A 104,473-nucleotide genomic window follows, 5' to 3' on the forward strand; every position below is an offset into this window, starting at 1 on the left:
AACAACCGCACCCGACCCTCAAGACCCTGTTGATCGGCGGTGACCGGCTGCGCCAGTTCCAGCGTGATCCGGGCTTTGCGGTGGTCAATAACTACGGCCCGACCGAAGCCACGGTGGTGGCGACCTCTGGCGTCATGCAGGTGGGTGAGCTGCTGCATATCGGCAAGCCGATGGCCAATGCCAAAGCTTACGTGCTGGACGAGCAACAGCAGCCGGTGCCAATCGGTGTGGTCGGTGAGCTGTATGTCGGCGGTGCCGGTGTGGCACGCGGCTACCTGAACCGTGAAGACCTGACCGCCGAACGCTTTTTGACTGACCCGTTCAATGGCGGGCGGATGTACCGCACCGGCGACCTGGTGCGCTGGCTGGCCGATGGCAATCTGGAATATCTGGGCCGTAATGACGACCAGGTGAAGATCCGCGGGGTGCGGGTCGAGCTGGGCGAGATTGAAGCCGCGCTGAGCAGCCATGCGGCCGTCAAGGATGCGGTGGCGCAGGTGCATGACGGGCAACTGTTGACCTGGTTCACCGAGCTTTCGCCGGTCGATCCCGGCGCGCTGCACGAGCATCTCAGGTTGTGCCTGCCGGCGGCCTTGCTGCCGAACGCTTATGTCCGCATGGCGCAATGGCCGCTGACGGCCAACGGCAAGCTGGACCGCCGCGCCTTGCCTGCACCCGACGCCGAGGCCCTGTTGCGCCGCGAATATCAGCCGCCCGAAGGCGAAACCGAAACCGTTCTGGCGGCGTTGTGGGCCGAGCTGCTGGGGGTTGAGCAGGTGGGCCGTCAGGATCATTTCTTTGAGCTGGGCGGGCATTCGCTGCTGGCCGTGAAACTGATCGAGCGCATGCGCCAGCAGGGCCTGAGCGCCGATGTGCAGGTGCTGTTCGGCCAGCCGACCCTGGCCAACCTCGCCGCTGCGGTGGGCCGTAACCGTGAAGTGAGCGTGGCGGCCAATCGCGTGCCGGCCGATTGTGAACACATCACCGGTGACATGCTGGCGCTGCTGCAACTGGACCAGGCCAACATCGAGCGGATCGTCGCCACAGTACCGGGCGGGGCGCGCAATGTGCAGGAAATCTACCCGCTGGCGCCGCTGCAGGAAGGCTTGCTCTATCACCATATGACCGCCGGTGAGCGCGATCCCTATCAACAGCACGCGCTGTTCGCGTTTGCCAGCCGCGAGCGTTTCGAGGCCTTCGCGGCGGCCTTGCAGCAGGTGATCGATCGTCACGACATTCTGCGTACCAGCCTGTTCTGGGAGGGGCTTGAGCAACCGGTGCAGGTGGTCTGGCGTGAGGCCCGGCTAAGCGTTGAAAACCTGAGCCTGGATGCCCGGCAGGGCGATGCGCAGCAGCAATTGCGCGAGCGTTTCGATGCCGCGCGGCGCCCGCTGGATATCTGCCGCGCACCGATGATGGCGCTGGCCGGTGCTGAAGATGTGCAGCAAGGGCGTTGGCTGGGGCTGTTGCAGTTCCACCACCTGATCAACGACGCCACCTCCACGGCGGTGCTGATGGCCGAAATTCATGCCCTGTTGCAGGGGGCCGGTGCGACCCTGAGCGCACCGGTGCCGTATCGCAATTATGTGGCCCAGGCCGGGTCGGGCAATCATCAGGCCGGGCATGAGGTGTTTTTCCGTGAATGGCTGGGGGATGTTGACGAGCCGACCCTGGCCTTCGACCTGCGTGAGCGCCCGCTCGACGACCATGACCATCAAGAGGCGCGGGCCTGGCTGGACCAGCGCCTGGCCGAGCGCTTGCGTCATGAGGCGCGGCATTGGGGCGTCAGCCCGGCCAGCCTCTATCACTTGGCCTGGGCCCAGGTGCTGAGCCTGCTGGCCGGTCGCGACGATGTGGTGTTCGGTACGGTGCTGCTCGGCCGTCTGCTGGCCGGCGACGGTGCCGATCGGGCCATGGGCATGTTCATCAATACCTTGCCGCTGCGGGTCAATCTTGCCGGCCAGAGTGTCAGCCGCGCCGCCGCTGATGTGCATGGGCGGCTGGCCGCGCTGCTGGCCCATGAGCATGCGCCGCTGGCGCAGGTGCTGCGGTGCAGCGCGCTGACGGGCAATACGCCGCTGTTCAACAGCCTGCTCAATTACCGGCATGCAGCAAATCAGGATGAAGCAAAACTGCCGGGCATCGAGCTATTGAGCAGCACTGAAGTGGTTAGCTACGCCCTGATGCTGGCAGTCGACGACACGGACAGCGGTTTCCGGCTCAGCGCGCGGGTGCCGCGCCAGATCGGCGCGCAACGGGTTCTGGACTATCTGCGCACCGCCATCGAGGGGCTGGTTCAGGCACTGGAGTGCGAGCCGCATAAACCTTTACATCAGGTGGCGGTCACCCCTGATCACGAAGTCCGGCGCTGGTGGCTGGACTACAACGCAACCGCTACCGACTGGCTCATCGAGCAGGGCGTGCAAACCCTGTTCGAGGCTCAGGTGCGGCGCACGCCTGAGGCCATCGCCCTGCAAGCCGCAGACCGCAGCCTGAGCTATGCGCAGCTCAACGTTGAAGCCAACCGCCTGGCGCATCGGTTGATTGCCCTCGGGGTCAAACCTGATCAGCGAGTGGCCTTGTGCGTGGAGCGCGGTGTGGAGCTGGTCGTCGGTTTGCTGGGCATTCTCAAGGCCGGCGGCGCCTATGTGCCGCTGGACCCCGGCTACCCGGCCGAACGTCTGGACTACATGCTGCGCGACAGCGCGCCGGTGGCGCTACTGGTGCATGCCGCGACCCGCACGCAACTGAGCCTGCATGAGCTCCCGCGGCTTGATTTCGACCAGTGCGACTGGCAGCAACATCCCGACAGCAACCCGCAGCCTGTCGGTTTCAGCGCCGCCAACCTGGCGTACATGATCTACACCTCAGGCTCTACCGGCACCCCCAAGGGGGTGATGATCGAGCATCGCGGTTTATGCAACCTGGTGCACTGGGGCTCGCAACTGATCCCGCCGCGTCCGGATGCGGCATTACTGCAAAAGGCGCCGTTCAGCTTCGACGGTTCGGTGTGGGAGTTCTTCTGGCCGCTGACCGCCGGGCTGCGGCTGGTGCTGGCCGCGCCGGACGGGCATCGCGACCCGGACTATCTGGTGCGTGAGGTTCGCCAGCGGCGCATCAGTGTGGTCAAGTTCGTGCCGGCGCTGTTGCAGCAGTTTCTTGATGCCGAGGGTGTCGAGCAGTGCACCAGCCTGACCGATGTGGTGTGTGGCGGCGGCGAGCTGACGGCCTCGCTGGCCCGTCAGGTTCGTGAGCGCTTGCCGCAGGTGCGGCTGCACAACGTCTACGGCCCCACCGAGGCCACCGTAGACAGCAGCGCCTTCACGCTGGAGCCGCACATGCCGCTGCCGGACAATGCGCTACCGATTGGTTGTCCCTTGCCCAATACCCGTGCCTACGTGCTCGATGCCCATGACCGGCCGGTGCCGCAAGGCGTGAGCGGCCAGTTGCATGTTGGCGGGGTGGGCGTTGCGCGTGGCTATAAAGGCCTGAGTCAACATAACGCCGAGCGCTTTATCGCCAGCCCCTTTGTGGCCGGTGACCGGCTGTATCGAACGGGCGATCTGGTGCGCATGGAGGCAGACGGTAATCTGGTGTTTCTCGGCCGCAATGACTTCCAGGTCAAGCTGCATGGCTTGCGCCTGGAGCTGGGCGAGATCGAAGCGCGGCTGATGCAGCATGTGGCGCTGCACGAGGTGGTGGTGCTGCTGCGTGAACAGCGTCTGGTGGCCTATTTCACCCTGCTGGCGGGGCATTGCGCGCCGGGTATCGAAGCTCTGCGCGCCCATGTGCTTGAACAGCTGCCGGATTACATGACCCCTTCGGCGTTCGTCTGCCTGCCGGTCATGCCGCTCAGCCCCAACGGCAAGGTCGAGCGCAAGGCGCTGCCCGAACCCGGCCAGGACGCGGTGCTCAGCCGTGACTATCGGGCGCCGGAAGGCGACACCCAGACCACCCTGGCGCGGATCTGGGCGCAATTGCTGGGGGTCGAGCGGGTAGGGCGCGACGACAACTTCTTCGAGTTGGGCGGTCACTCGTTGCTGGCCGTGACCCTGGTGGCACGGATGCGCCAGGCCGGCCTGCACGCGGATGCCCGCGCGCTGTTCAGCCATCCGACCCTGGCGGATCTGGCGCTGCACACCCGGCATGAGGCGCAGCAGCCACAGGTCATTCCGGCGACCACCATCCCGAGCCTGAACCGCAAACGCAGGATTTGACGTCGTCGTCAGCCAGCGCTCAGGCCTGGCTGCGCAGCACAGCCATCCTGCGGCTGACCGACGAGCTGAACACCCGCTCCAGGGTGTCCAGCTCGGCCTGCGCCAAGCCTTGAGAACAGGCCAGGCCGAGGGTAAAGCCCTCGGCAACCCCGGCGAGCCGGGACATTTCCAGCACCCCGTCGGCGCGTTCGATATCGGCCAGAATCTGAATGGCTTCGGTCTTCACAGCATCGGGTATCAGCAGGTCGGGCAGAGACATGAGCTTCACCATATGAGGACTATCTGGGCACTCAGCGTAACAGCAAAACCGCGAGCCGGTGCGGCCCCGGAGCAATCACCGGCAAGCCAGGGATAGCTCAGGGCGCCAGGGTGGCGTTGTCGATCACAAAGCGATACTTGACGTCCCCCTTGAGCATCCGCTCGTAGGCTTGGTTGATCTGTTCGGCAGCGATCAGCTCGATGTCCGAGACGATGTTGTGTTCGGCGCAGAAGTCGAGCATTTGCTGGGTTTCAGCGATGCCGCCGATCATCGAACCGGCCAGGGTGCGGCGTTTGGTGATCAGATTGAACACGTTCGGCGACGGGTGCGGCGAAGCTGGCGCGCCGACCAGGGTCATGCAGGCATCGCGCTTGAGTAGCACCAGCAGGGCATCAAGGTCGTGGGGCGCCGCCACGGTGTTGAGGATCAAATCGAAACTCTTGCGGTGGGCAGCCAGTTCGTCCGGATTACCGGTCACCACCACTTCATCGGCACCCAGTTGCCGCGCCGCTTCACGCTTGGACTCGGAAGTGGTGAAGGCCACCACCTGGGCGCCCAGGGCGTGGGCCAGCTTGATGCCCATGTGCCCCAGGCCACCGATACCAACAATGCCGACCTTTTTGCCTGGGCCGATGTTCCAGTGGCGCAGCGGCGACCAGGTGGTGATGCCGGCACACAGCAGCGGCGCCACGGCGGCCAGTTGTGCTTGCGGATGGCGAATGCGCAATACATAACGCTGGTGCACCACAATCTGCTGCGAGTAGCCGCCAAGGGTGTAGCCAGGGGCGTCCGGGGTCGGGAAGTTGTAGGTGCCGATCATGCCGTCGCAGTAGTTTTCCAGCCCTTGGTCGCAGTCTTCACAGTGCTGGCAACTGTCGACGATGCAACCGACGCCGACCAGATCACCGACCTGGAAACCGGACACCTGAGCGCCGGTGGCGGTAACCCGACCGACGATTTCGTGACCGGGGACACAGGGAAACTGAGTACCGGCCCACTCGGCGCGCACCTGATGCAGGTCGGAGTGGCAGATACCGCAGAAGGCGATGTCGATCTGCACATCGTCGGCGCCAGGCGCGCGGCGGGTGATTTGCAACGGGACGAGCGGCTGGTCGCCAGCATGGGCGCCGTAAGCATGGATGGTCATGGGAAAACTCCAGGCGGTTGGTCGTGATGAACATTTTTCCGGGTAACGACCAGAACCGGCTAACGTATTTCGCTGGATTTCTTGCCTGATCCGCTGGCTGTGCACATTTTCAGTAGGAGCACTCTGGCGCCCGAATTATTCTGCACATCTCAAGCAAATAGCCTGCAGGTTCGCTCGCCCATGACCACCCCACAAGCTTCACTGGCCCGCCTGATCGCTCGGCAGGTTGCCGAACCGGGAGACCTTGAAACGGCCATCAGCGGGCTGACCCTGTACCGGCGTAACGAGCTGGCGCCGCCCCAAAGCTGCATGGTGCCGCCCAGCATCGTGTTGGTCGCTCAGGGCGCCAAGCAGCTCTGGGCGGGCGGTGAGGGCTTTGCTTACGACAGTTCGCGGTTTCTGGTCACCTCGCTTGACCTGCCGGCCAACTCAGAAGTGACCCAGGCCAGTCCTGAACAGCCGTGCCTGGGGTTGGTGTTCAAACTGGACCTGCGGGTCATGGCGGAGCTGATTGCGTTGGGCGGCCTGGCGCTCAGTCGTGACAAAACTCCCGGCAAGAGTGTCGGCATCGGCACCGCCACCCCGGCGATCCTGACGCCGATGGTGCGCTTGCTGGAATTGCTCGATGAGCCCGAGGCCATTGCGGTGCTGGCGCCGATGGTCCAGCGCGAGATTCATTACCGGCTGCTATGCGGCGACCAAGGCGCCAAACTGCGCCAGATCGTCAGTGTCGACAGTCAGGGGCACCGGATCGCGCGGGCGATTGACTGGCTGAAACTCAACTACGCCAAGGCGCTGCGAGTCGAAGAACTGGCGGCGCGGGTGCAGATGAGTTCGCCGACTTTCCATCATCATTTTCGCCAACTCACCGCCATGAGCCCGTTGCAGTACCAGAAGTGGCTGCGCCTGACCGAAGCCCGGCGGCTGATGCTCAACGAGCATCTGGACGTCTCCAGTGCCGCATTCAAGGTGGGTTATGAAAGCCCTTCGCAATTTAGCCGCGAGTATGGGCGATTGTTTGGCATTGCACCCAAACGCGACATTATTCAGTTGCGAGAACTGGCCGCAGCACAGTTGTTGGCGTGAGTGGCAGATTTACGTCATTTTTGCGAAGTACCGAAGATGACCGCTCAGGTAATGAGAAATACTTGGCGCTTTTAGAACGTTTATTCATGAATTGAAGGTGGATAGATCAATAAGTGATATCTATCGCATCGGTATCGCGGCGATGCTGATTAGCTGTTTCGCAATAGCGTCGAATCATCCGCTATAGCCAGCGGTTCGTGCGCATGCACGGCCTTTTCCCGGTTGTGTGCCCCATGGGGTGCTGCTGTTTCGGCATCTTGTGCGCAACCGGCAAATTCTTAGAATCGGCGCCATCAAGCAGTTATTCACGCTTATCGATAACGGAGTTTCGATCATGATGAACGCAATGCAGATGCCGATGAACACTTCCATGCCAATGATGCCGATGATGGGCATGCCGATGATGATGGCGACCATGAAGTGCGAAATGATGGCCGACGCCATGATGTGCACCATCAAGCCTGCGGCCGGCATGGACATGGCCATGTTCAAGAACAACGCCGAAATGATGGCGATGATGATGAACTGCGGCATGCCGATGATGATGCATTGCGGCAACATGGCGATGATGTGCGTGTCCGAGAACGGCATGAACATGATGAACATGATGGCCGGCATGAACATGCCAATGATGATGCCGATGGGCATGCCCATGCCGATGATGAAGTGCATGATGACCTGCACCATCGAAGCCGACTGCATGAAGTGCATGATGATGCCGATGCCAGGCATGAGCATGGAGATGATGAACAACTGCTGCATGCTGATGAACAAGATGATGAACGACTGCAGCATGCCCATGATGATGAGCTGCAATGGTATGCCGATGATGTGCTGCACTTGCTGATTCGATCCGCTGAATGAAAAAGCCCGCCAGTTCGCACTGGCGGGCTTTTTTCATGAAAATTTGTCGATCAGTGGAAGAACTCGGCAATCAGCACCGCGCCAATAAAGGTGCCGAAGTTGGCCAGAAACGAGACCAGCACGATGCGCCAGCCCAGGCGGCGGAACGCTGGCAAGTCCTTGGCGATCGACAGACCGGCGAAGGCCAGCATGGGTGTGATCACCGCCAGCATGTTGATCGAACCCACCAGCCGGGAAATCTCTGCCGCCCATGGGCACAGCGGTGAAGTCAGCAGCATGGCGACCACCGAGACGGTGCACACCGCCGGGATCTTGCGGCGCAGCAGCGAGCAGAGCAGTTCACCGACAAATACTGCACCAATCATGATCGCCATACCGGCAAACGCATCGGGTGACAGCACTTTGTAGCCGACATAGTTGGCCAGCAATGCCAGGCCACCGGCAGCGAACCAGGCACTGATACGACCCAGCCAGCCCAGGTCTGGGGTCTCCAGCGACACTTCGTTGCTGGCTGGACCATTGTCGAACACCGAGGCCTTGGTGGTACGACCGATCAGCGGTTCCAGAACCCGGTAACCCCAGACCGCCAGTGGCAGCGAGATGAACAGGGTGAAGTAGGTGCCCAGCGTGGTGGTGATCAGGTTGGCAGCGGCCGCCAGGGCCATGACTTCCTTGGCCACTTCCGGCGTCTGTTGCGCTGCGATGGCGCCTGCTGCGGCGGCCATCATGCTGCCCGAGCCAATGCCCGAACCCATGGCCAGTGATTTAGGGTCGAAAATCCCCAGGCTGGTGATGAAGCCGGCGACGATGGCAATGAACAGCGCACCGAACAACGTACCGGTCAGGTATTCCGCCAGTACGCCACGGCCCTCCGGCGAATCCATGCCGTAACGCTCACCGATGATCGCCAGGCTCGGCTCGCGACCTACCGAGAAGGTCGCACCGATCGCCTCACGCTTGATACCCAGCAGCAGCGCCACTGGCAGGCCGAGAATCACCGTGCCGACAAAATGCCCGAACTCCTGAAACACCAGCGCCCAGCCAGACGCCATGACCACCGGCAGCGAACCGCCGACCACCAGCCCCAGCTTGGCGATAAACACCAATAGCGCCGGCTGCAGAATGGCTGCGGCGCGGGCCTGGGCGCGTTTGTCGATGGCCAGGGTGCCAGGCAGGCGATGACTGGCGATCCCGATCGCAGCACCGATCAGCAGGGCCCAGACCATGGGCAACAGCACGACCTTGCCGGGCCCCAGCGGAATGCTCAGGGCGCCGATCACTTCGGCGATGATGAGGATGATTGCAGCCCAGATGTACAGCTTGACCGTGGCTGAGACGGCATTGTGCTCGCGCACGGCGAGCGTGTTGGCGTGATGCATATGAATCCCCTTGCCTGCTGGGCACCGGTCAGGATGGCCCAATAGTTGTTGTGTTGTCAGGGAGCGCCTTGCGGCACTCAGGGCAGAAAGCAAATCCATGGCAGGCATGGAGTGTCGCGATTGATCTTTTTATAGGCACCGCCGGTAGCGGGGCGTCCTCAGTATGGCCAGCACCTGGGCGCACTCCAATATTCTGAATTTCATTTGTTGTTGCCTAAAACAGAACGCACAAACGCCAGGCGCAGAAGCTCAGCCGCTGTCGCGGACTGGCCGGGCGGCGATTCGCTTTAGCCGGGAAGTCTTCGCGGCTAAAGCCGCTCCTACCGGGTAATGCCGATCAGTTAAGTGATCTTGCGGCCGAGCTTGGTTCTAGTGGGAGGGGCCGGCCGGCGCCTCCCACAAAGACCGCGCTGCCCTTAACTGATCGGCATTAGCGTGTAGGACCGGCTTTAGCCGGGAAGCTTTCGCGGCTAAAGCCGCTCCTACCGGGGACATGGAGACAGGGAAGGGCAAGCGGGGGCCGGGCGGCCCCCGCGCAGTGGCTCAGCGAGCCGGCAGGTTCTGTTCGACCAGGGCGGTCCAGACCGCAACGCCGGGTTCGATGACCTGGTCGTTGAAGTCGTAGTAGGGGTTATGCAGGGCGGCTGAAGGCTGTTGACCATCGACGCCCATCCAGATGTAAGCACCGGGGCAGGCTTGTAGCATGAAGGCGAAGTCTTCCGAGGCCATTGAAGGGTTGCAACCAAACTGTACGTTGCTTTCGCCCAACGCAGACTGCGCTGCCTGGCAGACGATCCGTGCCTCGGCCGGGTGATTTTCGGTAACCGGATACCCGACGTTGTAGCTCAGTGCACCGCGTACGCCAAACGCTGCCGGCAATTGCTCGACGAATTCGCCAATCAGTTGCTGGACCTTTTCACGCACCGGGGTTTGCAGGCAGCGTACGGTTCCACGCAGCGTGGCGGTTTCCGGCAGCACGTTGATCGCTTCCCCCGCATTGATCTGGGTGACACTGATCACCGCACTGTCCAGCGGTGACAGGCGCCGGGAGGTGATGGTCTGCAAGCCGAGAATCAGTTCGGCCGCCGCGACAATCGGGTCGAAGCCACGGTCGGGCATCGCCGCATGCGAGCCCTTGCCGGTCAGGACAATTTCAAAGGTATCCAGCGAGGCCATCATCGGCCCCGGATTGACCAGCACCTTGCCGGCCGGCACCCCGGGCCAGTTGTGCAGGCCATAAATGGCTTGCATCGGAAAACGCTCGAACAGGCCGTCTTCGATCATCTTCTGGGCACCGCCCAGGTTCTCTTCAGCTGGCTGGAACACCAGATAAACAGTGCCGCTGAAGCGGCGCGTCTCGCTCAAGTGCCGGGCGGTGGCCAGCAGGATTGCGGTGTGTCCGTCATGGCCGCAGGCATGCATGCAGCCCTGATGGGTCGAGCGGTGCGCGCACTGGCCCAGTTCCTGGATCGGCAAGGCGTCCATGTCGGCGCGAATGCCAATCGCCGGCCCTTCGCCGTTGCGCAGCACGCCGACCACCCCGGTGCCACCCAGGCCACGATGCACCTCGATCCCGAAACTCTCCAGCAGGCTGGCGACCCGCTCACTGGTCTGCACTTCCTGAAAGCCCAGTTCGGGCGCGGCATGAAACTGACGCCGCCACACGGTGGCGTCGTCGATCAACTTGGCTGAAATAGTCATCGCAGTTACTCCAGGCTCGCGCCGTAGCCGAAACTGGCCGCCGGGATGGCAGCGGTTTCGACCCAGACGCTCTTCACTTCACTGTATTCGCGCAAGGCATCGAGCCCCGAAGAGCGACCATAGCCGCTTTCACCATAGCCACCAAACGGCGAGCTGACATGGATGGTCTTGTAGCCGTTGACCCAGAACGTGCCAGCCCGGACCTGTTTTGCCACGCGGTGGGCGCGCCCGACATCGCGGGTCCAGACCGCGCCAGCGAGGCCGAAACGGCTGTCGTTGGCGATGCGGATGGCCTCGGCCTCGTCTTCGAAGGGAATCGCTACCACCACCGGGCCAAAGATTTCTTCCTGGGCGCAGTGCAGGGCGTTGTGACCTGCCAATACCGTGGGGTTGATGTAGTAGCCGGCTTTTGCAGGAACCGGTTCGGCACCTTCGCCCACCAACTGTGCGCCGTCTTGCAAGGCACGCTCGACCATGGTTTTCACATGGCTGTACTGCTTGGGGTTATTGATCGGGCCGATCTGGGTCTGCGGGTCGCTTGGGTCACCGACCACAAATTGCTGCGCAGCACTGGCCAGCGCCTGGGTGAACTTGTCGAAGATCGAGGCCTGGACCAGCAGCCGCGAGCCGGACACGCAGCTTTGCCCGGCGCCGGAGAAGATCGCTGCCTGGGCGCCACGCAGCGCCACGTCGAGGTCGGCGTCGGCGAATACGATATTGGCTGACTTGCCGCCCAGCTCCAGCACCGCCGGGATGCAGCGCTGTGCAGCGGCGCTGGCAATGTGGCGGCCGGTGGCCGGCGAGCCGACGAACACCACCTTGCGGATATCGGCGCCGGCAATCAATTGCTGACCGATGCTATGGCCGAAACCGGCCACCACGTTGACCAGGCCCTTGGGTACACCGGCACGCTCGACCAGCACGCCGATGACCAGCGACGACAGCACGGTCAGCTCCGAAGGCTTGAGGATCACCGCGTTACCGGCGGCGATTGCCGGTGCGACCTGCCAGCCGCAGGTGAACACCGGCGCATTCCATGGGGTGATCTGCAGTACCGTGCCAAGTGGTTCATAGGTGACGTAGTTGAGGTGCGAGGTCGGCACCGGAATCACTTCACCGTGCAGTTTGTCGGCCCAGCCGGCGTAGTACTCGAACATCTCGGCGACCTTGGCCACTTCGACCTGCGCGTCCCGGATCGGCTTGTTGGAGCTCAACGACTCGATCTGTGCCAACGCCTCGCTGTGCTGGCGAATCTGCGCGCCGACCTGGTACATGGCGCGGCCACGGGCCTGGGCGGTCATTGCCCACCATTGTTGCTGAGCGGTGCCGGCGGCCTTGCTGGCGACCTCGACCAGTGACTGATCGGCATCGGGGTAGCTCAGCATCAGGCTGTCGTCGTGGGCGTTGCGCACTTCAATCGGGGTGCCGTGGCCCGCAATGAACTCACCGCCAACATAACTGGCGATGACCTGACGATCGCCCCAGAACGGCTGCATCAACTCGATAATCTTGTGCATGCTCATGGTTTATTCCTCACGGCCAAACAGGGCGTTGTCGGTGCGCTGCACGATGCAGCAGAAGTCTGCGCCGTCGGGCAGGGTGGCGCTGCTGTCTTGCCATAGCTGCGCAACGGTGCGTGCCAGCGGCAGGTCGAGATCCATACTTGCTGCAAGATCGCTGGCCAGCCCCACATCCTTGCGCATCAGGCCCATGCTGAAACCTGAGTCATAGGCTTTGTTCAGCACCCAGGTCGGAAACATCACCTGGCTGGCGCCACTGCGCCCGGAGCCGGCATTGAGGCCCTGCAGGAGTTTTTGCGGGTCTACACCGGCCTTGGCGGCCATGCTCACGGCTTCGGCGGTGGTAATCAGGTGCGCGGCGGCGAGCATGTTGTTGGCGATCTTGGCCACGTTGCCCGCGCCACAGCTGCCAATGTGCACACGGCTGCCGCTCATGGCTTCGAGCACCGGCATGACCTTGGCCAGGTCTGCTTCGTCGCCGCCGATGACCATCGACATGCTGCCGGTGGCTGCGCCTTTGGGGCCGCCAGATACTGGCGCATCCATGAACGCAATGCCTTTGTCGCGCAACGCCGCCGCCACTTTGCGGCTGGCCTCCGGGGTTGAGGTGGTGGTGTCGATCACCACCAGGCCCTCGCGGCCCAGCTCGATGATGCCTTGCTCACCCAGGCACACCGCCTCGACATGCTCGGCCTTGGGCAACGACAGGATCAGCACGTCAACGGCCTTGATCAACTCGTCACGTGCCGCAACCGGCTTGACGCCTTTGTCCTGCGCCAGGGCCAATGCGGCAGGCGACAGGTCGAAGCCGCTTACATCGAATCCCTTGCCGGCCAGCGTGGCCGCCATGCCGCCGCCCATATTGCCCAGCCCGATTACGCCCACCTTGAATGTCATGTCGCACGCTCGCTGTTATTCGAAATCATGAATGAAGTGAATGAAGCCAATGGGTCGAGTATGGACAGCCCTCAGTCATCGCAGCAATAATCGCTCAAACCCAATTCTGTTGCTTTTATAGCAACACAGGAGCCTTATGAGTCTGGTTCAGGATCGGCGCATTCTGTATTTCTTCGAGGCCGTACGGCTGGGCAGTGTGCGTGCCGCGGCGGACTTTCTCGACGTGGCGGCCTCGGCGGTCAGCCGCCAGATCGCCCAGCTTGAACACGAACTGGGCAGCCCGCTGCTGGAGCGCCATCGGCGCGGAGTAAAGCCCACCGAGGCCGGTGAACGGGTCTTGCTTTACTACCGTCAGCGGCTCTCGCAACAGGAGGTGTTGCTCGATTCATTGCAGGCATTGCGTGGCTTGCAGAGCGGTTCGGTGGTGCTGGCGATCGGCGAGGGTTTTATTGATGGCCTGGTCGCGCCGCTGAGCCGGTTCTCCGAGGAGTACCCGCGCATCGACCTGCAGGTCAACGTGTGCGGCACTAACGAAGTGATTCGTCAGGTCGTCGAGGATGAAGCCCATCTGGGCCTGGTCTTCAACCCGCCCACCGACCCCAAGATCCGCTCCCATGCGCATACCCGCCAGCCAGTGTGCGTCGCGGTCAGCCCGGAGCATCCTCTGGCGCAGCATACCGAGCCATTGCCGCTCAAGGGGCTGGACAGCTATCGGTTGGCGTTGCCTGGAGTGTCATACGGGATCCGCCAGATCGTCACCCAGGCCGAACACCGCCTGGGGTTAACCCTGACGCCGACGCTGACCTGCAGCACCTTCGCCATGCTCAAGCGGTTTTCGATGCGTGGTGGAGTGACCTTGATGCCGATCTTTGTCATGGAAGACGAGATCCGCAACGGTCAGTTGGTGGCGTTGCCGCTGGAGAGCGAGATCTTCAGCAGCCCGGAAACTCACCTGATCAGCCGCCTGGGCCGTCAGTTGAGCGTGGGTGCCAGCCGTCTGTTGAGCATGGTCCTGCAGGACATGACGGCTTTCAAGGGCGAGGGTTAGAGGACGGAATACGGCCCGTAGGAGCGGCTTTAGCTGCGAAGCCTTTCGCAGCTAAAGCTGCTCCAGTGGCGCCGTGGCAGCGGGCGAGTCGCAACAGGCTTAGTCCAGTTGCTCGGGATGGCTGATCACCAGATACGCCACCGCTTCGCTGTCTGCCGGGTTGCGATAGCGGTGCGGCTGGTCGGCATAGAACAGGATCGAATCGCCAGGGGAGAGCAGGTAGCGCTCCTCATTGACACTGATTTCCAGCACGCCTTGAGTCACCACCAGGTTTTCTTGTACACCGGCGGCATGACCCTGCGAGCTTTCTTCACCCAGGGGGCTGAGGCGGATTTCATAGAATTCGGTCTGGCGTGAACGATCGAACGGGAACAGCGCACGGCTGACAAAGTGGCCGCCGGGGCTGACCAGCCGTTTGCTGTCGCGGGCCGGCAAGAGTTCGACACCCTCGAAGGCGCGTGTTTCGAGAAACGCCGCCACCGAGACTTTCAAGCCTTTGGCAATCTTGCACAGTACTTTGATCGACGGCACGCTGCGCCCGGACTCAATCTGCGCGAGCATGGCGCGGCTGACCCCGCTCAAGCGGGCCAGGGCGTCGAGTGACAGATACCGTTTGCTGCGCAGACGTTGCAGGTTAAGGGCCACCCGCTCGCCGATCAGGTCCTCGTCGGCGGGCGCATATTCAGTCGACAGTGGCGGCGCTTCCTCTGCGGCCACTGCGCTGCGCAGCAGGCTCATGGCCGTGCCTTGCCGATCTGCACATCCTGTTGCGCCATCATCTGGGTCCATGCGTTGAGCCCGGAGCACGCGGCATACATCTTCCACATCAACTCGGCGTTACGGCGTGCTTCACGGCGTTTGCGGTGGAGGGTGAAGTCGATGACGGTAGCGGTGGCTTGCATGGTGCGTACTCAGTGCGAGGTAAGTGGGGCTACAGTAGCGATTTTCAGTTAGACCCAGAAATACTGAATTTACATGTGTTAATTCCTTTTTGGACTTAGCGAAAGCTGTACGCTCGTGCCTCGCTTATGGCGGCGAATGGCAGATTTTTTCGCCTATGCTTAGTCGATAACGTTATTTCCAGACAGGCTATTTGTGTCTATAGGCTATAAGCAACTGGCCACAAGCCAATACTGCTCGCTTATAAGTCCTCGCAATGACCCTCGACTATGCATTTATTCTCAGTACGCTACCGGCGTTTCTGAAAGCTGTTGGCGTGACGCTCCAGGTCGGCCTGATCGCCATCTGCACCTCGCTGCTGGTGGCCCTGCTCAACACCGTGATCCTGATGTTCCGCACCCCGGTGCTGTGCCGTCTGATCGGTCTGTATGTGGAACTGGCGCGTAACACGCCGTTGCTGATCCAGCTGTTCTTCATTTATTTCGCACTGCCGACCCTGGGCTTCAAGGTGTCCGGGTTTGCCGCCGCGATCATCACCATGACCTTTCTTGGCGGCGCCTACCTCACTGAGGTGCTGCGCGCCGGCATCGAGGCGGTGCCGGCGGCACAACTGGAGTCGGGGCGTTCCATCGGCCTGTCGGATTGGCAATTGCTGCGCCACGTGATCCTGCCCCAGGCCGGAATCCTCAGCCTGCCGGCGCTGTTCGCCAATTTCATTTTCCTGCTCAAGGAAACCACGGTGGTGTCTGCCGTGGCGGTGCCGGAGATTCTCTACACCACCAAGAGCTACATCGCCCTGTACTACAAGACCTACGAGATGCTCACGGTGCTGACCCTGATCTGCATACTGCTATTCCTGCCGCTGTCATTGCTGCTCAGCTACCTGGAACGGAGGCTGCAACATGGCCAGTTCGGGTCTTGAGTTGCTGTGGGTGTCGCTGCCGCTGCTGGCTGAAGGCGCGGCGCGCACCCTGTCGATCTCGGCGTTGAGCATTATGTTGAGTACCGCTGGCGGCGTGCTTTACGGCTCGCTGACGACCTTGGGGATCGGCTGGCTGAACGTCTTGCTGCGCATTTACCTGGAGCTGTTTCGCGCCATTCCGGTGCTGGTCTGGCTGTATCTGCTGTTCTTTGGCTTGCCGATCTTCTTCGGTCTGAGCATTCCGAGCTTCTGGTGCGCAGTGCTGGTGCTGAGCCTGTGGGGCGCCAGCGAGGTGGGCGAGGTGGCGCGTGGCGCCCTCAAATCGCTGCCTAAAGGTCAGCGTGAGGCCGGGCTGTCGATTGGCTTGTCTGCGGTGCAGCTTTACGGCCATGTGCTGTTGCCTCAGGCGCTCAAGCGCATGACCCCGCCGACCATCAACATCTATACGCGGATCATCAAGACCAGCTCGCTGGCGGTGTTGATCGGTGTGGTCGACGTCATCAAGGTCGGCCAGCAGATCATCGAGCGTACCTATGAGTCGGTGCTGATCTACGGCGCGCTGTTTCTATTTTTCTTCTTTATCTGTTACCCGCTGTCGGTCGCCTCGCGCGTGCTGGAGCGGCGCTGGACACAAGCATGAGCGCACTGATCGAGTTCAAGGGCTTCAACAAGTTTTTCGGCAGCAACCAGGTGCTCAAAGAGGTTGACCTGCAGGTCGCCTCCGGCGAAGTCATTGTGGTGCTCGGGCCCAGCGGCTGCGGCAAAAGCACCTTGCTGCGTTGCCTCAATGGCCTGGAGCAGGCGCAGGGCGGCGAGCTGCATTTTGCCGGTCAGCAGTTGCTGGCAGCGGGCACCGACTGGCGCAAGGTGCGCCAGGACATCGGCATGGTGTTCCAGAGCTATCACCTGTTCCCGCACATGACCGTGCTCGACAACATCCTGCTCGGCCCGCTGAAAGTACAGCGCCGCGAGCGCAAAGAAGCGCGGGCCCAAGCCGAGGCCCTGTTGCAGCGGGTGGGCCTGGCCGACAAGCGCGATGCTTATCCAAGGCAGCTCTCCGGCGGCCAGCAGCAACGCATCGCCATTGTCCGTTCGCTGTGCATGAACCCCAAGGTCATGCTGTTCGATGAAGTCACCGCCGCCCTTGACCCGGAAATGGTCAAGGAGGTGCTGGAGGTGATCCTCGACCTGGCACGGGGCGGCATGACCATGCTGATCGTCACCCATGAAATGGGCTTTGCCCGCGCCGTGGCCGACCGCATCGTGTTCATGGAGGCCGGGCGCATCCTTGAACAGCGTGATCCGGAGTCTTTCTTCACCCATCCTTCGAGCGCACGTGCGCAGCAGTTTCTGGAGAAGTTCTCTTACGTTGAAAGCCTGCCGGGCAAGGCCAGCCATGCCCGTGCAGCGGCTATCTGAAAGCTGCTAGATAAAAGGACATCTTATGACCACTGCCACCTCCAAATTTGCCCGTTCTTTACTGTTGCTGCCCCTGTTTGGCCTGGGTTTGCTGGCCGGTTGCGGCCAGGGCGACAAGGCCCCGAAGCCAGCGGCTGCCGCACCCGCCCAGGCGGCCGCGCCGGCACCGGCCAGCTACCTGGACAAGATCAAGGCGCGCGACAAGCTGATCGTTGGGGTCTTCACTGACAAACCGCCGTTCGGCTTTGTGGATGAGAAGGGCAAGTATGTTGGCTTCGATACCGACATCGGTCGGCAATTCGCCAAGTCGCTGCTGGGTGATGAAAACAAGGTCGAGTTTGTCGCTGTTGAACCGGCCAGCCGGATTCCGTTCCTGCAAAGCGACAAGGTCGACATCATCCTTGCCAACATGACCGTGACCCCGGAGCGCAAGCAAGCGGTGGACTTCACCAACCCGAACCTCAAGGTCGCGGTGCAGGCGCTGGTGCCGGATAACAGCCCGGTGCAAAAGCTCGATGACCTGGCCGACAAGACCATCATCGTCACCACTGGCACCACCGCTGACGTGTGGCTGACCAAGAACCATCCGGACTGGAAGCTGCTCAAGTTCGAGAAAAACTCCGAGTCGCTGCAAGCCCTGGCCAACGGTCGTGGTGACGCTTATGCGCAAGACAACCTGGTGCTGTTCAGCTGGGCCAAACAGAACCCAGGCTACCGGACCCTGCCGGAAAAGCTCGGCGGCGAAGCACCGATTGCTCCGGCGGTGAAAAAAGGCAATATCGAACTGCGTGACTGGGTCAATGCCGAACTTGCCAAACTCGGCCAGGACAAGTACCTGCTGAAACTGTACGACCAGTATGTGCGCAAGGAACTGGCTGAAGACACCAAACCTGAAGACGTGATTGTCGAAGGCGGCAACTGGCAGGGTTGATCGGCATTGTAGGAGCGGCTTTAGCCGCGAAAGCTTCGCCGCTAAAGCTGCTCCTACAGGGTTCTGTGTTTCCTGCGCGATAGCGCACAGCGCTGCCAGAGTCTTAATGCTCGTTGGCTTTGGCTAACACCGCCTGCAACAGCACATTCGCCCCGGCCTCGGACCAGTGCGGATGAATATGCTCAGCCTCGTTATGGCTTAGCCCATCGACACAAGGGACAAAGATCATCGCGGTCGGTGCCACCCGGCTCAGGTAACAGGCGTCGTGGCCGGCCCCGGAAATCATTCGCTTGTGGCTGTAGCCCAGTTCCACTGCTGCGCGCTGCACCTGATCGACGCAAGCCGCGTCAAAGGCAATCGGCGCGTACTGGAAGATCTGCTTGAGCTCATGGCCTAGGCCGGTGGCGGCGGCGATATCGGCGACTTCCGTCCGCAATTGCGCGTCCAGCTGCTCCAGCACCGCTTCGTCCGGGTGGCGGAATTCGACGCTGAACAACGCGCGCCCCGGCACTACGTTGCGCGAGTTCGGGTAAACCTGCACCCAGCCCACGGTGGCGCGACCTTCGTCGCCCTGGGCCAGGCCCATGGCGTTGACCGCTTCGACGATGCGCGCCACACCGAGCAGGGCGTCGAGGCGATGGTTCATCGGTGTAGTGCCGGCGTGGGCGCTGCGCCCGTGCAGTTCTATTTCGTACCAGCGCTGGCCTTGCGCGCCGCTGACCACGCCAATGGTGATGTCTTCGGCTTCCAGAATCGGGCCTTGTTCGATATGCAGCTCGAACGCGGCATGGATGTCGCGCCCGCCCATGGGTTCGTTGCCCGCGTAGCCGATTTGCTGCAGCGCCTGGCCGATGCTCACGCCTTGGGCGTCTGTGCGCGACAGGCCGTATTCGAGGTCAAATACCCCGGTATAAACCCCCGAAGCAATCATCGCCGGGGCAAAGCGCGAGCCTTCTTCGTTGGTCCAGTTGATCACTTCGATGCTGCGTTCAGTGGCGATGCCATGATCGTTGAGGCTGCGCACCACCTCCAGCCCGGCCAGCACGCCGTAGATGCCGTCGAACTTGCCGCCAGCCGGTTGCGAGTCACCGTGCGAGCCAGTCACTACCGGGGGCAGGCTGTCGTCACGGCCGGGGCGGCGGGCAAACATATTGCCCATGGCGTCGACCTTGACGGTGCAGCCGGCCTCGATGGCCCATTGCTTGAACAGGTCGCGGCCAATGCGGTCTTCTTCGGTCAATGCCAGGCGTGATACGCCGCCCTTGGGCGTGGCGCCGATCTGCGCCATTTCCATCAGCGAGTCCCACAGGCGTTGGCCGTTGATACGCGGTGCCTGGCTCATTGGTCTTTTACCTTGTAGCGGAAATTGCAATGCGACGAGCCCTGCATAATGGTCTGGGTGCGGGTCAGCTCGACATTGGGGTCATAGCCTACGATGAACAATTCATCACGGGCACACGACAGCAGGTGGCCGATCTCGCCCAGGCCCATCTCGTGGTACATCTCGGCGTAGCGGCAGCGGTGCACGTCATAGTCGTAATGGGTCGCATCGCTGGCAATCACATCAACCTTCAAGGCGTCGTCCTGCTCCCACAGCGTTTGCAGGGCGACGAAACCGGCCAGGTCCGGGCCGTTGGGTTCCTTGGCCGCAAAATGCTGGCCGGCCTTGACCGCCGCCTGGCCAACCGCCTCGCCAATCACCGCCTGGGCCTTGTCCTTGCCGTAGTCGCGGACCAGGATTTCGTAGATCGGCTTGATGATCTCGGCTTCGATCCGGCGCCGGGCCAGAATGCCCATTTCGCCTTGTGCAGCGCTCATAGTGGTTCTCCTCTTCACGGTATTACAGGGTAAAAACCTAGCGAGCGAAGGTCAGGCAAGGCGAAAACCGACGAGCAAGCGCAATGTACTGAAGTACCTGAGCATTGCGAGCCGGTTTTCAACGCCGCCTGGCCGAGCGCAGCAGTTTTTACTTGCCGCCGGCTACGCTGACCGGTTCCCACTTGTTGCCCTTCACCTGGTAAACGGTAAAGGTCGGGTTTTTCAGGTTGCCCTGTGCATCGAACGCGATGGTGCCGGTCACGCCCTGATACTCGCTGGCGCGCAGCACCGGCAGGTATTTCTTTGGATCAAGGGAATCGGCTTTTTCCAGGGCATTGATCAGCACACCAACGCCGTCATAGGCGAACGGTGCGTGCAGCTCGATCGGCTGCTTGTAACGTTGCTTGTAGCTTTGATCGAAATCCTTGCCGCCGGGCATTTGCTCGACGGCCAGACCCGGCTCCAGGGCGGTGACGCCTTCGCCGTCTTTTTGCGCCAGGTTGAGGAAGGTCTGGCTGACAAAGCCGCCAGCGCCCATCAGGGTCGCCTTGATACCCAGTTGCTTGAGACGACGTGCCAGGCTGGCGGCCTGGGCGTCGACCCCGCCGAAGAACACCAGGTCCGGGTTCTTGCTGCGGATGCTGGTCAGCACGGCGCTGAAGTCGACGGTCTTGTCGTCGACGAACTCGCGGGCCACCACATTGCCGCCGCCGGCTTCAACCGACTTGACGAACTGATCGGCCAGGCCCTGGCCAAAGGCGGTGCGGTCGTCGAGCACGGCGATGCGCTTGGCCTTGAGGTTTTGCAGGGCGTATTGGCCGGCGACCTGACCGCCGTCATCGTCATGACCCATGACCCGGAAGCTGGTGTCGAAACCTTGCAGGGTATAGCCGTGGCCGGTGGCGACCGGCGCCACCTGGGCGATGCCCGCATCGTGGTACACGCGGGCCGCCGGGATGCTGGTGCCGGTGTTCCAGTGGCCAACCACACCGACCACGCCGGCATCGACCAGGCGCTGGGCGACGGTGACCGCGGTGCGCGGGTCGGACTGGTCGTCTTCGGAGACCAGCTTGTAGGTCACCGCTTCGCCGGCGATTTTCGGCTTGCGCGCGTTGGCCGCGTCGATGGCCAGTTGCGCGCCGTTTTCCAGGTCCTTGCCGATCCGCGCCGACGGGCCGGTGAGCGGGCCGGCCAGACCGATCAGGACGGTCTGGTCAGCCTGGGCGATAGCTGAGGTCAGGCTGCCGAGTAACAGACCGGCAGCGGTGGCGCGTTTGAAAAGGGTCGAGTACTGCATGGGTGAAGTTCCTTTGATCATTGCTATTAGGTACACGCCGGCTGCCCGGTAGCGCGGGTTTTAATTCAATCTTGAGCGCGTGTTTATGTAGGAGCGAGCTTGCTCGCGAAGACGGCAGGTCAGGCGATATAGGAGCTGTGACCTTGCTGACCCTTTCGCCAGCAAGCTGGCTCCTACACGCATCATCATTCTCCAAGGTAGGCGGCGCGCACCTGCGGGTCTTCGAGCAGTTCGCGGGAGGCGCCTTGAAGGGTGATACGCCCGCTGTCCATCACGTAGCCGCGTTCGGTCACTTGCAGCGCCAGCCGGGCGTTCTGCTCCACCAGCAGCAGGGTCATGCCGCTGCGGCACACTTCAGAGATCACTGCGAAGATCTTTTCGACCATCACCGGCGCCAGGCCCATGGACGGTTCGTCCAGCACCAGCAGGCGCGGGCGCGACATCAGTGCGCGGCCCAGGGCGAGCATCTGTTGTTCGCCGCCGGACAGTAGCCCGGCCGGTTGCTCCAGGCGCCTGCGCAGGTGCGGGAACCAGTCGAGGATACGTTCGATCTGGTCGGCTATGGCTGTCGTGTCGCGGCGCAGGTAGGCGCCGGTGTGGAGATTTTCCAGCACGCTCATGCGCGCAAACACGCCTCGACCTTCCGGCACCATGGCCAACCCGCGTTGCAGGCGCTGGTGGGCGCCCAGGCTGTGCAGCGGCTGGCCGTCGAAATGAATGGTGCCCGCACTCGCTGTCAGCAGGCCGGTCAGCGCCTTGAGGGTCGAAGTCTTGCCTGCACCATTGGCGCCGATCAGGGTTACGTGTTCGCCCTCAGCCACGTTCAGGCTCAGCGCGTTGACCGCTTCAATGGCGCCGTAGTGCACCGACAGGTCAAGAATTTGCAGCAAGGCTTCAGGCATGGCTGCCGGCTCCCAGGTAGGCCTCGATCACTGCCGGATTTTCACGCACCTGTTGCGGCGTGCCGCGGGCGATCACTTGGCCGTGGTCGAGAACAGTGATGCGGTCGCACAGGCCCATCACCAGTTTTACGTCGTGCTCAATCAGCAGCAGGGTGCGGCCGTCGCGGCGGATCTTGTCCAGCAGCTCGCGCAGTTGCTGCTTTTCCGAGAGGTTCATCCCTGCCGCCGGTTCGTCCAGTGCCAGCAGGCGTGGCTCGGTGGCCAGCGCACGGGCGATTTCCAGGCGCCGCTGGTGACCATAGGAGAGGGTGTCAGCGCGGCGCTCGGCCAGTTCGCCGATGCCGACGTAAGCCAGCCAGTCACGGGCAATGGCGCGGGTCTCGGCTTCTTCCTGGCGGGCGCGGCGATGGCGTAGCAGGGCGGCGAGCACGCCGTTGCGGGTGCGCACGTGGCGGCCAACCATAACGTTCTCCAGCGCAGTCATCGAACCGAACAGGCGGATGTTCTGGAAGGTTCGGGCGATGCCAGCCTGTGCCACCTTGTGCACCGATGACGGCTCGTAACGTTCACCGTCGAGACTGAACTGACCGCTATCGGCGCGGTACAAGCCGGTCATCAGATTGAAAAAGGTGGTTTTGCCTGCGCCATTGGGGCCAATCAGGCCGTGCACTTCGCCCGCCTGAATCGCCAGGCTGACATCCTGCACGGCGGTCACGCCGCCAAAGTGTTTACTGACATGGCGCAGCTCCAGCAGTGGTTTGCTCATCGACTGACCTCCCGTTGGGCTGGCCATAGACCGGTCGGTCTGAAATGCATCACCAGGATCAGCGCCAGGCCATAGAACAACTGACGGATGATTTCCGGATCGATCAGCACTTCACCAAACAGGCTCATCTGCAAGCTGCCCATGGTCGAGCGCAGCACCTCCGGCAGGGCGGCCAGCAGCACGCAGCCAAGGATCACCCCAGGCACATGACCCATGCCGCCAAGCACGACCATGGCCAGCACCGCCACCGACTCGTTGAGGGTGAATGACTCTGGCGAGACGAAGCCCTGGAACGAGGCGAACAGTGCGCCGCCAATGCCGCCGAACGCAGCGCCGATGGCGAAGGCCAGCAATTTCAGGCGTTTGGTGTCAAGGCCCATGGCCGCTGCTGCGTCTTCGTCCTCTCGAATCGCCACCCAGGCGCGACCGATCCGCGAATCCTGCAAGCGCAGGCAGGCCAGCATGATCAGAACCGCCAGCGCCGCGAACAGGTAGTAATACAGGTGCACCGATGGCACACGCCAACCGAATATTTCCTGGGTGCGCGCCAGGTTCATGCCGAACAACTGGATCGGCTCGATGGAGGCGATGCCTTTCGGGCCATTGGTGATGTTTACCGGCCGGTCAAGATTGCGCATGAAGATGCGGATGATCTCGCCAAAGCCCAGCGTCACAATAGCCAGGTAGTCACCGCGCAGGCGCAGGGTCGGCGCGCCAAGCACGATACCCAGCCCCGCGGCGAGTAACGCGGCCAACGGCACGATCAGCCAGATTGAGGTATGCAGGCCGTCCGGCAAGGCGGCCGCCAGCGCCGGGAACTGGGTCAGCAAGTGCGGCGAAGACAACAGCGCTGCCAGATAGGCGCCCAGCGCGTAAAAGGCAATAAAGCCCAGATCCAGCAAGCCGGCGTAGCCGACCACGATGTTCAGGCCCAGGGCGAGCATGATGTACAGCAGGGCGAAGTCCAGGGTGCGCACCCAGGCGTTGCCACCGGCATACCCGGCCAGCCAGGGCGCCAGCAGCAGGGCAGTGGCGAACAGCACCACACCCAGGTGTGGGCTGGCGCGCCGTGGCAAGTTGATCACGCGGCTGATGATCGGGCTCATGCGCGCACCGCCAGCCGCTCACCGAGCAGGCCGCTGGGGCGCAGCACCAGCACGGCGATCAGCACCATGAACGCGAACACGTCCTGATAGTTGCTGCCGAATACACCATTGGTAAGTTCACCGAGGTAGCCGGTGCCCAACGCTTCGATCAGCCCCAGCAGAATGCCGCCGAGCATCGCGCCCTTGATGTTGCCGATACCGCCGAGTACGGCGGCGGTAAACGCTTTGAGTCCCGGCAGAAAGCCCATATAAAAATGTGCATTGCCGTAATTGCTGGCCATCATCACGCCGGCCAGAGCGGCCAGCGCACCGCCTATTGCGAACGTCAGCACGATCACGGTATTGGGGTTGATGCCCATCAGGCTGGCGACTTGTGGATTTTCTGCCACGGCGCGCATGGCACGGCCCAGGCGGGTGCGGTTGACCAGCAACAGCAGGGCGCCCATCACCGTCGCGGCGATGGCCACAGTGGCAATCGCCGTGAGGTTGGTGATTGCCGGGGCGCTGTCTTCACTGCCGGCGGTGAGCTCAATCGGGTCCAGCGGCAAGAGCTGAGGGAACATCAGCGGGTTGCGGCTCCAGATCAGCATGGCGACGGTCTGCAATAGCAAGGACACGCCCAGGCCGCTGATCAGTGGTGCCAGCCGTGGCGCGTTGCGCAGGCGGCGGTAGGCAACGCGCTCAATCAGCCCGGCCAGCACCGCGCAGACTGCCATGGCCGCCACCGTGGCGATAGCCAGCACCAGCAGGTCCGGGCAGCCGGGCAGTATGGCCTGCAATAGGTGAATGGCTGACAGGCCGACCAGCGCGCCAATCATCAACAGATCGCCATGGGCGAAATTGATGATGCGTAAAATTCCGTAGACCATGGTGTAGCCCAGTGCGATCAACGCATACAGGCTGCCAAGCACCAGGCCGTTGAGCAGTTGCTGGATGAAGGTATCCATGAAGAGCGAAAAGCCTTTGGTTCAAGCGCGGGAGAGCGAAGGCGGCACAGTAGGTAATTATTCTAAATTTATCAAATATCTAAAACTCATATGGTTATAAGTGATTTCGATATGGAATCAATTATCGATTTATTTCAGTAAATATTGAGTGTTCACAAGCAGGTTGAATCGGATTAAGCTCAATACATGAATAAATTAGAACAGTTTGATAATGACCCTCCACTGCGTGCAGTGCGAACCTTCGAAGCCTTCGCCCGCCATGGCGGGGTCAACGCCGCCGCCCGCGAGCTGGACATTTCGCCTTCGGCCATCAGCCACCAGTTGCGTCTGCTCGAAGAGTTTCTCGGCCAGCCGCTGACCTCGCGGCAGGGCCGTAACCTGATTCTCACTGATGATGGCCGCGAGTATTACCGCGCCATTCGCTCGGCGTTCGCGGTGCTGCGCAGCGCCACCGATCATGTTCGAGAGCAGTCGAGCACTCGCCAGGTGACCATCAGTTTGATCCCGATGTTCGGCATCAATCTGTTCATTCCGCGATTGGCTCAGTTTCTCGCCGATAACCCAGGGGTGGACGTCAATGTCACCTACGCCAACCACCGCAGTTACCCGAGCGACGCGGCTGATATTTCCATTCGTTTCGGCACCGGCCACTGGCCGGGTTATCACAGTGAGCCGATGATGTCCGGCGCGGTGACGCCCTGGTGCAGCCGCGAGTTCTACCAGCGCCATGGCCCTTTCGATTCGCTGCAGGCGCTTAGCGAATTACCGCTGCTGCACGACGAAGAGCGCGGGACCTGGGCGCAATGGTTTCACCGTGCTGGCGTGAAGCATCCGGCGGCTTTGCAAGGGCTGCTGTTCGAGGATGGCCAGCTGGCGTTGAGCGCGGCGCAGAATGGCCTGGGCTGCGCGTTGTTGCGCGAGCCACTGATTACCGGGCTCCGTGACAGCGGGGAACTGGTCAAGCTGTCGGATCTGACACTCGATGACGGGCGAGCCTACTGTCTGTGTCGGCGGGCGGATGGGCAGTTGTCCAGAGAGGGGGTGAATTTATACAGCTGGCTCAAGAGCGGGTTGGGAGGCTGACAAGGCAGGATTGCTTCAACCTCTTGTTGGCGCGGCCGGAAACCGCCACCCTGTGCATTCCCTACCCAAGGAGTCCGCTAATGGCCGACAAACAACATCAGTACCAAGTCAAAGTGACCTGGACCGGTAATCAGGGCACTGGAACCTCTGCTCACCGCAGCTACAGCCGCGATCACCGGATCGAAGCGGCCGGCAAGCTCAGTGGCATCGACGGCTCTTCCGACCCGGCCTTTCGCGGCGATCCGGCGCGCTGGAACCCTGAGGACTTGTTGGTCGCCTCGTTGTCGGCCTGCCATAAACTCTGGTACCTGGGCTTGTGCGCCAGCGCCGGTATTGTGGTCCAGGCGTATGAAGACAACGCTGAGGGCGTGATGCTGGAGCAGGCCGACGGTGCCGGGCAATTCACCTCGGTAGTGCTGCGACCCACGGTAACCCTGGCGCCGGGCAGTGATCTGGACAAAGCCCTGGAGCTGCACCATGCGGCCCATGAAACATGCTTCATTGCCCGTTCGGTGAATTTTCCGGTGACCTGTGAGCCGCAGTTGGTGATTGGCTGAGCGGGCCAGCCGCTGACTTGTACTGGGTCGATTCGAGCGCCCCATAACAACAGGAGGTCGCATGTTCAGCCATATCCAGATCGGCGCCCGTGACTTGCCGAGGATGATCGCCTTCTACGACGCAGTCCTCGCGCCGCTCGGGCTGGTTCGCGCCCCTGACGCCGACGATAACGGACCACCGGGGGCTGGCTGGCATAAACCCGGTAGCGGCTGGCCGTTTTTTTATGTGCAATTGCCGTTCAATGGTTTGCCGGCGACCTGGGGCAACGGCGTGCAGGTCAGCTTTGCGGCGGCTTCACAGCAGCAGGTGCGGGACGCCTGGGCGGCGGCGATGGCGCTGGGCGCTACCAATGAGGGAGAGCCCGGCATCCGTGTGCACTACGCGCCCGATTATTACGGCGCGTACTGCCGCGACCCGGAAGGCAACAAGCTGTGCTTTGTGCATGCCAATGATTTGCCTGGACCGTAACGGCAACGGCTCCTGGAATCACCCCGGTCGCGGCCAACCTTTATGGCTAAGGCCAATACTGTTCAGTTAGACCGGTGGGAGGCAGCTCTGCTGGCGAAGACAGCGGCACATTCGCAGCAGATGTAGTGTTTTTACTGGCCTCTTCGCGAGCAAGCTCGCTCCCACCGGGTCCGCAGTGCTTATCTGAACAGTATTGTGGCTAAGGCCAATACTGTTCGGTTAGACCGGCTGCTCCCACAAAGGTATGCGGCGCTTATCCGAACAGTATCGTGGCTAGGGTGGTTGCATCGCCTGCCGTCAGGCTCGGCCATCGGCAACGTCGCGCTCGATCTTGTCGACTTGACGCTGCAGCTCTTCGGCTTCCTGCTCTTTGGTGCGGATCGTCGTCGGGGTGAGCACTTCATCCACCGCTCGGGTTTTGCCAGACGGATCCTCAAGGTCGCGGCGTACCACATCCACCGGTTTGCCTTCGGCATCCACGGCGCGGCCTGCGGTGTCTGCACCTGCATTACGTTCGAGCTTACTGTTGTCGTTCATGGTAATACCTCCCGTGCATGTAAGAATGTTGAGAGTTCTCATGCACAGGAGTTCGACTTTTTTTCACCCGCGCGCTTACTGGGCACCGGTCAGCGTGCGCCGTACCTTCTCCAGCAGCTCATGAATCTGGAATGGCTTGAGCAGGATGTCCATGCTGTCGTCGAGAAACAGCTGACGGTTGATGACGCCTGCCGCGTAGCCGGTCATCAACAGAACCGGCAGCGTCGGGTGCTGAATACGGGCTTGTCGCGCCAGTTCCCGGCCATCCATGTACGGCAGGCCAATGTCGGTCAGCAGCAAGTCGAAGCGTGCGCCTTCCTGCAGGTGCATTTGCGCGGTTTCAACATCACTGCACTGAGTGCAACGATAGCCTGCATCTTCCAGAACCTCGGTCACGAACATGCGCACCGAAGCAATGTCCTCGACCAGCAGTACGTGCTCGCCTGCGCCCTCCAGGTCCACGGCAATGCTTGAGGCCTCGGCGCTTACCGGATCACTGCTGGCGGGCAACATGATGGTGACTTCGGTGCCGCGCCCGGCCACGCTGCGAATACTCGCGTTGCCGCCGGACTGGCGGGCAAAACCGTAAATGCTCGACAGCCCAAGGCCGGTGCCCTGACCCAGCGGCTTGGTGGTAAAGAACGGGTCGAACACCTTGTCGATCAGGGTGTGCTCGATGCCGGTGCCGTCATCGCGCACGGCCAGCGCCACATAGGCGCCGTCTGCCAGATTCGGATCGCCGCTGGAGCGCGCCATGTAGGTGGTGATCCATACGTGCCCGCCGTGGGGCAGGGCATCGCGGGCATTGATCACCAGGTTGAGTACGGCGCTCTCAAGCTGGCTGGGGTCAACCATGGCGATGGCCGGGTGGCTGGTCAGCTCAAGCTTCAGCGCAATGCGCTCGCCCATGGTACGCATCAGCAGTTCTTCCAGTGAGCTGATCCGTTCGTTGACATCCACCGGCCGGGTGTCCAGCGGCTGTTTACGGGCAAACGCCAGCAAACGATGGGTCAGCGAGGAGGCGCTCATTGCGGAATTGAGTGCGGCTTCTGCGTAAAACTGAACCTTGTCCAGGCGTGAGTCGTTGACCCGCTTGTGAATCAGCTCCAGGCTGGTGATGATCCCGGTCAGCAGGTTGTTGAAGTCGTGAGCGATGCCGCCGGTCAGGTTGCCCAGCGCATCCATTTTCTGCACCTGCAGCAACTGCGCTTCGGTGCGGGCCAACTGGCTGGTGGCGTCATTGAGTTGCGCAAGGTGTGAGCGTTCCCGATGGCGGTGCTCGGTGACGTCTTCGACGAACACCAGGCTCAATCCGGCAGCACGGTATGGCGACAACTGCCATTCGGTTTCGCGCAACTGGCCATGAACCCGCATGTTGAGCAGGCCTTGCCAGCGTTCGCCGGCCACCAGGCGCAAGCGCAATTCATCGAGCATCGCTTGCTGGTCGTCAGCAAAGCACTCTTCGAGTCGCTGCGCATTGCGGTTGTCTTCAATCAACTGGGTGAAGGCGCGGTTGCACTCGTGCACCTTGAGATCAGCGTCCAGCACGGCGATCGGTGCCGAAACATTGACGAAGATCTCGCGAAAGCGCGCCTCGCTTTCGCGCAGGGCGTTTTCCGTTTCGCGTACACGCAGCAGGGTGCGCAGGGTCGCCAGCAATACATCAGGATCCACCGGATGGATCAGGTAGGCATCCGCCCCGGCATCAAGACCGGTGATGATATCGCCGGTCTGAATCGAGGCCGCCGACACATGGATGACTGGCAGCAGTGCCGTGAGCGGGTCGGCACGCAAGCGCCGAACAATATCGAAGCCGCTCATGTCTGGCAGGTTGACGTCAAGAATCAGCGCGTCAGGCAGTTCACTGGCAATCAGTGCAAGCCCTTCGCCGCCGGTGCCGGCTTCATGCACTTGATAGCCGTGACGCTCCAGGCGGCGGCGCAGGGCATAGCGCGTGGCCTCATTATCGTCGACGACCAACAGGCGGATATCAGTTTTCATCGACAGACTCCGCAGCCACTGCCAGCGGAATGACAACGAAGAAACTTGAGCCCACCCCTGGCGTGCTTTGCACGCCCACCCGACCGCCCAGCAGCGCGGCAAAGCGTTTGCACAGCGACAGACCAAGGCCGGTGCCGCGCAGGCGTTTCTGCAGCGGTGAGTCGACCTGGGAAAAGTCCTCGAACAGCGTGTCATGCAACTGCGGGTCGATGCCGATTCCGGTGTCGGTCACCGCGAAGCGAATGTGGCTATCGCCCTCAAGCTTCGCAGAAACCCGCACTTCACCCTGAGCGGTGAACTTCAATGAGTTGGAAATGAAGTTGCGCAGGATCTGCGCGAGTTTCTTGTCATCGGTGAACAGGCGCGGCAAACCTACCGGTTCATCGAAAATCAGGTCGACCTGGCCGCGGTCCACGATAGGCCGGAACATGCCGCGCAGGGCTGCGAACAGATCGAACATGTCGAACCAGGCCGGTGAGATGCTGATGCGTCCGGCCTCGATCTTGGCAAGGTCAAGCAGGTCATCGACCATGTCGCTCAGCTCACGCGTGGCAGTGCTGACAAATGCCACCTGCTTGTGTTGCTCAGGGCTCAGCGGGCCGTCCAGTTCGTCGCTGAGCAGGCTGGTAATGCTCAGGATCGAGCCCAGCGGGGTGCGGAACTCATGGCTCATGTACGACAGAAAGCGGCTTTTCAGGTCCGAGGTCTGGCGCAGTTGTTCGGCCTGGGTGTCGAGCTCGGCGTACAGGGCCAGTACCCCTTGATTGGTTTCTTCAAGCTCGGCGCGCAGCGCTTCATTTTCGCTTTGCAGGCGGGCGAGCAGCGACGCCTGTTCGATGAGGTCACTCATGGCGGCTCTCCAGTGCCACGACCAGCACCGTGACATCGTCGCGGCCACGGCAGAAGTCACGGTACAGCACCGTCGCGATCACGGCAGGGTGGCGATAAACCAGACCGGGGTAGTGCTGAAGATTCCAGCGTGACTGCAAGCCGTCGCTATGCATGATCAAAAGATGTCCCTGTACGTGAGGGTAGTCGAACGCTTGAGCCTTGCGGTACTGCGCGCCAACGATACCGGGATGCGAGGCCAGCCCTCGTGAGCGCTCGGCAGTGACCAGGCTGGCGCTGATATTGCCGATGCCGGTGAAGCTCAGGTGACCGCCCTGATCGCCTGCCCGGTACTGAGCAAAGCCTGCAGCGCCGCCGCGAGTGCCGAGCATGGCTTGATGCAAGTCGTCCATCAGTATGGCAGGCGCGCTGCAACTCGCCCGCGCAAAGGCCGCCTCGCCGGCGCGAGCGGCCTGTTCGGCCTCCACGCCATGCCCCAGGCCGTCGATGACCAGCGCATTGAAACCTTGTGGGTGCAACACCAGATGCCAGCTATCGCCGCAGGCTGGATCGTTGTGCAATGAATGCTGGCTCACGCCCAGCGCCAGGTCTGGCGTGCTGTCGCCGCGCGGGTAGAAGCGGGCCAGCACCACCGAACCGCGCGGGTCGGTCTGCACGTCGAAGACGTCGGCCATACGACTGATTGCGCCGAGGCCGATGCCCTGGGTGCCACCCGTGGAAAAACCGTCGGTCAGGGCGGTCTGCACATCGAAGCCCGGGCCACGATCCACGGCCAGAATTTCGATCCCGCAACCCTGCGCGCGCGGTATTACGCGCAGATGCAGCTCACCATGCCCGGCGTGCTTGAGCAGGTTGCTGGCCAGCTCGGTGGTGACCAGGGCAACCCGACCGGCATCGGCTTCATCGAACCGATGCTGCTGCGCGAGCTTTTGTGTGGTGCGCCGGGCGTGTCCCACCTGACTCTGGTCTTCGATCGGCAACACCTCGGTGAGGCTGCCGCTGATATTCATGTCCATCGGGTGATCGTGACTCGCGTTCCCTGGCCGGCGGCCGTGTCCAGTTCAAATTCGTCGACCAGTCGACGGGCGCCGGTCAAGCCCAGGCCCAGCCCGTTGCCGGAGGTCCAGCCGTCGGTGAGCGCCAGTTTGGTGTCGGGGATGCCGGGGCCTTGATCACGGAAGGTCAGGCGCAGACCGACCCGGGTGTTTTCTTCGAGAATTTGCCAGTCCATGTCACCGCCGCCGCCATACACCACGGTATTGCGCGCCAGTTCACTGACGGCGGTGACCATCTTGGTCAGGTCGACCAGACGCATGCCGCACTCGGTGGCCAGCTTGCGGGCGGTTTGCCGGGCCAGCACCACATCCTGCTCGATGGTGATCGGTTGGGTGCCGCTGCTGCGCAGGATCATCGGCGCATCACTCGTGCACGCAGCAACTGCATCCCGCGCTCGACATTGAGCGCGGTGCTGACGCCGGGCAGGGTCATGCCCAGCTCGACCAGGGTAATGGCCACCGCCGGCTGCATGCCGACCAGCATGGTTTCAGCATCCATGATGCGTGACAGGCCGGAAATGGTGCCGATCATCCGGCCGATGAACGAGTCGACCATGTCCAGCGCCGAGATATCGATAAGCACGCCACGGGCCGAGGTCTTGCTGATCAGCTCGGCCAGGTCGTTCTGCAGGGTCAGGGCAAGCTGGTCGTGCATGTCGACCTGAATGGTGACCAGCAAGAACTCGCCCATGCGCAGGATCGGAATTCTTTCCATGGTTTCAGACCGCTTTTTCGACAGAAACACCCAAGCGGGTCAAGGCCAGTTTCAGGGCGTCGGACAGGTTGGCTTTGGTCACCACGCCTTGCAGGTCCAGGCCCAGATGGACGATGGTCTGGGCGATCTGCGGCCGTACGCCACTGATGATGCAGTCGGCGCCCATCAGGCGGATGGCGGTGACGGTCTTGAGCAGGTGCTGGGCCACCAGAGTATCGACGGTCGGCACGCCGGTAATATCAATGATGGCGATTTCCGAACCGGTGTCGACGATGCGCTGCAGCAGCGACTCCATGACCATCTGGGTGCGTTGCGAATCCAGGGTGCCGATCATTGGCAAGGCCAACACGCCATCCCAGAGCTTGACCACCGGGGTGGACAGTTCCAGCAGTTCTTCCTGCTGACGCTTGATCACCGCCTCACGGGACTTCTGGAAGGTGGCAATGGTATGCATGCCCAACGCATCGAGCAGTTCGGAGACCTCCCAGAGCTGTTCGGCCAGTTGCTCCGGCTCGTTACGGTAGTGCTCTTGCAGCAAGCCAAACAACGGCCCTTTGAACGCGAAGATAAAACTGGCGGTCTGTTGCGAGTCATGGCCTAACAGGGCGCGGCTGGCCGAGAGTCTTTCCAGAAACTGGCGGATATCGGTCCAGGCACCGATCGCAAGGGAGGAGCCATTACCGTTTTCCAGGCCCGCGCTCAGCAGATTGATAAATTCAGACGTCTGTTGCTGCAAGTCGTGTTCTTTGAGATTGCGTGTGGCGCCACTGGCTTGCAGGCCTTTGATCCAGTTATCCAGAAGCTGCGTCTTTTTGTTACGGATCGCCTCGATGGTGCCGATCTGCAGTACCGCCATGTGCCATGCTCCTGAGTATTAAATACACCGGCTTCCCATAGATGACCGGTGTGCGTTGACAGACACTAACTGTCAGAAATAGTTGGGAATAATTTCATTATTTGCACAGGAAATATAGAACCTCGTGATTGGCGTCAAGGAACCGCCACCATGCCGTCCGGTCTGCATGTCACCGCCCACATTAAAGCAGAGAGAAACAGCGCATGAACGAGGATGAACAATACATCGCCGACAGCATCCATCTGTGGGTGTGGTCCGGGTATTACACGGCCGAAGAAATGCACGAGATGGTCGACGATATTCTTGAAGATGGCTGTGATGAGGCAATGCTCAAGGCGTTGATCGAACCTGAACTGCAACGCAAGCGCGAAGCGCAGCACAGCTGGGCGCAGCAGACCGATTGCGACCGGCTTGACGCGGTGTTCTACCAGTTACACGAAGAGGGCATCTGCGCGCTGGGTAATGCCGGCTACACCATGTCCGATGGCTTCACGGAAGTGGCCGAAGCCATCCACGACGCGCCGGACGGGCATTATCACGGTTATTGCTTCTATCACGGTCAGGACGTGGAACGGTCGATTCAGGAAGGCGGCCTGATGCTCGCCTTCGGCGCGCTGAACGACGACCTGGACATCGCCATGAGCGTTGCCCGGCGTCTTGTCCAGGCGCTGGAGGCGGCCGGGTTTGCGGTGCAATGGGATGGCACCCAGAAGCAGCGGATCGATGTGGCCGGCTTTCACTGGCAGCGACGCAGTTAAGGCATCGCCCGCCAGTGTGTGCATTATTCGCCCGCCTGGCCTGTGACAGCCATTTGCTGCCCTTGATAGCAGCGGTCAGCGCTTGGACCAATTCCTCACCGCTGGCTGAGCCGTGCGGCCAAGAGCAGCCCGACAAGCCGGCCAATCAGGCGTGAGCAACGACCTTGGTCTGCCTGATCAGATACGCCAGCCACAGACACAGGGCGAAGGCCAGCAACGCCAATGCGTTGAGCAGGTGCAGCATCGCGTTGCTGCCAAAGGAGGAAATCACGTAGCCGCAGGCCAGTGGCGCCGCCGCCTGGGCCAGTAGCGCGGGGCGGGCCATGCGCCCGGACACCACCGCGTAATGGGCTGGGTTGACCACCACCATCGGCAGGGTGCTTTTGACCATTGCGCGCAAGCCATTGCCTACGCCATAGCAAAGCAGACCCAGCACCACCAGGTCCGGGGAAAAGTCCACCAGCAACAGACCCAGAGCGGTCATGCCGCTGGACAGCAGGGCGGTGAACAGCGGCGCCTGGCGCTTGGCCAACAGATCCACTACCCGGCACAGCACCTGGGCCGGACCAATCATCGCTCCCAGCGCGATCGCCGAGGCCAGGCTGTGGCCGCGATCCTGCAGCACAGTGATCAGCACGATCGAGACGCAGGTCATCAGCGCTGCGGCGATGGCAAATAGCAGGGTCATTGCCCAGTACAGCGAGGGCGCCAGTGATTGATCGTTACCTTGCGCAGCTTTCGTCGCGCTAATCGTCGGGGTGTGGCGCTCCAGTGCATAGCGATACAGCGGAAACAGCGTGCACAGCGAGACTACGCCCAATACCCCGCAGGTCATGCGCCAGCCCATGCTGTGTTCCATTATCGCCAGCAGTGGCCAGATAACCGTGGTGCAGAACCCGGAAATCAGCGTGATACCGACAATCACCGGGCGCGCCTTCATGCCGTAAAGTGCCCCCAATGCCGTGAACAGCGCGTCGTACAGTCCGGTGGCCATCGCTGCGCCAAGCACCACCCAGGCCAGCAGGAACACCGGCAGCGAAGGGGCCAGCGCCATCATGACCAGACCCGCTGCGAGGATCAGGCTGTGGGCACTGAGCACCTGCCGGCCGCCGACTTTGGCGATCATCCGCCCGCACCACGGCGACAGCAGCGCTGCGACCAGCAAGCCCAGCGAGGCCGCGCCCAGTACCCATTGATGCGACCAGCCGGTGTCGGCGGCAATCGGCGTGGCCAGCACCCCCAGCAGATAGAACGAGCCGCCCCAGGAGAGGATCTGCAGCAGGCCGAGCAGGATTATTTTCGCGTAGCTGGGCGGCGGTACGGCGGTAACGGTATTCAAACGGGGTCCTTGGGAAAGCAACAGGGTGCGTCGGCGGTGCCGGGAGGGCCACAGCTTAGCGGCTCAAGGCCGGGTGTTACAGCCTGAAATCATTGAGCGGTTGCAGCAAGACAATAAGCCAATGTCTGAGCCTTCGGGCAATCAGTCAGTGCAGCCACGCCTATTGACGCCTGCGCCGCACACACCACACTCTGCCGTGCCCGCCGCCCGTTGAATACGGCTGCTGTATGATGGCGGGCTGCGTCTTGATCCGAATCAGAGTGAACACGTCCATGATCGAAGTCACCGAAGTCTCCATCGCCGAGTTGCGCCAGGCCCTGCACAGCGGGCAAACCACCGCCGTTGAGCTGGTCCAGGCCTACCTGGCGCGCATCGATGCCTATGACGTCGCAGGCACGGCCACCGCGCTCAATGCCGTGGTGGTGCGTAACCCCGATGCGCTCGAAGAGGCCCGTGCCAGCGATGCCCGGCGTGCCCGTGGCCAGACCCTCGGACCGCTCGATGGCATTCCCTATACCGCCAAAGACAGTTATCTGGTCAAAGGCCTGACCGCCGCGTCGGGCAGCCCGGCATTCAAGGATCTGGTTGCTCAAAAGGATGCCTTCACCGTCGAGCGCCTGCGTGCCGGTGGCGCGATCTGCCTGGGCAAGACCAACATGCCGCCGATGGCCAATGGTGGTATGCAACGCGGCGTGTATGGCCGCGCTGAAAGCCCCTATAACGCCGACTACCTGACTGCCCCCTTTGCCTCGGGCTCGTCCAACGGTGCCGGCACCGCCACCGCGGCGAGCTTTGCGGCGTTCGGCCTGGCTGAGGAGACCTGGTCCAGCGGTCGTGGCCCTGCGTCCAATAATGGCCTGTGCGCCTATACGCCGTCACGCGGGGTGATTTCGGTACGCGGTAACTGGCCGTTGACGCCGACCATGGATGTGGTGGTGCCCTACGCCAGGACCATGGCCGACTTGCTTGAAGTGCTCGATGTGGTGGTCGCCGACGACCCCGACAACCGTGGCGACTTGTGGCGGCTGCAGCCCTGGGTGCCGATTCCCAAGGCTTCCAGCGTGCGCCCGGCGTCTTATCTTGACCTGCAGGCGGCGCCCGCTGCACTGGCCGGCAAGCGCTTTGGCGTGCCGAAAATGTTCATCAACCAGGACCCGCAGATGGGCAGCAGTGAAGCACCGGGCATTGGCGGGCCAACCGGCCAGCTGATTCATACCCGTGCCAGCGTGATCGAGCTCTGGCAGCAGGCGCGCCGGGCACTTGAGGCGGCCGGGGCCGAGGTGGTCGAGACCGATTTCCCGCTGGTGTCCAATTGCGAAGGCGACCGCCCGGGTGCACCGACGGTGTTCAATCGCGGTCTGGTCAGCAAGGAGTTCCTGCACGATGAGTTGTGGGAGCTGTCAGGCTGGGCGTTCGATGACTTTTTGCGTGCCAATGGCGATCCGCAACTCAACCAACTGGCCGATGTCGACGGCCCGCAGATATTCCCCCATGACCCCGGCACCTTGCCTAACCGTGAGGATGAACTGGCCGCCGGCATGGACGAATACGTGAACATGGCCAAGCGCGGCATCACGCCCTGGGACCGGATCGCCACGCTGCCTGACGGCTTGCGCGGTCTGGAGCAGACGCGGCGTATCGATCTGGAACAATGGATGCAGCACCAGGGCCTGGACGCCGTACTGTTCCCGACCGTGGCCGATGTGGCGCCGGCCGATGCCGACATCAACCCGGCGTCCAACGACATAGCCTGGAGCAACGGCATCTGGGTGGCCAACGGCAACCTCGCCATCCGCCACCTGGGCGTGCCTACCGTCACCGTGCCGATGGGCGTGATGGCCGACATTGGCATGCCGGTGGGCCTGACTTTCGCCGGCCGGGCCTATGACGACAACAACCTGTTGCGCCTGGCGGCGGCCTTCGAAGCCACCGGCAAGCGCCGCCAGATCCCGCCACGCACCCCGCGCCTGGGGTAGAAAACGCAGGTTGAGTATGCCAAGGGGCTTGGAGAAGCCCCTGACTCCGGTGTACAGCATTTGTCGGCAGAGCCAATTCCCACCGGGTTTTGCGTGGTGCTTGCTACTTGAACAAAACCCTAAGCCTGCAAGTAAACGACGTGAGTATGGGTGTACTCGTACAACCCATGCTTGCCGTCGGCGCCGCCGATCCCGGATTTGCGCACGCCGGCATGGAAGCCTTGCATCGCCTCGAAGTTCTCGCGGTTGATGTAGGTTTCGCCGAAATCGATCTCACGCATGGCGTACATCGCCTTGTTCAAATCCTGGGTATACAGCGATGAGGTCAGGCCGTATTCGCAGTCATTGGCCAGGGCAATGGCTTCATCCAGGTCGTCGACGATCTGGATCGGCAGCACCGGACCAAAGATTTCCTTGCGCATGATTTCCATGTCCGCGCTGCAACCGGCCAGCACGGTGGGTTGGTAATGGTAACCCTGGCCGAGATCGGCAATGCTCCCGCCGGTAATCAACTGGGCGCCTTGAGACTGGGCCGTGCGGACCTTGGCGGCCACGCTGTCGAGTCCCTGGCGGTTGATCAGCGGCCCCATTTCCACATCCCTGTCGGCCAGCGGATCGCCGTAGCGAGTGGCGGCCATGGCAGCGCTGATCTGCTCGATGAACCGGTCGGCCACCGGGCGCTCCACGTAAACCCGTTCGGCGCAGTTGCAGACCTGGCCGCTGTTGATGATCCGCGAATCGCGAATCGCCTTGACCGCCAGTTCCAGGTTGGCGTCGGCCAGCACAATCGCCGGGGCTTTGCCGCCCAGTTCCAGATTGAGCTTGGTGATATTACCGGCTGCGGCAGCCATGATCCGCGAGCCGGTCTCGACGCTGCCGGTGAAGCTGATCATGTCGACATTGGTATGCGCACTCAGCGCCGCACCGACTTGACCCGCCCCGCAGACCACGTTGAACACGCCTGGCGGCAGGTCGGTTTCAGCCACCAGCCTGGCGAATTCAAAGCAGTTGTTCGGGGTTTCTTCGCTGGGCTTGATCACGATGGTGTTGCCGGTCAACAGCGCCGGGGCCATCTTGCGGGCGATCAGGAAGAACGGGAAGTTCCACGGCAAAATGCCGGCCACCACCCCCAGAGGTTTGCGAAACACAAAAATGTTCTCGCCGGGACGGTCGCTGGTGATGATCTCGCCTTCAATGCGCCGTGCCCATTCGGCCATGTAGTCCAGATAGTCAGCGGTAAAGTTGACCTCCACTTCGGCCAGCGCACTGATCTTGCCTTGCTCCAGGGTAATGGTACGCGCCAGATGCGCCACGTTCTCGCGGATCCGGCTGGCGATCTTGCGCAAGTAGCCGGCGCGTTCATTGGCGGTGCGTCGCGCCCAGCCTTTTTGCGCGGCGCGGGCCGCAGCGAGCGCCGCTTCGACCTGGCCGGCGTCGGCGGCCGGGACCTTGGCCAGCAACGCGCCGGTGGCGGGGTTGAAGACGTCCAGATGCTCGCCGCTGGCGATGAACTGGCCGTTGATGTAGTTCTCATAGACAGGCAGGGAAGTCATGAGCAAATCCTTTGGCGTGAGTTCAATAGGTCTTTGAGGCCGTGTGTGGCTCGGCGCTCTGGCGATAGCGCGCCAGGTTGGCCAGTGCAGCCTGGCGCATCAGGCTGATGTCGATGCCCACGGCAATGAACTGGCAGCCCCAGTCCTGATAGCGTCGGGCGTCTTGTTCAGCCGGGGCCAGGATGCCGCTGAGCTTGCCGGCCGCCCGGGTGGCGTCGATGGCCGAACGGATTTTTTCCTGCACCTCAGGGTGCGAAGGATTGCCGACATGGCCCAGCCCGGTCGACAGGTCAGCCGGGCCGATGAACACCGCGTCCACCCCGTCGACCGCTGCAATGGCGGCGGCGTTTTCGATGCCAGCGCGCGATTCGACCTGCACGATCAGGCACAACTGCTGGTGCGCGGTATTGATGTAATCCGGCACCGCATCCCAACGGGTGGCGCGGGTCAGGCCGCCACCCACGCCGCGAATACCATGCGGCGGGTAACGGGTAGCCTGCACCAGGGCACGGGCCTGCTCGGCGCTTTCGACCATGGGAATCATCAGGGTCTGCACGCCGATATCAAGCAACTGCTTGATCAGCACCGGGTCATGGCTCACGGCCCGCACCACCGGTGCGCTTGAGTAGGGCGCAACGGCCTGCAACTGGGCGAGGATCGACGGCACGGTGTTGGGCGCATGTTCGCCGTCGATCAGCATCCAGTCATAACCGAAACCGGCGGTGATTTCGGCGGCATAGCCGCTGGCAAACCCGGCCCAGATGCCGTACTGCGGAGCGCCGCTGGCCAAAGCGGCCTTGAAGCGGTTGATAGGCATGTTCATGAAGGGTTCCTCGCAGAGTCAGTGCTGATAGGGCCGGTGCAACTGGCACTCGGGGTTCAGTTCGACGCCAAACCCCGGCTTGTCCAGTCTCGACAGGCGCATGCGGCCGTTCTCCGGCACCGGTTCACCGAGCAGTTGCGGGTGGAACATCGGCACCACCTGGTCAGCCTTGGGCGCCATCATCAGAAACTCGGCGAACGGGCTGTTGGTGCGGGTGGCGACAAAGTGGTAGCTGTACACGGAGGAGCCGTGGGGCACGACCATCGCGTTATGCGCATCGGCCAGCGCAGAGATCTTGATCAGCTCGGTGATGCCGCCACACCAGCCGACATCGGGCTGGATGATGTCGCAGCAGCCCATCTCCAGCAGCATCCGAAAACCCCAGCGGGTCGCTTCGTGTTCGCCGGTGGTTACCAGCATGCCGGTGGGGACGTTCTTGCGCAGCGCGGCGTAACCCCAGTAGTCATCCGGCGACAGCGCCTCTTCGATCCACTTCAGGCCGAACTCCTGAGCACCGTGGGCCAGCCGCGTGGCGTAGTTGAGGTCCAGGCTCATCCAGCAGTCGAGCATCAGCCAGAAGTCCTTGCCGACCCGCTCGCGCATCACTGCCAGCTCTTCGAGGTTTTTGCGCAGGCCCTGTTCGCCTTCGGCCGGGCCGTGATGCAACGGCAGTTTGCCGCCGATAAAGCCCATCTGCTGCGCCAGGTCCGGGCGCGCGCCGGTGGCGTAGAACTGCAGTTCGTCACGCACCGCGCCCCCCAGCAACTGGTGGACCGGCTCCTGACGGACCTTGCCAAGCAAGTCCCACAGCGCCAGGTCAATCCCGGAAATGGTGTTGATCACCAGGCCTTTACGGCCGTAGTACTGCGATGACAGGTACATCTGGTCCCAGATCCGCTCGATATCGGTAACCCTGGCACCCTCGACAAAGCGCGCCAGGTGTTTTTCGACGATATAGGCCGCCGGTTCGCCGCCGGTGGTCACGGCAAAGCCGACATTGCCGTCGCTGTCCTCGACCTCGACCACCAGCGTGCCCAGCACGTTGATGCCGAAGCTGCGCCGGCTTTGGCGATACTCGGGGTACTTGCTCATGGGCGTGGCGATATGATCGTCGATCCAGTGCCCGTCGCCCTGGTCGTGATAGTCGGCGCCGCCGCCGCGCAGCACATAGGCGCGCACGTGTTTGATGACAGGAATGGCCATGGATAATGCCTCTTGGTCAGTACAAAAAGAGTCGGTGTTGAAAAAATCAGTGTTGAAAGCTCGCTTGCTTGTGCGGCTGCGCACTGCCAGGTGAGCGAATGCCCAGGATCAGCGCCGCGGCGATCAGGGTGGTCACCGAGAGCACGTAAAGGCCGGCCGCCGGTGACTGGAACAGGGTCTCGGCCTGGTTTTTGATGATTGGTGCGATAAAACCGCCCAGCGCGCCGAACGAGTTGATCAGGGCGATGGCGCCGGCTGCGGCGGAGCCGGCCAGGAAGCTGCCAGGAAAGGTCCAGAACACCGGCTGCACGGCAATGAACCCCGACGCTGCAAAACACAGGGCCAGGATGCCCAGTACCGGGCTGGAGACGCTGACCGAGGCGGCAATGCCCAGACCGGAAATCACCAGCGTCAGGGCCGCCACTGAGCGGCGCTGGCCGCTGCGGTCGGCAATACCGGGTACTTTCCAGGCCGCGAGCAGGGCGCACAGCCACGGGATCGCGCTGACGATGCCGACCATCAGCCCGACTTTAGTGCCCAGCAGCCCGGCCACCTGGCTGGGCAGGTAGAACACCACGCCGTAGACGCTGGCCTGGATCAGCAGGTAGATCAGGCACAGGTACAGGACTGCCGGCTGGCAAAGGATTTTGAGCAGGCTGCCGTGGCGTTGTTTATCGCGATCCTCGGCATCGAGCACATTCTGCAGTTGGGTGCGCTCCTCAGCGGTCAGCCACTTGGCATCGGCAGGGCGGTTATCCAGGTAAAAGTAGGCCCAGATGCCCACGGCACTGGCCAGCAGACCTTCTACCGCGAACAGCCACTGCCAGCCACGGCCGCCGAGTACACCATCGAGTTCCAGTAACAAGCCCGACAGCGGGCTGCCGAAAATGAACGCCAGCGGCGCGCCAAAGTAGAAGAAACCCATGGCCTTGCCGCGCACCGCACTGGGGAACCAGTAGGTGAGGTACAGAATCACCCCGGGAAAGAACCCGGCCTCGGCCACCCCCAGCAGAAAACGCAGCACATAGAAAGTCATTTCATCGTGGGCAAACATCATGGCCGCTGACACCAGCCCCCAGGTGACCATGATCCGGCACATCCACAGCCGGGCACCGACCCGGTGCATGATCAGGTTGCTGGGCACTTCCAGTAGCGCGTAGCCGACGAAGAACACCCCGGCACCGAAGGCAAAGGCCGCGTCACTGATACCGGTATCGGCCTGGAACGTCTGCTTGGCAAAGCCCACGTTGGCGCGGTCGAGAAACGCCATGATGTACATCAACAGCAGAAATGGCAGCAGGCGCCAAGAGACCTTGGCCACCACAGAGGCAGGGAGAGTGTTCACGTCAGTTTCCTTTTTGGAGTTATCGAACTGAGCAACAACCGGGTGTTTTGTTGTGGCACTGACTCTACTGCGCCCTTATGATGCCTGACTAATCGAAATTAGCTGTTGGCTGATACTTTAAGGGTATCGGTCTAAAGGGCAGCTTCAGAAGGTCATGCGATGAACGAACACCACCTGTTTGGCCGCCTGCGCTACAAGCATCTGCAGATGCTGGTGATGCTGGGCGCCAGCCGCAACCTGCACCGCGCCTCGGTCAGCATGAACATGTCGCAGCCTGCTGCCAGCCGCATGCTGCAGGAAATTGAAGACCTGTTTGGCTGCGAACTGTTCGAGCGTCTGCCACGCGGCATGCAACCTACGGCGTTGGGCCGCGAGCTGCTGCGCTTTGCCGAGGCAGCGTTGAGCGGCCTTGAGCGCTGCGCTGCGGACCTGACGGCTCGGCAACAGGGCGGTTACGGCTATTTGTCGATTGGCACCATCATGGGCGCCGCACCGGACCTGGTGATGCAGGCGGTGGCGCAGATCAAGGCGCTCAACCCACAGTTGCGGCTGCGGATCATGGGCGATACCAGTGATCAGGTCGTGCAATTGCTGGAGCAGGGCCGGGTGGATATCGCCGTGACCCGGCGCAATATTGACAATGATCGCGAGCAATACCAATTCGAGGCGCTGGGTAACGAAGAACTGATTGCCGTGGTGCACAGCGGCCACCCGTTGGCCGACCGCGAAACCCTGCAATGGGACGAACTGGTCAGGGACTGGCCGTGGATCCTCCAGCCGCAATCAAGCCCTGCGCGTATCGCCTTCGATCAGGCGTTGCTGCGCCAGCAACTGCCGATGCCGGCAGACATCATCGAGTGCAGCTCGGTGTACTCCATGCAGCAACTGGTGCAGTTGACCGACGCGGTCATGGTGCTGTCCGAATCAGCGATGCGCGACTACCTGAAAATGGGCCTGGTCAAGGCCCTGCCGCTGACCATCGACGCGCAGATGGCGCCGTTCGGCCTGCTGCGCCGCAAGGGCGAGCCGGTCAGTCGCGAGTTGCAGTTGTTCATCGACTTGCTGCGTGAACGCCGTGAGCCGGTCTCAGGCGCAAACCAGTGATTCACGGCCGATCTCGCTGATCGAGCGGGCACCGGTCAGTACCATGGCCACCCGCATTTCCTTCTCGATCAGCTCCAGCAGGTGCGTCACGCCCTGGCCACCGGCGGCAGCCAGGGCATAGATAAACGCGCGACCGAGCATCACGCTGTCAGCGCCCAGGGCAATCATGCGCACCACATCCAGACCATTGCGGATGCCCGAGTCAGCGAGGATCGCCAACTGGCCTTTGACCGCATCGGCGATCGCTGGCAGGGCCCGCGCGGTCGATAAGACGCCATCAAGCTGCCGACCGCCATGGTTGGAGACCACAATGCCGTCGGCACCAAAGCTCACGGCATCGCGGGCATCCTCGGCATCGAGAATGCCCTTGATGATCATTGGTCCTTGCCAGAATTCGCGGATCCACTCCAGGTCTTTCCAGGAAATCGACGGGTCGAAATTGGCGCCCAGCCAACCGATATAGTCGGCCAGCCCGGTCGGGTGGCCGCGATAGGCCGAGATATTGCCCAGGTCGTGCGGCTTGCCATTGAGTCCGACATCCCAGGCCCAGGCCGGATGGGTAAAGGCTTGCAGCATGCGCCTGAACGCAGCGTTCGGGCCGCTCATGCCAGAATGCGCATCCCGGTAGCGGGCGCCAGGCACGGGCATGTCCACGGTGAATACCAGGGTGGTGACGCCCGCCGCTTTGGCGCGCTCCAGGGCGTTTTTCATGAAACCGCGGTCTTTGAGCACATACAACTGGAACCACATGGGGCGGTTGATCGCCGGAGCGACTTCTTCAATCGGGCAGACTGAAACTGTCGAGAGGGTAAAGGGAATGCCCTTGGCATCCGCCGCCTGCGCGGCCTGGACTTCACCCCGGCGCGCATACATGCCGGTCAGCCCGACCGGGGCCAGCACCACCGGCAGGGCCAGTTGTTCACCGAGCAGGGAGGTTTTCAGGCTCAGATCCGACATGTTGCGCAATACCCGCTGGCGCAGGGCAATCTCGGCCAGGTCACTGACGTTGCGCCGCAGCGTATGCTCGGCGTAGGCGCCACCGTCGATGTAATGGAACAGAAAGGGCGGCAGGCGGCGCTGGGCTACAGCGCGATAGTCGGTGCAGGCCGAAATGATCATCTGGGGGCATTCTCTGGGGTCATTAACTGCTTCACTTGGCCCAGTCTAGCGGCAACGACCCATGTCGGACCAATCCGGCTTTTTGAGGCGGCGATACCTTTTGGTTATGCCACTGCCCGGCAATCACCGCAGGTGAATGCCGGGCCGCAAGGCTCAGGGTTTTGCCGGGGGCTGATCGCGAGCTTCCTGGCCACGGTCTTGTTCGCGGAGGATTTTCTGCCGTGCATCACGGTCTTTGCTCTCTTGCTCGTCAATGTCCGGGCTGATCCGGGTCGGTGGCCGTACGCTGCTGCCTGAAGCGTCCATGCCGTTGCCCATCACCGGCTCGGTGGGCAGCGAACTGCCTGGCGGCAAGGCGCTGCCCGCCGGTGCGGTTTCGGTGTGGGGAATCGACGATGACTGACCGTCGCCTGGGGACGCAGGTGATGCAGCAAGGGCCGGCACGCTCAGCATGCAGGCCAGCCCGGCAATTGCGAACAGGTTGCTCAGTGAAGTTTTCATGAGACACCTCTTGTTATCAAAAAACAGGGTTAGCAAAAGCAAGGGGTGATCGAAAGCGCGCAGCGCTCAATCTTCGCCCATTACAGGTACGGCACGTGAACGCCGGGAGAAGTTTGTCGGGCGCGACGAACGGCCACTCAGTCGCTGAACAACTCGAACATCAAATCCCGAAACCACTGGTTGGCCGGCTCTTTGTGAAAGCGTGCATGCCAGAACAGGTTGATGGTGATTTCCGGCAGCGGCACCGGCAATGGCAGCGCAACCAGGCCGAACGGTTGCAGGCAGGTCGAGGCAAAGCGCTCCGGTACGGTGGCGACCAGGTCACTGCGCTGGAGGATATGCCCGACGGCCACAAAATGCGGCACTTCCAGGCGGATATCACGCTGCAGCCCGGCGCGGCGCAGATACTGTTCGACTTCGCCGTGGCCGGTGCTGGCGGCGGCCACGTGGACGTGACTCTGCCGGGCAAACGCTTGCGCGGTCATCGCTTGCCCGGCCAGCGGGTGGTCGTGACGGCACAGCACCACATAGCGATGCACAAACAGCCTTCGCTGGTAAAAGCCGCTCTGCAGGTTGGGTTGCAGACCCACAGCCAGATCGATCGCGCCGCTGGCCAGTGCTTCGGACAGCTGAGCGTCGCTGCGCACGGTCGTCACCGACAGCCCCGGCGCACGTTGCAGCAGGGTGTCGATCAACTGCGGCATGAAGTAGATCTCACCAATATCGGTCATCGCCAGGGTAAAGCGCCGCCGGCTGCTGGCCGGGTCGAACGCCGCAGGTCGTTGCAGCGCCTGGTGGAGCAGGGCGATGGCCTGGGCCACGGGTTGTGCCAGCTGTTCGGCGTAGGGCGTGGGTTGCATGCTGCGTCCGCTGCGCACGAACAGCTCGTCGTTCAAGGTGCTGCGCAAGCGTTTCAGAGCGTTACTCATTGCCGGCTGGGTCAGCCCGAGATTGTCGGCGGCACTGGACACCTGACGGTCGATGAGTAGCTGGTGCAGCACCAGCAGCAGGTTCAGATCAAGGTCGCGCAGGTTCATGGGGGCTCCGTCGCCGTGGATGAAGCGCTATTCACAGTGGTGATAGATCCTATGCGATCTGCGTTATTTATCAATACAACCGTGCGCCGCAAGATACAGACATTCCAATAACAACCAGCCCGATGGGGTGTCTTACATGCAGAGCAAATCTCCCTTGCGTATCGCAATCGTCGGCGGCGGTATCGCCGGCGTCGCCCTGGCCCTGGACCTGTGCCGCCATGCTCATCTTCAGGTGCAACTGTTCGAATCCGCTGCTGCTTTCGGTGAGGTGGGCGCGGGCGTGTCGTTTGGCGCCAACGCGGTGCGGGCCATTGCCGGCCTGGGGCTTGGCGAACCTTATCGGCAGATCGCCGACCAGACCCCGGCACCCTGGCAGGATGTCTGGTTCGAATGGCGCCGGGGAGTCGACGCCGGCTACCTGAGCGCCAGCGTCGCGCCGGGTGTGGGCCAGTCTTCGGTGCATCGTGCAGACTTTCTCGATGCCTTGGCCAGCCGCCTGCCAGACGGTATTGCCTGTTTCGGCAAGCGCGCCGTGCAGGTCACCCAGCAGGCTGAGCGGCTGCAGATCCGCTTCAGTGACGGCACTGAGCATGAATGCGATCTGCTGATCGGTGCCGACGGCATCAAGTCATCAATCCGTGATCACGTGCTCCAAGGGTTGGGCCAGCCGCCGGCCGCACCGCAGTTCAGCGGCACCTGTGCCTATCGCGGGCTGATCGACAGCGAAATCCTGCGCGGCGCCTACCGTGAGCGCGGTCTGGACGAGCATCTGATCGACGTGCCGCAGATGTATCTGGGCCTGGACGCCCATATCCTGACCTTCCCGGTCAAGCACGGCCGGTTGATCAATGTCGTGGCGTTCACGACCGACCGCAGCCGGCCCGATCCGCAATGGCCGGCCGACCAGCCTTGGGTGCGTCAGGCCAGTCAGGCCGAAATGCTCGACGCTTTCAGTGGCTGGAGCGAGGCGGCGCAGGTGCTGCTCGAATGCATCCCGACGCCGAGCCTGTGGGCCTTGCACGATCTGGCGGAGTTACCCGGTTACGTGCATGGCCGCGTGGCGCTGATCGGCGATGCCGCCCACGCGATGTTGCCGCACCAAGGCGCTGGCGCCGGCCAGGGGCTTGAAGATGCCTGGCTGTTGGCCAGGCTACTGGGCGACCCGCAACTGCTGGATGCTGAGGTGCCGCTTATGCTGGCCGCCTACGATGCAGTGCGTCGGCCCCGAGCCTGCCAGGTCCAGCGCACCTCGCGCCAGGCCGGCGAACTCTACGAACTGCGCGACCCTGCAACCGCCGCCGATCAAGCACGCCTGGGCCAGACCCTGGCCCAGCGTTTCGACTGGCTGTGGAATCACGACCTTGCGGCCGATCTGCAGCAGGCCAGGCGACGGCTGGGCTGGCTGCAAACAGCCTGAGCTGCCTTGAACGACAATAACGACAATAAAAAGAGTCATGCCATGCACAAGACTAACGTTACCGCCCTGCTGGACGGGGCCCGTTTCAATGCCTTTCATGCCCGCGTGCTGCTGTGGTGCGCGCTGATCATCATCTTCGACGGCTATGACCTGGTGATCTACGGTGTGGTACTGCCGTCGTTGATGGCCGAGTGGGGGCTCAGTGCCCTGCAGGCCGGCGCGCTGGGCAGTTGCGCACTGGTGGGGATGATGTTTGGCGCGCTGTTTTTCGGGTCGATTTCCGATCGTATCGGGCGGCGCAAGACCATTGCCTTCTGTGTGACGCTATTCAGCGGTGTCACAGCGCTCAACGGCCTGGCCAGCAGCCCGGAAATGTTCGGCCTGTGCCGCTTCATTGCCGGATTGGGCATCGGTGGGGTAATGCCCAATGTGGTGGCGCTGATGAACGAGTACTCGCCGCAGCGCTCGCGCAGCACCCTGGTGGCGGTGATGTTCAGCGGCTATTCACTGGGCGGCATGCTCTCGGCCGGTCTGGGTATCGCGCTGATTGGGCAATGGGGCTGGCAGTCGGTGTTTTATGTCGCGGCGATTCCTTTGCTGCTGCTGCCGCTGCTGATTCGCCAATTGCCCGAGTCGATGGACTACCTGGTGCGCAGCGGCCAGACCGCACGGGCGCAGCACATCCTCGCCCAGGCCGTGCCCGGTTATCGTCCGGCTGCCGACGAGCAACTGCAGCAGGGTGGTGCGGCGCGGGCCAGCGTGTCGATTGCCGAGCTGTTTCGCGAAGGCCGTACGCTCAGCACCTTGATGCTGTGGCTGGCGTTCTTTTGCTGCCTGCTGATGGTTTATGCCTTGAGTTCCTGGCTGCCTAAGCTGATGAACAGTGCCGGTTATGGTCTGGACTCGAGCCTGAGCTTCTTGCTGGTGCTCAACGCCGGAGCAATTGTCGGCGCCATTGGCGGCGGCTGGCTGGCGGACCGGGTGGGCCTGGGCAAGGTGCTGTTCGGCTTCTTCATCTGTGGCGCGTTGGCCTTGAGCCTGTTGGCCTTCAAGGCGCCGCTGGCGGTGTTGTACCTGCTGGTGGCAATGGCTGGTGCCTGCACCATCGGCACCCAGATCCTGGCCAACGCCTGCGCGGTGCAGTATTACCCGGCCCAGGTGCGCTCCACAGGCCTCGGCTGGGCGATGGGCATCGGCCGGACCGGGGCGATTATCGGCCCGCTGTTGGGCGGGGCGCTGCATGCTTCGGGGTTACCCTTGCAGGCCAGCTTCCTGGCGTTCGCGTCGCCGGGCCTGGTTGGTGCTCTGGCGGTGCTGGTGTTCATCTGGCGGGGGCGGGTGCTGAGCCGATCGCGGCTGGACAAACGCCAGAACATGGCCGCCAATTGATTTTCAGACCGACCATCTCGAATATCGTCTCAGACGCTGTGGCCCTGCACATAAACGGTGTCGTCCTGCACGCAATACAACGCCAGCGGGCCGCCACCACCACCCGTACAGTCCAGCGCCAGCACGTTGCCCAGTCGCTGGGGCGTGTCGACCCGGGTATGCCCGGTGCACACCCGCCAGATCCCGGTCACACCATGGTGATTGCCACGGCGGATGCGCTCGCGGCCCCACAGCGCGGTCTCGCTGACCCGTGGTGCATCCAGGGCGCCGGTAAAGGCTTGCCAGCTCAGTTGCGCCGGCACATCGGCATGCAGGACGCCGACCATCCCGTTGACGGTGTCGATCTCGATCACGATCGGCAGGCTTTGCAGCTTGCGCACGATCATTGCTTTTGAGTCGTCATCGATATACAGCCACCACTCGGCACCGTGGGCCGAGTAGGGCGCGTGGGGGTTGCGCAGCCAGGCGTCGATGAGCATGCGCTCATGGTTGCCTTGCACCATGTAGAACCAGGGCTCGCCCAGCAGCCTGAGTCCTTGCAGCACGCCAGGGCCGCGGTCGATCAGGTCGCCCACACTGATCAGGCGGTCGTGCTCTGGATTGAAGTCCAGCGCTTCAAGACCTTCGAACAATTCCTGCAGTTTGAAGTGGATATCGCCGACCACCAGGTCTCGGCCCTTTGTGTTGCGGGGCAGTCTGAGAAGTTTCTGATCCATGAACGCGAGCGATCTGCAACTGAGGGGCCCTGAGGGTGCGCCATGTGCTGGCGCAGGTCAAACAAGACCGCTCAGTCGGCCTGGAGCAGGGTGATGCGGGTATCGGCCTCGAACTCCAGCAGTGCTTCACGGCGTGCGGTGGTGATCAAGGTCCAGTGCGTGTTGAGCGGTGTCCAGTGTTGCTGCTGATCGCGACCGATCTTGCTGGCGTCGGCCAGCACAAATACTTCGGCAGCCTGTTGCAGCATTTTTTCTTTCAGCCAGGCCTGGTCGGCATTGGCTTCGCACAAACCGCGCCCGGCGACCACGCCGTCGGCGCTGACGAACACCTTGTTGGCAGTCAAACGCTCCAGAGCGGCGAGGGCCGCGGCGCCGAAGGTGGCCATGCTGCCGGGGCGCAGGTCGCCGCCGAGCAGGGTAACCCGCCCTTCGGGCAGCTCGCGCAAGGCCGGCAGGGCAAGAATGTTGTTGGTGATCACATGCAGGCCGCGCCGCTCCTTGAGCAGTTGCGCCAGGGTCGCGGTGGTGGTGCCGCTGTCCAGTACGATGGTGTCGTTATCCTGAATGTGCGCCAGTGCGGTGCGGGCAATCCGGCTTTTTTCCGGGCCGGACTGGATGCTGCGTTCTTCCAGCGAGGTCTCTGGCGCCTGCTTGCCGATATGCGTTGCACCGCCATAGGTACGCATGATCATGCCTTGCCCGGCCAGCGCGGTGAGGTCACGGCGTACCGTGGCTTCGGAGACCTGCATGATCGAGCACAGACTCTCGACGTTCATATTGCCGTGGTTGGCAAGCACCAGCTCCAGAATGGCCTGGCGGCGTTTGGCGACTTTCATGGCGATCCTTCAGGGGGTGAGGCGACACTTTAGCATTTGTTGCCGGGGGCCCATTGAATCATCTTTGGGCGCTCGGCAACGGCTTACAACGACGCCCCTCCGCAGATCACCAGGCTCTGGCCGGTAATGGCCCCAGCCTGCGGGCCGAGCAGGAACGCGGTCATCGCGGCGACTTCCTCGGGTTGAATGAAGCGGCCGATCGGTGGTTTGCGCGGCGGCGTGCCTTGCCGGCCGGGGGCGCTGAGCATCGGTGTCGCGGTGGCGCCGGGGGCGACCAGATTGACGGTGATGCCGTGCGGTGCCAGTTCGATGGCCCAGGAACGCACCAGCCCGACCAGCGCGGCCTTGGTCGCTGCGTATTGGCTACGCCCACTGGCGCCGTTCATGGTTCGGCTGCCGATCAGCACAATGCGTCCGGGCACCCGCAGGCGTCCGAGCAGGCTGTCGACCAGTTGCGTGGCGGCGGCGACATGCACCTGCCACATGGCCGCGCCGTCTTCGGCCAGTAGCTCACCCAGCGGTGCGGTGCGCATGAAACCTGCAGCATGCACGATGGCGTCCAGTTCACCGACCTGTTCAAGGGCGTGCTCAAGTGCTTGATTGTCAGCCATGTCAGCAGCGACCCAGCGCAGTTGCGGATGCTCCAGTGCAGGACGGCTACGGCTCAGACCTATGACCTGCCAGCCATCGTCCAGCAGACGGCTGGCAATGGCCTCACCGATACCGGAGCTGACCCCGGTGACCAGGGCGATAGGGGCGTTTTCAGGCATTGAAGGGTTCTCCATAAAGTTGGCCAGACGCACTGCCCCGTAGGAGCAATGCCGATCAGTTAAGCGATTAGTGGGTCTGGTTGGGCCCCGTGGGAGGGGCCGGCCGGCGCCCCGGTCTACTCGCGACAGGGCCAGTAAAACCGGCACATCTGTTGTGGATGTACTTCTGTATTCGCCAGCAGAGCTGCCTCCCACAAAGATCTCAATGCTCTTAACTGATCGGCATTACCCCGTAGGAGCGGCTTTAGCCGCGAAAAGCATCGCTGCTGAAGCAGCTCCTACGGCGGTTTAGACCTCCAGGTCTGCTTCAGCGGATCGCCGCCAGCGGGATGTGCACGTGCTTGATCTTCTGCCGGAAGTAAGTGAACGCGACATGCAGACTGCCGTCACGGGCCTGGATGATGCTCGGGTAGGAGTACTCGCGATTGAGCTTCTCTTTGGAGTTGTTGGTCATGCAAAAGCCGTCGCCCAGCTCGATATCCAGGCGCAGCGGCCAACTGCGGCCTTCATCGCGAGAAATCGCCAGGCTCATCGGCGCCCTGGGGATGCCCCACACCGCGCTGCGCCCGTCGGCGTTGGCGCCGGGGGTGACACGCTCATCACCCTCGTCCTCGATTTCGTCGTACAGCGACAGCCGCCGCTGCTCGATGCCTTCGGCGTTGATCGGGTTGTAGACCAGCGCCAGTTCACCGCTGGCCAGGCGCACGTACTGGATCGATGAGTTGTTGTTGGGTAGCTCGGTCGGCGCAGGTGCGCTCCAGGTCCGGCCCTGATCGGTGGAACGGCTGGAATAAACATGATCGGCCCAGCGGCTGCGGAACAGCCCCAGCAGGCTGCCGTCGGCCAGTTCATGGACGTTCATGTGCACGCAGCCGGTGCTGTGCGGCACGTCGTGACGGCTCCAGGTGCGGCCATGGTCGCTGCTGATCATCACCGCGCTGACGTCATGGGTGCCGACCCATTTTTCGCCAGGCAGGGTGATGCAATACCAGACCGGCAATACCCAGTCGCCGTTGCTAAGCACTTCGGGCGGATGGCGCACGAAAGTACCGGCCTCTTCGAACAGGTCAGCGATTTGCCCCCAGCTCTTGCCGCCATCCTCAGACAGGCGGCGGCGCACCACGGCGGTTTCCTGATTACCGGAAATCTGCGCGGTCCAGATCAGCCACAGCGGGCCATCGGGGGCCTGAAACAGAATCGGGTTCTGTTCCGAGCGGGCAGGGTCATCCGACAGTTGCTCGGCCTCGCTCCAGACACCGCTGTGCGGGTCGCGGCGTGACAGCAGCACGAAGATGTCGGCCATGCCTTCCTGGGTGCCGGCAAACCAGGTGCACAGCAACGTGCCGTCAGCCAGTTCATGCAGGTTGGCGGCGTGATTCTGCGCGTAAGGGGTCGGCAGGTAGGCGTCCTGGCGTTGCTCAATTGTTGACATTGCTGGCCTCCGAAGACTGGGTAGCGGGCTTGTTGCTGCGTGGCAGCAGACGTTCGATGCAGATGACCAGGGCAGGGGTCACCAGGGCGATGTACATGTTGTCGATACCGTACGGGTTACCCAGTACATACCACAGGCTGGTGGTCACGGTCGCCGCGCCCAGCCCCCAGGTCGCGCCGCGACCGGTGGCGAACAGCGGCAGGTAGATGGCGACCAGGGCAATCACGGTGATCGACAGGCGCAGGGCGCGGGTGAAGAACGACAGGCTGAGGATTTCCGGCACGGCGAAGACGAACACCAGGGGCAGGAAACCGATCACCAGGCTGATGAGCTTGGTCATCTTGAATTCGCGTTCAGCCGACGGCTTGCACAGCGGTACATAGAAGTCGCGCACTACCAGCGAGGTGATCGCCAGGGCCACCGCGCTGACGCCGACGAACACCGAAGCCACCAGCGAGATGGTCACGACACCGGCCAGCCAGGGGCTCATCGAATGCAGGAACACCGGCATCGCATACAGGCTGTTCATATCGGGGTGCAGGTACTTGGCGACGACGCCGATCAGCCCCAGAGCAATCGAGATCGGCAGGCACAGCAGGCCCGCCCACAGTGCTGAATTACGCGCCGCGTTGGGGTTTTTGGTCGAACTGATCGCCTGCATGATGTACTGGGTGGAGAAGATCGCGCCCACCGTACCGATGATCCAGGCCATGACCTTGGAGCCGCCGATGGCGCCGGTCCAGGTGAAGTAGTGCTCTGGCAGGCCCTGATGGACCTTGTCGAAACCGCCGGCGAGCTTGACTGCCACCCACAGTACGATCATCACCCCGGCATACTTGACCACGGTGTGCAGGACACTGATGTAAGCCACGCTCTTGAGGCCGCCAAAGGCGTAGTAAAGGGTACTGACGACGGCGGTGATGAAGGCTGCGGTGGGCAGGTTGATGTGCATCACCGTGGAGATCGCCGCCGCGCCGCTGATGTAGTTGCCGACGTTCACCAGCAGCAGGGCGTAGATCATGATGATCGACACCATCAGTTTGGCCGAGTAGCCGTATTTGCGCTCAATGAACCCGGAGATGGTGTATTCGCCTGAGCTGTAGAGCTTTCTCGCCATCAGGATGCCGAACAGCGGAAAGCCGATCGCCGCCGCCACCACCGCCCAGGCGGCGGCCATGCCACTTTCGAAGGCGGCCTGCGCGGTGCCGATGGTGGACTTGGCACCGATGTATTCGGACATCATCAGCACGCCAACGATAAACGCCGGCATGCTGCGCGCCGCCACCATGTACTGCTCGCTGTTCTTGCTGCGCATGCGCAGGGTCAGCCAGGTGGTGAACAGGACGTAGACGACAACCATCCCGACGATGATTAACGTCGCTTGAGAGTCAAAAGTTTCCATCATTCGCTCCAATTGTTGTTATTCAGGGCTTGCTTGAGGAAAAGATGCATTGAGGTTCAGGCGTGCGCGGGTTGCTCCAGGGTGCGTTTGCGGGTCGCCAGCTCGACCGCCTGACGCAGTGCCTCGATCAGACTGCGCTCGTCGGCGATGCCCTTGCCGGCGATATCGAAAGCGGTGCCGTGGTCCACGGAGGTGCGGATCACCGGCAGGCCGACCGTGACGTTGACCCCGGCTTCCAGCCCCATGACCTTGACCGGGCCGTGGCCCTGGTCGTGATACATGGCCACCACCGCATCGAAGTCGCCGCGCCCGGCGCGGAAAAACAGCGTGTCGGCCGGCAGCGGGCCTTCGACGCGCCAGCCACGGGCGCGCAGCTCGTCAATCGCCGGCTGGATCTTGGTCGCCTCTTCGCCATAGCCGAACAGGCCGTTTTCACCGGCATGCGGATTGATGCCGCACACCGCGATCAACGGGTTTTCGATCCCGGCGCGGGTCAGCGTGGCATGGGCGCGCTCAATGGTGCGGCGCACCAGACCTGGCTCGATGCGCGCAATGGCGTCGATGATGCCGATGTGGGTCGTGACATGAATGACCCGCAGCGTCGGGGTCATGAGCATCATCGACACCTCTTCGATGCCGGTCAGGTGCGCGAGCATTTCGGTGTGGCCGGGGAAGATATGCCCGCCGGCGTGCAGTGCTTCCTTGTTCAGTGGCGCGGTGCATATCGCGTCCAGGGCACCGGCCTCGGTCAGTTGCACGGTGCGCTCGATATAACGAAAGGCCGCATCACCGGCCACCGCCGATAACTGGCCGTAGGGCAGGTCATCGGGGATCAGCCCCAGATCGATACAATCCACCACGCCTGGCTGAAAGCGGGCCTGCTCGGGCTGTTCGATGGCGTTGACTTGCAGCGTGCCAGCGACGATCCGATTGGCATCGACCAGCCGCTTGGCATCGCCAATCACCAGCGGCCGGCACATGGCATAGACGCTGTCGTGTTGCAGGGATTTCATGATGATTTCCGGACCGACGCCGGCCGCATCACCCATGGTGATGCCGATCACAGGACGCTCAGACATGCTGGGGTTCCTCGTTATTAGGTGGTGTGGGCTCAGAGCGTGAGTCGCGGGCCTGGCACAGATGCGCCCAGGCCTGATAGAGGGTGTCGGGCTGGCCGAAGCCGCCGGCCTTGGTGACGACGGGTAACGTGCGGCCCTGATGGCGGGCGCTGGACAACACCACCCCAGGCGCCAGTTCGCCATGCAGTTGCAGCGCATCGATGTCAGCGACAGTCAGCAGGGCGCGGGCGGTTTCACCGCCGGTGGCGATCAGCGCAGCGGCCTTGGCGGGCAGGGCAGCCAACAGCCCGGCCAGCGCCTGGCTGAGCTGCGCGGCCTGTTCAGGGGCACGCTGCGCCTGATCGAGGCTGACCAGCAAGTCGCTGCCGCTGTCCAGCACACTGGCCAGATGAATTGCCAGCGCCTGCCGTTCACTGTGGGCACTGCCATCGAGTAGCAGCCGTGGTTCGATCCGCGCCCAGCGTTGCCCGGTGCGCTCGGCCAGCAAAGCTGCCTGGGCCTGGGAGTGGCGCGACATGCTGCCGACCACGGTCAGGATCGGTCCGCCTTGTGCAGCCTGCGGCCGGCAAGGCTCGCCTGCGGCGGGTAACCCAAGGGCGGCAGGCAGGTGCAGGGCCAGCCCGGCCGAGCCGACCCAGAACAACCGGTCGGCGAAAGCGGCCGAAGCCAGTGCCAGGCTGTGCAGGTCAGCATCCTGCTCGGCATCGCAGATCAGCACCTGGGTACCGTTATGCAGGTGCTGCTGCAACTGCCCGGCCAGATTAGCGCCACGCACCTGCAGCAAATCCAGAGCCGCACAGTTCAGACCCTCGCCGCTGAACAGCTCCAGCAAGTTGGCGGTGCCGGTCAGACCCTCGTTGCGCCACACATCACTCTCGTTGACCGGTACACCGTCGAGGTACTGAATACTGCCGCGGGTGGTCCTGCGCAGCGCCGGGAACGCCGGTGCTATCAGGGCCATGCCATGTTCCAGCAGGGCGCCGACCTCGCTCGGCAGGTTGCCGCGCAGGGTCGAGTCAATTTTCTTGTACAGGTAGCGACCGCGCAGGGCCGGGTTGCCGAGTACCAAGCGATTGAGCCGGGCAGCGGGCTGCGGCGCCAGGCGGCGGGTGTCGAGGTCCAGCGCAATGACTGGGCAGCCTGAACCATCGGCATTCTGATCGAGCAGCACGCGGGTCGGCAGGTGGCGGGCGAAGCCGGCGGCGCAATCGGCCGCACCGGACAGATCGTCGGCGATGACCAACAGCCCGACCTGGCGAGCTTCGGCACTCATGGCAGCAGGCACCGGTACAACTGCTCAATATCATCCAGGCTCAGGGCCTTGGGGTTATTGATCATCAGCCGGGTGACTTTCGAGGCGGCGACCGCCATGTCGGCCAGATGCTCTTCGGCCACTCCGAAGTCGCGCAGGTTCTGCGGAATCTCCAGGACCCGGGTCCATTGCTTGATCTGCTCGATCAGCTTGCCGGCCGCGAGCGTGTCGCTGTCGCCGGGTTGGGCGATGCCGCACACGCAGGCCGCCCGCTTCAGGCGTGCTGCGCAGCTGTCCATGTTGAACGCCATGACATGCGGCAACAGCATGGCATTGGCCACCCCGTGGGTGACATGGAACTTGCCGCCCAGCGGATAGGCCAGTGCATGCACCGCCGCAGTGCCGGCCGCGGTCAACGCCAGGCCGCCGTACATCGAGCCAAGCAGCATGTCGCTGCGCGCCTGCACCGAGCCTGGCTGCTGATAGGCTTCGACGATGCTGCCGGCGATCAGCCGCATCGACTCCAGAGCAAAGGCATCGCTGATCGGGTTGGCCTTGGTCGAGATAAACGACTCCAGCGCATGGGTAAAAGCGTCCATACCGGTCGCAGCGGTAATCGGCTTGGGCAAGCCCAGAGTCAGGTTGGCGTCGAGAATCACCAGGGTCGGCAGCAGATGCCGGCTGACCACGCCGATTTTCAGTTCTTCGTCGGGCAGGGTGACGATGGCATTAGGGGTGACTTCCGAACCGGTCCCGGAGGTGGTGGGGACCAGCACGGTCGGCCTGCCGGGGTGGGCTACCTTGTCGATGCCGAGCATGTCCTTGAGCGGGGTGTCGTTGCTGAGCATCACCGAAAACAGCTTGGCGGCATCCAGCACACTGCCGCCGCCAATGGCGATCAGCGCATCCGGCGCGGCAGGGGCGATGGCGCTGCGGAACACCCCTTCGATGTTCTCCAGGGTCGGCTCAATCTCGACGTTATCGATCACGGTGACCGCAATCGACTGCGCTTGCAGTTGCGCGACCACCCGTTCGGTGACGCCCAGGCGGTGCATGGCGTCCTGGGTGACCAGCACCACGCGCTTGAGCGGGGTGTCGAGCAGGTGCAGGCGCTCGCCCAGGCTGGCCAGGCTGTCGGGGCCGTGGATGACATGCTTGACGGTTTGAAAGTGGTACATGGTAATCCTCCGGCTTAGGCGCGGTAGACAGACAGCAGACCTTCGAGCTTGTGCACGGTCTGCGCATCGAGTTCGGCAGTCGGGGCGCGGCATGGGCCGACGCGCACGTTGAGCAGATCGGTGGCCTTTTTCAGCACCGAAGGCATGGTCCCCAGCGCGAAAGCATCGCGCAGTGGCCGCAGGGCTTCCTGGGCCGCGCGGGCGCCATCGTGGTCGCCGGCCTGGAAGCGATTCCAGATATCCATCACCACCTGCGGCACGGCATTGGCCGTGGCCGCCACCGCACCGTCGCCACCGGCCAGCAGGTTCCAGTAGATCAGTGAGTCGGTGCCGGCAAACACGGCGAAGTCGTCACTGCGGTAGCGCAGCATCTGCACCAGGCTGTCGAAGTTGCCGGCGCTGTCTTTGATGCCCTTGATTTGCGGATGCTGCGACAGGGTGGCGACTGCCGGGATGCCGATCGACATGCCGGTTTTGGCCGGGATGTTGTAAAGCATGATCGGCAGTGGCGAAGCATCACCAATCGCGCTGTAGTGGTTGATCAGTTCGGTCTGGCTGACCGCATTGAAAAATGGCGTAATGACCGACAGGGCCTGAACGCCCACATCAGTCATTTTTTTGTTCAGTTCAATCACATCGCGGGTGGCGAAGGCGCCGGTTCCGGCAATCACCGGTACCCGGCCGCGGGCCGCTTCCACGGTGAGCCGGGCGATGCGGACTTTCTCGGCCTCGCTCAGGGCAAAGAACTCACCATTGGTGCCCAGCACAAAAAGCCCGTGAACACCGGCGTCAATCAGGCTTTCGATCAGGTTGCCCAAGGCTTGCTCGTCGATTTGCTGACGGGCATCGAAGGGGGTCACGAGGGCTGGAACGATTCCAGTGAACTTCATCGGTGATCTCCATGTTATTGGTCTTGTCATCATCATTGAATGATTGAATCGATCATTAATGGCGATCCTATACGCAAAATTCAGCGCTTAAAAGTATTTTTTCAATCAAAATATCGCTTTGGTCGTGACTGATTCGTTCATTTTGCGGATGCAGGGCAAGCGCGGTTGCGGGTCAACCGGTACAAGCCCTAGCATGAACGCCTTTTCAAGGAGGAACCCTTCATGCTCGCTTCGCTGTTTGCGGTATTGGCCCCGGTGTTTATCGTTGCGGCCATCGGCTATGGTTGGGCGCGCAAAGGGCATAACTATCCGACCGACTTTATCGCCCGGGTGGTGATGACCATCGGCACGCCAGCGCTGGTGCTCTCGACCCTGAGCCGGACCCAGCTTGACCCGGCAGCCTTTACCAGCATGGCGCTGGCCTGCGTATTGAGCATGTTTGCCATGGCCATGATCGGTCTGCTGCTGAGCAAGCTGTTTCGCCAGCATTGGCGCGTACTGGTCCCGGCGTTCATGTTTCCCAACACCGGCAACATGGGCCTGCCGATCAGCCTGTATGCGTTTGGCGACCAGGGCCTGGCGCTGGCAGTGGCGTTCTTCCTGACCCTGTCGTTGTTTCAGTTCACGTTGGGGCTGGCGCTATCAGGGGGCGCCGCTTCATTCAAAGACCTGCTGCGCAATCCGATCATCATCAGCCTGGCGCTGGCCATGCCGATCATTTTCTTTGGCCTGCAACTGCCGCGCTGGCTGATCAACACCGTCGATCTGCTCGGCGGCATGACCATCCCGTTGATGCTGCTGACCCTGGGGGTGTCGCTGGCCAGTATCCGCTTGCATCACGTAGCCAGTGGCATGCTGCAGGGTGGTCTACGAATTGTGCTGGGTGCGGCGGTGGGCTGGCTGATCGGTCTGACATTGGGCATGCAGCCACTGGCCCACGCGGTGCTGGTCGCCCAATGCTCGATGCCGGTGGCGGTGTTCAATTACCTGTTGGCCATGCGCGCCAACCAGTCGCCGGAGAAGGTGGCGAACCTGGTGATGTGTTCCACAGTGCTGTCATTTGTGTGGTTGCCGGTGGTGCTGGCGGCGTTGATGTGACTGTCTGCGCAGGCGCAATATTTTTTGCCAGCTAGATAAGCGACGCCGGATGATGCATTCCCAGATCTGCGCAGCGGCCAAGCCCTATGGTGTCCGTCACCATTTCCAAACTTCTTCCCGGTACGTTGTTACCTCAGGCAGTACAGTGCGTAAGAACGCCAGGTACTGCTCGAAGAGCACTTTGTTTGGCAGGCGGGCTTCGAAGCCTATGGTCAGGTCTGTTCTGTGGATCACGATGATGCGGTAACGGCGGTCTACGGTGACGGCGTTGTATTTCTCCCAAACCATACTGGTTTCCAGTTCGCAGGGCGGTGGCTTCCATTCCATGATGTTCAGGGCAGATATGATCATCGGAGGCACTGAGACGAGCAGAAACAGTATTGAACCCATGAATGCTGCCAGCGCGAGGACTGAAATGATAAGGATTATGCCAATACCTTTGAAAAAGTGCTTTGTATATTTTGGGTAGTAAAGTTGAACATCGACTTCGCCGCATTCCGGGTAGATTCGGTAGTCGAACGTGGATGTGCGTAACATGAAGTAAAGGCCAGACAGTGTCGTGGCTAACAGCGGGCCAGACAGCCAGAAGAAGCTGCCAGGGTCTGTTTCCAGAAAATCGAAAAGTGAAATGATTACGGCAGCTGGGAATATGGAGAATAATATTAGAGTTAGCCAGATGGTTTTTCTGGGAAGGTTGATTCGTTTTACTGTCCACTTGAAAACGGGGTCACTGTTTCCCTGTCGCAGAACGGGAGTGGTACCGATGATTGGCGCGTAGTCGTCAGGTTCTGGTGGCATGCTTATGGGGTTTGGTATCAATATCGAGTGTGAGTATTTGGCGGGAGAAGTGAAACTCCCTGCCTCAAGAGGGTCGGCGATTAAGCTTTGGTAATTGTGCCGGTTCAGATTTGATAAGTGGCAGGTGTTCGTCACCACTTCCAGACTTCCTCCCGGTACGTTGTTACCTCAGGCAGGACCGTGCGTAAGAACGCCAGGTACTGCTCGAACAGCGCCTTGTTTGGCAGGCGGGCTTCGAAGCCTATGCTCAGGTCTGTTCTGTGGATCACGATGATGCGGTAGCGGCGGTCTACGGTGACGGCGTTGTGTTTCTCCCAAACCATACTGGTTTCCAGTTCGCAGGGCGGTGGCTTCCATTCCATGATGTTCAGGCCAGACATGACCATAAGTGCCACTGGGCCCAGAAAGAAAAGCCACGAGCCGACGGAAATTCCCAGTCCGATAATGGTGACGATAATAACGATACCGATACCCTTGAATACGTGCCTTGTATATTTCGGATAATAAAGCTGGACGTCAACTTCTCCGTATTCCGGATAGATGCGATAGTTAAAGATAGACGTCCGAAGTATGAAATATAGGCAGTAGATTTCGCCGATGATCCCTGCACCCGTGAACCAATAGAAGCTTGTTGGGTCAGCGTCTAGAAAGTCCCACGCTAAAATGCCTAGCGAGACTGGCCATATTGAAAGTATCAAAGGGGTCAGCCAGATAGTTTTTCGTCGAAGATTTATCTTTTTTATCGTCCATTGGAAAAGAGGCTGGCTGTTTTCCTGCCGATTAGCGGGTGGGATGTTGAGGGCGGGGATGTGATCTTCGGTTTTTGTTGACATGTTTGGCAAGCTCAATATGAGTGGCTTTGTATGGTTTTATAGATTGTGATGTTTAATGATTGGGGATGTTTAAGTTGTGAAAAATAGTTGCCCGGCTTTGTCTCGATTTGAGTTTTTAACCAGTAACTCGACTTTGCTCAACCCGTCCATGCTCTCTGTGCCAGAACTGTCGAGTTCGATTTGGTAAAGGTATCCTGCATCCGACGGTGATGGATGAACGACATCGTTCGGATACCAGATTTGCAGTTCTAGATAGCTTGCGTCGGAGGCGAGAGGTATCCAGGTGTGCCAGAGAATATCCTGTTCATCTTTTATTTCGGGTATAAATGGTGGCGGATAGTCATGGGAGGGGCGCTGGGTGGTAATGTTTCCCCATTCGCTAATCGGTTTGTAAACACCATTACTCTTGAAGTTTTCCCGGATTGAGGTATCTACTTTTATCGCAGTAAAGAAATGGAATTGTTTTTTACTGCTAATGACCTCGAAGAGCACACTGCTGCCTCTGACCTGTTCGGGAAACCGGATTTGTACCCACGCTCCGTTTTGTGTATTGACCGGAACATGGTTTTTGCCCGTGTAGATGAATTCGGTTGAGTGAGTGCTTTTCACCAGAATCTGTGGGCATAATTGGACTTCCATAAAAGCGCGTATTTCTTCTGCCTGGCCTGCTGCTGTGTCGGCATAGCGATTTTCGGAGGTGAATGACCAGCAGCAGCGGCGGAGCCAAACGCCAATGTTATCCTGCTTTAGATTATTTAGAAGTTTGCTGGCTATTAGATAAATAAGTCCACCTATGGCGACGCCTACTGCCGCCCAGCCGCCAAGAGCCAGTGCTGCGGTACCTATTGCAAAATTTCCTGTAAATAGTGCTGATAAGACGGGTGCAGTCATGATGATCCCCATTAGAACTGCGCCGAAAGACTTGACTCGCAAAAGGTCTTTTTCTAACGAGGTTTTGGCGTTCTCGATATCATCTCTTAACTCCCATACTTCTAGAAAAGCACCCAGGCCGCCAACGACACCTGCTGCAAAAGCCCGAACACGAAAACCACGAACCGCAGTAGCCCAATCGGGTTTGCCCTGCACTTTCCAATACGCAGCCGACCTGCTCATTATGGATATGCTTTTCGTATAAATAGTGATCGGCTTGGCATTCCTGACCACCTGCCAAGGCGCCTCCAGATAAAGCACCATCATCAGATTGAGGCTATACCCCAGGTTGTAACCCAGTTTTCTCAGGTCTTTACCGTCAATCTTTCCGTCGCGGGTGATATCGCTCCAGACAAAGGCGGTGTTGAACAGATTCAAGGTGATCACTGTCCAGCTGATACCGGCGCCATGGATGCCCAGGCGCTGGCTCCACTGGCGCACTTGCTTGCTCCAGTCTTTGACGACGTTCTTGCCGGACTGAAAAAAACTGTACATCTCTTGCTTGAACTGCTCGGCATGGCGTTGGTTTTTGAAGTCCAGCAAGTCAGGCAGCTTCATAGCATAGGCGCGGATGCGATCCTCCTGTGCTTGCAACTGAAGGCCCATGTTACGTCGGTCATGACGGTAGACAGGTTGAGACCAAGCGTTTCGCATGCTGCGCAGTTGCTGAGCATGCAAGGCCTCCAGGCGCTTCCATTCTTTAAGATGGGTCACGAACTGCCGGTTGATCGACAGTCCTTCCGGGGTGTTGCCCAGCAGTTGGCCGATGAGCAGGTTGCGTAACAAAATCGCCAGGGTCGTGGGCTCTTTTTTGGACAACCGGGTGTTGGTGATCATGGCGGCGCTGAGCATGCCTTGGGCGATGGCTTTGCCAGCGCCACTGGCCAACTCTTGCATGGCCTTGAGCGTCGCCTGGGCAGTGGCATCGAGCGCTTTGTACCAGGCGCTGTTGGCAAAATCCCGGTGGTTGAGGGCGTTGTTGAGTTCGCCAATGCGCGTACCGAGGTTGGTCACGTCGCCCATGCCGGCGAGCAGTTTGTTGGCCTCGGTGTCCAGCGCCGCCTTGATCGCGGGGGAGAAGCCGTAGCGCTGGGTGCCAAACAGGGTCGTGGCTTTATTTTCCTGTGCGGTAAGCCATTTGAGGGTCTCCTTGTCTTGCTCCAGGATGATGGTGAGGTTTTCCTTGATGGTTTGCAGGTACAGCAGGGTCTTTGGATAACCGGTATCCATGAACAGGGCGTCTGGTTCAAGGCCAATATGTAGTGCCCAGTTTTGAATATCCGTGCGTGTGTCGCGCACTCGTTGCAGCAATTGCTCATGCACAGGCTGCTGCTGTTGCAGGCACTGCCGTGCTGCCTTGAGGTCAATCTCGCGGCGCCACTTGCTGCGCTCCAGCCAGGTATCAATATCTGCCTGGTTCGGTGCCTTGCCGTATTTCTCTATCAGCCCCTGAAGCAGTGTGGCGCTGCGTCGGTTGCGGTGGTGGGGGCCTCTGAACATCTCCACGGCTTCAGGGGCCACGGTGGCGTTCTCTTCGTAGATACGCTCTTCCAGCTCGTATTGTTCCAGGTAGCCTTCGGCGTCTATCAGGTATTGCTGCGCGAGATAAGGATCTGCCTCTTCGGCTTTCGACAAGGCAGCTGTAGTACCGCACAGGTGTATAACGTCCCCGGCAATCTTCAACCGATGCTCATACTCCGCCTCCCAGCGCTGCAAGGCGGCGATGTCGCCTGCCATCTGCATGCCCAGATCACGGACCAGTGTCAGCGGATCGTCCAGGGCAATCAGCAGGGCGCTGTCCTTGTCCGGCACGTTGCCCAGCCAATGCACGTCCGCGCCCAGCGTCACCCACTCGTCCTGGGGCGGTTCTTCAGGTGTGCGGTCGGGTTCTCGGGAAGGAATGGCCGTGTCGTCAAAGCGCCCGTCATCGGTGACCTGGCCGGCATCGATATCCGCCACGGCGGTGGCCAGCTCAGCCAGCGGCAGGGTACCCGGCTCATTCATGGTGAGGCTGTAACTGCTCAGGTCCAGGCGCTTCATCCAGCGCTTGCGGCTGTCCTCGTGCGAGCGCAGGCGCTCGCAGATGCGCCAGGTCCATTGGAGTGGCGCAAAGGCAATGTGCAGCACATGGTCGCGCGGGTAGGAGAGGTAGGGCAGCCCGGCATCGCTGCCGCTGCGCTCGTTCTGGCCTATGTGGGCGCTGCTCCACTTGATGCGTTGCAGGTGTGCATTGTGTGCGCTGTAGGCGTACTCGTGCAGCGTGCCTGCGGTCTCGTCGAATACGTAGACAAAACCCTCGTGCAACTGGCGCAAGGTGTAACTGCGGCTTTTCAGCGGCGGCAGGCGTGCCCATCGAGCGTTCCGGGCCAGCGGTTTAAGCACATTGGGATTGACGTCATAGCGCGAGCGATCCAGGGCATAGCGCACCGGCACAATGGCAATTTCCGGCCCCTTGAACGGGCAGAGGCTGGTGCCGCTGAGCGGGGTTCTGGAAAATTCGTTGGCGCAGCGCTGGCGTGGGGTGCCGAGTTTCTGATTCATCTGTCCGGTCCTTGGCCCGGCGAATCGCGCCAGGCAGTGGGGCAGACAAACCAAAGAATGTGCCGTAAATAATATTTTTCTTATTTATCAGGTAGATAGATCATTAACGCTGGGGCTTTACAGAATTTTTGTGCAAAAAATCCACAACAATCGCGCAGCTTGTTGCGTTCTGCCGTGCAGGCGGTTGCGCACCGGGTGGCGTCACGTGATATGGCCTTTAGCAGGGTAAAAGCAGAAATTTTTACGTAAGGGCCGGTCATTCGTTGCGCAGTTTACGATCCGCTGTACCCAAGCGCGGTTTACTCATGAAGGGACAATGAATTTCAATATGCTGATTAGAATCAAGCGTTATGTAGCGCTTCTTTGAGGGACGCGTCATTTCTTCCAAGTACCCGGATCCTGCCGTTGTACGCCCCCTGAGTTACCCGCCTTTGATAGTCATTGGGCGTGGTGCTGACCAGTGCCTTGAAGTCGCGCATAAAGTGCGACTGATCGGTAAACCCCAACTCCAGCGCCAGCTCCGAACACGGCAATGTGCCGTCCGCTGTCAGGCTGCTTAGCGCCGCCTGGCAGCGAATGATGCGGCAGAAGGTCTTCGGGGCAATGCCGGTGTCTTCACGGAACTGACGCTGTAAGGTCCGGCTTGTGTAGCCACTCATGGCTTCAAGCTGGTGGACGCGGATATCGCCGCGTCGGGCGATGATGAACTCGACCAGCTTGCCGCTCAGCCCTGAGGTTCGCCGGGCCAGGGACTGGCCGGCGAGGCGGCTGAAGACGTCGGCCTGGTTGCCCAATGCCGTGGCCTGGGCAATCTGCTCGATCAGTTGTTGGGCGCAGGGCAACACATCACACAGATCCACTTCCTGCTCCGCCAGTTCCCCGGTCAGACTGGCGACGAAGCCGGGAATCACACCGGGCTGAAAACGCACGCCGAAGTAACGATGCCGGTTCAATAACTCGACCCGCTTGGCGCGCAGTGGCGTGCCGCAGACCCTTGCGGTGGGCCGATGGCTGTCGCAATCAAAGAGGATATCGACGCAGCCGTCGGGCACCGCGTAGGTCAGGTCGGCCGGCTGGTCCACCTCCAGCGCATAAAAGTGCGAGATCGCCGAATGCGCGTCACGCATCACCCAATAGCCCGATGAGTTGAGGACGAACCAGGGTTGCTCGCAGGTGCTGGTGGTGGTCGTCATTGATGCTACTCAGGCAAGTCTGCTGTCAGGACCGGGCCTGTCCGATTTTTACAATACGCCCTTGAACCCGCTCCCTAGACTCGAAGCCACTTTGTCGCCGTGCTTCGAGATCAACATGACCAATAATACGAAGATCGATTTCATTTACTTGTCTGAGCCGGACATGATTCGCGCTGGCGTCACCGACATGCCGTCCTGCGTCGATACCATGGAAGAGATGTTCGGCCTGCTGTATCAGGGCGACTATCGCATGGCCGGGCCGAACAACGACTCCCATGGCGCCATGGTGACCTTCCCGGAAAACTCGCCCTTTCCGAACATGCCCAAGCCCACCGCCGACCGACGCATGATGGCCATGCCGGCCTACCTGGGCGGTAACTTCTGCACCGCCGGGGTCAAGTGGTACGGCTCCAACATCGCCAACCGCGACAAGGGCCTGCCGCGTTCGATCCTGATGTTCACCCTCAACGACGCCGACACCGGTGCCCCTTTGGCCCACATGTCGGCCAACCTGCTGTCGGCCTACCGCACCGGGGCCATTCCTGGCGTCGGCGCACGGCACCTGGCGCGTAAGGACTCGAAGGTCATCGGCCTGTTGGGGCCAGGGGTGATGGGCAAGACCTCGGTCGCCGCGTTCATGGCCGTGTGTCCGCAGATTGACACGATCAAGATCAAGGGCCGTGGGCAAAAGAGCCTGGATGACTTCATCACCTGGGTGCAAGTGACCTTCCCGCAGATCGTCAACATCCAGGTGGTCGAGACCCTCGAAGAGGTGGTGCGCGGTTCGGACCTGGTGACCTATTGCAGCTCTGGCGAGGTGGGCGACCCGGCGCTGTACCCGATGGTCAAGCGCGAGTGGGTCAAACCGGGTGCATTTCTGGCCATGCCGGCGGCCTGCAATATCGATGCAGGCATGGAGCAGGCCGATGTGCGCAAGGTCGTCGACAACACCGGCCTGTACCAGGCCTGGTTCCACGAGTTGCCTAAACCTGCGCACCACTGCGTGCCGGTAATCGGCGTGCGGTTTATGGACATGATCGCCGAGGGGCTGCTCAGGCCTGAGCAGGTCGAGGACATCGGCAAGATCATCGCCGGTGACGCGCCTGGCCGTCTCGATGATGCAGAGATCATCTTGATGTCGGTGGGTGGCATGCCGGTCGAAGACGTGGCCTGGGGCACCGTGGTGTACCGCAACGCCATCGCGCGCGGCATCGGCGTGAAGCTCAACCTGTGGGATACCCCGGTGCTGAGCTGAAAACCGGCTAACGAATATTCGCAGCTGAAGCTGCTCCTGGCGGGGTTTCCCGTACCCGGCTCATTAAGGAATACCCATGACACAAATCATCAAGCTCAAAACGGGCTCCAAATTCGAAGAAATGGGCAGCTACTCGCGGCTGGTTGCGGTAGACAACTGGATCTACGTGTCCAATACCGCCGGCCGCAATCCGCAGACCAAGCTGATTGCCGAAGACCTGACCGAGCAGACCCACCAAGTGTTCGCCAACATCGAAGCGGCCTTGGCGGCGGTCGATGCCAGCCTGGCTGACGTGGTGTTCTCGCGCGTTTACGTGCAGGAGCCCAAGGATGTCGAAACGGTGATGGGCATCGTCGGTGAGAAATTCCGCGGTATCGACCCGGCAACCACCGTGACCTGCCCGCCGTTGGGCTCCACGGTCTATAAGGTGGAGCTGGAAGTGACTGCGTTTCGCGGCGCAGCCAGTGCACAACAGCAACGCATTACCCAGTCCCGGTGACCGGTGTCTTTCACTTCAAGCGAATTTCTTGCCATGGCTCCCACTATTGCACCCGTGCGTACTTTCACTGAGCTTCCAGCATCGACCACGGTGGTGATCATCGGCGCCGGCATCATTGGCCTGACCGCCGCCCTGACCCTGGCGGAGCGCAAGATTCCGGTGGTGGTGCTGGAAAAGGGCCGGGTTGGCGGCGAGCAGTCGTCACGTAATCTTGGCTGGATTCGCAAGACCAATCGGCACGCCGCCGATTTGCCGATGGCCCAGGCCGCCGACCGGCTGTGGGCGCAAATGGCTGAGCGGGTTGGCGTGGATGTGGGTTACCGGCAGGCCGGGATCATGTTCATTGCTCGCACTGAAGCGCAACTGGCGATGCACGAGAACTGGCTGAAAAGCGTCGAGTCTGTGGGGCTGGATTCGCAGTTGCTGAGCAAACAGCAGATTGCCCGCCATGTGCCGCACGGGCAGGGCGACTGGCAGGGCGGCATCTACACCCCATCGGACGGTCGTGCCGAGCCGACGCTGGCCTGTAGCGCGATTGCCAACGCCGCCATCGCCAAGGGCGCGGTGATCCTGGAGAACTGCGCCGTGCGAGGCCTGACCACCAGCGCCGGGCGGGTCAGCGCAGTGGTGACCGAGCGTGGCGAGCTGCGCTGCGAGCAGGTGCTGTTGGCTGGCGGGCTGTGGTCACGGCGCTTGCTTGGCAACCATGGCGTCGACCTGCCGACATTGCCGCTGACCTGTTCGGTGCTGCGCACCACGCCGATGGAGGGGCCGACCGATATCGCGGTAGGCGCGCCGGACTTTTCGTTTCGCAAGCATATCGATGGCGGGTTCATCATCACCCAGCGCGGCAAGCTCGATGCCTTCCTGACCCTGGATCATGCGCTGCTGGGCACCCGGTTCTTGCCGCAGCTCAAGGCGCAGCGGGACTTTTTGCGCATTTCGCTGGGCAAGTACTTCTTCGATGACCTGAAGCTGGGGCGTCGCTGGCGCGCCGACTCGGTCAGCCCGTTCGAGAAGGTGCGGGTCCAGGACCCGGCGGCCAACAACGAGCTCAATAACGATGCGTTGCGTAATCTGAGCGCTGCCTGGCCGATGTTCAAAAACGCGCAAATCGCTCAGGCCTGGGCCGGTACTATTGATGTGACACCGGATTCCAACCCGGTGATCGGTCCGGTGGCCAGGCTTCCCGGCCTGACCCTGGCCAGCGGCTTTTCCGGGCATGGCTTCGGTACCTCACCGGCGGCGGGGCAACTGGCGGCGGATTTGCTGTCGGGGCACACACCGATCATCGACCCGGCGCCGTACCGCTTCGAGCGTTTGGCCTGAGCGCTGAAGAGATGCCGGTATGGCAGGATACTGGCCCCCTGAACGGATAACGCTCCCTATGATGCTCGCCATTTTGAGCCTGGAAGCTGAGCGTTATGCGGTGTGCCCCTTTGTTGATGATGGTTGGAGTATTGATGGGATTGGCCACAACGGCGCAGGCCAGGCCGGTGACCCAGAACCAGGCGCAGATGTGCCGCTGGGGTTCGGAGGTGGCGAAGAATGCCCAGCAGTTCAAGCTTTCCGGCAAGACCCTGTACAGCACGCGCAAAGCGATCGAGAACCGCCAGTATTCCAGACCCTGGATGAAGAAAATGGCGGTGGGCATCACCGAACAGACCTTCGCCAGCCGCAGCCGGATGAACCCCAAGGAAATCAAGGACACCTACTATCAGGGCTGTCTGCGCCATGAAATGGCCCGGCGTTGAGAGCTACACTCGGAAAAACTCCGCCTAAGACCAAATGATCAATGATCGTGATGAGCTCCAAACACCCGAAGAATGGAAGATTCGATGTTTTTTAACCGTAAAGTCAAATTGTCAGTGGATGAAGTCCCCGACTTAAGTGTGAAGGTTGAGCTCTTGGGGCTCAGTGCTCCAGCCTCGCCGATCGAGCAGAGAGTCAGCCTCGATCAGGGGCTTAAACTGATCGCTTGCTGGGCGCTGATTATTCAGGCCGCCTTCTCCATATATGGATACTCGATATTGATGGGGGAGTACGACGCGCTCGGAATTGATATCAACGAAATATCCTTGAGTACCCAGACTCTGCTGCTTTACGGGTATATGAATCTCTTTTCTGGTTTGATGGCGGCTTCCAATACAATGCCCACGCTTGTCCCTAGCGTGTTTGCACTGGTCTTTTTTCTGCTTTCCGCCATGGCCTTGAAACTGATTAACAGACACCTGAGAAACGAGCAGATCGTGGGCGGAGCTGCCTTGATTGGGATCGTTCTCTTCGTCACGTTCTTTGTGCCTGCCATGAGTGTTCAGAAGGGCGTCAGTAACGCGCGCGCCTACTTTTCAGGGCAGGAAGCATGGTCTGAAAGCGACAGGATAAAGAGAACTCACTCTATCGAAACTTCCAAAGGCATTCTGACAGGGCAACTGGTACTTGCAGATACGCGGCACAGCTATCTGCTTGTGAGCAGAAAACTGTACAAAATTGATAGCGCTACAGGAAAAATCTCCCGAGAGGTGGTACTGAGCCCGATACCTCAGAAATAGAAAGCTCCTTACTTAAGCACTATCTGGCACTTGGCGTGCGGATCCGGCTTATTGCAGCCCATGCATCATGTAACCAGTGCCGCAGCAAACCCCAGCATCAGTTCCGCCAGTGCCTGGGGTGTCTGCAAAGGCATCAGGTGCCCGGCGCCGGGCATCACCTCAATACGGCTGTCAGGAAAATGCGCGAGGGTGGTCCGTGCCTGTTCCTGCGGCCCCGGCACCTGCTGGTCATCAGCGCCGCATACCAGCAGCACCGGGTAGGCCAGGTTGCCGATCAGGTCGCTCCAGTCTTCGCGGCTGCCATGGTCGACCCAGGCGCGCCAGGCGTCCAGGTTGACCTGCCGGGCGTCGGCAATCGCCACCTCACGCAAGGCATCGGGTAACCGGTGCGCGCTGGACTCATCGATGAAGGCTTCTGCCTGCTGGCGTGTGCACTGATAGCCACGCTGGCGATCGCGGTCCTGCTCGCTCATTGGCTGCGGGCCGGGCGGTGAGGGCGCGACCAGGATCAGCCCGGCGAGATACGCCGGCCGCCGTGAAGCCAGCACCACCGCCACTTTACCAGTCATCGAATGGCCGACCAGAATGCAGCGTTGCAACCCCAGGCTGCGTATCGTGGCATCCAGATGATCGGCCATCTCGCTCACGCTGTAGCCGCTGACCTCGGCGGCATCACCAAAGCCTGGGGTATCGAGGGCAACACAATGATGGTGACGGTCGAGAAACGGTAAAGCCGCTGACCAGGTACGGTGTGAGCCACCGAGAAAATGCATGAGAACCAGAGCAGGAGAGCCCTGACCTTGTCGGCTATGTGGAAGCATATCAATGGCCTTGTCCGGATTATTCATCACAACTGTCTGGATGCTTCAAGGTTCCTGGCGCCAGACCAGTTCGCGGGTGTCATAGCCCTGTTGGCGGGCGATCTCCAGCAAATGATTGCGGGTCTCGTCAGTCACTGCCGGGGTACGTGACAACAGCCACAGGTAGTCGCGGTCGGGATGGCCCACCAGCGCCACGCGATAGTCCTTGTCGTGGTACAGCACCCAATACTGGCCGCGGCTTACGCTGGGGAACAGCCGGCTGAACCAGTTATCGAAAGTCACCCAGAGTTTGTCGGTCTTGCCGGCAACCTGCGGCTCGGCAACGCCTTGGACCTGTTGCGACTGGCCATCGGCGTCGGTGCAGCTATTGGTGACGTCGATCTTGCCATCGGCCCGCAAGCCATACTGGGCTTGGGACTGTACGCAGTTGCGCTGGAAGAACATCGGCAGGCGCGCCAGTTCATACCAGGTGCCCTGGTAGCGCTGCAGATCAACCTGCATGGTCGCAGGCGCATTGTGCTGTTCATCGCCGGACCCCGCGCAACCGGTCAGGGTCAGCAACAGGCAGGAGCAGAGCAGGGTGGTGCGCAGGGTCATGGGAGTCTCCTTGATTGATCAGAGCGGGTCTAACAGGCTGTTGCAAAACTATCTGCTGGCTGGGCGCCTTCGGCGCTACGCGCGCCATTGCTGCGTTAAAAACAGGCTCAAAATGCTCATTTACAACTTGTAAAGTCGAGCGCGACTCCGACCGTTTTTCGCCTGTTTTTGCCTTGCACTGGCTGCCTCGCCAACGTTTTTCAACGGCCTGTTAAGTATCGGAGTCGCTAATCGGCCAAAAGTTAGCGCGAACTTGAGTATGGAATTAAAATTCCTGTACAAGCTCTATTGGCTGTACAACTTTGCGGAGCTTTCTCCATGAACCTAAACACGTTGGTCAGCCTGGCCAGGGCTGGCGAGGTCGATGAACTGGAGCTGTACTCGCTGGAGGGTGGCATTTACATGTTGCGGGTCAAATCGCAGTTGGGCAGTCACGACTTGCTCGACGGCCGGGGCCGGGTCATGCATTTGCGTTCCACCACGCATTTGCGTGATTTGTTGCATGACCACCAGTTACCGCCGCTGCCCTGTGTGCTGATCCAGCATGTGGTGCATGACGAAATGTGTGGACGCCGCGACGGTCCGGTCGAGCCCTTGCGCCTGCCATTGAACCTGGAGCGCCAGTGGTAGAGGCGCCTCATACTACGGCGCACCCGAAGCTGGGTCTGATTCTGGGCGATCAGTTGTCCTTCGAGCTTGATCTGTTGCAGACCCTGGACCGGCGCCGTGACGTGCTGCTGATGGCTGAAGTGCGTGACGAGACCCGTTACGTGCCGCATCACCCGCAAAAGATCGTGCTGATTTTCAGCACCATGCGCCATTTTGCCGAAGCGCTGCGTCAGCGCGGCTGGCAACTGGTGTACGTGAAGCTGGACGATGCCGACAACAGCGGCAGCATTGCCGGCGAACTGCTGCGCTGGCAGGCGCACCTCAATGCCAGCCAGGTGCATGTCACCGAGTGCGGTGAATGGCGGCTGGAACAGGCGCTGCACGACAGCGGCCTGCCGCTGGTCTGGCACAAGGACCGGCGTTTTCTCTGCTCGCGGCACTACTTCGCCGGTTGGGCGGCAGGCCGCAGCCAGTTGCGCATGGAGTCGTTCTACCGGCTGATGCGTCAGCGTGGCGGCTGGTTGCTGGAACCCGACGGCAGCCCGACAGGCGGGGCGTGGAATTTCGACAGCGACAATCGCAAGTCGCTCCCCCGAGGGCTACGCGGCCCCTTTGCCGCGCGGTTTGCCCACGACCGCATGACCGCTGAGGTCATTGGCCTGGTGCGTGAGCATTTCACTGACCACTACGGCAGCGTCGAGGGGTTCGATTATCCCGTCACTCACGGCCAGGCGCAGGAACTGTGGCAGCACTTCATGGATTTTGCCCTGGCCGCTTTCGGCGACTACCAGGACGCCATGGCCGAAGGCGAGCCGTTTCTGTTTCATGCGCGGATCAGCGCGGCGCTGAACATCGGCCTGCTCGATGTGCGCCAGTTGTGCGATGACGTCGAACAGGCCTACCGCCAGGGCCGGGTACCGCTCAACGCCGCCGAGGGCTTCATTCGCCAGTTGATCGGCTGGCGTGAATACGTGCGCGGCATCTACTGGCTGCGCATGCCCGAATACGCCGGGCTCAATGCGCTGGGCAATCAGCGCGCTTTGCCAGACTTCTACTGGACCGCCGCCACCGGCATGCGCTGCATGGCCCAGACCATTGGCCAGACCCTGGAGCTGGGTTACGCGCATCACATCCAGCGGCTGATGATTACCGGCAACTTCGCGTTACTGGCCGGCATTGCCCCGTCAGCCATCTGCCAGTGGTATCTGGCGGTGTACATGGACGCCTTCGACTGGGTGGAACTGCCCAACACGCTGGGCATGGTGATGCACGCCGACGGCGGCTACCTGGGCTCCAAACCGTACTGCGCCAGTGGCCGCTATATTCAGCGCATGTCTGACTACTGCGGGGCTTGCCAGTACTCGGTAGAGCGCAGCGTTGAAGAGGATGGCTGTCCGTTCAATGCGCTGTACTGGCATTTTCTGATGCGTCATCAGGCGCAGTTCGCCAGCAATCCGCGCATGGCGGTCATCTACCGCAATCTCGATGACATGGACGAGACACGCAAGCAGCGGCTCTGGCAGCGCGGCGAAAATCTGCTGGCCAGGCTGGATGCCGGGGAGGCGTTATGAAACGGGTCAGCAAGGCTGACCTGCCGCACAAAATCTGTGTCGTGTGCGGCAGACCGTTCAGTTGGCGCAAGCGCTGGGAGCGTTGCTGGGATGATTTGACATCCTCCCCGCCCTAAAGAGCGGGGATTCCTACAGCTAGACGGCGATGCCCCGCCGCGAGAATGTTCCGGGCCGCGTTTACATCGCGGTCGTGGGCTGTACCGCAGCACACGCAGGTCCATTCTCTTATTCGCAAACCGGCTCTACCTTTCGGACTGCTGGTGGAAATGCTTCCACAGCACGAACACGTCTGGGTGGTATAGCGCTCGGCTACAACCTCAAAGACAACGCCTGCCCGTTGGCATTTCTGCTCCAGCATTGTCTTGAGTTGGCCCCATCCTGCATCAAGCGTGGATTTGGCCATTTGAGTCTTTACGAGTTTGGCGCTGGCTACATCGCCAACGAAAATGGCGGCGCAGCGCTCAACCAGGGCGGTTGAGAACTTGTGTTGCGCATCCTTGCGCCGGTTCCTGATCCTGGCATGGAGGGCGCGAACACGTGCCCTCTTGCCAGCACGCTGAGCGATGCCCAGCTTCTGCTCCAGGGTGCGATATTCGCGCCCGACCAACACCTGGCCCTCAGACGTTGTAGCTGCCGCTTTAAGGCCCAGGTCGATGCCAACTGCGGCAGTGCCGATGCACGGCTTGCTCTCAACCTGCACGCAGATATTGAGATACCAGCGCCCCCTGGAATCTTCACTGAAACTGCCGGCCCGCAGGGCGTACTGACTTAAACCGTAGCTGTCCCAAAGGCCAAACCTGAACCCGGCGAACTGAACCTGACCGTTCTTGTATTGCAAGGCACGCGCCTTGAAGGGAATCCAGCCCAGGCTGTATTTGGGGCTGCTCCTGCTGGACACCCGCCAATTGAGCCTGGAACGCTTGAACTGCTTACGGGCCTTGGCGTAGTCCTCGCAAACCTGCTGCACGGTTGGCGAGCCGATCTGCACGCCGTCGCATTTGCTTAATCCATTGGTCAGCTTTTGCAGGTCAAAACCGGAGAGCCACTGGTGGCGTTCCCGGATGGTGCGATGACTCGTTTCATTGCAGTAGTTCCACACCAGATTGACCTCGCGCGCCATCGCAAGCAGCGTTTTCGCGTGCTTGTCTTTGATTCGGAGCTTGAGGGTCCTGGTGTGGGTCATGGAATGAATTATGGTTTGGTCTTTCAAGCTATGGGTGGCGTTGTCGAATCGGGTGGCTTCACTCAGAGGGTATCATCCAGACTGCTGCGTAAGCAGTTCGGGGGTTTCCACCCTTGGCTCAAGCGAAGGGGTGTCCTCTGGTCGCCATCCTGCTTCGCCTCTAGCTGCGGCAGTGCGCCGATTGAAATCCTGCGCCAATACATTGAAGAACAGCAGACTCCCAACCAGGACGCCTGCGGCGTCCGCGCTCTCGACCTCGGGCTAAACCCCGAGGCTTCTCGCGCATATGGTGAAGTATTGCTCCGAGCGCTGTCGGCGGCATGCAAAACCCTGATAACCAGAACTCAATAGCTCTGATACACACAGCGTAAGTCGACTTTTCCTACAGACTTGGCCAGAATTGGCGATTCATTTTGATATTACGCACGAAACGGTCGAGTTATTGCTGCAAAGGTTGCTCCATCGCCTTATGCGTCAGACCTATCTCGCTGATTTTGCATAGCCAGGCAAGCGCTATGACCCACCAGGATTGGTTGAAAAAACACGAAGCGGCATTCGGCGGGCAATTTGAACAATTGTTCGCGCACAGCGTTCTTCCCTTGGTTCCCGGCATTGATTTCTCGACCATCAACGTTCAGTTCCCGTTCAAAGACAGCAACGGCAAGCCGCGATTTTGCGATTTCGTGATCGAGGAAGATGGCGATGTTCGCATCGCGATTGAAGTGGACGGGTATGACAAGCGCGGCACCGGTTCGGGGATGTCGCATGCTGAGTTTGTGGACTGGCAGCGACGCCAGTCATCCCTGACGTCGCAGGGCTGGTTCGTCTTGCGATTCGCCAATCGGGATGTCCGCGACCAGCCAGGCCGTTGTGCCGAGCACATTGGTCTCTTGCTCAAGCGCCAGCGGGCAAAAGCCAGGGACGAAACATTGAACGCTGAGGAAAACCGCAGGCTTGAAACCCTGGCGGCGGCTCAGAAAAGTGAAATAGACACGCTTGCAAGGGAAACCTCGATCATGAAGTACTCAATCACGTCGCTCACGGTCCTGGTGGGTGTGTTCATGTTGGCGTTTTTTTTCAAGGACAGCGGCTCCGAAGCAGGTGCCGTAGCGGTCAGTCAGGCAGCCCCTGCGCTGGGCTCGCCCTCAGGGGCTACCTGTGATAGCCCGTTAGACTGGCGAGCGGCTTCCGACAATATCGGTCAGGTCGCCGCCATCACCGGGCCGGTCATCCGGGTTACTCAAAAGGACAACGTGAAAGGCCAGCCAACCTGGATCGAAGTGGGGGCCGCCTACCCGAACAGCTCGCGGTTGGTGCTGATTGTCTGGGGTCCGGACCGCGAAGCATTCGGTTCACAGTTGTCCTCGACACTCGAAGGCAAGGTGGTTTGCGCGATTGGCATGCTTGAGCGTTACAAGGGCGTGTCGCAGATCGAGCTTAAACACGCCAGCCAGCTTCAGCAGCGCTAGAGTTCCCAGCGTTACTTGCAGTTGCCGGCTTTCTTGTAACCCGCGGCCAAGGCTTGCGCTTCGGTTTCGAAATAGACCCGATTTTTTTCCTTGATCGCGCTATAGCTTGGGCAGCCTTCGGGCAAGTGATAGCTATTGCCGTTCTTGCTGGCGATGATCGCGCCTGAAGTGCTGGCTGTTGCCGCAGCCGGCTCACTGACAGTGGCAGGCTTTGCAGCAATGGCACTGACCACGCCATCACCCACCGGTTTGTAGCCGTCTGTCCAGACACGCTCGCCGGTCACGAATGGATTGCTGTGGCCCATGATCGCTGCGATGCGTTGATCACGCAGCTTTTCCCAAGGCTTGACCGGGTGCTCTTTGTTCCAGGCCATCAGCAGTTGTTGCTGCTGGCGCGACATGTTCAGGTTGTAGCGATCGAACATGTAGAAAGTGGTCCGGGCTACCAGCCCCTTGACCTCATCACGGGGTTCGGCAACTTTCTGGGCGAAGTCCACTTTGGTCTGGCACTGGCCGTACTGCGGTTTTTTCGAGGTGACCATGCCATAGCTGAAATTGCCGCGGTCGCCGTTCACTTCACCCACTGCGGGGTAGAGGTTGAACAGGTTGGCTTCCATGACACGGAACACCGGGTCGTCTTTTTCACAGAACTCGCGGCCGCCTTTCTGCCAGCACTGGCGCTGATGGCCGAAGGTCCAGGCCGGGACGATATGCTCCCACTCGGTGCGTTCGGCACGTTCGTTCTGGTTACGTGGCTGGTAGCCGCACGCTTTCGGATTGAGCTTGCCACCGGACTTGCCTTCCCACTCCCACTGGCAACCGCAATACAGTTCGCCAAGGGCGCTATTGGCCTGGTCGTTGTAGATCTTTTCCTTGGCCACGACTTTGGCCTCGGAGAAGTTCGAAGGTGGCGCGGCCAGGGCCGGCGCATTGCAGGACAGGACAAGACTCAACAGCAGAAGCAGTTTTTTCATGGGCGTTTATCGGCACCGGGCAGAAGAATGGGCGCGCGATTATACGCAGTTGGCCGCGCAAGGGTGACCGTCAATGCGATTTCCTTGCGCCAAAGCGTCAGAACCCGGTATCCAGAGTCAGGACACCGGGCTGTGCGGGTGGATCATTGCTGCAAATAACCCCACAGCGCATCACTCACGTCGCTCGGCTGGCCGTTACCGAACAGGGTTTGGCCGATCTGCAGGCCCAGTTGCCGATAGCTTTCGAACTGCGCTTCGTTGAAGAACTGGTCCGCCGTGCTTTCGTTGGGAAAGGTCGGATGCGCGTTGGCGTAATTGAACACGTCCACCGGCAGGCCAGTAATGACTCTGGGTTTGAGCAGCAGGATGCGGGCGGTGGTTTCGCCCTTGTGGTCGAGCACATTGAACAGCATCGCGCAGCGGCGGCTGTCTTCAGGTGCCGTGCTGGCGAAGCTGCCGGCATGGCCGAAGTAGGGCGCCAGCGCAGCGACCCCGTGCACGCCTTGGTCCTCGACGATTTCCAGCGCCTGATCGATGCGGGCCAGGCGGATCAGGTTGGCCAGGTCATTGAACGCGAAGTCCGGATCAGCGCCGCAGTCACAGGTCACAATCAGCTCGATATCACGCCCTTCGCGGATCAGCTCGTAGGTTGCAGTGTTCTCAAAATGGCCGCCGTCAGACAGATACTGGTAATCGCGACGTACGCCATGAAAATGCGCGCTCAGCTCGTAGAACAGGTAGGTCTGGGTCGCAAACACGCGGCTCCAGCCCTTGTCACGCCAGACGCGGTCATCCCTGGGCTGTTCGCCGGGTTCAAGGAAATTGCTCGGCCACCAGGTGCCTAGCCGCAGGTTGCTCAAGCCCAGACACAACGAGGTGCCCAGTGTCGTGGCCCGGCCCAGGCCGGTGGAGACCGCCGCCCCCGAGGTCGCCACCCAGTGCGCCAGGCCCAATGGCTGCTGGATCTCGCTGCCCCAACGGCTCTGCTGCGAGCGGGCACGCGGGTAGCCGTCGAGCACATAACTGACACTGTCGGCACCTGCGCGCCCGCTCGGCGCCAGGCACAGCGGCATGCCTTTGCGGTCACGCTGTACCAACTGCTCGGCCGGGTCGACGGTGAGGTTCATGGTTACGTTGATCAGGTGCACCGGCGCGCAGGTGGTGGCGCTGTAATAGTCCTCGATAGCGATATCGTCACCGGGCAGTGCTTCGGCAACACTGAGGCGCTGGCGACGAATCTTGCCGCTTGCGCCGGCAAAGCGCAGGCCGTTGGAGGCGCCAAGGTAGGCCCGCGCCAGGCGGCTGCTATAGAACGACTGCAACGAAGACTGGTTGAGAAAACCGACAAACCGCCCGGCCACCAGGCTCAAGACCAAGGCGACGGCGGCCAGCCCGGTCAGGCGCAGCAGAGTCCCGGACGCTGGACCTTCGGCTCGTACGAATTCCACCAGCAAGCCCCAGATCAGCGCGACCAGCAGAAAAATCGCAAGGCCGGCCACGCCCGCGATCAGCCCCAGTGGCAGACGGCTCAGCCAGCCCAGCACGGCTTTACCGTCCAACAGCCCGGCCAACCCGCGAACGGCGGCAATCAGGGCTGGCAACACCACCAACGAGGCGCGGTACTCGCTGTCATACAGCGCCTGAGCCAGCCATGGCACCAGCGCGAGAAAGCCCAGCGCCAGGGTCAGGATCAAGGCTTGAGCCAGGTAACGGGTGACCATCACCCGATAGGTGCCCACGCTGCCCCAGACCGGTAAAGCCGGGTCTTTGTTGCGCTTGCAGCGCAGATGCAGTGCGACTGCAACACACATCACGACACCCAGCCAGGACAGCCCGCCACTGCCGAGCAGAACCGCCGACAACGGCGGCGCAAGGCCTGGCGCGAGCAATCCCAGGCCCAGCAGCAACGCACCGGCACCCAGCGTGGCGAGAACCGCCCAATTGCACAGATTTACCGGGTCGTTTTGATTGTCGCGGGCGTAGACCATCCAGAACGCCAGCATCAGCGGTATCACCGCAAGCAGCACGGACCCGGCCGGCAACCACCAGAGCGAATTGCACAGCACTGCGCTCAAGACGCTATTGGCAGCGCACAACGAACTTCCGGCCACGGCGACCTGTAGCAGCGTCGCCATGGCCAGGGCAAACAGCAACGGCATGCCGATGACCAGATGCACGGCCATCAGGTTGCGCAGCGAGATGCCCAGCAAATAGAACAGGTCACCGGCCCCGGTAGGGGTCAGGTAACGGCCGTTTTCCCGCAGCCAGGCCAGCGGCGCGGCACCTGCCGGCGCACGGGCATAATCGGTGCTGGTATGAATGCGCCCCGGTGGTTCGTAGTCCAGTACCTCATAAGCCTGTTCGGCCGCTGTGACTGGCGGGTTGGCAGAGGCTTCAGGCGCCTCGCTGCCACGCAGGCGGCCCGGCACGAACAGACTGCCAAAGAACGAACCCAGATAGCCGCCGCCGCTGACCGTCGACAAGTAATCGAAGCGGCTCAGCAGGCGTTTGCCAGAGCCTGGTTGGCCTGGCGAAGCATCGGGCGCCTTGGCCCTGGCCAGGGCTTGCAGCACGCCAAGGTTGAATGTCGCGCTACGGATCCCGCCACCGGACAGGGCCAACGCCCAGTAGCGGCCGTTTTTCGGCGCCAGGCCCAGCAGGCGGCGGCGCTCGGTGATGCGCGCGTGCTCGGCGTTGAATTGCGCTTGCTGCTCAGGCGAAGCCGGTTGTTGCGCGTCCATGTGCCGTCCCGTTGAATATGAGTGGTGGTCCTTGTTGAGCCGGAAGATAATGCATGGCGGCAGCCATTTGCCAGCATCGAATGGCACGATTGTTCATCGTTCCTGTCAAAGGCACTTGTTGTACCCGTGCCCGAACGGTGCCTGATCGTCTAAACACCCTGCATAGGTAGTTGCAATCCTGAAAGATCTTGACCGTACAGCGCTGGAAGCCGAGGTGATGCGCCTGCGGGCGGCCCTGGCCGAAGCTGGCCTTCACGCCCCGGGTGCTTGCGCAGGCGCGCGCAAGTCCGAAAGCTGCGCGACCGCGCGTGCCATCGAAGAGACTCAGGAGCGCTACCGGCTGGTGGCCAAGGCGACCAACGACGCAATCTGGGACTGGGACCTGCAGGGCAACCACGTGCAGTGGAACGACGCACTGCAACAAGCCTATGGCCATTGCCCTGGGCCTGACGACATGACCGGCGAGTGGTGGATCGCGCAGATCCACCCCGATGACCGCCAGCGCATTGATCACTCGATCCATGCGGTGATCGACGGCAGCGCAACCTCCTGGACCGATGAATACCGTTTTGTCCGCGCCGATGGCTCCTACGCCGAAGTGCTCGATCGTGGTCATGTGATCCGTAATGCTGACGGCCAGGCCACGCGGATGATTGGCGCGATGCTCGACCTGAGCCATATGCGCAGCGCCGAAACCGCCTTGCGCGAGAGCGAAGAGCGCTACCGGACCATTCTGGAAACCATCGAAACGGCCTTTGCCATCGTCCAGGTGAAGTTCAACGAGCAGGACCAACCGGTGGACTATCGCTTCGTCGAGGTCAACGCGGCCTTCGAACGTCAGGCCGGCGTCAACCTGCGCGGCAAGTGGGTGACCGAATTCGCGCCGAACCTTGAGCCGTTCTGGTTTCAAACCTACGGCCATGTGGCCAAAACCGGTGAGCCGGCCAACTTCGAGAACTTCGCCGAAGCCTTCCAGCGTTGGTTCGACGTACGTGCGGTGCGGGTCGGTGACCCTGCGCAGCGCCAGATCGGGATCTTTTTCAGCGATGTCACCGCGCGCCGCACTGCCCAGGAACGCCTGCGGCTCAGTGAGGCTGTGGCGCGGGAAAACGTCGAGCGCGTGCAACTGGCTCTGGCTGCCGGGGCCATCATTGGCACCTGGCACTGGGACTTGCCCACCGATCGGTTCACGGTCGACGAAGGGTTTGCCAAGGGCTTTGGCCTTGATCCGGCATTGGGCCGGGTCGGGCTGAGCCTGCGTCAGGTGATCGACACCGTGCACCCGGACGACACTGACGGGCTGATCGAGGCAATCAACGAAGTGGTCGCTCGCGGCGGGGCTTATGCCCACCAGTACCGGGTGCGCCGCGCTGACGGCAAATATTACTGGATCGAAGCCAATGGCCGGGTCGACCACGCAGCGGACGGCACGCCGCTGAGTTTTCCCGGGGTGCTTATCGACGTGCAGGAGCGGCGCACGGTAGAGGCCGAGCGTGATCGCGCCACCGCCGCTTTGCGGGCCATCAACGACACGCTGGAATTGCGCGTGGCCGAACGCACCGCAGAACTGATGCAAGCCGAAGAAAAGCTGCGTCAGTCGCAGAAGATGGAGGCGGTCGGTCAATTGACCGGTGGCCTGGCTCACGACTTCAATAACCTGCTGGCCGGTATCTCCGGCGCGCTGGAACTGATGGACATGCGCATCGCCCAGGGGCGGCTCAAGGATGTCAGCAAGTACATCAGCGCCGCTCAGGGTGCAGCCAAGCGCGCGGCCTCACTGACCCACCGGCTGCTTGCCTTCTCGCGGCGTCAGACCCTCGACCCGCGGCCCACCGATATCAACACGCTGGTGGCCGGTATGACCGAGATGATCCAGCGCACTGTCGGGCCGGGCATCGAGATCGAAGCCTTGGGCCAGGATGAACTTTGGCCGACCCTGGTGGATATCAGTCAGCTTGAGAATGCCTTGCTCAATCTGTGCATCAACGCCCGCGATGCGATGCCCGATGGCGGGCGTATTACCATCGAAACGGCCAACCGTGAGCTTGATGCCGTCACGGCCGCTGCCTATGAGGTTGGCGCAGGCGACTATGTCGCCCTCAGCGTCACCGACACCGGTACCGGCATGCCGCCGGAAGTGATCGCCAAGGCTTTCGATCCATTCTTTACCACCAAGCCGATTGGCCAGGGCACCGGCCTTGGCCTGTCGATGATCTACGGCTTTGCCAGGCAGTCTGGCGGCCAGGCGCGGATTTACTCGGTACCCGGACAAGGCGCCACGGTGCGCTTGTACCTGCCCAGGCATCTGGGCGAGGCGCAAAAGGAGGAGGGCGATGCCGAACGCGAGTTCACGGCCACTGCCTCATCCGACGAGGCGATTCTGATCGTCGATGACGAACCCACCGTGCGCATGCTGCTGGCCGATGTGCTTGGCGAACTGGGCTATACGGTCATTGAAGCCAACGACAGCATGGCCGGGCTGAAACTGCTGCGCTCGGATATGCGCATCGATCTGTTGATTACCGACGTGGGCCTGCCCGGCGGGATGAACGGCCGGCAAATGGCCGACGCCGGGCAGGAAGTACGTCCAGGCCTCAAGACCTTGTTCATCACCGGCTACGCCGAAAGCGCCGCGATTGGCTGCGGGGATTTGGGCGAAGGCCGGCTGGTCCTGACCAAACCCTTCACCACCGAAGCCCTGGCCACACGGGTACGCGAGTTGATTGGCTCGTAGCGGCAGCTTTAGCTTTCAATATATTCCCAGCAGATGCTGTGACTTTCCTGGCCCTTTCGTCGGAATGCCGCCCAGACCAAGGTCGCCCACCGGGGGCATACAGTACCTAAGTGACCCGTATTGGCTTTAGCTGCGAACGGTTTCGCGTACGGTTCGCCGCTAAAGCGGCTCCTACAGATGCCGTGGCGATGCCTGAGCGACCGATCAGTCCAAAAAGCTGCGATCAAACAGGTACAGACTCTCGGGCCTGAGATTGTCCAGGGTCGCCTGCGGCCGACCGCCGTCGCCGTTCTTTTTGCGCCCTGATTCACGCAGGTAACCGGCCTCAGTCATTTTCAGCAAACGCTGGCGGATGCTGGTCTTGAGCACCGGGCGTTGCAGCACCAGCGAGAAAATGTTCACCGCCTCCGGCGCGCTGAATTCCGCCCCCAGAAACATCAGCGGCAGGCTGCTGTACATCGATTTGGACAACAGCCGCTCATGACAGCCGGCAACCAGCCTGTTGTGGTCAAAAGGCAGTTTGAAGACCCCGGAGGCAGCCTCTTGCAACGACACAAAGCGTTGCCCTTCGCCCGGTTCAACGCTGCTGCTGACAATCGCCAGATAGTAAGTCGATGAAGACCAGCAGCGCGGATCACGAAACGCATCGCCCACGGTGCCGACCTGTTCACTCCAGGCCAGCGGCATGGCGACCTTGCTGGAGCTGCGCAGACGCTCCAGCGCATCGTCCAGAGTGCGGTCTTCGACATCGCCATTGACCACGATACCGGGCAGCGCCCAGTGCCCGGCGTAGGGTTCGTTGTCGCGCTGATTGAGCAGGATCTGCAAGGTCTGGCTGGTGCGACAGTAGCGCAGCACACACAGGTCGATGGTGTGCAGGTAAGCGGCTCTTGGGGGGGTAGGGGCTTGCATGTCAATGTCCGGCAACGGCGTAGTGGCGATAGTTTAACGGATTGAGGCCGGGGGCCAGCCAGTGTTCAGGCAATGCTTCTCCTTGCAACAGGCGTTCACGCAGAAGGCTGCTGCGCACCGGGGCCTGTTCGGCAATGCTGATCACTGCAAACCTGCGCAGTAAGGCTTCGCCCTGGTAGAAACGGGGCAGTTGTTGCAGCACATCCGGGCCGACCACCAGGGCCAGTTGCCGGTCCGCGACGCCCAGGCTGGCGGCCAGGTGGTCGAGTAACGCATAGCTGTAGACCGGCCCAGGTTGATCGGCTGCCAGTTGCTGCTCCACGTCGCTGACGCTGATTGCCGCTGCCTGCAAGTGCGTGACGATGCGCTGTAGCCAGTCCACGCGCAATGCGTGATCGGCCATCTGCTTGCCATCCGGGTGCCTGAAGCTGGGCACCACCAACACCCGGCGCGCCAGACGCGCGGCTTCCAGCATGACGTTTACATGGCCGATGTGAGGCGGGTTGAAGGCGCCGCCATAGACTGCGATCTCGTACATGCCCGGTTACCTTTTGTGAGTACACGTCGTATACCTTATAGCAGTTTCACGCGCTGCGTAAGCCAGGCGGATGAAATGAGAACCCTGCCTCAGAATGGAGTGTTTCGTACGCCAGGACTGCGGTGGATGAAAAAACGGATTGCATCAAGAGTACATGACGTATACCTTTGGCTTCACGAACAGGAGGTACACGACATGAACCGCTCCTTTAGCTCTACCGCTTCTTTCGATGTTGACGCCCAGAAGGGCTTTACGCCGCTTTGCCCCGCTGAACTACCGGTAGCCGGTGGTGATCAGATCGCCAGCGATCTGAACTTCATCGCAACCCTGGCCAGCGTGCGGGTCGGCAGCAAGGATGCACACAGCCCCAACGCCCCTTGGGTGGTTGGCTGCCATGAGCAGATGCTGCAACCCACGGGGCTTGCGCATGCCGACCTGACTTGGGTCAGCCACTGCGTACCGGGCACTGAAGGTTTTGACTTGCTCGACGAATTGCCCGCGCCCTATGACTACGACTACTTCGTCTGGAAGGGCGTGGAGCCGGACTTTCACCCGTACGGCGCGCTGTACCACGACCTGCACGGCAAACTGTCCACCGGGGTGGCGCAGTACCTGGACAGCCGGGGGATCAAACAAGTGATTGTCGGTGGCCTGGCTCTGGACTTCTGCGTCAAGACCACCGCGCTGCAACTGGTCGCTGTCGGCTTCAAGGTGATCATTCACCTGCCGGCCTGCCGCGCTATCAGTGAGGCGGGTGCTGCGCAAGCGATCCACGAGATGCAACAAGCGGGCATTGCCATCGGCACCACCCGGGAACAGACCGCCAGACTGGCCAGCGAATAAGGAGCACGATCATGGACAGCGCATTTGACCGCGACACCGGTGTCATCCAGAGCCTGCTGGACACTGACTACTACACCTTCACCATGATGCAGGCGGTGCTGCACCAGCACCCCAATGTGGATGTGGAATACCTGTTTATTGTTCGCTCGCAGGAAAAACTCGGTCACCTGATCCCCGAGATCCGCGTCGAACTGGAGCGTCTGGCCGATCTGCAGATGCGTGAGGGCGAGCAGCGCTTTCTGTTCAACCGGCGCTTTCGTGAATACCTGACCCCTGATTTTGAGCAGTTCCTGGGCCTGTTTCGCTTCAACCTGCGCTACATCCATGTCTCGGAGGTTGATGGCCAACTTAATATCCGGGTTCGCGGGCCGATGCTGCACTGCATCATGTTCGAGCAACCGGTGCTGGCGATGGTCAGCGAACTGCGCAACCGCGACAAATACCCGGATGTCGAGCTGGAAGACGTTACCCGTCGGCTCTATCAGAAATTCGAGTGGCTGGAGAAAAATGCCAGCGCCGATGAGCTGGCCGAACTTCGGGTTTCAGACTTTTCGACCCGGCGGCGCTTGTCGTTCCGTGCCCAGCGAGAAATGGTCGACATCATGCGCCGCGACTTTCCGGGGGTATTTGTCGGGACCAGCAACGCGCACCTGGCTTATGAATTCGACCTGCCGCTGATCGGCACCATGGCTCACCAGTGGCTGATGGTCCACCAGCAAATGGGCCGGTTGCGCGAGAGCCAGAGTGCGGCGCTGGAAAACTGGGTGCGTGAATACCGTGGCCGGTTGGGGATCGCGCTGACTGACTGCATCAGCACCGACTTTTTCCTCAAGGACTTCGACCTGTACTTCGCCAAGCTGTACGACGGCCTGCGCCAGGACTCCGGCAACCCCATCGTCTGGGCCGACAAGGTGCTGGCGCGCTACCAGGAACTGGGCATCGACCCGCGCAGCAAGGACCTGATGTTCTCCGACGGGCTGAATTTCGAAAAATGCCTGCCGATCCTGCGCCACGTGCGTGGCAAGGCCAAAGTCGGCTTCGGCATGGGCACCAGCCTGGCGTGTGATGTTGAAGGCGTAGAGCCGCTGAGCATTGTCATGAAACTGGTGCGGGTGCATGGCGAACCGGTGGTGAAGTTTTCCGACGACCCGGTGAAGAACGTCTGCGAAGACGCCTCGTTCCTGCAATACGCAGCGCAGGTGTTCAACGTTGACCTGAATAATCAGTGACAGCAGGAGAATCTTTGATGAGTACTCAACTGCAACGCGACATTGCCCTGCAACTGGGTATCGACCGGCAGTGGCAGCCCGGTACGCAAACCGGTGAAATCACCCGACGCACCGGGTTCATCAAGCAGGTGCTGCGCGAGTCGGGCTGCAAGACTCTGGTGCTGGGGATCAGTGGCGGTGTTGACTCGCTGACCGCCGGGCGCTTGTGCCAGTTGGCGGTGGAGCAACTGCGCGAGGAGGGCGTTGACGCCCGGTTTATCGCCGTGCGCCTGCCATACCGCAGCCAGGCCGACGAGCGTGATGCTCAGGCCGCGCTGGACTTCATTCGTCCGGATCAGATCACTACCAGCAATATCGCTGCTGCGGTCGATGACCTGATGGACTCGATCAGCATTGAAGGCTTGCAGCCGACCCCGGAGCTGACCGACTTCACCAAAGGCAACGTCAAGGCGCGGACACGGATGGTGGCGCAATACGCGATTGCCAACTTCTGCAACGGTCTGGTGGTCGGCACTGATCACGCCGCCGAGGCACTGATGGGCTTTTTCACCAAGTTCGGCGATGGCGCCTGCGACCTGGCGCCGCTGTCTGGCCTGACCAAAGGCCAGGTCAGACAAGTGGCCAAAGCACTGGGCGCGCCCCAGGCGCTGGTGTTCAAGGCGCCGACAGCGGATCTGGAAGACTTGCAGCCGGGCAGGCTGGATGAGGCGGCATATGGCTGTAGCTATGCCGAGATTGATGCTTATTTGATGGGCGAAGAGGTCAGTGCTGACACCCGTGGGATTATCGAGACAGCCTTCAGGCGTACCGCGCACAAGCGAGCGTTGCCGAGGGTGCCTTGAACTTCTCTTGCAGCCATGATGTGCATGCCTTTGTGGGCCACCTTGGTCTGGGCGGCATTCCGACGAAGAGGCCGGTACATTCACAGCAGATGTAGTGTTTTTACTGGCCTATTCGCGAGCAGATCGGATCGCCGCCCGGTCGGTCTACTGGAAGTCGCGGCTGCGGACATCGAGTCCTTCGAGCAAATCGCTCCGGTCCAGCAAATGCCCGGCAATCAGATGCCGAACTCCGGATTCCACTTCAAGCCTGCCCTTGACCTGTAGCAACCGCGAATGGACCAGCGCGGTCCGGTAGCGCTCGGCCAGGTCGCGCCAGACCAGCACATTGACCATGCCGAACTCGTCTTCCAGAGTCACGAAGGTCACCCCCGAAGCGGTGCCGGGGCGTTGGCGACCGGTGACGATGCCGATCGCGGTGACATGGCTGCTGGGCTCTGTGTGGCTCAGGTCGCGGGAGCTTCTGGCCCGCAGGCTACGCAAGGTATCGCGCAGCAGCGCCAGTGGGTGCGGGCCGAGGGTGGTGCCGGTGCGGGCGTAGTCGGCGTACATGTTCTGCACCACACTGGGGGCCGGAATGACCACAGGGTCCTCCGGCACCGGACTGTCGAACAGCGGCAGTGAGGGTTGCACGGCGGCAATAGCCCAGAGCGCCAGGTGGCGGTTGTCGGCCAACTGGCGCAATGCGTTGGCTTCGGCCAGGCATTGGCGGGCCTTGTGATCCAGTTGGGCGCGCAGGCACAGGTCGCTGATATCCCTGAAAGCGCTGGCCTTGCGAGCCTGCTCGATCTGCCGGGCGACGGGTTCTGGCAGGCCGCGCACCATACGCAAGCCCAGCCGAATTGCGGGTTGCGGCTGGTGCAGTTGTTCAAGGCTGCAATCCCAACTGCTGACCGTGACATCCACCGGACGTACTTCAATGCCGTGGCGGCGGGCGTCTTGCAGCACCTGGTCAGGTGAATAAAACCCCATCGGCCAGCTATTGATCAGGGCGCAGGCGTAGGCCGCCGGTTCATGACACTTGAGCCAGCAACTGGCGTAGGTAAGCAGGGCAAAGCTGGCGGCATGGGATTCGGGAAAGCCGTAACTGCCAAAGCCCTTGATCTGCTCGAAGATGCGTGCGGCGAATTCTTCGGTATAGCCATTGTTGAGCATCCCTTTACGCAACCGTATCTGGTGCGGCTCCAGCCCGCCATGGCGTTTCCAGGCGGCCATGGAACGGCGCAGTTCATCGGCCTCGCCGGGGGTGTAGCCGGCGGCAACGATAGCCAGCTTCATCACCTGCTCCTGAAATAGCGGTACACCCAAGGTGCGTGCAAAGACCTCTTTGAGTTCTTCTTTCGGGTAAGTGACCTTCTCCTTATCGTGGCGGCGACGCAGGTAGGGATGCACCATATCGCCCTGAATGGGGCCGGGTCGCACGATAGCGACCTGAATCACCAAATCATAGAATTCGCGTGGCCGCAAGCGCGGCAGCATGGCCATCTGCGCCCGGGATTCGATCTGAAACACGCCCAGGGTATCGGCCCGGCAAATCATGTCGTAGGTGGCGCTGTCATCGGGCGGGATCTTCGCCACGGTCAGATCGCGGCGGCCACTTTCCTTCAACAACGCCAGGCAACGGCGAATCGCACTGAGCATACCCAGCGCCAGCACATCGACTTTCATCAGCCCCAGGGCGTCGATGTCATCCTTGTCCCACTGAATGATGGTCCGGTCGGGCATTGCCGCATTTTCCACCGGCACCAGCGTCGAGAGTGGCTGCTGCGAGATCACAAAGCCGCCCGGATGCTGCGACAGGTGCCGAGGAAAACCGATCAGTTGTTCGGTCAATGCCAGGACCATGCGCACCTGGCGGTTCTGCGGGTCGAAGCCGGCCTCAATGAAGCGCTCCAGCGGCGGCAGGCTGTCACTCCAGCGGCTGCAGCATTTAGCCAGGGCGGTGATCTGATCGGCAGGCCAGCCCAGCGCCTTGGCCACATCCCGAATGGCCCCGGTGACATGGTAAGTGCTGGCCACGGCGGTGAGGGCGGCGCGTTCGCGGCCGTAGCGATTGAACACGTACTGGATCACCTCTTCGCGGCGTTCGTGCTCGAAATCCACGTCGATATCCGGCGGTTCATTGCGCTCGCGGGAGATGAACCGCTCGAACAGCATCTCCATGCGCGTGGGGTCCAGTTCGGTGATGCCCAAGGCGTAACAGACCGCCGAGTTGGCCGCCGAGCCACGCCCCTGGCAGAGAATGTTCTGGCCACGGGCAAAGTGAACAATGTCGTGCACCGTGAGAAAGTAACTCTCGTATTGCAGTTCGATGATCAGCTCGAGTTCATTGTCGATCTGTTGACTGATCGGTTCAGGTACGCCGGCTGGCCAACGCCATTGACAGCCGTTCCAGGTCAGCTCGCGCAACCAACTGGCAGCGGTCTTGCCCTGCGGCACCACTTCATGGGGGTACTCGTAACGCAGCTCATCGAGCTGAAAAGTGCACTGCGTGGCGATTTTGACCGACTCATCCAATAATGCCTGAGGGTAAAGACTCTGCAGCACCGGCACTGGCCGCAGGTGGCGTTCGCCATTCGGGAACAGCTGATAGCCGGCCTCGCTGACCGTACAGTGCTGGCCGATGGCAGTCAGGGTGTCTTGCAGCGCCCGCCGGCCGCGGGCATGCATATGCACATCGCCGCTGGCCACCAGCGGCAGTTGCAGTCGCGCCCCCAACTGCTGCAGGTCGGCCAGTTGCCGCGCATCATCTGCGCCGTGGTGCAGTTGCACACTGATCCAGCAAGCGTCAGGAAACATCGACGCGACCCATCGTCCGTGTGCCTCACAGGCCCGCGGGCCTGGCACCCACAGCGCAATGATGCCCTCAGTGGTCGCGGCAAAATCGGCCTGGCCCAGTGCATAGCAGCCCTTGCGGCTACGCCGCCGGGCCAGCGTGACCAGCTTGCAGATGTTCTGGTAACCGGTCAGGTCACGGGCCAGCAGCACAAGTTTGATGCCTTCGCTGAGTTGCACTTCGATGCCGGTGATCAACTGCACGCCACTGGCTTTGGCCGCCTGCCAGGCACGCACAATACCGGCCAGTGAACACTCATCGGTGATGGCCAGGGCCTGGTAACCAAGCTGGGCAGCCCGCTCGAACAGCTCTTTGGCAGTGGAAGCGCCACGCTGAAAGCTGAAGTTGGACAGGCAGTGCAGCTCGGCATAGCGGCTCATGAAAACCAGCCGTGCAGTTGCAGCGGCCCCTCACAGCCTGCGTCACGAAAAGCCCAGCCACGCTGGCCATCGCGGGTTTGCACCACGTAATAGTCGCGGCGCACATCGCCGCCGTCCCACCAGCCGGACTCGATACGTTCAGGGCCGGCCAGGATCTGCACGCTGTCATCGTTCAGGGTTGAGGGTTCGCTAAGCAGCCAGCCAGGACGCGGCGCATCAATGGCTGAGGGCAGGGCGCCCGGTTCGACAGACCAGGCATGCTCGGGACGATGATCGGCGCGCGGGTGCAGCTCCCGTACCGAGCCGTCGCCAAGCCGCGCCCGTAGCCGCTCGCGCAAGGGCTCCCAGGCTTGCAACTGCTGGGGCCGCTCGTTGAACAGCGGCTGATGTTGCGGGGTAAATGTCGGCAACTGTTCGGCCAGCAAGCGCACCGCCAGCACCGCGGCGGGTAGCCGTTGCTGCTCCAGCCGGCCACGGGTCAGCTCGAAGAGCATGCCTGCGTCGCGTTCGGCACTGAGCAAACCGACCGGCACCTGTGTAGTCGGGTGGCTGCGATGCTCAAGATGCAGTACGAAGCGCTGCACGCCACAGTCGCGACCGGCAAGATAGGCCGCCAGGTCACCGGTCAGGCGGCGTAACGGGAACAGCAAGGCCTGATGGGAGTCGACCTCGAAATTCAACTCGATGCGCGCATCGAACACATCCGGGGGGCTATAGAAGGTCAAGGCCAGGGCGCGCCGACCGCTTAGCCGGTCGAGTTGCTGCAGCACCTCGGGGGCAAAACGGCGGGCCAGACCGTCACGCGGCAAGGCCAGCACCTGACGAAGCTGGCGCAACCCCATGCGCGCGAGGGTATTGGCGGCATCAATGGGCAGGCCGACGCGCTCTATGGGCAGCGGGTCGAGGGTCTGCGCCAGCCGTTGTGCGTCCAAAACCGCCAGACCGTCTCGGCCATTGGCCAGTACTCGGGCGGCGGCCGGGTTGGGCGCGGCACTTATGCGATGGACAAAACCCAACGCAGCCAGCTCTTCACGCAGGCGCGCTTGCAGTTTTGGCCAGGGGCCGAACAGACCCAGGCTCGACTGCACTTCCAGCAGCAGGCAACGCGGATAATGCAGGCTGACCTGCGCACTGAAACCATAGGCCCAGGCCGCCAGAAATTGCTGCGAAGCTTCAATCTGTGAAACATCGTAATCGGCCATGGCAAAGCCGCTGGCCAGGCTTTGCGCGGCGGTCAGTGACTGGCCCGCTCGCAAGCCCAGAGCCCGCGCTGCCGGGTTGACCGCTTGCAGCACCCGGCGCTGCGCAGGCCCACTGAGCAGCACCAGCGGCTGATCGCTATCGGCACGCTGGCGTAGCACGCCGTCCATGGCCAGTTGCGGGAACAGAATGCAGGCCCAGAGCATGACCGCTTACTGCCAGGCCAATGCTAGAGAACTCAACGGGATCGGCTTGGGTGGCGCGATACCCCCACGGCACTTGAGCACCCGCAGTTGATCAGGCGCAGCCTCTACCGCCAGGCGCAAGGCCGCCGGGGAGGGATTGATGGCCTCTTCCAGTGGCCGATAGGCAAACGCCAGGGTCTGTCCGGTTTCTGCCGCCACCTGCAAGCGCCGCAATGAGCGGTCGTCGGCCTGACGCAACCAGCACACAACCGCACCACAACTGCCCGAGCGCAGGCTTTGCTCGGCAGCCCACAGCGCGTCACGCCCCTGGGCCTGCACCAGGCTCAGGTAACCCAGCTCGATACCGGCCGCCGCCCAGGCGCGGGGGTAAGGCAAATGTGGCGGGCCAACCAGCACCACCCGCTCAGCGCGTTGGGTCAGCCGGGCGAGGGTGGGCCAGAGCAGGCGCAACTCACCGATGCCCTGGGCCGCCACCAGCAGTTCACTCAACGCCGCGACCGGCCAGCCGCCGCCGGGCAACAGGTTGTCCAGCGCCGCATGGCCAGTCGATGGACAAGCTGACGCCGCACTGTCGCTGGCCTGCCCGCGCCAGATACGACGGCTGTCGAAGAGACTTTCAAGTGAGACAACTGAGGGCATGGTGGTGGAAACCCCGGATACTGTATTTATATACAGTATTTGTCTCAGCCCCGGTCCAGGTCAAGCCGCAAGCGACAGATTGCCATGATGGCGACTGTGAAGCCGCGGCCGTGATCTTGTTATAGTGCGCGACTTACCCTGCTGGAGCCACGCATGCTGACGGTCCGCGATCTGCTATTGAACGAATCCCTTGGCATCAGCGCACTGGCCGGCTTCGCGGGCGTAGACCGCACGATCACCTGGGCACATACGGTCGATCTGTGCGATCCCTGGAAATGGGTGGCCGCTGGCAATCTGGTGATGACCACCGGCATCGGCCTGCCCACAGATGCCGGGCAACAGGTGCGCTGGCTGGAGCAACTGGCCGACAGCCAGGCCTGTGCGTTACTGGTGGCCCCGCGTGCGGATTCTCCGGCGCTCACCCCAGAGTTGCTCGAATGTGCCGAGCAGCTGGGTTTTGCGCTGCTCTCGGCCAGCTTCGAACTGGCCTTCGTCAAGCTGTCTCAGTTGATTATCGAGAGCGTGCTGCATACCCAGCGTGAGCGCCTGAGCACCAGTGAGCGCTTGTTTCAGACTTATGCCCAGGTGCTGCGCAAGAAACCGGATTTCGAGGGCCGCCTGACGCTGCTGGCCGATAGCCTGGGTCTTGATCTGCTGGTCGAGGATGCGGCCAGCGGGGTCCCCATCGTCGCATCGCGGCAAGTGGCAGTCTCGAGGTTGCTGGAGCGGGTCGCCATTCCAGGCATTGTGTCGGCCAATCTGGTCATCATTGCTCATGGCAAAAAGGTCTGGGGTGACCCTTTGCTGGTGCGCTCACTGGTCGGCCTGCTGAGTATCGAACTGGAGCGTCTGGCGATTGCGCGTGACGAACAGCGCGAAGCTGGCGCCACTCTGTTGCGCAATTTGATCACTGGCCAGATCGAACTGTCAGCAGCCCGGCCAATGCTGGAACGCCGTGGCCTGAGCGGGACGCTGGTGTGTATCGCACTGGAGCCGGGGCAGCAGGGGGTCTGGCATACAGAGACACTGCATCATGCGCCTGGTTTGCATCAGCCGGCGCCCTTACTGCTGGCTGACGAGGGGCTATTGCTGATGCTGGCCAATGATTCACCGGCACTGTTCGAGCAATGCCTGGCAAATCTGGGTGCGGGTACCCGGATAGGCATCAGCGGGCCGGCCAGTGTCGCGGCCGGAGTCACTGAAAGCCTTCGCCAGGCACGTCTGGCACTGGCTCAGGCACGTGAGTCAGGCCAGAGCATGCAGCGCTATGGTGAGGCGCAGCGTGTCACCGGCATGGCGCCCAAATCCCTCGCCGAAGCCCGCGCCTTGCTGGGACATTACCTGGGGGCGTTGATCGAGCATGACCGCAGCCAGGACGGTGAACTGCTCAAGACCCTGGCCGCATTTCTTGGCAACGATGGCAACTGGAAAGCCAGCGCCTTTGAGCTGGGCATTCATCGCCAGACACTGGTCTACCGGATCAAACGGATCGAACAGCTCAGCGGTTTCTCAGCTACGACCACCCATGGCAGTGCGCAGCTGTGGATTGCCTTGCAGGCCGGGATCAGCACCGGCCTGCTGGAAGGTCTCAGTAAATGGCATAGACCTTCCTGACTGTTTCGATAACATCCCAGCGGCCGGTCCAGCCTGGCGGCAGGATGATCAGGTCTCCGGCGCCGACCTCCTTGACTTCACCGCTGGCGTCGTCGGTCAGCGTGGCGCGGCCGGCCAGGATGTATGTGAATTCGGTATCGGGACGATCAATCACCGGCCAGCCACCGGGCCGGCACTCCCAGATGCCGAGGTTGCCGGTGGCCAGTGGCGCCAGGGTCTGGATGGCGATCTGCGGATCGCCCCGGTCAGCGCCGCCCCGTTGTCCTTTGGGTTCCAGCGCGGCGGTAGACAGTTCGGCGGCCTTGAGAATGGTAAAAACAGGCATGGTGCGTTCCTTTTTCAATGAGCGCCCGTCAGCCGTTCCAGCAGCATGGCGGTACGCGAGGGTTTACGGGTCCAGCGCTCTTCGAGGTCACTGAAGTTGGCGGCGGCCAGGCCGCTGTTGATGCCCAACCAGCGCAAGGGCTCAGGCTCCCAGGCCGGCGAGCGATGGTTAACAAGGGGCAGGCGGTTAAGTTCATGGTCCTCGCCGAGGATCAGGTTGCGCAGCAGGCGACCAGCCAGGTTGCTGGTGGCCACGCCATCACCGACATAGTTGCCGGCCCAGGCCATACGGGTTTGAGGGTCAAGGCTGACGGTTGGACACCAGTCACGGGCCACGCCCAAAGCGCCGCCCCAGCGGTGAGTGATTCGTGCATCGACCAGGGCCGGGAAGAACTCCAGCAACGCGGCATGAATCTTCTGGTGGGTACTGTCTACCAGATCGGCGCTCTCGGGCATTTTCGAGCCCCATTGATAAGGCGCGCCGCGCCCGCCGAAAACCAGGCGCCCCTCGGCGGTGACCTGGCCATACACACGCAGGTGGCGCATGTCATTGAAGGCCCGGCGCACATCCAGACCCAGTTGCTGACGCAAGCCGAGCGGCAGCGGCTCGGTGGCCAGTACCAGCGAATACAGCGGGATCACCGAACGTTGCAGGCCCGGCTGTTGGGCGCTGAACGCCTCGGTTGCCCGTACCACGGTCTCGGCCTTGACCTCGCCTGCGATCGTTTGTACCCGGCCGGGATGGATCTGCAGGACTTCGCTGTGCTCATAAATCTTCGCCCCCATGCGTTCGACCAGACTGGCCAGGCCGCGCACCAGCTTGCCGGGATGGATCAGTGCGCAATGCTCGGTGAACAGGCCGCCTTGTACGTTTTCGACGTCCAGTAGCGCACGGGCTTTGGCGGTATTCAGGGCGTGCCATTGTTCGGGCAGGCCGAACTCTTTTGAAGCCTGCACCGCACTATTGGCCCTGGCCCACTGCGCCGGGCTGCGTGCCACGGACAGAAAACCCTGTTTGCTGTAATCAGCCTCGATCCCTTCTGCAGCCAGCACCCGGCCGATTTCATCGACCGTGTCATTCATTGCCATCTGTAAGGCCAGCGCTGCTGCATGGCTGGACATCTGCGCCAGATGGTTCAGCGAGATCGGGAAGATCGCCGAAGCCCAGCCGCCATTGCGCCCCGAAGCGCCGAAGCCGACGGTTTTGCGCTCCAACAGCACCACACGTAATGTCGGTGCGCTTTTGAGCAGGTAGTAGGCCGTCCACAGGCCGGTGTAGCCGGCGCCGACAATCACCACGTCGGCGTTGATGGCGTGCTCCAGCCGCTCACGAGCCGGGGTTGGCTCGTACCAGAGCGGCCGATTGGGCAATTGGGTCAGGTCCATGGTTATCTCTATACAGGTTGGGTCGGGGAAGATGCAGCGGCCGCCTGACGGGCACGCACCCGGCCCAGCACGGCATACGACAGAAGGATCACGGCGATTGCCACCAGACATTGCAGCAGGCTGGCCCGGCTGGTGGCGTCAAGCGCCATGCTGACCAGCACGGCGATAATGGCGGCGGTCACTAGCAACGGCAGCCAAGGGTGGCCCCACATGCGGAATTTGAGGCTGCCTGCGGCAACCCAGCGCGGGCGCAGTTTGATTTGCGACAGGCAAATCATCAGGTAAACGAACAGAAACACCGCGCCGGAAGAGTTGAGCAGGAACTGGAATACGGTGTCTGGCCAGATTGCTGCAATCACCACACAGCCGTAACCCACCAGCGTTGAAGTGATGACGCCCCGTGCTGGTACACCGCGTTTACTCACGCTGGCGATACTGGCCGGAGCCTCGCCATTACTGGCCAGCACGAATAGCAAGCGTGAGGAGGTGTACAGCCCGGCATTGAGCACCGACAGTACGGCGATCAGGATCACCACCTTGAGCACCAGCGCTGCACCGGGAATACCGATGTGTTCCAGAGTAGTCACGAACGGCGACTTGCCCGGCACGATGTCGGTCCACGGTTGGGCCACGACAATGAACAGGGTTGAAAGCGCAAAGAACACCAGAATCCGGGCCATTACAGTGTTGACTGCACGGCGTATATTCTGCGCCGGGTGTTCAGACTCAGCCGCTGCGATGGTCGCCACCTCGACCCCGGTCATCGAGAAAATCACTACCACCACGCCGGAAAACAGCGAAGCAATGCCGTTCGGGAACAGGCCGCCGTGGTCTGTGAGATGGTTGAAACTTGCCTGGGAGTCAGGCCAGCCACCGCTGATGTAAGCGCCGGTGACCACCAGAAAGGCAACGATGGCAGCGACCTTGACCCCAGCGAACCAGTATTCTGCCTCACCGAAGGAATGCACTGACATCAGGTTGAGCAGGGTCATGATAACCATCAACCCCAAGGCGATGGCCCACACAGGAAAGCCCGGCAGCCACTCATTGATGATCTGCCCTCCGACTACGGCTTCGAAGCCGACGACAATGACCCAGAAGTACCAGTACAGCCAGCCCGTGGCGTAGCCGGCGGCGTTGCCATAGGCCATGCGTGCGTAATCGACGAAGGAGCCTTTGCTGGGATGGGCGGCGGCCATTTCGCCGAGCATGCGCATGACCAGCGCAACGATGATGCCGGTCACGATATAGGTCAGAAAGGCGCCAGGGCCTGTGGACGCAATCACTGCGCTGGAGCCGACGAACAGTCCGGCACCGATGACTCCGCCAAGGGCCAGCATGCTGATATGGCGGGTTTTCAAGGATTTCTTCAACCGCGGGTCGTGCTCGTGTTGAACAGGCATGGGGCGTCTCCGTTGTTGTTATTGGTGCTTGCCTGGAACAGGAGACTAGGGCGGTTGCAACGAGGGGAATAGCGTAAAAATGCGCAGTGCGGGGAGAGGACTTGTACAAATGTATGAATGTATACGTGCAGGTGGTGCTTGAGAGTCGAACGGGGTGCCATCCTTGGCACTCATCGCCCATGGGCTGCAATCATTACCAGGCCAGTAGCCCTCGACATTGGAGAAAGTCCACGACCGGCCGTCGGTCCCAGCAGGGGCAGGCGCACCGATTCACGTGCTGCCTCTTGCTGCGAACCGATGAGGTCGAAAGATTGACGATGCGCCCGGCGGCAGAGCGCAGTTGGCCGAGGACGGTTTAACGCCCCCGTGCCGCCGTCCATTGCACCGCAAACACACTGGCCAGCACGATGACCAGGCCGATCAGGGCGCTGCCGGTCATTGACTGGCCAAGCAGTGCCCAGCCCAGCAACACTGCCGACAATGGGCTCAGCAGGCCCAACGATGCCACCGCCACGGTCGGCAGGCGGATCACCCCGCGAAACCACAGCACATAACCGAGCAGGCTACCGGCCAGGCTGAGGTAGGCGTAGGCCGCGTATTGCGCGAGGGTCAGCGGCGGCAAGGGGGCATCGGCCAGCCAGGCGACCGGCGCCAGCAGTACGCCGCCAATCACCAGTTGCCAGCCGGTGAGGGCCAGGACTGGCATCTGCAACTGCCAGCGCCGGGTCAGCCATACACCCAGCGCCATACACGTGGCGCCCAGCAAGGCAGCGGCCATACCCACCGGTTCAAAGATCGTCTGCGGCGACAGCAGCAGTACAGCCATGCCCATGACGCCGAGCAGCGCCGAACACAAGGTCGCCAACGCGGGTGAACGGCGCTCCACCGCCCAGGCCAGCAGCATGACCAGTAACGGTTGGATCGCACCCAATACCGCCGCCAAACCACCCGGCAAGCGATAGGCTGCGACGAACAGCAGGGCCTGGAACACCCCGATATTAAGCGCACCCAGCACCAGCAGGCGCCAGACGTTTTGCCGGGAGGGCATTTGCCGGGTGTAGAGCAGCAACAACAGACCCGCCGGCAATACCCGGATGAGCGCTGCGGTGAAGGGCCGGTCAGGCGGCAGGATTTCTGAGGTCACGATATAGGTGGAGCCCCAGATGGCGGGTGCCAGAGCGGTCAGCAGGATATCGCGCCATTGTGGGTGAGTATGGGTTGCGGTCATGATTTTATCTTCAACTCAAGGTAATATGATCGTTGCTCAACAACTACCTTGAAGTCAAGATAAATGACAGATTCGGCCAAGCAACGACCCCGCGATGCAGTGGACACCATCCTGGAACAGTGGCACCGCGAACGCCCCGAGCTGGACACCACGCCCATGGGGCCGATCGGGCGGATCAACCGCTGCGCAGCGCTGCTGACCCCGCGCCTGGAAGCAGGTTATGCCGCTTACGACCTGAGCGTCTGGGAGTTCGACATGCTCGCCACCCTGCGTCGCTCCGGCGCGCCGTATTGCCTGAGCCCCACGGCGTTGTTCTCGACCCTGATGGTGACCTCCGGAACCATGACCCACCGGTTAAAGCGTCTGGAAACCCGTCAGTTGATCGAGCGCGTGGCCAACCCCGATGACGCGCGCAGCCTGCTGGTGCAGTTGACGGCGCAGGGCCTGGCGTTGATTGATCGGGCAGTTGAAAGCCATCTGGAGAATGAGCGGCGCCTGCTGGAGACATTGCCGGCCGACATGCTGGCTGAGCTGGATGCCAGCTTGTCGCGGTTGTTGCGGGTGTTGGAGGGGTAGAACAAGTTGCGGTTTTTCGCGGCTGAAGCGGCGATCCGCTTCAGCCGCGAAAGCAGATTACTTGGCAACCGGCATGGCGAACTCAGCGCCTTTTTCGATGCTTTCCGGCCAGCGCTGCATGATCGACTTCTGTTTGGTGTAGAAGCGTACGCCTTCGCTGCCATAGGCGTGCATGTCGCCAAACAGGCTCTTTTTCCAGCCGCCGAAACCGTGCCAGGCCATTGGTACTGGAATCGGTACGTTGATACCGACCATGCCGACTTCAATGCGGCGACCGAACTCACGGGCGATGTTGCCATCGGCGGTGAACAGGCTGACGCCGTTGCCGAACTCGTGGTTGTTGACCAGTTCCACTGCCTGACCGAAGTCATCCACGCGCACGCAGCTCAACACCGGGCCGAAAATCTCTTCGCGGTAGATGGCCATTTCCGGGGTGACATGGTCGAACAGTGTCGCGCCCAGCCAGAAACCGTTTTCCAGACTGGCTTCGGCAGGTTTGAAGTCGCGGCCATCAAGCAGCAGCTTGGCACCGGCAGCCACTCCTTGTTCGATGTAGCCGGTGATGCGCTTGCGGGCCACATCAGTGACGATCGGGCCCATTTCGGCCTTCAGGTCACGGCCATCGGTGACGCGCAGTTGCTTGGCGCGCTCGATCAGGGCGGGGACGATCTTGTCGGCCACATCACCGACCAATACGGCCACCGAGATCGCCATGCAGCGCTCACCCGCACTGCCGTAAGCGGCGCCCATCAAGGCATCGACGGTTTTCTCGATATCGGCGTCGGGCATCACCACCATGTGGTTCTTGGCACCGCCCAGGCCCTGGACACGCTTGCCATTGCGGGCGCCGGTCTCGTAGATGTACTGGGCAATCGGTGTCGAGCCGACGAAGCTCAGTGCCTTGACGTCCGGGTGCTCCAGCAGCGCGTCGACCGACTCCTTGTCGCCTTGCACCACGTTGAACACGCCTTTGGGCAGACCGGCCTCACGCAGCAGCTCAGCCATGAACAGCGACGCGCTCGGGTCGGTCGGGCTTGGTTTGAGGACGAAGGTGTTACCGGCCGCCAGGGCGATCGGGTACATCCACATCGGGACCATCACCGGGAAGTTGAACGGCGTTACACCGGCGACGACGCCCAGTGGTTGGCGTACGGTCCAGTTGTCGATACCCCGGGAGACCTGGTCGGTATGGTCGCCTTTCATCAGGTGCGGAATACCACAGGCGAATTCGAGAATGTCGATACCGCGCTCGACTTCGCCCTGGGCATCGGTGAATACCTTGCCGTGTTCGGCGGTGATGATGCGCGCCAGATCATCTTTACGTTCCTGCAGCAATTGCAGGTAACGGAACAGTACCCGGGCGCGACGGATTGGCGGCGTCTCGCTCCAATCAGCGAATGCCGCCTTGGCCGCAGCAACGGCTTCGTCGACTGTCTTGCGGCTGCCGAGCGCGACCTTGCCGGTCACTTCACCGGTAGCCGGGTTGTAAACGTCCTGATAACGGTCGTCGCGGCTGACACGGGCGTCATTGATGTAATGTTCGATGGTCTGGCTCATGAGTACCTCTTGGTTGTTGTTCGCAAGATGGATTCACGATAACCCTTGAATTTGTTCGCAACCAGACCAGAATGGCGAACTCATTGTTTTGAATGGCGAACAATAGGCATCGTCGGATCCGGTTTTTAACGCAGCGATGGCAATAAGGTCGTTTTTAGAGGTGCTCAATGGAACATACAGAAATCGAAGGCCTCTGGACCCACATCCGCTGGCTGGCCGTACTGGAAGAGCAGGGCACTTATACCGCCGCGGCGACGCGCCTGGGGGTCAGCAAGTCGGTGGTCAGCCAGCGAATTGCGGAACTGGAAAAGGCCACCGGTACGCAACTGGTAAACCGTACCACCCGCAGTGTGCGTCTGACCCAGGCCGGTGAAGCCCTGACCCGCGAGGTGCGCGACGCCTACGCGCAGATCGCCCGCAGCTTCTCGGCGGTACGTGAATCATCCGGCACGTTGCGTGGCTTGCTGCGCCTCACCGCTCCAGTGGCCTTTGCCCGCCAGCAACTGGTCCCGCTGCTGCCGGCGTTTCTCGAACGCTACCCGCAAGTGCGGGTGCAACTGGAAGTCTCCGACGCATTGACCTCTATCGCCGCCGAAGGCTTCGACCTGGCGATCCGCCACAGTTTTCAGATCCCCGACACCCATGTGGCCTGGAAGCTGTGCGACACCGCTTCAGTGCTGGTGGCCAGTCAGGGCTACATTGCACGCCATGGGGAACCACACAGCCCGGAACAACTGGCCAGCCATAACTGCCTGTTTTACCCGCGTGGCGGTGATCAACCGGTGTGGACTTTCGAACGCGCCAAGCGGGATAGCACTGAGCCAGAGCGCCTTAGCGTGCCGATCACCGGCAACTTCGCCACCAATAACAGTGAAGCCCTGCGCGATGCCGCTTTGCAGGACACCGGGATTGCCCTGCTACCCGACTTCAGCGCTCAGGCGGCGCTGGCCCAGGGCTCGCTGCAACGGGTGCTGCCAGACTGGACGCTCAAAGGGGCATTTGCGGGCGAAATTCACCTGATCCGCCCGTATTCACCGCACGTGCCCAAGGCGGTGGGGGCGCTGGTCAGCTACCTGCGTGAGCGGTTGGGGAACGGTTTTCACGCATAGACCGACCTGTACATCGCAGAGGATCTGGGCTAACAGTCAATACTGTCCACTTAGGTACTCTATGCCCCCAGTGGGAGCGAGCTTGCTCGCGAAGAGGCCAGTAAAGTCACAGCATCTGCTGCGAATGTGCCGCCGTCTTCGCTGGCAAGCCAGCTCCCACCGGTCTATGGGGGCTAACGACCATTCAGTTCTTGGGGCGTACCACAATACCGCTGTAAGCATCGCGGCATTGCAGGTCGACAGAGTTACGCTCCTTCAAGGTCTAGGACAGCTACGGCCTGGCCGGCTTTAAATTCAGATCCGGTAGCTTCAACGAGGACACCCGTGGGCGCTGGTATTTCAACGTCGTGGTCGAGGTCGACCGGCAGTTATCGCCAGGCCAGGACGCAGTGGGTATCGACCTCGGACTGAAAACCACGGCCACCTGCAGCGACGGTCATCGCCTTGAAAGCGGCAGGTTCTACAGGGATCTGGAGAGAGCCTTGGGCACGGCCCAGCGCGCCGGCAAGAAAGCCCGTGTACGGGCGATTCACGCCAAAACTGCGAACCGCCGCAAGGATTGCCTGCATAAGTTCAGCAACTCGCTGGTAGCGCGTTGTGGCGTCATTGTGGTGGGCGATGTGAACTCACTGAAACTCGCGAAAACCAGGATGGCCAAGTCGGTGCTGGACGCCGGCTGGGGCCAATTGAAAACCATGCTGGAATACAAATGCGATCACGCAGGCACGGTTTTCAAGGTTGTCAGCGAGAGAAACACCACCCAAACCTGTTCGAGCTGCAAGCAATTGCCGGACTCGAGGCCGAGAGGTATCGCAGGGCTTGGAATAAGGGAATGGACTTGTTGTGGGTGTGGTGCAACCCACGACCGCGACGTCAACGCCGCAAAGAACATACTCGCGCTCGGGCATGAGCGTCCAGTTGTGGGAATCCCAGCCCTTTAGGGCGGGGAGGATGTCAAGAAAGGGAGTGTCATTGATGGTATAAAAACAATTCGAAACACAAGGAAAGAATTCATGACAACCCCGCTTCACGATCACCCCGCGCAAGAACCTGACGAACACGCCCTCAAACGCAACCTTTCCAATCGCCATATCCAGTTGATAGCCATTGGCGGCGCCATTGGTACCGGCCTGTTCATGGGCTCGGGCAAGACCATCAGCCTGGCCGGCCCGTCGATCATTTTCGTCTACATGATCATCGGTTTCATGCTGTTCTTCGTCATGCGCGCAATGGGCGAGTTGCTGCTGTCGAACCTCAACTACAAGTCCTTCATCGACTTTTCTACCGACCTGCTCGGTCCTTGGGCGGGCTTTTTCACTGGCTGGACTTATTGGTTCTGCTGGATCGTGACCGGCATCGCCGATGTCATCGCCATTGCCGCCTATACCCAGTTCTGGTTCCCGGAGGTGCAGCCCTGGATACCGGCGCTGGCCTGCGTAGCCCTGTTGCTGTCGCTGAACCTGCTGACAGTGAAAATGTTCGGCGAGCTGGAGTTCTGGTTCGCGATGATCAAGATCGTCGCCATTTGCGCGTTGATCTGCACCGGCCTGTACATGGTGATTGCCAGCTACCAGTCGCCGAGTGGCGATGTGGCGTCGTTGAGCAACCTGTGGAACGACGGCGGCATGTTCCCGCATGGTTTGATGGGCTTTTTCGCCGGTTTCCAGATCGCGGTGTTTGCTTTTGTCGGTATCGAGCTGGTGGGCACCACCGCCGCCGAAACCCGTAACCCGGAGCGTAACCTGCCACGCGCGATCAACTCGATCCCGATCCGGATCATCGTGTTTTACGTGCTGGCGCTGATCACCATCATGGCGGTGACGCCTTGGCGTGACGTGGTGCCCAACAAGAGCCCGTTCGTTGAATTGTTCGTGTTGGCCGGGCTGCCGGCGGCCGCTGCTGTGATCAACTTCGTGGTTCTGACTTCCGCTGCGTCGTCGGCCAACAGTGGGGTATTTTCCACCAGCCGCATGCTCTACGGCCTGGCCATGGAAGGTGATGCGCCGAAGCGCTTCGGTACGCTATCGCGCAGCGCCGTGCCGTCCAACGGCCTGATCTTCTCCTGCATCTGCCTGACCTTTGGCGCAGTGGTGATCTACCTGATGCCGAGCATGATCGAAGCGTTCACCCTGATCACTACGGTCTCGGCGCTGCTGTTCATGTTTGTCTGGTCGATGATCCTGCTGTCGTACATGGCCTACCGCAACCAGCGGGGGCATCTGCATCAGGCCTCGAAATTCCGCATGCCTGGTGGCGTGTTCATGTGCTGGGTGTGCCTGGCGTTTTTTGCCTTCATCCTGGTGTTGCTGGCGCTGCAAGCCGACACCCGTCAGGCGCTGCTGGTGACGCCGGTGTGGTTTGTGGTGTTGGGCGTGGCGTACCGGGTGCGTCGTCAGAATACAGCGCACGCAAAGGTTGGGTATAAGGCGGACTGAGGTTTGCCGTTGTTGTAACGCGGGGCAATAGCCAGCGCCCCGCGGGCTGCTACACAAGGACAGCATATGCTCACCGTACTCAAGCAGTACCCCTCAGGCGTTAACCTGCTGCTGGCCAGTGCCTTCGTACTGACTCTGGGGCGGGCGATCACGCTGCCGTATCTGGTGCTCTACCTGAGCAGCCATTACCAAGCTGGCGCGAAAAGCCCCTTCCTTCAGGTGGGGGATGAAAGCGGCACCGCGAAGCGGTCATAGGGGTTAAGATCCACAAAACCGCCCCTATTCTGTGTTTCATGACTGAAATGAAAGCGACCAGAACCCTCAAGATTCGAGTGCGAGACAAGCACGCAGCGCAGCTGCGTGAAGCTTCTCGCGCTGTGAATTTTGTGTGGAACTACGTGAACGAGTTGAGCTGTCGCTCGATTCGTGAGCATGGTCGTTTTCTGTCGGCGTT

General features: G+C 61.4%; 92 protein-coding genes and 3 pseudogenes. 37 read left to right on the forward strand and 58 right to left on the reverse strand.

From position 1 onward, the window contains the following. A partial coding sequence (locus NJC38_RS22455; protein ID WP_253117169.1) for an amino acid adenylation domain-containing protein occupies positions 1-4,217 on the forward strand: 4,217 nt, incomplete at its 5' end. A 19-nt stretch (positions 4,218-4,236) separates the two neighbouring features. Here the strand turns inward: NJC38_RS22455 and NJC38_RS22460 are convergent. Beyond that, entirely contained in the window at positions 4,237-4,476 is a 240-nt protein-coding gene (locus tag NJC38_RS22460) for a hypothetical protein (RefSeq protein WP_144403313.1), read from the reverse strand. Between the two features lie 97 nt (positions 4,477-4,573). Then, positions 4,574-5,623 carry an NAD(P)-dependent alcohol dehydrogenase gene (locus NJC38_RS22465; protein WP_253117170.1) on the reverse strand — a complete coding sequence of 350 codons (1,050 nt, stop codon included), beginning with the start codon at positions 5,621-5,623 and terminating at the stop codon, positions 4,574-4,576. Between the two features lie 180 nt (positions 5,624-5,803). Between NJC38_RS22465 and NJC38_RS22470 the strand changes: the two genes are divergently transcribed. Both NJC38_RS22470 and NJC38_RS22475 read left to right on the forward strand, forming a co-directional pair. Beyond that, positions 5,804-6,709 (forward strand): AraC family transcriptional regulator, encoded by a 906-nt coding sequence (locus tag NJC38_RS22470; protein WP_045491544.1) that lies wholly within the window; start codon positions 5,804-5,806, stop codon positions 6,707-6,709. A gap of 334 nt (positions 6,710-7,043) precedes the next feature. Further along, positions 7,044-7,556, forward strand: a complete 513-nt coding sequence (locus NJC38_RS22475) for a hypothetical protein (RefSeq protein ID WP_253117171.1) — start codon at positions 7,044-7,046, stop codon at positions 7,554-7,556. Between the two features lie 67 nt (positions 7,557-7,623). Here NJC38_RS22475 and NJC38_RS22480 read toward each other — a convergent pair whose 3' ends face one another. The 4 genes from NJC38_RS22480 to NJC38_RS22495 form a co-directional block, all read right to left on the reverse strand. Beyond that, complete coding sequence (locus tag NJC38_RS22480; RefSeq protein WP_253117172.1) at positions 7,624-8,952, reverse strand: DUF3100 domain-containing protein; 1,329 nt, start codon at positions 8,950-8,952, stop codon at positions 7,624-7,626. A gap of 543 nt (positions 8,953-9,495) precedes the next feature. Further along, a complete protein-coding gene (locus NJC38_RS22485; protein ID WP_253117173.1) occupies positions 9,496-10,653 on the reverse strand; it encodes a M20 aminoacylase family protein in 1,158 nt (385 codons plus the stop codon). A gap of 5 nt (positions 10,654-10,658) precedes the next feature. Then, positions 10,659-12,176, reverse strand: a complete 1,518-nt coding sequence (locus NJC38_RS22490) for an aldehyde dehydrogenase family protein (RefSeq protein WP_253117174.1) — start codon at positions 12,174-12,176, stop codon at positions 10,659-10,661. 3 nt (positions 12,177-12,179) lie between these two features. Beyond that, a complete protein-coding gene (locus NJC38_RS22495) occupies positions 12,180-13,070 on the reverse strand; it encodes an NAD(P)-dependent oxidoreductase (protein ID WP_253117175.1) in 891 nt (296 codons plus the stop codon). Positions 13,071-13,206: 136 nt separating this feature from the next. On the opposite strand from NJC38_RS22495, the gene NJC38_RS22500 reads away from it, so the two are divergent. After that, positions 13,207-14,118: a LysR family transcriptional regulator gene (locus NJC38_RS22500; RefSeq protein ID WP_253117176.1), complete on the forward strand. Its 912-nt coding sequence runs from the start codon at positions 13,207-13,209 to the stop codon at positions 14,116-14,118. Between the two features lie 99 nt (positions 14,119-14,217). Here NJC38_RS22500 and NJC38_RS22505 read toward each other — a convergent pair whose 3' ends face one another. Together NJC38_RS22505 and NJC38_RS22510 are read right to left on the reverse strand one after the other, a co-directional pair. Next, a complete protein-coding gene (locus NJC38_RS22505; RefSeq protein WP_253117177.1) occupies positions 14,218-14,856 on the reverse strand; it encodes an XRE family transcriptional regulator in 639 nt (212 codons plus the stop codon). Further along, positions 14,853-15,020, reverse strand: coding sequence for a hypothetical protein (locus NJC38_RS22510; protein ID WP_173426699.1), 168 nt, complete (start codon positions 15,018-15,020; stop codon positions 14,853-14,855). Before NJC38_RS22510 ends, NJC38_RS22505 begins: the two co-directional genes overlap by 4 nt. A 254-nt stretch (positions 15,021-15,274) precedes the next feature. Here NJC38_RS22510 and NJC38_RS22515 point away from each other — a divergent pair, with 254 nt between their 5' ends. From NJC38_RS22515 to NJC38_RS22530, 4 genes are read left to right on the forward strand one after another with little or no spacing between them, the layout of a single operon-like run. Beyond that, positions 15,275-15,940: an amino acid ABC transporter permease gene (locus NJC38_RS22515; RefSeq protein WP_253117178.1), complete on the forward strand. Its 666-nt coding sequence runs from the start codon at positions 15,275-15,277 to the stop codon at positions 15,938-15,940. Beyond that, complete coding sequence (locus NJC38_RS22520; protein ID WP_253117179.1) at positions 15,921-16,580, forward strand: amino acid ABC transporter permease; 660 nt, start codon at positions 15,921-15,923, stop codon at positions 16,578-16,580. Before NJC38_RS22515 ends, NJC38_RS22520 begins: the two co-directional genes overlap by 20 nt. Next, positions 16,577-17,359 carry an amino acid ABC transporter ATP-binding protein gene (locus tag NJC38_RS22525; protein ID WP_253117180.1) on the forward strand — a complete coding sequence of 261 codons (783 nt, stop codon included), beginning with the start codon at positions 16,577-16,579 and terminating at the stop codon, positions 17,357-17,359. The genes NJC38_RS22520 and NJC38_RS22525 overlap by 4 nt, the downstream gene beginning before the upstream one ends. 25 nt (positions 17,360-17,384) lie before the next feature. Next, positions 17,385-18,290 carry a transporter substrate-binding domain-containing protein gene (locus NJC38_RS22530; protein ID WP_253117181.1) on the forward strand — a complete coding sequence of 302 codons (906 nt, stop codon included), beginning with the start codon at positions 17,385-17,387 and terminating at the stop codon, positions 18,288-18,290. Between the two features lie 103 nt (positions 18,291-18,393). On the opposite strand, the gene NJC38_RS22535 is transcribed toward NJC38_RS22530, so the two are convergent. The 7 genes from NJC38_RS22535 to NJC38_RS22565 all read right to left on the reverse strand — a co-directional run bounded on the left by NJC38_RS22535 (position 18,394) and on the right by NJC38_RS22565 (position 25,126). Next, complete coding sequence (locus NJC38_RS22535) at positions 18,394-19,632, reverse strand: Zn-dependent hydrolase (RefSeq protein WP_253117182.1); 1,239 nt, start codon at positions 19,630-19,632, stop codon at positions 18,394-18,396. Next, on the reverse strand, positions 19,629-20,108 hold the full coding sequence (locus NJC38_RS22540; RefSeq protein ID WP_045491520.1) for an L-2-amino-thiazoline-4-carboxylic acid hydrolase: 480 nt from the start codon (positions 20,106-20,108) through the stop codon (positions 19,629-19,631). The genes NJC38_RS22535 and NJC38_RS22540 overlap by 4 nt, the downstream gene beginning before the upstream one ends. 148 nt (positions 20,109-20,256) lie before the next feature. After that, entirely contained in the window at positions 20,257-21,405 is a 1,149-nt protein-coding gene (locus NJC38_RS22545) for a branched-chain amino acid ABC transporter substrate-binding protein (protein ID WP_045491517.1), read from the reverse strand. A 185-nt stretch (positions 21,406-21,590) separates the two neighbouring features. Continuing rightward, complete coding sequence (locus NJC38_RS22550) at positions 21,591-22,307, reverse strand: ABC transporter ATP-binding protein (RefSeq protein WP_253117183.1); 717 nt, start codon at positions 22,305-22,307, stop codon at positions 21,591-21,593. Then, complete coding sequence (locus tag NJC38_RS22555; RefSeq protein WP_045491511.1) at positions 22,300-23,073, reverse strand: ABC transporter ATP-binding protein; 774 nt, start codon at positions 23,071-23,073, stop codon at positions 22,300-22,302. Before NJC38_RS22555 ends, NJC38_RS22550 begins: the two co-directional genes overlap by 8 nt. Then, positions 23,070-24,179 (reverse strand): ABC transporter ATP-binding protein, encoded by a 1,110-nt coding sequence (locus NJC38_RS22560; protein ID WP_253117184.1) that lies wholly within the window; start codon positions 24,177-24,179, stop codon positions 23,070-23,072. Before NJC38_RS22560 ends, NJC38_RS22555 begins: the two co-directional genes overlap by 4 nt. Continuing rightward, entirely contained in the window at positions 24,176-25,126 is a 951-nt protein-coding gene (locus NJC38_RS22565; protein WP_045491507.1) for a branched-chain amino acid ABC transporter permease, read from the reverse strand. Before NJC38_RS22565 ends, NJC38_RS22560 begins: the two co-directional genes overlap by 4 nt. Before the next feature lie 186 nt (positions 25,127-25,312). Here NJC38_RS22565 and NJC38_RS22570 point away from each other — a divergent pair, with 186 nt between their 5' ends. The 3 genes from NJC38_RS22570 to NJC38_RS22580 all read left to right on the forward strand — a co-directional run bounded on the left by NJC38_RS22570 (position 25,313) and on the right by NJC38_RS22580 (position 27,235). Continuing rightward, positions 25,313-26,209, forward strand: coding sequence for a LysR substrate-binding domain-containing protein (locus NJC38_RS22570; RefSeq protein WP_253117185.1), 897 nt, complete (start codon positions 25,313-25,315; stop codon positions 26,207-26,209). Positions 26,210-26,289: 80 nt separating this feature from the next. Then, positions 26,290-26,766 (forward strand): OsmC family protein, encoded by a 477-nt coding sequence (locus NJC38_RS22575; RefSeq protein ID WP_253117186.1) that lies wholly within the window; start codon positions 26,290-26,292, stop codon positions 26,764-26,766. A 61-nt stretch (positions 26,767-26,827) separates the two neighbouring features. After that, positions 26,828-27,235: a VOC family protein gene (locus NJC38_RS22580; protein WP_253117187.1), complete on the forward strand. Its 408-nt coding sequence runs from the start codon at positions 26,828-26,830 to the stop codon at positions 27,233-27,235. Positions 27,236-27,532: 297 nt separating this feature from the next. Here NJC38_RS22580 and NJC38_RS22585 read toward each other — a convergent pair whose 3' ends face one another. The 7 genes from NJC38_RS22585 to NJC38_RS22615 form a co-directional block, all read right to left on the reverse strand. After that, a complete protein-coding gene (locus NJC38_RS22585) occupies positions 27,533-27,772 on the reverse strand; it encodes a hypothetical protein (protein ID WP_253117188.1) in 240 nt (79 codons plus the stop codon). 75 nt (positions 27,773-27,847) lie between these two features. After that, the gene (locus NJC38_RS22590; RefSeq protein WP_253117189.1) at positions 27,848-29,773 is read right to left on the reverse strand and encodes a response regulator; all 1,926 of its coding nucleotides are present in this window, start codon (positions 29,771-29,773) and stop codon (positions 27,848-27,850) included. Beyond that, the gene (locus NJC38_RS22595) at positions 29,763-30,623 is read right to left on the reverse strand and encodes an ATP-binding protein (protein WP_045491458.1); all 861 of its coding nucleotides are present in this window, start codon (positions 30,621-30,623) and stop codon (positions 29,763-29,765) included. The genes NJC38_RS22590 and NJC38_RS22595 overlap by 11 nt, the downstream gene beginning before the upstream one ends. Continuing rightward, entirely contained in the window at positions 30,616-31,632 is a 1,017-nt protein-coding gene (locus NJC38_RS22600) for an anti-sigma regulatory factor (protein WP_253117236.1), read from the reverse strand. Before NJC38_RS22600 ends, NJC38_RS22595 begins: the two co-directional genes overlap by 8 nt. After that, positions 31,629-32,033, reverse strand: coding sequence for an anti-sigma regulatory factor (locus tag NJC38_RS22605; protein ID WP_045491455.1), 405 nt, complete (start codon positions 32,031-32,033; stop codon positions 31,629-31,631). Before NJC38_RS22605 ends, NJC38_RS22600 begins: the two co-directional genes overlap by 4 nt. Then, entirely contained in the window at positions 32,030-32,392 is a 363-nt protein-coding gene (locus NJC38_RS22610) for an STAS domain-containing protein (RefSeq protein WP_253117190.1), read from the reverse strand. The genes NJC38_RS22605 and NJC38_RS22610 overlap by 4 nt, the downstream gene beginning before the upstream one ends. Positions 32,393-32,396: 4 nt before the next feature. Next, positions 32,397-33,248 (reverse strand): STAS domain-containing protein, encoded by an 852-nt coding sequence (locus tag NJC38_RS22615; protein ID WP_253117191.1) that lies wholly within the window; start codon positions 33,246-33,248, stop codon positions 32,397-32,399. A 203-nt stretch (positions 33,249-33,451) separates the two neighbouring features. Here NJC38_RS22615 and NJC38_RS22620 point away from each other — a divergent pair, with 203 nt between their 5' ends. Next, positions 33,452-34,006: a hypothetical protein gene (locus NJC38_RS22620; protein WP_253117192.1), complete on the forward strand. Its 555-nt coding sequence runs from the start codon at positions 33,452-33,454 to the stop codon at positions 34,004-34,006. 145 nt (positions 34,007-34,151) lie between these two features. Here the strand turns inward: NJC38_RS22620 and NJC38_RS22625 are convergent, their stop codons facing one another. Then, positions 34,152-35,345: an MFS transporter gene (locus NJC38_RS22625; RefSeq protein WP_045491447.1), complete on the reverse strand. Its 1,194-nt coding sequence runs from the start codon at positions 35,343-35,345 to the stop codon at positions 34,152-34,154. Between the two features lie 272 nt (positions 35,346-35,617). Here NJC38_RS22625 and NJC38_RS22630 point away from each other — a divergent pair, with 272 nt between their 5' ends. Further along, positions 35,618-37,321 carry an amidase gene (locus tag NJC38_RS22630; RefSeq protein ID WP_253117193.1) on the forward strand — a complete coding sequence of 568 codons (1,704 nt, stop codon included), beginning with the start codon at positions 35,618-35,620 and terminating at the stop codon, positions 37,319-37,321. A 119-nt stretch (positions 37,322-37,440) separates the two neighbouring features. Here NJC38_RS22630 and aldA read toward each other — a convergent pair whose 3' ends face one another. Genes aldA through NJC38_RS22650 form a run of 4 tightly spaced genes read right to left on the reverse strand, consistent with a single transcriptional unit; the run spans position 37,441 to position 42,245 of the window. After that, positions 37,441-38,874, reverse strand: a complete 1,434-nt coding sequence (gene aldA / locus NJC38_RS22635) for an aldehyde dehydrogenase (protein WP_045491442.1) — start codon at positions 38,872-38,874, stop codon at positions 37,441-37,443. Positions 38,875-38,896: 22 nt separating this feature from the next. Next, positions 38,897-39,697, reverse strand: a complete 801-nt coding sequence (locus tag NJC38_RS22640) for an HpcH/HpaI aldolase/citrate lyase family protein (RefSeq protein ID WP_045491439.1) — start codon at positions 39,695-39,697, stop codon at positions 38,897-38,899. An 18-nt stretch (positions 39,698-39,715) separates the two neighbouring features. Continuing rightward, positions 39,716-40,900, reverse strand: a complete 1,185-nt coding sequence (rhmD, locus tag NJC38_RS22645) for an L-rhamnonate dehydratase (RefSeq protein WP_045491435.1) — start codon at positions 40,898-40,900, stop codon at positions 39,716-39,718. Between the two features lie 46 nt (positions 40,901-40,946). After that, on the reverse strand, positions 40,947-42,245 hold the full coding sequence (locus NJC38_RS22650) for an MFS transporter (protein WP_253117194.1): 1,299 nt from the start codon (positions 42,243-42,245) through the stop codon (positions 40,947-40,949). A 159-nt stretch (positions 42,246-42,404) separates the two neighbouring features. On the opposite strand from NJC38_RS22650, the gene NJC38_RS22655 reads away from it, so the two are divergent. Continuing rightward, positions 42,405-43,349, forward strand: coding sequence for a LysR family transcriptional regulator (locus tag NJC38_RS22655; RefSeq protein ID WP_045491429.1), 945 nt, complete (start codon positions 42,405-42,407; stop codon positions 43,347-43,349). On the opposite strand, the gene lldD is transcribed toward NJC38_RS22655, so the two are convergent. From lldD to NJC38_RS22670, 3 genes are all read right to left on the reverse strand, one after another. Next, positions 43,332-44,468, reverse strand: coding sequence for an FMN-dependent L-lactate dehydrogenase LldD (gene lldD, locus NJC38_RS22660; RefSeq protein WP_045491426.1), 1,137 nt, complete (start codon positions 44,466-44,468; stop codon positions 43,332-43,334). The genes NJC38_RS22655 and lldD overlap by 18 nt on opposite strands. 153 nt (positions 44,469-44,621) lie before the next feature. Next, the gene (locus NJC38_RS22665) at positions 44,622-44,969 is read right to left on the reverse strand and encodes a hypothetical protein (protein ID WP_253117195.1); all 348 of its coding nucleotides are present in this window, start codon (positions 44,967-44,969) and stop codon (positions 44,622-44,624) included. A 137-nt stretch (positions 44,970-45,106) separates the two neighbouring features. Then, a complete protein-coding gene (locus tag NJC38_RS22670) occupies positions 45,107-46,006 on the reverse strand; it encodes a LysR family transcriptional regulator (RefSeq protein WP_045491420.1) in 900 nt (299 codons plus the stop codon). Positions 46,007-46,142: 136 nt separating this feature from the next. Here NJC38_RS22670 and salA point away from each other — a divergent pair, with 136 nt between their 5' ends. Together salA and NJC38_RS22680 are read left to right on the forward strand one after the other, a co-directional pair. Further along, positions 46,143-47,423, forward strand: a complete 1,281-nt coding sequence (gene salA, locus NJC38_RS22675) for a salicylate 1-monooxygenase (RefSeq protein WP_253117196.1) — start codon at positions 46,143-46,145, stop codon at positions 47,421-47,423. Between the two features lie 42 nt (positions 47,424-47,465). Then, positions 47,466-48,812: an aromatic acid/H+ symport family MFS transporter gene (locus NJC38_RS22680; protein ID WP_253117197.1), complete on the forward strand. Its 1,347-nt coding sequence runs from the start codon at positions 47,466-47,468 to the stop codon at positions 48,810-48,812. Between the two features lie 29 nt (positions 48,813-48,841). Here NJC38_RS22680 and NJC38_RS22685 read toward each other — a convergent pair whose 3' ends face one another. From NJC38_RS22685 to dapA, 9 genes are all read right to left on the reverse strand, one after another. Continuing rightward, the gene (locus tag NJC38_RS22685) at positions 48,842-49,528 is read right to left on the reverse strand and encodes a metallophosphoesterase (protein ID WP_253117198.1); all 687 of its coding nucleotides are present in this window, start codon (positions 49,526-49,528) and stop codon (positions 48,842-48,844) included. A 71-nt stretch (positions 49,529-49,599) separates the two neighbouring features. Then, entirely contained in the window at positions 49,600-50,364 is a 765-nt protein-coding gene (locus tag NJC38_RS22690) for a DeoR/GlpR family DNA-binding transcription regulator (protein WP_253117199.1), read from the reverse strand. Between the two features lie 83 nt (positions 50,365-50,447). Continuing rightward, positions 50,448-51,134 carry an SDR family oxidoreductase gene (locus NJC38_RS22695; protein ID WP_253117200.1) on the reverse strand — a complete coding sequence of 229 codons (687 nt, stop codon included), beginning with the start codon at positions 51,132-51,134 and terminating at the stop codon, positions 50,448-50,450. Positions 51,135-51,441: 307 nt separating this feature from the next. Next, on the reverse strand, positions 51,442-52,566 hold the full coding sequence (locus NJC38_RS22700) for an exo-alpha-sialidase (protein WP_253117201.1): 1,125 nt from the start codon (positions 52,564-52,566) through the stop codon (positions 51,442-51,444). Beyond that, positions 52,553-53,968, reverse strand: coding sequence for a sodium:solute symporter family protein (locus NJC38_RS22705; protein ID WP_253117202.1), 1,416 nt, complete (start codon positions 53,966-53,968; stop codon positions 52,553-52,555). Before NJC38_RS22705 ends, NJC38_RS22700 begins: the two co-directional genes overlap by 14 nt. Before the next feature lie 56 nt (positions 53,969-54,024). Continuing rightward, positions 54,025-55,047: a 4-hydroxythreonine-4-phosphate dehydrogenase PdxA gene (gene pdxA, locus NJC38_RS22710; protein ID WP_253117203.1), complete on the reverse strand. Its 1,023-nt coding sequence runs from the start codon at positions 55,045-55,047 to the stop codon at positions 54,025-54,027. Next, complete coding sequence (locus NJC38_RS22715) at positions 55,040-56,320, reverse strand: four-carbon acid sugar kinase family protein (protein WP_253117204.1); 1,281 nt, start codon at positions 56,318-56,320, stop codon at positions 55,040-55,042. The genes pdxA and NJC38_RS22715 overlap by 8 nt, the downstream gene beginning before the upstream one ends. Beyond that, positions 56,317-57,477: an iron-containing alcohol dehydrogenase gene (locus NJC38_RS22720; protein WP_253117205.1), complete on the reverse strand. Its 1,161-nt coding sequence runs from the start codon at positions 57,475-57,477 to the stop codon at positions 56,317-56,319. Before NJC38_RS22720 ends, NJC38_RS22715 begins: the two co-directional genes overlap by 4 nt. Positions 57,478-57,491: 14 nt before the next feature. Continuing rightward, positions 57,492-58,367 (reverse strand): 4-hydroxy-tetrahydrodipicolinate synthase, encoded by an 876-nt coding sequence (gene dapA, locus NJC38_RS22725; protein ID WP_253117206.1) that lies wholly within the window; start codon positions 58,365-58,367, stop codon positions 57,492-57,494. A 222-nt stretch (positions 58,368-58,589) separates the two neighbouring features. On the opposite strand from dapA, the gene NJC38_RS22730 reads away from it, so the two are divergent. Next, entirely contained in the window at positions 58,590-59,465 is an 876-nt protein-coding gene (locus tag NJC38_RS22730) for an AEC family transporter (protein ID WP_253117207.1), read from the forward strand. 96 nt (positions 59,466-59,561) lie between these two features. Here the strand turns inward: NJC38_RS22730 and NJC38_RS22735 are convergent, their stop codons facing one another. From NJC38_RS22735 to NJC38_RS22750, 4 genes are all read right to left on the reverse strand, one after another. Continuing rightward, positions 59,562-60,401, reverse strand: coding sequence for a hypothetical protein (locus NJC38_RS22735; RefSeq protein WP_253117208.1), 840 nt, complete (start codon positions 60,399-60,401; stop codon positions 59,562-59,564). Further along, positions 60,395-61,096: a hypothetical protein gene (locus NJC38_RS22740; RefSeq protein WP_253117209.1), complete on the reverse strand. Its 702-nt coding sequence runs from the start codon at positions 61,094-61,096 to the stop codon at positions 60,395-60,397. The genes NJC38_RS22735 and NJC38_RS22740 overlap by 7 nt, the downstream gene beginning before the upstream one ends. A 69-nt stretch (positions 61,097-61,165) precedes the next feature. Then, positions 61,166-64,567 carry a T6SS effector BTH_I2691 family protein gene (locus NJC38_RS22745; RefSeq protein ID WP_253117210.1) on the reverse strand — a complete coding sequence of 1,134 codons (3,402 nt, stop codon included), beginning with the start codon at positions 64,565-64,567 and terminating at the stop codon, positions 61,166-61,168. A gap of 341 nt (positions 64,568-64,908) precedes the next feature. After that, on the reverse strand, positions 64,909-65,760 hold the full coding sequence (locus NJC38_RS22750) for a helix-turn-helix domain-containing protein (RefSeq protein WP_253117211.1): 852 nt from the start codon (positions 65,758-65,760) through the stop codon (positions 64,909-64,911). A gap of 115 nt (positions 65,761-65,875) precedes the next feature. On the opposite strand from NJC38_RS22750, the gene NJC38_RS22755 reads away from it, so the two are divergent. From NJC38_RS22755 to NJC38_RS22775, 5 genes are all read left to right on the forward strand, one after another. Further along, positions 65,876-67,015, forward strand: a complete 1,140-nt coding sequence (locus tag NJC38_RS22755; protein ID WP_045494774.1) for a tyramine oxidase subunit B — start codon at positions 65,876-65,878, stop codon at positions 67,013-67,015. A 76-nt stretch (positions 67,016-67,091) separates the two neighbouring features. Next, on the forward strand, positions 67,092-67,514 hold the full coding sequence (locus NJC38_RS22760) for a RidA family protein (protein WP_253117212.1): 423 nt from the start codon (positions 67,092-67,094) through the stop codon (positions 67,512-67,514). 33 nt (positions 67,515-67,547) lie between these two features. Next, positions 67,548-68,843, forward strand: a complete 1,296-nt coding sequence (locus tag NJC38_RS22765; protein ID WP_253117213.1) for an FAD-binding oxidoreductase — start codon at positions 67,548-67,550, stop codon at positions 68,841-68,843. A gap of 134 nt (positions 68,844-68,977) precedes the next feature. Then, a complete protein-coding gene (locus NJC38_RS22770; protein ID WP_231906477.1) occupies positions 68,978-69,268 on the forward strand; it encodes a hypothetical protein in 291 nt (96 codons plus the stop codon). A gap of 84 nt (positions 69,269-69,352) precedes the next feature. Next, on the forward strand, positions 69,353-70,066 hold the full coding sequence (locus NJC38_RS22775) for a hypothetical protein (RefSeq protein ID WP_253117214.1): 714 nt from the start codon (positions 69,353-69,355) through the stop codon (positions 70,064-70,066). A 65-nt stretch (positions 70,067-70,131) separates the two neighbouring features. On the opposite strand, the gene NJC38_RS22780 is transcribed toward NJC38_RS22775, so the two are convergent. Beyond that, on the reverse strand, positions 70,132-70,887 hold the full coding sequence (locus NJC38_RS22780; protein ID WP_253117215.1) for an alpha/beta hydrolase: 756 nt from the start codon (positions 70,885-70,887) through the stop codon (positions 70,132-70,134). 45 nt (positions 70,888-70,932) lie between these two features. Next, positions 70,933-71,484 carry a lipocalin family protein gene (locus tag NJC38_RS22785; protein ID WP_045491362.1) on the reverse strand — a complete coding sequence of 184 codons (552 nt, stop codon included), beginning with the start codon at positions 71,482-71,484 and terminating at the stop codon, positions 70,933-70,935. 318 nt (positions 71,485-71,802) lie between these two features. Here NJC38_RS22785 and NJC38_RS22790 point away from each other — a divergent pair, with 318 nt between their 5' ends. From NJC38_RS22790 to NJC38_RS22800, 3 genes and pseudogenes are all read left to right on the forward strand, one after another. Continuing rightward, positions 71,803-72,114 (forward strand): DUF6482 family protein, encoded by a 312-nt coding sequence (locus tag NJC38_RS22790; protein ID WP_253117216.1) that lies wholly within the window; start codon positions 71,803-71,805, stop codon positions 72,112-72,114. Continuing rightward, positions 72,108-73,664: a cryptochrome/photolyase family protein gene (locus NJC38_RS22795; RefSeq protein WP_253117217.1), complete on the forward strand. Its 1,557-nt coding sequence runs from the start codon at positions 72,108-72,110 to the stop codon at positions 73,662-73,664. Before NJC38_RS22790 ends, NJC38_RS22795 begins: the two co-directional genes overlap by 7 nt. Then, positions 73,661-73,762, forward strand: a pseudogene (locus NJC38_RS22800) (DUF2256 domain-containing protein); the annotation flags it as partial. The gene NJC38_RS22795 and the pseudogene NJC38_RS22800, both read left to right, overlap by 4 nt. 14 nt (positions 73,763-73,776) lie before the next feature. Here the strand turns inward: NJC38_RS22800 and NJC38_RS22805 are convergent. After that, on the reverse strand, positions 73,777-74,847 hold the full coding sequence (locus tag NJC38_RS22805; RefSeq protein ID WP_253117219.1) for a transposase: 1,071 nt from the start codon (positions 74,845-74,847) through the stop codon (positions 73,777-73,779). 63 nt (positions 74,848-74,910) lie between these two features. Here NJC38_RS22805 and NJC38_RS22810 point away from each other — a divergent pair. Further along, positions 74,911-75,072, forward strand: a pseudogene (locus NJC38_RS22810) (transposase); the annotation flags it as partial. Positions 75,073-75,362: 290 nt separating this feature from the next. Further along, complete coding sequence (locus NJC38_RS22815) at positions 75,363-76,316, forward strand: DUF559 domain-containing protein (protein ID WP_253117220.1); 954 nt, start codon at positions 75,363-75,365, stop codon at positions 76,314-76,316. Between the two features lie 11 nt (positions 76,317-76,327). Here the strand turns inward: NJC38_RS22815 and NJC38_RS22820 are convergent, their stop codons facing one another. Together NJC38_RS22820 and NJC38_RS22825 are read right to left on the reverse strand one after the other, a co-directional pair. Further along, entirely contained in the window at positions 76,328-77,290 is a 963-nt protein-coding gene (locus NJC38_RS22820; RefSeq protein WP_045491353.1) for an endonuclease, read from the reverse strand. 143 nt (positions 77,291-77,433) lie between these two features. After that, positions 77,434-80,031: a patatin-like phospholipase family protein gene (locus tag NJC38_RS22825; RefSeq protein WP_253117221.1), complete on the reverse strand. Its 2,598-nt coding sequence runs from the start codon at positions 80,029-80,031 to the stop codon at positions 77,434-77,436. Between the two features lie 217 nt (positions 80,032-80,248). On the opposite strand from NJC38_RS22825, the gene NJC38_RS22830 reads away from it, so the two are divergent. After that, entirely contained in the window at positions 80,249-82,765 is a 2,517-nt protein-coding gene (locus NJC38_RS22830) for a PAS domain-containing protein (RefSeq protein ID WP_045491348.1), read from the forward strand. A gap of 204 nt (positions 82,766-82,969) precedes the next feature. On the opposite strand, the gene NJC38_RS22835 is transcribed toward NJC38_RS22830, so the two are convergent. Continuing rightward, entirely contained in the window at positions 82,970-83,677 is a 708-nt protein-coding gene (locus NJC38_RS22835) for an NUDIX hydrolase (RefSeq protein ID WP_045491346.1), read from the reverse strand. 1 nt (position 83,678) lies between these two features. Then, entirely contained in the window at positions 83,679-84,215 is a 537-nt protein-coding gene (locus NJC38_RS22840; protein WP_045491344.1) for an adenylyltransferase/cytidyltransferase family protein, read from the reverse strand. A 195-nt stretch (positions 84,216-84,410) separates the two neighbouring features. On the opposite strand from NJC38_RS22840, the gene NJC38_RS22845 reads away from it, so the two are divergent. Genes NJC38_RS22845 through nadE form a run of 3 tightly spaced genes read left to right on the forward strand, consistent with a single transcriptional unit; the run spans position 84,411 to position 87,129 of the window. Beyond that, positions 84,411-85,058, forward strand: coding sequence for an isochorismatase family protein (locus NJC38_RS22845; RefSeq protein WP_253117222.1), 648 nt, complete (start codon positions 84,411-84,413; stop codon positions 85,056-85,058). 11 nt (positions 85,059-85,069) lie between these two features. Further along, positions 85,070-86,287 (forward strand): nicotinate phosphoribosyltransferase, encoded by a 1,218-nt coding sequence (pncB, locus tag NJC38_RS22850; protein WP_253117223.1) that lies wholly within the window; start codon positions 85,070-85,072, stop codon positions 86,285-86,287. A 17-nt stretch (positions 86,288-86,304) separates the two neighbouring features. Further along, positions 86,305-87,129 (forward strand): ammonia-dependent NAD(+) synthetase, encoded by an 825-nt coding sequence (gene nadE / locus NJC38_RS22855; protein WP_253117224.1) that lies wholly within the window; start codon positions 86,305-86,307, stop codon positions 87,127-87,129. A 144-nt stretch (positions 87,130-87,273) separates the two neighbouring features. Here the strand turns inward: nadE and NJC38_RS22860 are convergent, their stop codons facing one another. From NJC38_RS22860 to imuA, 3 genes are read right to left on the reverse strand one after another with little or no spacing between them, the layout of a single operon-like run. Further along, on the reverse strand, positions 87,274-90,342 hold the full coding sequence (locus NJC38_RS22860) for an error-prone DNA polymerase (protein WP_253117225.1): 3,069 nt from the start codon (positions 90,340-90,342) through the stop codon (positions 87,274-87,276). Next, positions 90,339-91,748, reverse strand: coding sequence for a DNA polymerase Y family protein (locus NJC38_RS22865; RefSeq protein WP_253117226.1), 1,410 nt, complete (start codon positions 91,746-91,748; stop codon positions 90,339-90,341). The genes NJC38_RS22860 and NJC38_RS22865 overlap by 4 nt, the downstream gene beginning before the upstream one ends. Positions 91,749-91,754: 6 nt before the next feature. After that, a complete protein-coding gene (imuA, locus tag NJC38_RS22870) occupies positions 91,755-92,387 on the reverse strand; it encodes a translesion DNA synthesis-associated protein ImuA (protein ID WP_253117227.1) in 633 nt (210 codons plus the stop codon). A gap of 153 nt (positions 92,388-92,540) precedes the next feature. Between imuA and NJC38_RS22875 the strand changes: the two genes are divergently transcribed. After that, entirely contained in the window at positions 92,541-94,001 is a 1,461-nt protein-coding gene (locus NJC38_RS22875) for a PucR family transcriptional regulator ligand-binding domain-containing protein (protein WP_253117228.1), read from the forward strand. On the opposite strand, the gene NJC38_RS22880 is transcribed toward NJC38_RS22875, so the two are convergent. The 4 genes from NJC38_RS22880 to NJC38_RS22895 all read right to left on the reverse strand — a co-directional run bounded on the left by NJC38_RS22880 (position 93,976) and on the right by NJC38_RS22895 (position 98,342). After that, positions 93,976-94,326: a cupin domain-containing protein gene (locus NJC38_RS22880; protein WP_045491324.1), complete on the reverse strand. Its 351-nt coding sequence runs from the start codon at positions 94,324-94,326 to the stop codon at positions 93,976-93,978. The genes NJC38_RS22875 and NJC38_RS22880 overlap by 26 nt on opposite strands. Positions 94,327-94,340: 14 nt before the next feature. After that, complete coding sequence (locus NJC38_RS22885) at positions 94,341-95,711, reverse strand: FAD-dependent oxidoreductase (protein ID WP_253117229.1); 1,371 nt, start codon at positions 95,709-95,711, stop codon at positions 94,341-94,343. Positions 95,712-95,719: 8 nt separating this feature from the next. Continuing rightward, positions 95,720-97,114, reverse strand: coding sequence for an amino acid permease (locus NJC38_RS22890; RefSeq protein WP_045491320.1), 1,395 nt, complete (start codon positions 97,112-97,114; stop codon positions 95,720-95,722). A 355-nt stretch (positions 97,115-97,469) separates the two neighbouring features. After that, positions 97,470-98,342, reverse strand: a complete 873-nt coding sequence (locus tag NJC38_RS22895; RefSeq protein ID WP_253117230.1) for an EamA family transporter — start codon at positions 98,340-98,342, stop codon at positions 97,470-97,472. A 63-nt stretch (positions 98,343-98,405) separates the two neighbouring features. On the opposite strand from NJC38_RS22895, the gene NJC38_RS22900 reads away from it, so the two are divergent. Then, positions 98,406-98,918 (forward strand): MarR family transcriptional regulator, encoded by a 513-nt coding sequence (locus NJC38_RS22900; RefSeq protein WP_253117231.1) that lies wholly within the window; start codon positions 98,406-98,408, stop codon positions 98,916-98,918. A 57-nt stretch (positions 98,919-98,975) separates the two neighbouring features. Here NJC38_RS22900 and NJC38_RS22905 read toward each other — a convergent pair whose 3' ends face one another. Next, positions 98,976-100,475, reverse strand: coding sequence for a CoA-acylating methylmalonate-semialdehyde dehydrogenase (locus NJC38_RS22905; protein ID WP_253117232.1), 1,500 nt, complete (start codon positions 100,473-100,475; stop codon positions 98,976-98,978). A gap of 167 nt (positions 100,476-100,642) precedes the next feature. Here NJC38_RS22905 and NJC38_RS22910 point away from each other — a divergent pair, with 167 nt between their 5' ends. From NJC38_RS22910 to NJC38_RS22925, 4 genes and pseudogenes are all read left to right on the forward strand, one after another. Then, entirely contained in the window at positions 100,643-101,584 is a 942-nt protein-coding gene (locus NJC38_RS22910) for a LysR family transcriptional regulator (RefSeq protein ID WP_253117233.1), read from the forward strand. A gap of 278 nt (positions 101,585-101,862) precedes the next feature. Continuing rightward, the gene (locus NJC38_RS22915) at positions 101,863-102,525 is read left to right on the forward strand and encodes a transposase (protein ID WP_290447358.1); all 663 of its coding nucleotides are present in this window, start codon (positions 101,863-101,865) and stop codon (positions 102,523-102,525) included. Between the two features lie 72 nt (positions 102,526-102,597). Continuing rightward, entirely contained in the window at positions 102,598-104,019 is a 1,422-nt protein-coding gene (cycA, locus tag NJC38_RS22920; RefSeq protein WP_253117235.1) for a D-serine/D-alanine/glycine transporter, read from the forward strand. Positions 104,020-104,085: 66 nt separating this feature from the next. Then, positions 104,086-104,208 (forward strand): annotated as a pseudogene (locus NJC38_RS22925) (MFS transporter); the annotation flags it as partial. Positions 104,209-104,473: the final 265 nt, after the last annotated feature.

Source organism: Pseudomonas sp. 21LCFQ010, from assembly GCF_024129905.1.
In the GTDB taxonomy this organism is placed as follows: Bacteria; Pseudomonadota; Gammaproteobacteria; order Pseudomonadales; family Pseudomonadaceae; genus Aquipseudomonas.

What these genes read in the sequence shown, in the direction of transcription:
- NJC38_RS22460 (WP_144403313.1), bottom strand. Translation starts at nt 4,476, where the DNA reads ATGTCTCTGCCCGACCTGCTGATACCCGATGCTGTGAAGACCGAAGCC.
- NJC38_RS22465 (WP_253117170.1), bottom strand. Translation starts at nt 5,623, where the DNA reads ATGACCATCCATGCTTACGGCGCCCATGCTGGCGACCAGCCGCTCGTC.
- NJC38_RS22470 (WP_045491544.1), top strand. Translation starts at nt 5,804, where the DNA reads ATGACCACCCCACAAGCTTCACTGGCCCGCCTGATCGCTCGGCAGGTT.
- NJC38_RS22475 (WP_253117171.1), top strand. Translation starts at nt 7,044, where the DNA reads ATGATGAACGCAATGCAGATGCCGATGAACACTTCCATGCCAATGATG.
- NJC38_RS22480 (WP_253117172.1), bottom strand. Translation starts at nt 8,952, where the DNA reads ATGCATCACGCCAACACGCTCGCCGTGCGCGAGCACAATGCCGTCTCA.
- NJC38_RS22485 (WP_253117173.1), bottom strand. Translation starts at nt 10,653, where the DNA reads ATGACTATTTCAGCCAAGTTGATCGACGACGCCACCGTGTGGCGGCGT.
- NJC38_RS22490 (WP_253117174.1), bottom strand. Translation starts at nt 12,176, where the DNA reads ATGAGCATGCACAAGATTATCGAGTTGATGCAGCCGTTCTGGGGCGAT.
- NJC38_RS22495 (WP_253117175.1), bottom strand. Translation starts at nt 13,070, where the DNA reads ATGACATTCAAGGTGGGCGTAATCGGGCTGGGCAATATGGGCGGCGGC.
- NJC38_RS22500 (WP_253117176.1), top strand. Translation starts at nt 13,207, where the DNA reads ATGAGTCTGGTTCAGGATCGGCGCATTCTGTATTTCTTCGAGGCCGTA.
- NJC38_RS22505 (WP_253117177.1), bottom strand. Translation starts at nt 14,856, where the DNA reads ATGAGCCTGCTGCGCAGCGCAGTGGCCGCAGAGGAAGCGCCGCCACTG.
- NJC38_RS22510 (WP_173426699.1), bottom strand. Translation starts at nt 15,020, where the DNA reads ATGCAAGCCACCGCTACCGTCATCGACTTCACCCTCCACCGCAAACGC.
- NJC38_RS22515 (WP_253117178.1), top strand. Translation starts at nt 15,275, where the DNA reads ATGACCCTCGACTATGCATTTATTCTCAGTACGCTACCGGCGTTTCTG.
- NJC38_RS22520 (WP_253117179.1), top strand. Translation starts at nt 15,921, where the DNA reads ATGGCCAGTTCGGGTCTTGAGTTGCTGTGGGTGTCGCTGCCGCTGCTG.
- NJC38_RS22525 (WP_253117180.1), top strand. Translation starts at nt 16,577, where the DNA reads ATGAGCGCACTGATCGAGTTCAAGGGCTTCAACAAGTTTTTCGGCAGC.
- NJC38_RS22530 (WP_253117181.1), top strand. Translation starts at nt 17,385, where the DNA reads ATGACCACTGCCACCTCCAAATTTGCCCGTTCTTTACTGTTGCTGCCC.
- NJC38_RS22535 (WP_253117182.1), bottom strand. Translation starts at nt 19,632, where the DNA reads ATGAGCCAGGCACCGCGTATCAACGGCCAACGCCTGTGGGACTCGCTG.
- NJC38_RS22540 (WP_045491520.1), bottom strand. Translation starts at nt 20,108, where the DNA reads ATGAGCGCTGCACAAGGCGAAATGGGCATTCTGGCCCGGCGCCGGATC.
- NJC38_RS22545 (WP_045491517.1), bottom strand. Translation starts at nt 21,405, where the DNA reads ATGCAGTACTCGACCCTTTTCAAACGCGCCACCGCTGCCGGTCTGTTA.
- NJC38_RS22550 (WP_253117183.1), bottom strand. Translation starts at nt 22,307, where the DNA reads ATGCCTGAAGCCTTGCTGCAAATTCTTGACCTGTCGGTGCACTACGGC.
- NJC38_RS22555 (WP_045491511.1), bottom strand. Translation starts at nt 23,073, where the DNA reads ATGAGCAAACCACTGCTGGAGCTGCGCCATGTCAGTAAACACTTTGGC.
- NJC38_RS22560 (WP_253117184.1), bottom strand. Translation starts at nt 24,179, where the DNA reads ATGAGCCCGATCATCAGCCGCGTGATCAACTTGCCACGGCGCGCCAGC.
- NJC38_RS22565 (WP_045491507.1), bottom strand. Translation starts at nt 25,126, where the DNA reads ATGGATACCTTCATCCAGCAACTGCTCAACGGCCTGGTGCTTGGCAGC.
- NJC38_RS22570 (WP_253117185.1), top strand. Translation starts at nt 25,313, where the DNA reads ATGAATAAATTAGAACAGTTTGATAATGACCCTCCACTGCGTGCAGTG.
- NJC38_RS22575 (WP_253117186.1), top strand. Translation starts at nt 26,290, where the DNA reads ATGGCCGACAAACAACATCAGTACCAAGTCAAAGTGACCTGGACCGGT.
- NJC38_RS22580 (WP_253117187.1), top strand. Translation starts at nt 26,828, where the DNA reads ATGTTCAGCCATATCCAGATCGGCGCCCGTGACTTGCCGAGGATGATC.
- NJC38_RS22585 (WP_253117188.1), bottom strand. Translation starts at nt 27,772, where the DNA reads ATGAACGACAACAGTAAGCTCGAACGTAATGCAGGTGCAGACACCGCA.
- NJC38_RS22590 (WP_253117189.1), bottom strand. Translation starts at nt 29,773, where the DNA reads ATGAAAACTGATATCCGCCTGTTGGTCGTCGACGATAATGAGGCCACG.
- NJC38_RS22595 (WP_045491458.1), bottom strand. Translation starts at nt 30,623, where the DNA reads ATGAGTGACCTCATCGAACAGGCGTCGCTGCTCGCCCGCCTGCAAAGC.
- NJC38_RS22600 (WP_253117236.1), bottom strand. Translation starts at nt 31,632, where the DNA reads ATGAATATCAGCGGCAGCCTCACCGAGGTGTTGCCGATCGAAGACCAG.
- NJC38_RS22605 (WP_045491455.1), bottom strand. Translation starts at nt 32,033, where the DNA reads ATGATCCTGCGCAGCAGCGGCACCCAACCGATCACCATCGAGCAGGAT.
- NJC38_RS22610 (WP_253117190.1), bottom strand. Translation starts at nt 32,392, where the DNA reads ATGGAAAGAATTCCGATCCTGCGCATGGGCGAGTTCTTGCTGGTCACC.
- NJC38_RS22615 (WP_253117191.1), bottom strand. Translation starts at nt 33,248, where the DNA reads ATGGCGGTACTGCAGATCGGCACCATCGAGGCGATCCGTAACAAAAAG.
- NJC38_RS22620 (WP_253117192.1), top strand. Translation starts at nt 33,452, where the DNA reads ATGAACGAGGATGAACAATACATCGCCGACAGCATCCATCTGTGGGTG.
- NJC38_RS22630 (WP_253117193.1), top strand. Translation starts at nt 35,618, where the DNA reads ATGATCGAAGTCACCGAAGTCTCCATCGCCGAGTTGCGCCAGGCCCTG.
- aldA (WP_045491442.1), bottom strand. Translation starts at nt 38,874, where the DNA reads ATGACTTCCCTGCCTGTCTATGAGAACTACATCAACGGCCAGTTCATC.
- NJC38_RS22640 (WP_045491439.1), bottom strand. Translation starts at nt 39,697, where the DNA reads ATGAACATGCCTATCAACCGCTTCAAGGCCGCTTTGGCCAGCGGCGCT.
- rhmD (WP_045491435.1), bottom strand. Translation starts at nt 40,900, where the DNA reads ATGGCCATTCCTGTCATCAAACACGTGCGCGCCTATGTGCTGCGCGGC.
- NJC38_RS22655 (WP_045491429.1), top strand. Translation starts at nt 42,405, where the DNA reads ATGAACGAACACCACCTGTTTGGCCGCCTGCGCTACAAGCATCTGCAG.
- lldD (WP_045491426.1), bottom strand. Translation starts at nt 44,468, where the DNA reads ATGATCATTTCGGCCTGCACCGACTATCGCGCTGTAGCCCAGCGCCGC.
- NJC38_RS22665 (WP_253117195.1), bottom strand. Translation starts at nt 44,969, where the DNA reads ATGAAAACTTCACTGAGCAACCTGTTCGCAATTGCCGGGCTGGCCTGC.
- NJC38_RS22670 (WP_045491420.1), bottom strand. Translation starts at nt 46,006, where the DNA reads ATGAACCTGCGCGACCTTGATCTGAACCTGCTGCTGGTGCTGCACCAG.
- salA (WP_253117196.1), top strand. Translation starts at nt 46,143, where the DNA reads ATGCAGAGCAAATCTCCCTTGCGTATCGCAATCGTCGGCGGCGGTATC.
- NJC38_RS22680 (WP_253117197.1), top strand. Translation starts at nt 47,466, where the DNA reads ATGCACAAGACTAACGTTACCGCCCTGCTGGACGGGGCCCGTTTCAAT.
- NJC38_RS22685 (WP_253117198.1), bottom strand. Translation starts at nt 49,528, where the DNA reads ATGGATCAGAAACTTCTCAGACTGCCCCGCAACACAAAGGGCCGAGAC.
- NJC38_RS22690 (WP_253117199.1), bottom strand. Translation starts at nt 50,364, where the DNA reads ATGAAAGTCGCCAAACGCCGCCAGGCCATTCTGGAGCTGGTGCTTGCC.
- NJC38_RS22695 (WP_253117200.1), bottom strand. Translation starts at nt 51,134, where the DNA reads ATGCCTGAAAACGCCCCTATCGCCCTGGTCACCGGGGTCAGCTCCGGT.
- NJC38_RS22700 (WP_253117201.1), bottom strand. Translation starts at nt 52,566, where the DNA reads ATGTCAACAATTGAGCAACGCCAGGACGCCTACCTGCCGACCCCTTAC.
- NJC38_RS22705 (WP_253117202.1), bottom strand. Translation starts at nt 53,968, where the DNA reads ATGGAAACTTTTGACTCTCAAGCGACGTTAATCATCGTCGGGATGGTT.
- pdxA (WP_253117203.1), bottom strand. Translation starts at nt 55,047, where the DNA reads ATGTCTGAGCGTCCTGTGATCGGCATCACCATGGGTGATGCGGCCGGC.
- NJC38_RS22715 (WP_253117204.1), bottom strand. Translation starts at nt 56,320, where the DNA reads ATGAGTGCCGAAGCTCGCCAGGTCGGGCTGTTGGTCATCGCCGACGAT.
- NJC38_RS22720 (WP_253117205.1), bottom strand. Translation starts at nt 57,477, where the DNA reads ATGTACCACTTTCAAACCGTCAAGCATGTCATCCACGGCCCCGACAGC.
- dapA (WP_253117206.1), bottom strand. Translation starts at nt 58,367, where the DNA reads ATGAAGTTCACTGGAATCGTTCCAGCCCTCGTGACCCCCTTCGATGCC.
- NJC38_RS22730 (WP_253117207.1), top strand. Translation starts at nt 58,590, where the DNA reads ATGCTCGCTTCGCTGTTTGCGGTATTGGCCCCGGTGTTTATCGTTGCG.
- NJC38_RS22740 (WP_253117209.1), bottom strand. Translation starts at nt 61,096, where the DNA reads ATGTCAACAAAAACCGAAGATCACATCCCCGCCCTCAACATCCCACCC.
- NJC38_RS22745 (WP_253117210.1), bottom strand. Translation starts at nt 64,567, where the DNA reads ATGAATCAGAAACTCGGCACCCCACGCCAGCGCTGCGCCAACGAATTT.
- NJC38_RS22750 (WP_253117211.1), bottom strand. Translation starts at nt 65,760, where the DNA reads ATGACGACCACCACCAGCACCTGCGAGCAACCCTGGTTCGTCCTCAAC.
- NJC38_RS22755 (WP_045494774.1), top strand. Translation starts at nt 65,876, where the DNA reads ATGACCAATAATACGAAGATCGATTTCATTTACTTGTCTGAGCCGGAC.
- NJC38_RS22760 (WP_253117212.1), top strand. Translation starts at nt 67,092, where the DNA reads ATGACACAAATCATCAAGCTCAAAACGGGCTCCAAATTCGAAGAAATG.
- NJC38_RS22765 (WP_253117213.1), top strand. Translation starts at nt 67,548, where the DNA reads ATGGCTCCCACTATTGCACCCGTGCGTACTTTCACTGAGCTTCCAGCA.
- NJC38_RS22770 (WP_231906477.1), top strand. Translation starts at nt 68,978, where the DNA reads ATGGGATTGGCCACAACGGCGCAGGCCAGGCCGGTGACCCAGAACCAG.
- NJC38_RS22775 (WP_253117214.1), top strand. Translation starts at nt 69,353, where the DNA reads ATGTTTTTTAACCGTAAAGTCAAATTGTCAGTGGATGAAGTCCCCGAC.
- NJC38_RS22780 (WP_253117215.1), bottom strand. Translation starts at nt 70,887, where the DNA reads ATGCTTCCACATAGCCGACAAGGTCAGGGCTCTCCTGCTCTGGTTCTC.
- NJC38_RS22785 (WP_045491362.1), bottom strand. Translation starts at nt 71,484, where the DNA reads ATGACCCTGCGCACCACCCTGCTCTGCTCCTGCCTGTTGCTGACCCTG.
- NJC38_RS22790 (WP_253117216.1), top strand. Translation starts at nt 71,803, where the DNA reads ATGAACCTAAACACGTTGGTCAGCCTGGCCAGGGCTGGCGAGGTCGAT.
- NJC38_RS22805 (WP_253117219.1), bottom strand. Translation starts at nt 74,847, where the DNA reads ATGACCCACACCAGGACCCTCAAGCTCCGAATCAAAGACAAGCACGCG.
- NJC38_RS22815 (WP_253117220.1), top strand. Translation starts at nt 75,363, where the DNA reads ATGACCCACCAGGATTGGTTGAAAAAACACGAAGCGGCATTCGGCGGG.
- NJC38_RS22820 (WP_045491353.1), bottom strand. Translation starts at nt 77,290, where the DNA reads ATGAAAAAACTGCTTCTGCTGTTGAGTCTTGTCCTGTCCTGCAATGCG.
- NJC38_RS22825 (WP_253117221.1), bottom strand. Translation starts at nt 80,031, where the DNA reads ATGGACGCGCAACAACCGGCTTCGCCTGAGCAGCAAGCGCAATTCAAC.
- NJC38_RS22830 (WP_045491348.1), top strand. Translation starts at nt 80,249, where the DNA reads ATGCGCCTGCGGGCGGCCCTGGCCGAAGCTGGCCTTCACGCCCCGGGT.
- NJC38_RS22835 (WP_045491346.1), bottom strand. Translation starts at nt 83,677, where the DNA reads ATGCAAGCCCCTACCCCCCCAAGAGCCGCTTACCTGCACACCATCGAC.
- NJC38_RS22840 (WP_045491344.1), bottom strand. Translation starts at nt 84,215, where the DNA reads ATGTACGAGATCGCAGTCTATGGCGGCGCCTTCAACCCGCCTCACATC.
- NJC38_RS22845 (WP_253117222.1), top strand. Translation starts at nt 84,411, where the DNA reads ATGAACCGCTCCTTTAGCTCTACCGCTTCTTTCGATGTTGACGCCCAG.
- pncB (WP_253117223.1), top strand. Translation starts at nt 85,070, where the DNA reads ATGGACAGCGCATTTGACCGCGACACCGGTGTCATCCAGAGCCTGCTG.
- nadE (WP_253117224.1), top strand. Translation starts at nt 86,305, where the DNA reads ATGAGTACTCAACTGCAACGCGACATTGCCCTGCAACTGGGTATCGAC.
- NJC38_RS22860 (WP_253117225.1), bottom strand. Translation starts at nt 90,342, where the DNA reads ATGAGCCGCTATGCCGAGCTGCACTGCCTGTCCAACTTCAGCTTTCAG.
- NJC38_RS22865 (WP_253117226.1), bottom strand. Translation starts at nt 91,748, where the DNA reads ATGCTCTGGGCCTGCATTCTGTTCCCGCAACTGGCCATGGACGGCGTG.
- imuA (WP_253117227.1), bottom strand. Translation starts at nt 92,387, where the DNA reads ATGCCCTCAGTTGTCTCACTTGAAAGTCTCTTCGACAGCCGTCGTATC.
- NJC38_RS22875 (WP_253117228.1), top strand. Translation starts at nt 92,541, where the DNA reads ATGCTGACGGTCCGCGATCTGCTATTGAACGAATCCCTTGGCATCAGC.
- NJC38_RS22880 (WP_045491324.1), bottom strand. Translation starts at nt 94,326, where the DNA reads ATGCCTGTTTTTACCATTCTCAAGGCCGCCGAACTGTCTACCGCCGCG.
- NJC38_RS22885 (WP_253117229.1), bottom strand. Translation starts at nt 95,711, where the DNA reads ATGGACCTGACCCAATTGCCCAATCGGCCGCTCTGGTACGAGCCAACC.
- NJC38_RS22890 (WP_045491320.1), bottom strand. Translation starts at nt 97,114, where the DNA reads ATGCCTGTTCAACACGAGCACGACCCGCGGTTGAAGAAATCCTTGAAA.
- NJC38_RS22895 (WP_253117230.1), bottom strand. Translation starts at nt 98,342, where the DNA reads ATGACCGCAACCCATACTCACCCACAATGGCGCGATATCCTGCTGACC.
- NJC38_RS22900 (WP_253117231.1), top strand. Translation starts at nt 98,406, where the DNA reads ATGACAGATTCGGCCAAGCAACGACCCCGCGATGCAGTGGACACCATC.
- NJC38_RS22905 (WP_253117232.1), bottom strand. Translation starts at nt 100,475, where the DNA reads ATGAGCCAGACCATCGAACATTACATCAATGACGCCCGTGTCAGCCGC.
- NJC38_RS22910 (WP_253117233.1), top strand. Translation starts at nt 100,643, where the DNA reads ATGGAACATACAGAAATCGAAGGCCTCTGGACCCACATCCGCTGGCTG.
- cycA (WP_253117235.1), top strand. Translation starts at nt 102,598, where the DNA reads ATGACAACCCCGCTTCACGATCACCCCGCGCAAGAACCTGACGAACAC.